Below are 114,196 nucleotides of genomic sequence, written 5' to 3'. Positions count from 1 at the left end.
GGCCGGCGATCGCGGCCGTCGCCTCCGCGGTGAGCGGGTGCCCGAGCACGGTCACCAGGGAGCGTCCGAGGCCGCGCGGCCGGTTGTCGCCCAGGCCGGAGATGATCTCCGCCTGCATCTTCATCGACTCGGCCCAGCTGTGGACGGTCGCCCGCAGGTCCCCCTCCAGCCCGGCAGGAGGCTGCGTCACGAGCGCGCACAGCGTGATCCGGCCACGGGTGAGGACCTGCTCGATGTCGACCACGTCGACGGAGTAGGCGGCCAGCGTGTCGAAGAGGCCGGCCGTGATGCCCGGCCTGTCCTTCCCGAAGATCTTGACGAGAAGTGTGGGGATGTCGGAGGTCTGCGAAGCGCTCATGGTGCTTCCACCGTATCCGGCACCCAGTGCCTGCCGCCCCTGAGGTCCGTCTAGCGGACACGGAACACTGGGTGTCGGCCGGGTGGCGTGAGCCTTACGTTCCGGCCACGGCTGCATCGGGACCTGTGAAGCGCCCCAGGCGTACCTGTGAGCCGGGCTACTGGTTTCGTGCCCCGACGCGACTGCGGACGTCGGCGGGCATGCCCCAGGGCGTACCGCGGCGGCCACGCCCGGGCGGTCACCGCGGCCCGGAGGCGCATCACCGCGAGGCGCGCCGACCCGCTCCCGGATCAGGAGGGCCCTGCAGCCCGACCGCTCCCGGATCAAGGGGGCCCCGCGGCCCGACCCGGCTCGGGATCAAGAGCGCCCCTTCGGCCTCCCCGGCGGTGGCGGGGGAGGGGGCGGTGGTGGCGGAGGCGGTGGCGGTGGCCCGTCGTCCGCTCCGGACGACGACCGATTCCCCCGTCGGCGAGGAGGGCGGGGCGACCTCGGAGGCGGCCCGATCGGCCCGATCGGCCGGACGACCGTGGGGGCGCCGTACATGTCGTCGTCACCGGGGCGCGGCGGGTCACCCGGCGGCGGGTCACTGGGCGGTGGCTCAGGGGGTTGCCGGTCACGAAGCAGCGGCTCACCGTACTGCGGGTCACGGGAGCGCCATGCATCGTCGCGCCCCCACCTCGCATCACGCTCCGGCGCCTCCTCGGACGACCGGGCGTCCTCCGGAGGCGGGGTGGCGCCCGGCGGCCGCGCGTCCTCCGGCTCGCGCAGGTGATCCGGCACGTGCAGATACGGGTTCGTCGCCGGGTTCGGTGGCCGGTACGGCGCGCCGGGCGTGTACGGCCCTGACCGGCTCACATACGACGAACCCCCGGCACCCTCGGCCGCCGATCCCGGCCTACCCGCCACTCCCGAGCCACCCGCACCCGCCCCCACCGCACCCCGAGCCAGTGGCGCCGCCCGTTGCCCCGCGGCCCCGGTCGCCCGGGCCAGCAGCGCCCCCACGACACCCGCCCCCGCACCCCAAGCCGCCCCCAGGAGCAGCGCCATACCGAGGCTGCCTCGCAGCTCCACCCCGGCGCCGAACGCGTCGAAGCCCAGCACCGACAGCGAGGCGTCCACGGACAGCTCCGTCAGCCAGGCGAGCAACGGCAGCGTCAACGCCGTGGCGATCGCCAGCCGCAGCGCACATCGCCCGGCGAAACCGAAGGGCCCCGGATCCCGTACGCCCCCGGAAACCGGACTTCCTGCGGCGTCAGCTCCTGATGGCCGTACGGCACCCGGATCCGGCCCCCCGCCCGCACCGGCCGTCGACGCCCCTGCGCCCCAGGAGCCACCCGAGCCACCCACCGGCCTTGCGCCCGGAGCCGTCCGGCCCCCTTGCGCCGTCCCGGCACCCGAAGCCGCCACGCCTCGCGCCCCCGGACCCTCGCCAGGCCCGCCGGCCTCGCCCCAGCCCCAGGCCCCGCCCCTACCTCCGGGCCCGCCTCCCGCCTCCACCGGCGTCCGCACCGCCGTCAGCACCCCCGCGAGCAGCATCATCAACGCCGCCGCGACCCCGAGCAGCCACACCCGTCCGTCCAGGTCCGCCAGCCTGCTCAGCGTCACGGACTGGTCGGCGCCGCTGTTCAGCAGGTCGTCCAGCGGGGCGGGCAGCAGCCCCGCCAGCACCCCCGTCGCCCTGCCGTCGAACGGTACGAACAGGCCGATCGGGATGCCGAGCCACACGCCGTTCGGGGCGCCGAGCAGGGCGGCGCCCGCGATCCGCTGGGGATGGTCGTCGCCGATCGCCGCGTACGCCGCCGCCGCGAGCCCGGCCGCGACCGCCACCAGCAGCACCGTGACGAGGGCGGACACGGCGGGCCGTACGACGCGGTGCACGGCCTCCCAGCCGCGCGGCAGCGGGGTGCGGCGTGAGGCCAGCAGGGCGATCAGCAGGATGCCGGCCGACCAGGCCATGCCGCCGAGCAGCGTCGGCGCGGTGTCCACCGTGAAGCCGACGGCCGCCTTCGCGTCGATGAGGTCGCCGATCTGGTCGGGCAGCAGCCCGCCGATGTCCCCGATGTCACCCACCCCGGGGATCTCGATTCCGCCGCCGCCCCCGCCACCCCCTGGCAGGTCGTCGAGCCCCAGCGAGCTCCCGTCGATCGTGATGACGTCGTGTCCCGCCCAGGCGAGTCCGCCCAGCATCGCCACGAACAGCGCGACCACCGCCCCCGCGCGCGTGAGGAGTTCGCCCGGCGCGATCACAACTCCCGCGCCCCGCAAGGACCGTAAGAAGAACCACGACAGCAGCACCGCGCCGACCAGGCTCACCCCCAGTGGCGTGATCTCGATGGCCGTCGCCGCCTCCGCGCCGGTCAGCCCGAAAGCAGACACATCACCGGACGGTGTGACGGAACCACCCGCCCCAAGGGCCACCACCGCCGCGGTCATCGGGCCCAAAGAGCCCGCCGTGTCCGCCTCCAGCAGATGCAGACCGAGTGCCGCCGTGCCCGCCATCCCGATCAACGCCCAGCTCACGCAGGCGATCGCGGACAGCAGGATGTCCCCCCACGGCAGCCGGGTGCCGTGCCTCGCGGTCTCGACGTTCGTGGACGCACTCATGGCAGACCCCCCGATCCGCGGCGCGGCGACTGTTCGCCGCGCATGTCCCCCTCGCGTGGATTACCACTCTCCGGACTGATTTCAACCCCGTCAACGGAACCAGTCGAAGCGCGTACGCGTGCTCCTCACAAGGCCCGACTTTCGGTCAGGGGGCAGAGCCTGAAATAGTTCCCGACGATGTTCGACATCCCTAGACTCCCTGTGTTGGGGGTAACTCGGGGGACTACTCAGTGGGGCTGGAGTGCCGGAACTCGTACTGGAATTGAACGGACGGACCTGGACGCTCGATCCGTCCAGGTCCTACAACCTCGGACGCGATCCGCAAGGTGACATCGTGTTCGACGACGCCAGGGTGTCCTGGCGGCACGCCACCATCAGCTGGAGCGGCCGTAGTTGGGTCATAGAGGACAACGGCAGCACCAACGGCACCTTCGTGCAGGGGCAGCGGATCCATCAGGTGGAGATCGGCCCCGGCTCGGCCGTGCACCTGGGCAACGCGACTGACGGACCGTGCCTGAACCTCTCCGGCACCGCGGCCTCCGTCGCCTCTCCGCAGGCCCAGCCGCAGCCGCAGCCGCAGCCGCAGCAGCAGCAGCCGCAGCCGTACGCCGCGCAGGGCGCGCAGCCCGGCTGGGCCCAGCAGGCACCGGCCCAGCAGGTCCCGCAGCAACAGGCACCGCAGGCCGGCTGGCAGCAGCCGCAGCAGGCCGCCGCGCACATCCCGCAGCAGCAGGGCCCCGGTGGTGGCGCGGGGGCGCCGCCGGTCTACGGCGACCGCAGCCCCACCACGTTCCACCAGTTCGCCGTCGGCCGTGTCATGCGCATCGGCCGTGCCCTGGAGAACGAGCTGGTCGTCTCCGACCTGCAGGTCTCCCGCCACCACGCCGAGTTCCACTCGACGCCCGACGGCCGCATGGAGATCCGCGACCTCGGCTCGCACAACGGCACGTACGTCAACGGTCAGCCGATCGCCAAGGGCGGCTCGCAGCTGCTGGGCCCGGCGGACATCGTCGGTGTCGGTCACTCCACGTTCCGCATCGTCGGCGACCGCCTCGAGGAGTTCGTCGACACCGGTGAGGTCTCCTTCTCCGCCCGCCACCTGACCGTCACGGTCGACGGCGGCAAGCAGATCCTGAAGGACGTCTCCTTCGGCGTCCCGGAGAAGTCGCTGATCGCGGTCATCGGACCGTCCGGCTCCGGCAAGTCCACCCTGCTCAAGGCGCTCACCGGCTACCGGCCCGCCAACCAGGGCGACGTCCTCTACGACAACCGGAACCTGTACAAGCAGTTCGCCGAGCTGCGCCAGCGCATCGGTCTGGTCCCGCAGGACGACATCCTGCACAAGGAGCTGACCGTCAAGAAGGCCCTCAAGTACGCGGCCAAGCTCCGCTTCCCCGCTGACACCACGGGCAAGGAGCGCGAGGCCCGTATCGACGAGGTGCTGCGCGAGCTGAAGCTGGACATCCACAAGGAGAAGAAGGTCACCTCCCTCTCCGGCGGCCAGCGCAAGCGCGTCTCGGTGGCCCTGGAGCTCCTCACCAAACCGTCCCTGATCTTCCTCGACGAGCCGACCTCCGGCCTCGACCCGGGCATGGACCGGGACGTCATGCAGCTGCTGCGCGGCCTCGCCGACGACGGCCGTACGGTCCTCGTCGTCACCCATTCCGTGGCCGAGCTGGCGCTGTGCGACAAGCTCCTGGTGATGGCGCCGGGCGGTGCGGTCGCCTACTTCGGCCCGCCCGAGGAGGCACTGAACTTCTTCGGCTACGACACCTGGGCCGACGTCTTCTCCGCCTTCGAGAACTACCGCGACTACGACTGGGCCGGCCGCTGGAAGGGCTCGCAGCACTACCAGATGTACGCCGCGGACATCGACGCCGTTGCGCCGCAGTCCGTACAGATGCCTCCGATGCAGGCGATGAAGCCACCGAAGCCGCAGGGCTGGATGTCCCAGTTCCTGACCCTGGTGCGCCGCTATGTCGCGGTGATCGCCTCAGACAAGGGTTTCCTGGCCCTGATGGTGATCCTGCCGGGCGTCCTCGGCGCGGTGAGCCTGCTCATCGACTCGGGCAAGGACCTGCTGCCGAACCCGGCGAACCCGCAGACCGGCCGGATCATCCCGAACGGCACGGCCACCACCGTGCTGCTGATCCTCGCGGTCGGTGCCTGCTTCGCCGGCGCCGCCAACTCCGTGCGTGAGCTGATCAAGGAACGCGTCATCTACGAGCGGGAGCGCGCGACCGGCCTGTCCCGCTCGGCGTACCTGATGTCCAAGGTGTTCGTGCTCGGCATGATCACGGTGCTGCAGGGCCTGATGGTCGGCGTCATCGGCTTCGCCAGCCGGGAGATCCCGGAGGAGGGCCTGGTTCTCGGCAACCTGACGCTCATCGAGCTGTCGCTGCCGATCATGGCGCTGGGCTTCACCTCGATGATGTTCGGCCTGATCATCTCGGCGCTGGTGAAGACGTCCGAGAAGACGATGCCGCTGCTGGTCATGTTCGCGATCATCCAGGTCGTGTTCACCGGCTGCCTGTTCGCGCTCAACGGCTCGATCGGCGTCAACCAGTTCTCGTACCTGATGCCGTCGCGCTGGGCGGTGGGCGCCGCGGGCGCCACGCTGGACTTCAACAAGATCAGCCCGCCCGGCGAGGGCGAGAGCAACGACCCGCTGTGGGAGCACACGGTCGGCGCCTGGACCGTGGACATGATCGCCCTGATCGCCCTCGGCGTGATCTGCGGCTTCTTCGTGGCCCGCTTCCTGCGCCGCCACGAGCCCGAGGTCATGCGCAAGTAGTCGCCGTCTCGTCGTCGTACGACGCCCGAAGGGCGGCACCCCGTCAGGAGGGTGCCGCCCTTCGGCGTACGGATCAGAGGCCCGCGCCTACCTCGATCAGTACGCGCTGTTCACGTTGTCGATCGAGCCGTACCGGTCGGCCGCGTAGTTGGCGGCGGCGGTGAGGTTGGCGACCGGGTCGTACTGGCTCCAGGCGGTGCCCGGGACGTGGTACGCGTCGAAGGTCGGCTTGATGACCTGGAGCAGACCGATCGACGGAATGCCGTTCTGGGCGTTGATGTCCCAGTTGTTGATCGCGTTCGGGTTGCCCGAGGACTCCCGCATGGTGTTGCGGTACAGACCGTTGTAGGTGCCCGGGATGTCATGCTTCTTCATGATGTCCAGGGCCTCACGGATCCAGCCGTCGAGGTTGTTGGCGTAGGTCTTGGCCGCCACCGGCTGGACCTGGACGCGCTTGGCGGACCGGCTCGCGGCCTCCTTCGCCTTGCGCTCCGCTTCGGCCGCCCTCTTTGCGGCGGCAGCCTTGGCGGCCCGGTGCTTGGCGGCAGCCTCCGCGGCCCGGTGCTTGGCGGCAGCCACGGCGGCCTTGTGCTTGGCCGCCATCTCCTCGGCCTTCACCTTGTCGCCGGCGAGCTGGTCGGTGACGCTGCCCTTGACGTCCTTGATCTGCTCGTTGCTGTACGCCACCTGGCCCGTGGGGGCCTCGGCCGTGGTCGTCTGTGCGCTGCCGGGAACGGCGGAGAAGGCCAGGGCGGCGGCGCCGAGCGTGGAGACGCCGGCGATCGCGATCTTGTGCCGCTTGGTCAGCGCACGACTGAGACGGTTGTTGGTGTTCTTGAGCATGGCAGATGGACCTCTTCGAATAGCGCGGAGGTCGCTCGCTGTCCGGCGGGGGACACGGGTGCTTCCGGCACAAACGCCGCGGGCGGAACCCGCGGCGTTGAGCGACGTCAGCCATTCTTAGCGGCCGCAAAATTGCGTGGCAAAGGTGTGACGTACGATCCCCGATAGTGGACCCGGGAAGGGCAAATCGGGACAGACAGGGCCGTCTGTCCCGCTCAAAAGGGACGTTGTTATCTACTACGGACTTTCGTACGTGACGTGCGCCCTATGCGCGGGCTCACATCGGCCCCGTAACGGTCTCACCAGCAGTTGCTTGAGCAATGCTCTGAGTGAGGGGTGTCCTACGGGAGGATGAGGTGCACGTCGCCGAACTCGTGCCACAGGTAGAGCCCGCGCAGCGCCTCGTCGTAGCTGCGGTCGATCGCCGCTCGCCCCGCGACCGCCTCCAGCATCAGCAGATGCGAGGCCTCCGGCTCGTGCAGCCCGGTCAGCAGCCCGTCCACCACCCGCACCCCGCGCTCCGGGGTGACGACGAGATCCGTCCACCCTTCACGCGCGCGTACGACCCCGTCGGCTCCCGCCGCCGACTCCACGGCCCGCACGGCCGTGGTCCCGACGGCGATGATCCGCCCGTTGCCCGCCTTCGCCGCGTTGATCAGCCGGGCCGACGCCTCCGGCACCGCGAACCGCTCCGGATACGGCGGCTCGTGCACCTCCGCCGAGGCCACCCCGGTGTGCAGAGTGATCGGCGCGAACTGCACACCCCGGCTCACCAGCTCCGTCACCATCCGCAGCGTGAAGGGCCGCGCCGCGCTCGGCATCTCCGCGCTGCCCGTCCCGTCGGCCGAGGGCAGCGCGAACACCGTCTGGTGGACGGACAACGGCTGGTCCCGCTCCGTATAGGAGTAACGGATCGGCCGCCCGTGCTCCCGCATCAGCCCGTGAACTCCTGCGCCCTGGGGGTCAGTGCTCACACGCGCCCACCACAGCCGTTCGCTCCCCGCGCTCAGCGGCTCCTCGAGGATCAGCCGGACACCTCCGGGGAGCCGCACCTCAGTCCCCGCGTGCCCTCCCGGCCGTCTCCCGCCACCGTCCTTCCAAGGACCGCTTACCTCCCTGCTCCCATCACGCGCGCGCGTGGTGCCCCGCCCGTCGGGATCCCGCAGCTCGACCGCCCACCGCCCGTCGTCCCCGCGCGTGGAGAAGTGCACCACCACGCGCGCGTGCCCGATCCGTCCGTCCACCGCGGCGGCCAGCGTCTCCGACGTGTTGACGACCAGGAGATCCCCGGCCCGCAGCAGCCGCGGCAGCTCGCCGAACGTGTGGTGCGACACCTCGGTCCCCCGCGACACCAGCAGCCGTACGGCATCCCGGTCCAGCCCCGGCCCACGCTGCTCGGCGGGGATCCGCGCCGACAGTTCCTCCGGCACCCGCACGGTCAGGGTCATCGCCCTCCCTCCAGCAGGGAGGGCGCCTCGTAGCGGCCGCTCGCCGGACGCTCGTCCAGCAACCGCAGGAAGGCCGGCACCACACTGGCCGGCGTCGGCCGTGGATCGTCGTCGTCCGGTACGGCCGCCGCGTACAGGTCCGTGGCCATGTCCCCGGGGTCCACCGCCCAGACCCGCAGCCCCGGCTCCTCCTCGCCGAGCACCGCCGCGAGATGGTCCAGGGCGGCCTTCGACGCCCCGTACCCGCCCCACGTCTCGTACGCCTCGGCGGCCGCGTCCGAGCTGACGGTGATCACCGCACCCGTCCCGGACGCCTGCAGCAGCGGCAGCGCCTCCTGGACCAGGCCCAGCGCGGCGACCACGTTCACCTCCAGCGCCCGCCGCAGCCCCTCCAGGGGCAGCGCGTCCAGCCGTACCAGCGGCTCGGCGCCCAGCGCGCTGGCGTTGCTCACCAGCAGATCGACGCCGCCCAGCTTCCAGGCGGCCGCCACCAGCTCGGACCGGTGCCCGGCGTCCGTGACGTCCCCCGGCACGGCCGTCACGCGCGTGCCGTACGCCAGGAGCCCGGCCGCCGTCTCCTGGAGGGCCTCGGGAGTCCTGGCGTCGAGCACCAGATCCCAGCCGCGCGCGGCCAGCGCCTCGGCGAGCGCACGCCCCAGCCCCTTCGAGGCCCCCGTGATGATCGCTACCGGCATGACAACCGTCCCCTCGTTCCAGCCCGCCTCCGTCGGCGGTGTCCTCAACGTAGGAACCGGCACCCCCGCCCCGCCTCGGACGCGGGCCGCAAAGCCGCGGGGCCCTTCGTCCTACGCCGCACACCCGGGGCCGTTCGCCCTACGCCGCCGAACCGGGGACCAGGGGACTAGGACCGCCGCCCTAGTCGGCAGCCGTCACAGGTCCGATCCGGCTGTCACACCCCGCCGGTACCGTGAGGGCATGAGTCAAGGCCCCAGGTCCGGCCTCGCCGCGGTGAGTTCCGCGCTGCTGGCCATGAGCAGGCATCTCGAGGTGCGCGACGTCCTCAAGACGATCGTCGCCTCGGCCCGCGAGCTGCTCGACGCGCAGTACGCCGCGCTCGGCGTCCCCGACGACCACGGCGGCTTCGCCCAGTTCGTGGTCGACGGCGTCAGCGACGAGCAGTGGAAGGCCATCGGGCCCCTCCCGCGCCAGCACGGCATCCTCGCCGCGATGCTCCAGGAGGCCGAGGTCGAGCGCCTCGCCGATGTGCGCAAGGACCCCCGCTTCGAGGGCTGGCCGTCCGCCCACCCCGACATGTCCGACTTCCTCGGCCTGCCCATCCGCGACGGCGACGAAGTCATCGGCGCACTGTTCCTCGCGAACAAGAACTGCCCCAAGCCGGAGGGAAGTTGCGGCTTCACCGAGGAGGACGAGGAACTCCTCGGCATCCTCGCCCAGCACGCCGCGATCGCCCTCACCAACGCCCGCCTCTACGAACGCAGCCGCGAGCTGACCATCGCCGAAGAACGCTCCCGCCTCGCCCATGAACTGCACGACGCGGTCAGCCAGAAGCTGTTCTCCCTGCGCCTGACGGCCCAGGCGGCCGCCGCCCTGATCGACCGCGACCCGTCCCGGGCCAAGGGCGAGTTGCACCAGGTGGCCGCGCTCGCCGCCGAGGCCGCCGACGAACTGCGCGCCGCGGTCGTCGAGTTGCGCCCCGCCGCCCTGGACGAGGACGGCCTCGTCGCCACCCTGCGCACCCAGATCCACGTCCTCGACCGCGCCCACAGCGCGCGCGTGACCTTCGCCGGCCGTGGTGTGAAGGCCCTGCCCGCCGCCCAGGAGGAGGCCGTACTGCGCGTCGCCCAGGAGGCCCTGCACAACGCCCTGCGGCACTCCGGAGCCGAGCATGTCGACGTGACACTGGACCGGCGCGGCAGCGGAGCAGTCCTGCGGGTCACGGACAACGGCAGCGGCTTCGACCCGCAGGCGATACGCCGAGCCGGACGCCACCTCGGCCTGGTCTCCATGCGGGACCGGACGAGCGGGGTCGGCGGCACGCTGGCCGTGGAATCGGTGCCCGGCAAGGGCACCACGATCGAGATGGAGGTCCCCGGTGGCTGACGCAATCAAGGTGCTGCTCGTCGACGACCACCAGGTGGTCCGCAGGGGACTGCGCACCTTCCTCGAAGTGCAGGACGACATCGAGGTCGTGGGCGAGGCCGCCGACGGCGCCGAGGGAGTGGCCCGCGCCGAGGAACTGAAGCCGGACGTGGTCCTCATGGACGTCAAGATGCCGGGCATGGACGGCGTCGACGCCCTGCGCAAGCTCCGCGAACTCGACAACCCCGCGCGCGTGCTGATCGTCACCAGCTTCACCGAGCAGCGCACGGTGATCCCGGCCCTGCGCGCAGGCGCCGCCGGGTACGTCTACAAGGACGTGGACCCGGACGCGCTGGCCGGCGCCATCCGCTCCGTCCACGCCGGGCACATCCTGCTCCAACCCGAGGTCGCGGGCGCCCTGTTGTCCCAGGAAGAGGCCAACTCGGGGCAGGGGAGAGGCGGTTCGCTGACCGAGCGCGAGCGCGAGGTGCTCGGCCTGATCTCGGACGGCCGCTCGAACCGCGAGATAGCCAGAGCCCTGGTCCTGTCGGAGAAGACCGTCAAGACACACGTCTCGAACATCCTGATGAAGCTCGACCTGGCAGACCGCACTCAGGCCGCGCTGTGGGCCGTACGCCATGGCGTGACCGGCTGAAACGCTCTCCGCAGGACGTGACGGACGGCAATACGGAGGGTTCCGCTCCGGAATGAGATTCATACCGTCGTGGGAATGTCCCCCGGATGGCGCATCCTCCGTGGAGCTCCGCCGTTTTCCAGTGCGTGCTGCGGCGACTGCCGCGGCAATCGCAAGGAGGGCTTAGAAGTGAAGAACCTGAAGAAGGCAGCGGCCGTGACGATGGTGGCGGGTGGCCTGCTGGCCGCCGGTGCGGGAATGGCCTCCGCCACCGACGGCGCGCACGCCGACGGCAAGGCCGTGGGCTCCCCGGGCATCGCCTCGGGCAACCTGGTCCAGGCCCCGGTTCACGTCCCGGTCAACGTGTCGGGCAACACCGTGAACGTCGTCGGCCTGCTGAACCCCGCCTTCGACAACCTGGCCGTCAACCGCTGACGACCACCCTGAAGCGAGCAGTGACCTCCGGCCTCCCGGGTTTTCCCGGGAGGCCGGTCTGTGTTTCGACGCGGGTCAGCGAATCCAGCCCGTCCGGCGTTTGAGGACGAGGCCCGTTCAGGGCCGATACGGGGGGCTGGGGGCGGAGCCCCCAGGGACGGCCGCACCAACGCCGGTCACCACCACACCGACGCTCACCGCACCCCCCGCTCCCGCTCCTCCACGTACGCGTTGTACGCAGCAACGAGCGCCCGCCGAGCCACCCGCTCCACCGGCCGCAACGCGGCAGTCCGCGCCCCCATCTCCGAGGCGCTCATCGCTCCGCCGTGGCCGTTCTCATGCGCCAGCGAAACCAGCAACCCCACCCGCTGCGCAAGCTCCAGCACCCGCACCGCCCGCGGCGGATACCCCGGCGCCAGCACCTCCCGCCCCCGCTCGGCCCGAGCCCGATACGCATCGATCGCCGCCTCGGCCACCGGCCCCGACCCGGCCACGTCCAGCCGCGACAACACCTCCGTCGCATCCCGCAAGGCCTCGGCCAGCTCCCGCTCGGCCTCACCCAGCGACGGCACATCCGCGGGCGGCGCCTCCCGCACCGGCAGCACATGCCAGACGACCTCGGCATGTACATCACCGTCGGGCCCGGCCTCGTACACCTCAGGCACCAGCCCCAACGCGGCGCCGTGACAGATCACCGCTTCCTCGGCGTCCAGCGCCCGCGCATTGAACTCCGGCGGCCCGCTCAGCCCCAGCGGATGCCCCGGCGTGGGCAGCGCGACCCGCAGCCCACTCACCCCGAGCGTCCGCAGCCGCCCCAGCGCCAGTGTGAGCCCGACGGGCGCCGACTCACCCGGCAACCCCTCCACCCGGTGCACCGCATCGTCCCCGACGATCTCGAGCACAGCGTCATCCGGCGAGACAAGTCCGGCCAAAAGGGCATTTCCCCAAGCCGCAAGGCGTCCTGAACGTGGTTCCGAGAGCATGCCTCCACCCTAAGGACAGGACCGATGGAATGAAGCGCCCGACCGGTGGCGTAGATTTCCTTGAGGGCTGCGCCCACGGGCGCACGCGACCACCGAGACGCCGAGACGCCGACACCGGTCACACTGCAAGGGGAGACAACGCGCTCATGAGCGATGTTCTGGAGCTTCAGGACGTATCCGTGGTCCGTGAGGGCCGGGCTCTGGTGGACCAGGTCTCCTGGTCGGTCAAGGAGGGCGAGCGCTGGGTCATCCTCGGCCCCAACGGCGCCGGCAAGACCACGCTCCTGAACCTCGCGTCCAGCTACCTCTACCCCACCCAGGGTTCCGTCTCCATCCTCGGCGAGACCCTCGGCATGCCCGGGACCGACGTCTTCGAGCTGCGCCCGCGCATCGGCATGGCCGGCATCGCCATGACCGAGAAGCTGCCCAAGCGCCAGACCGTCCTGCAGACCGTGCTGACCGCCGCCTACGGCATGACCGCCACCTGGAACGAGGACTACGAGGAGGTCGACGAGCAGCGCGCCCGCGCCTTCCTCGACCGCCTCGGCATGAGCGAGTACCTCGACCGGAAGTTCGGCACCCTCTCCGAGGGCGAGCGCAAGCGCACCCTCATCAGCCGCGCCCTCATGGCCGACCCGGAGCTGCTCCTCCTCGACGAGCCCGCCGCCGGCCTCGACCTCGGCGGCCGCGAGGACCTCGTCCGCCGTCTCGGCCGGCTCGCCCGCGACCCGATCGCCCCCTCGATGCTCATGGTCACCCACCACGTCGAGGAGATCCCCCCGGGCTTCACCCACGTCCTGATGATCCGCCAGGGCAAGGTCCTCGCCGCCGGCCCGATGGAACTCGAACTCACCTCCCGCAACCTCTCCCTCTGCTTCGGCCTCCCGCTCGTCGTCGAACAGGTTGGCGAGCGCTGGACGGCACAGGGCCTCCCCCTGTCCTGACCCGGCCCTTCACCCCGCGAAACCCCGGTAAGAAGGCCCTTCAAACTGATCGGCGCCCTGTCCGCGACAGGGCCCGCGGTCCTACCATGACCATGTGGAAATCGACGCGTGGGTTTGGTGGTTGATCGGCGCGGCAGCGCTCGGTATCGGGCTCGTGATCACCGCGATGCCCGAACTCGGCATGCTGGCGGTGGGGGCCGTCGCGGCCGCCGTGGTCGCCGGCATCTTCGGCGGTGACGCCGTCGTCCAGGTCGTGTCCTTCGTCATCATCTCGACCGCACTCATCGCCGTCGTACGGCCCATCGCGAACCGGCATCGCGCACAGCGGCCCCAACTCGCCACCGGCATCGAGGCGTTGAAGGGCAAACAGGCCGTCGTACTGGAGCGCGTCGACGCCTCCGGCGGCCGGATCAAGCTCGCCGGAGAGGTCTGGTCGGCCCGCTCCCTCGATACCGACCGCGCCTACGAAGTAGGCCAGGAAGTGGACGTCGTGGACATCGAGGGGGCCACGGCGATCGTCATGTGACCTCGCACGACGTAAGTGGCCCGAACGCGCCACGGGCCACGCGACGGTCTGTCAGACTCGACCAGCAAGATCTTCAACAACCGTAAGATCTGCCGAAGTTGCTGCAGCGGAGAAGGGATACGGGGAAACGACGATGGAACCGGTCATCATCGTCTTGATCATTCTGGTGGTGTTGGTCTTCATCGCCCTGATCAAGACGATCCAGGTCATCCCACAGGCGAGTGCGGCCATCGTCGAACGGTTCGGCCGTTACACGCGGACACTCAACGCGGGCCTCAATATCGTGGTCCCGTTCATCGACACCATCCGCAACCGCATCGACCTGCGTGAACAGGTCGTACCGTTCCCGCCGCAGCCGGTGATCACCCAGGACAACCTGGTCGTGAACATCGACACGGTCATCTACTACCAGGTGACCGACGCCCGCGCCGCCACCTACGAAGTCGCCAGCTACATCCAGGCGATCGAGCAGCTCACCGTCACCACGCTCCGCAACATCATCGGTGGCATGGACCTGGAGCGGACCCTGACCTCCCGCGAGGAGATCAACGCGGCCCTGCGCGGCGTCCTGGACGAGGCGACGGGCAAGTGGGGCATCCGCGTCAACCGCGTGGAGCTCAAGGCGATCGAGCCCCCGACCTCCATCCAGGACTCGATGGAGAAGCAGATGCGCGCCGACCGTGACAAGCGCGCCGCGATCCTCACCGCCGAAGGTACGCGTCAGGCCGCCATCCTCACCGCCGAAGGCGAGAAGCAGTCCCAGATCCTGCGCGCCGAAGGTGAGGCCAAGGCCGCCGCCCTGCGCGCGGAAGGCGAAGCCCAGGCAGTCCGCACGGTCTTCGAAGCGATCCACGCCGGCGACCCGGACCAGAAGCTCCTCAGCTACCAGTACCTCCAGATGCTCCCCAAGATCGCCGAAGGCGACGCCAACAAGCTCTGGATCGTCCCCAGCGAAATCGGCGACGCCTTGAAGGGCCTCTCCGGCGCCATGGGCAACCTCGGCGGCCTGGGCGGCGGTTCGGGCAACGGATCCTCCGGCAACAGCGGCTCGGGCACGGAACGCCGAGAGAAGCCGTCCATCGACTGACGCGGATTCTGTCGTACGACAAAGGGGCCCGCCTTCTGACGAAGGCGGGCCCCAAACGCCGTCAGGGGCGCGGGGAACTGCGCGACCAGCCACGAACCACCCGCAGCCAACGAGCAACTCGAGGTCCCCCGGCGATCAGTTACGCAGCATCCAGTGCCAGCCAATCCGGCAGCGCAGCAAGGTCATCCGCCCCCAGCGCCAGCAACATCGCATCCGCCGGCGTCGGCTCGAACGGCTCCCGAAGCAACGGCATACCCGCCTGCTCAGGCGTCCGGTCGGCCTTCCGATGATTGTCCTCCGCACACGAGGCGACCGTATTCAGCCACGTGTCCTGCCCACCCCGCGACCGCGGCACCACATGGTCCACAGTCGTCGCCCTGCGCCCGCAGTACGCGCACCGGTGCCGGTCCCGCACCAGCACACCCCGCCTCGACCACGGCGCTTGTCTTCGGAACGGCACCCGTACGTACCTGCACAGCCTGATCACCCGGGGCGCAGGTATGTCGACCTCGGCTCCCCGCATACGCAGTTCGGGGTGGGCCTGCTCGACGACGGCCTTGTCCTGGAGCACCAGAACGACGGCTCGATTCAACGTCACCGTCGACAGCGGCTCGAAGCTCGCGTTCAGTACCAGCGTGTCCCGCATTGCAGCCCACCTCCCGTGTGCACCTGCCCACCCCCTGGCGGACTGGGATCAACTCTGGCCGGGCACGCCGAGATGGACAACGAAATAAAAAATGCCCGCCCCTGATCACTTCCATGACCAGGGGCGGGCAAACGTTCCATGAGCGTCAGGCTTCGGCAGGTACCTCGTACTCACCGATCACGTGGGCACGCGCGATCGCGTGGAACCGCAGATTGAAGCCGACGACGGCCGGGCTGGCGTCCGAGTCCGGACCGAGCTTCTCCTGGTCCACGGCGTACACCGTGAACACATAGCGGTGCGGCCCGTCCCCGGGAGGCGGCGCGGCACCACCGAAGTCCTTCGACCCATAGTCGTTCCGCGCCTGTACGGCACCCTCCGGCAGCCCCTCGAACTTGCCGCTGCCCGCCCCCGCCGGCAGCTCGGTCACCGAGACCGGGATGTCGAAGGCGACCCAGTGCCAGAACCCGCTCCCCGTAGGGGCGTCGGGGTCGTAGCAGGTCACGGCGAAGCTCTTGGTCTCGGCCGGGAAGCCCTCCCAGCGCAGCTGCGGCGAGGTGTTGCCGGCCGCGTAGACCTGAGCGTCCTTGAGGGTCCCGCCTTGCTCGACGTCCTCGCTCGTGACCGTGAAGGACGGCACGGGCGGATGGAAGTCGTGGGGCAGCGGCCGCCTCTTGAGCTCGGTCACGTCGATACCTCCTGAGGGAACAGCGGAATCAGTAGCTCCGAGCCTAGGACCAGTTGCGCTTGCTGCCGACCTCGGACAGCCACTGGTTGAGATACGCCGCCCAGTCGGTCCCCTGGAAGTCGTTCATACCCACTTGGAACGACCGGAAGGTGTCGCTGCCCGAGCTGAACAGCCCCGGCTTCTTGTCCATTTCCAGAACGACGTCCATCGTGTGCTCGTCCGCGACGAAGCTCAACTCGACCTGGTTGATACCGCGGTACTGCTGCGGCGGGAAGAACTCGATCTCCTGGTAGAACGGCAGCTTCTGCCGCGTCCCCCGGATGTGGCCGCGCTCCATGTCCGCGTTCTTGAAGCGGAAGCCCAGCTGGATGAAGGCGTCGAGGATCGCCTTCTGCGCGGGCAGCGGGTGCACGTTGATCGGGTCCAGGTCGGTGGAGTCCACGGCCCGCGCGATCGCCAGCTCCGTCGTCACACCGATGTTCATGCCGCGCAGCGTCTGACCGTCGATCGTCGTGATCGGCGTCTCCCACGGGATCTCCAGCCCGAAGGGCACCGCGTGCACGCCCCCGGCCTGCAGCTCGAAGGCACCACCGAGCTGCATCTTCGTGAACTCGATGTCCTGCTTGTACTCCGAGTCCTGGCTCTCGACCTCGACGCGCGCCTGCAGGCCCACGGACAGGCCCTCGATGTCCTGCTTGACGGACCCGCCCTGAATCCGCACCTCACCCTGGACGACACCGCCCGGAACGACGTTGACCTCAGTCAGCACCGTCTCGACCGAAGCCCCGCCGGCCCCCAGGCTCGCGAGCAGCTTCTTGAACGCCATGACTCTCCTCTTTTCAGAGTGGATCCTTGATCCCTACAAACGCGATCCGGCCGTGGCCGGTTCCGCGCCCCACCCTGGCAAGGCGAACGCCCCCTGACCACCCCGTTGCGACCACCCGTCTGCACTACCCTCGGACGGCATGATCGTGACCCCCGACCGTACGCCCCTTCCCAGGAACTTCTTCGACCGGCCCATCCTGGAAGTCGCCCCCGACCTCTTGGGCCGCATCCTCGTACGCACCACCCCGGACGGTCCGATCACCCTCCGCCTCACGGAGGTCGAGGCCTACGACGGCCCGAACGACCCCGGCTCCCACGCCTATCGCGGCCGCACCGCCCGCAACGAGGTGATGTTCGGTCCCCCCGGACACGTCTATGTCTACTTCACCTACGGCATGTGGCACTGCATGAACCTGGTGTGCGGCCCCGACGGCCAGGCGAGCGCGGTCCTGCTGCGCGCCGGCGAGATCGTCGAGGGCGCCGAGCTCGCCCGCAAACGTCGGGTCTCGGCCCGCAACGACAAGGAACTGGCCAAAGGCCCGGCCCGCCTGGCCACCGCCCTGGACGTGGACCGGTCCCTGGACGGCACGGACGCGTGCGCCACCGGCGAGACCCCGCTGAGGGTCCTCACCGGCACCCCAGTCCCCTCCGACCAGGTACGTAACGGCCCACGCACCGGCGTGGCAGGCGACGGCGGCAACGGGGACGTCCACCCCTGGCGCTACTGGATCGCCAACGACCCCACGGTGAGCCCCTATCGGGCCCACGTCCCGAGGCGCCGCCGAAGTTGACGCGCCTAGGCGAGGCGCGTAACGTAGCCCGAGCCGCTGAACCGGGTACTGCGAGGTCAGCAGCCGGAGCGGCAAAACCACTACCTACGAACGCCCCTCAGCGGGGTCCAATTCGGCGTGCCCGCATGCCGGAATTCGGGTCCGCAGAACCCCGATTATGAATCGAGCGGGGGAATCGGCTAACGTAGTGAATGTCGAAAGGCCGACGGGCGAAAGCCCAGAGCCTCACGGCAATCCCGCTGACAGGGAATCGGATCGGAAAAAGATCTGATAGAGTCGGAAACGCAAGAACGAAGGGAAGCGCCCGGAGGAAAGCCCGAGAGGGTGAGTACAAAGGAAGCGTCCGTTCCTTGAGAACTCAACAGCGTGCCAAAAATCAACGCCAGATATGTTGATACCCCGTCTCCGGCCATCGCGGTCGGGACGAGGTTCCTTTGAAAAAACACAGCGAGGACGCTGTGAACGGCCGGGCTTATTCCGCCTGGCTGTTCCGCTCTCGTGGTGTCGTCCCGATTACGGGAAAACATTCACGGAGAGTTTGATCCTGGCTCAGGACGAACGCTGGCGGCGTGCTTAACACATGCAAGTCGAACGATGAACCACTTCGGTGGGGATTAGTGGCGAACGGGTGAGTAACACGTGGGCAATCTGCCCTGCACTCTGGGACAAGCCCTGGAAACGGGGTCTAATACCGGATATCACTACCGCAGGCATCTGTGGTGGTTGAAAGCTCCGGCGGTGCAGGATGAGCCCGCGGCCTATCAGCTTGTTGGTGAGGTAATGGCTCACCAAGGCGACGACGGGTAGCCGGCCTGAGAGGGCGACCGGCCACACTGGGACTGAGACACGGCCCAGACTCCTACGGGAGGCAGCAGTGGGGAATATTGCACAATGGGCGAAAGCCTGATGCAGCGACGCCGCGTGAGGGATGACGGCCTTCGGGTTGTAAACCTCTTTCAGCAGGGAAGAAGCGAAAGTGACGGTACCTGCAGAAGAAGCGCCGGCTAACTACGTGCCAGCAGCCGCGGTAATACGTAGGGCGCAAGCGTTGTCCGGAATTATTGGGCGTAAAGAGCTCGTAGGCGGCTTGTCACGTCGGGTGTGAAAGCCCGGGGCTTAACCCCGGGTCTGCATTCGATACGGGCTAGCTAGAGTGTGGTAGGGGAGATCGGAATTCCTGGTGTAGCGGTGAAATGCGCAGATATCAGGAGGAACACCGGTGGCGAAGGCGGATCTCTGGGCCATTACTGACGCTGAGGAGCGAAAGCGTGGGGAGCGAACAGGATTAGATACCCTGGTAGTCCACGCCGTAAACGGTGGGAACTAGGTGTTGGCGACATTCCACGTCGTCGGTGCCGCAGCTAACGCATTAAGTTCCCCGCCTGGGGAGTACGGCCGCAAGGCTAAAACTCAAAGGAATTGACGGGGGCCCGCACAAGCAGCGGAGCATGTGGCTTAATTCGACGCAACGCGAAGAACCTTACCAAGGCTTGACATACACCGGAAACGGCCAGAGATGGTCGCCCCCTTGTGGTCGGTGTACAGGTGGTGCATGGCTGTCGTCAGCTCGTGTCGTGAGATGTTGGGTTAAGTCCCGCAACGAGCGCAACCCTTGTCCTGTGTTGCCAGCATGCCCTTCGGGGTGATGGGGACTCACAGGAGACCGCCGGGGTCAACTCGGAGGAAGGTGGGGACGACGTCAAGTCATCATGCCCCTTATGTCTTGGGCTGCACACGTGCTACAATGGCAGGTACAATGAGCTGCGATACCGTGAGGTGGAGCGAATCTCAAAAAGCCTGTCTCAGTTCGGATTGGGGTCTGCAACTCGACCCCATGAAGTCGGAGTTGCTAGTAATCGCAGATCAGCATTGCTGCGGTGAATACGTTCCCGGGCCTTGTACACACCGCCCGTCACGTCACGAAAGTCGGTAACACCCGAAGCCGGTGGCCCAACCCCCTTGTGGGGAGGGAGCTGTCGAAGGTGGGACTGGCGATTGGGACGAAGTCGTAACAAGGTAGCCGTACCGGAAGGTGCGGCTGGATCACCTCCTTTCTAAGGAGCACTTCTTACCGATCCCTTCGGGGTGAGGTCAGAGGCCAGTACATCAGCGAATGTCTGATGCTGGTTGCTCATGGGTGGAACGTTGATTATTCGGCACCGTCAGTCATCTCGGGCTGTTAGTACTGCTCTTCGGAGTGTGGAACGCTGATCACGAGTGGCGAGGGTGTCGGGCACGCTGTTGGGTATCTGAGGGAATGAACCCCCTCGTGATGCCGACCCCAGTGAACTTGCCTCAAGGGGCAGGGTGATGGGTGGTTGGTCGTTGTTTGAGAACTGCACAGTGGACGCGAGCATCTGTGGCCAAGTTTTTAAGGGCGCACGGTGGATGCCTTGGCACCAGGAACCGATGAAGGACGTGGGAGGCCACGATAGTCCCCGGGGAGTCGTCAACCAGGCTTTGATCCGGGGGTTTCCGAATGGGGAAACCCGGCAGTCGTCATGGGCTGTCACCCATACCTGAACACATAGGGTATGTGGAGGGAACGCGGGGAAGTGAAACATCTCAGTACCCGCAGGAAGAGAAAACAACCGTGATTCCGGGAGTAGTGGCGAGCGAAACTGGATGAGGCTAAACCGTATACGTGTGAGACCCGGCAGGGGTTGCGTATGCGGGGTTGTGGGATCTCTCTTTCACGGTCTGCCGGCCGTGAGACGAGTCAGAAACCGTTGATGTAGGCGAAGGACATGCGAAAGGTCCGGCGTAGAGGGTAAGACCCCCGTAGTCGAAACGTCAGCGGCTCGTTTGAGAGACACCCAAGTAGCACGGGGCCCGAGAAATCCCGTGTGAATCTGGCGGGACCACCCGCTAAGCCTAAATATTCCCTGGTGACCGATAGCGGATAGTACCGTGAGGGAATGGTGAAAAGTACCCCGGGAGGGGAGTGAAATAGTACCTGAAACCGTGTGCCTACAAGCCGTGGGAGCGTCGGAATGTGCTTGCACATTCTCGTGACTGCGTGCCTTTTGAAGAATGAGCCTGCGAGTTTGCGGTGTGTTGCGAGGTTAACCCGTGTGGGGAAGCCGTAGCGAAAGCGAGTCCGAATAGGGCGGTATAGTAGCGCGCTCAAGACCCGAAGCGGAGTGATCTAGCCATGGGCAGGTTGAAGCGGAGGTAAGACTTCGTGGAGGACCGAACCCACCAGGGTTGAAAACCTGGGGGATGACCTGTGGTTAGGGGTGAAAGGCCAATCAAACTCCGTGATAGCTGGTTCTCCCCGAAATGCATTTAGGTGCAGCGTCGTGTGTTTCTTGCCGGAGGTAGAGCACTGGATAGGCGATGGGCCCTACCGGGTTACTGACCTTAGCCAAACTCCGAATGCCGGTAAGTGAGAGCGCGGCAGTGAGACTGTGGGGGATAAGCTCCATGGTCGAGAGGGAAACAGCCCAGAGCATCGACTAAGGCCCCTAAGCGTACGCTAAGTGGGAAAGGATGTGGAGTCGCAGAGACAACCAGGAGGTTGGCTTAGAAGCAGCCACCCTTGAAAGAGTGCGTAATAGCTCACTGGTCTAGTGATTCCGCGCCGACAATGTAGCGGGGCTCAAGCGTACCGCCGAAGTCGTGTCATTGCGATATGTACCCCCAACGGGGATCGTGATGGGTAGGGGAGCGTCGTGTGCCGGGTGAAGCAGCACCGGAAGGTAGTTGTGGACGGTTCACGAGTGAGAATGCAGGCATGAGTAGCGATTCACACGTGAGAAACGTGTGCGCCGATTGACTAAGGGTTCCTGGGTCAAGCTGATCTGCCCAGGGTAAGTCGGGACCTAAGGCGAGGCCGACAGGCGTAGTCGATGGATAACCGGTTGATATTCCGGTACCCGCTGTGAAGCGTCAAACATCGAACCGGGCGATGCTAAGTCCGTGAAGCCGCCCCGGAGCCTTCGGGCAAAGGGGAGTGGTGGAGCCGACGAACCAGACCTGTAGTAGGTGAGTGATGGGGTGACGCAGGAAGGTAGTCCATCCCGGGCGGTGGTTGTCCCGGGGTAAGGGTGTAGGCCGAGTGGTAGGTAAATCCGCTGCTCATCAAGGCTGAGACCTGATGCCGAGCCGATTGTGGTGAAGTGGATGATCCTATGCTGTCGAGAAAAGCCTCTAGCGAGTTTCATGGCGGCCCGTACCCTAAACCGACTCAGGTGGTCAGGTAGAGAATACCGAGGCGTTCGGGTGAACTATGGTTAAGGAACTCGGCAAAATGCCCCCGTAACTTCGGGAGAAGGGGGGCCACGCTTGGTGAGAGGACTTGCTCCTCGAGCTGGGGGTGGCCGCAGAGACCAGCGAGAAGCGACTGTTTACTAAAAACACAGGTCCGTGCGAAGCCGTAAGGCGATGTATACGGACTGACGCCTGCCCGGTGCTGGAACGTTAAGGGGACCGGTTAGTCACTCTTCGGGGTGGCGAAGCTGAGAACTTAAGCGCCAGTAAACGGCGGTGGTAACTATAACCATCCTAAGGTAGCGAAATTCCTTGTCGGGTAAGTTCCGACCTGCACGAATGGCGTAACGACTTCTCGACTGTCTCAACCATAGGCCCGGTGAAATTGCACTACGAGTAAAGATGCTCGTTTCGCGCAGCAGGACGGAAAGACCCCGGGACCTTTACTACAGTTTGATATTGGTGTTCGGTTCGGCTTGTGTAGGATAGGTGGGAGACTTTGAAGCGGGCACGCCAGTGTTCGTGGAGTCGTCGTTGAAATACCACTCTGGTCGTGCTGGATGTCTAACCTGGGTCCGTGATCCGGATCAGGGACAGTGTCTGATGGGTAGTTTAACTGGGGCGGTTGCCTCCTAAAGAGTAACGGAGGCGCCCAAAGGTTCCCTCAGCCTGGTTGGCAATCAGGTGTTGAGTGTAAGTGCACAAGGGAGCTTGACTGTGAGACCGACGGGTCGAGCAGGGACGAAAGTCGGGACTAGTGATCCGGCGGTGGCTTGTGGAAGCGCCGTCGCTCAACGGATAAAAGGTACCCCGGGGATAACAGGCTGATCTTCCCCAAGAGTCCATATCGACGGGATGGTTTGGCACCTCGATGTCGGCTCGTCGCATCCTGGGGCTGGAGTCGGTCCCAAGGGTTGGGCTGTTCGCCCATTAAAGCGGTACGCGAGCTGGGTTTAGAACGTCGTGAGACAGTTCGGTCCCTATCCGCTGTGCGCGTAGGAGTCTTGAGAAGGGCTGTCCCTAGTACGAGAGGACCGGGACGGACGAACCTCTGGTGTGCCAGTTGTTCTGCCAAGGGCATGGCTGGTTGGCTACGTTCGGGAGGGATAACCGCTGAAAGCATCTAAGCGGGAAGCCTGCTTCGAGATGAGGACTCCCACCCACTTGATGGGGTAAGGCTCCCAGTAGACGACTGGGTTGATAGGCCGGATCTGGAAGCACGGTAACGTGTGGAGGTGACCGGTACTAATAGGCCGAGGGCTTGTCCTCAGTTGCTCGCGTCCACTGTGTTAGTTCTGAGGCAACGACCGTTGCCGGTTTTTTGAGTAGAACAGACAACAGAAGAGTGTGCTTGTTCGCTCGAAACCATTAGGGTTTCGGTGGTTATAGCGTGAGGGAAACGCCCGGTTACATTCCGAACCCGGAAGCTAAGCCTTACAGCGCCGATGGTACTGCAGGGGGGACCCTGTGGGAGAGTAGGACGCCGCCGAACAATCTTTGGAGGACCTCTGGTCCCAGCGTCAAGCTGGGACCAGAGGTCCTTTTTTGTTTTTCCGGAGCGCGCCGGGTAGCCGGCTGCGCGAGAATGACTTGCGGTACCGAAGACAGGAGTCACCGATGTCCACCAACTCTCCCGACGATCGACCGGAGCGCGACCAGCGGCGACGGGACAGTGGTGACCGCGGCGACCGTGGAGACCGTGGCGGTTTCCGCGGAGGCCGCGGTGGCCAGGGTGACCGCGGTGACCGTGGCGGTTTCCGTCGGGACGACCGGCGCGATGACAACCGCGGTGGTTCGGATCGCGGTGGCTATGGCCGCCGCGACGACAACCGCGGCGGACACGGTCGGCGTGACGACCGCCCGCGTGACGACCGCGGTGACCGTGGAGGTTTCCGTCGGGACGACAACCGGGGCGACAACCGGGGCGGTGGGTACGGCCGGCGTGACGATCGGCGTGAGGGCGACCGTGGCCCCCGTCCGGCATTCCAGCGAGACGACCGTGACCGTGGGCCGCGTCGGGACGATCGCGACCGTGACCGCGGCTTCCGTCGGGACGACCGCGGAGATCGTGGGGACCGTCCCTCCTTCCGCCGTGATGACCGCGGAGATCGTGGGGACCGTCCCTCTTTCCGCCGTGACGATCGCGGCGAGCGGCGCGAAGGCGACCGTGGTGGGTTCCGACGCGACGACAACCGGGGCGGCGGGTACGGCCGTCGGGACGAACGCCGGGGCGATGAGCGCGGCGACCGCGGCGACCGCGGCGGTTTCCGTCGGGACGACCGGCGGGACGACCGGCGGGACGACAACCGTGGTGGTGCCGATCGTGGTGGCTACGGTCGCCGTGACGACCGCAGGGACGACCGCGACCGGGGCTTCCGTAGTGACGACCGGGACCGCGGCTTCCGTCGGGACGACCGTGGGGACCGCGGAGGCGAGCGTCCGCCGTTCCGGCGTGACGACCGTGGAGACCGTGGGGACCGTCCCTCGTTCCGTCGTGACGACCGAGGAGAGCGCCCGCCCTTCCGTCGTGACGACCGTGGGGAGCGCCGGGACGGCGACCGTGGTGGTTTCCGTCGGGACGACAGCCGGGGCGAGCGCGGTGGGTTCCGTGGCCGTGACGACCGTGGCGGACGCGGCGGCCCTCGGCGTGACGATCGTGGCGGCCGTCCCGGAGGCTTCCGGGGACGCGACGACCGGCGCGGCGGTGACAGCCGATTCCGTGACGACCGGGATCGGGACCGCGAGCCGATCAAGCGGCTGCCGATCCCGGAGGACGTTACGGGCGACGAGATCGATCAGGACGTACGACAGGAGCTGTTGAGCCTGCCGAAGACGCTCGCGGAGGACGTCGCCAAGAACCTGGTGATGGTCGCGCGGCTCATCGACGAGGACCCCGAGGGCGCTTACGGCTACTCCAGGGTGGCCCTGCGGCTGGCGTCGCGTGTCGCGGCCGTACGTGAGGCGGCCGGGTTCGCGGCGTACGCGAACCAGAAGTACGCCGAGGCGCTCGCTGAGTTCCGGGCCGCGCGGCGGATGACCGGGACCGTGGATCTGTGGCCGCTCATGGCTGACTGCGAGCGTGGGCTCGGGCGGCCGGAGAAGGCGCTGGACATGGCCGGGGCGCCCGAGGTGCACAAGCTGGACAAGGCCGGGCAGGTCGAGATGCGGCTCGTCGCGGCCGGCGCCCGGCGTGACCTGGGGCAGCTGGACGCGGCCATCGTGACGCTGCAGAGCCCCGAGCTCGCCTCCAACGCCGTACAGCCGTGGACCGCGCGGCTGCGGTACGCGTATGCCGATGCGTTGCTCGCGGCCGGGCGGCAGGGTGAGGCGCGGGAGTGGTTCGCCAAGGCCGTCGAGGCCGACAAGGACGGCAGCACCGATGCCTCCGACCGGCTCGCCGAGTTGGACGGTGTCGAGTTCGTCGACGCCTTCGACGAGAGCGAGGGCGAGAACGACGGGGAAAGCGAGAGCGAGACCGAGACCGAGACCGAGGGGCACGGCGGTCAGCAGGCTCCGGGCGGGCCCGATGAGGGCCGCGAGGAGTGAGTGGCGCGTGAGGTGAAGGGCGGGATCCCGGGCTGGGGTCCCGCCCTTCGGCGTTCAGAGGTCCAGGGCGCGTAGGACCAGGCCCGAGGCCGGTTTCGGGCCGAAGGACGTCGACTTGCGGGGCATGGTGACGCCCTGGCGGGCGAGGTCGCGTACGACGTCCTCGCGGACGGGGTGCATGAGGACGGCCGTACCGCCGTCGCGTTCCGCCTTGTCGACGGTGGCGGCGGTGTCGTGGATGTAGGCGATGCGGGTGGGGTCGTCCTCGGGGATGTGCCAGATCTCGGCCAGGAGCGTGGCGTGCAGGACCGTTGCGTCCAGGGTGCGCCAGGCGGCCGGGCGGTCGGTGGGGACCGTGCGGGCGAGGAGGGCCGGCTCCGGGTGGTCGACGAGGTGGAAGGCGCCGTCTCCGGCGAGGAGGAAGGCGTTGCCTGCGCAGGCCGCGTCGGCCAAAGCCTCCAGCGCCCCGGACAGGGGGACTTCGAGGCGGCGTACGCGGAACAGGCCGGCGAGGGCGGCGAGGGCCTCCGGCACCGGCAGGCCGTGCAGGAGACGGTGGATGGCGCGGACGCGGAGGGGGTAGCGGGCCGTGTCCACGAGGAGGACCAGGCCGTAGTCCCAGGCGCTGGGTGAGGGGTGCTCCGCGCGTAGACGGCGATACGTCGCCCAGCGGTGGTGGCCGTCGGCGATCAGGGCCTGGTGGCGCGTCAGGTCTGACTGGACGCGGGCCAGGTCGGCGGGGTCGGTGATCGACCACAGGCGGTGGCTGAAGCCGTCCTCCGTGGTGGTCGAGAGGAGCGGCGGGCACTCGATCGTGCGCTCGATGACGGCGGTCGCGTCGGCCGCCGTGCCGTTGCCGCGGTAGGTCAGGAGCAGGGGCTCGAGGTTCGCCGAGGTGGCGCGCATCAGGGCCGCTCGGTCGGCGACGACGTGTGGCATGACGTCCTCGTGCGGCAGGACCAGGCCCTCCGACGGCTCCGTGACACGCAGGGCGCCGATGATGCCGCGCTGCAGCATGCCGTCGCCGTCGTGCTGTTCGTAGACGTAGAGGCCGGGCTCGGGGTCGGCCGTCAGTACGCCCTCGGACAGCCAGCGGCGCAGGGTCTTGGCGGCCTGTTCGTTGCGGGCGCCCGCGGTGTCGGCCTGGGGGAGGATCAGGCGGACGATGTTGTACGGGTCCGCGTCCTGGAGGTGGTGCAGGCCGTCGGGGCGGACGACGACGTCGTACGGAGGGGATGTCACGGCGGCCAGGCTGCCGACCCGGTCGGGGTCGTAGCGAAGGCCCCGGAACGGGGTGAGTTCTAGGCCTCGGCGCGCCGTTGCTTCCGGGTGACCTGCTGTGTTCATCCCGGCATCGTACGGGTGTCAGTGGCATGGGGGATGATCGGGGAAAGCCGTCGAACGAGGAGCGATGCGGAATGAGCCAGAGCGTCAGGACGAGGCCCGAGGGCAGTGGCCAGGCCCTGAGCGAGGCGTACGACACGGCGCTGCTCGACCTCGACGGTGTGGTGTACGCGGGGGGCCACGCGATCGTGCATGCCGTCGAGTCGCTGGCCGTGGCCCGGGCGGGCGGGATGCATCTGGCGTATGTCACGAACAACGCCCTGCGGACGCCGGATGCCGTGGCCGTCCATCTGACGGAGCTGGGGATACCCACGGGGGCGGACGATGTCATCACCTCGGCGCAGGCGGTCGCGCGGCTGATCAGTGAGCAGGTGCCGCCCGGCGCCCGGGTGCTGGTGATCGGCGGGGAGGGGCTGCGGGTGGCGCTGCGGGAGCGCGGGCTGGAGCCGGTGGAGTCGGCGGACGACGATCCGGCGGCGGTCGTGCAGGGGTACGGCGGGCCGGAGTTGCCGTGGGGGCGGTTCGCGGAGGCCTCTTACGCCGTCGCGCGTGGGGTGCCCTGGTTCGCGTCCAACACCGACCTGACGATTCCGAGCGGACGTGGGATCGCGCCGGGCAACGGGGCGGCGGTGGAGGTCGTACGGATAGCCACCGGCGCCGCACCGCAGGTGGCGGGCAAGCCGTTGCCTCCCATGCACCGGGAGACGATCCTGCGGACGGGTGCAGAGCGGCCGCTGGTGGTCGGGGACCGGCTGGACACGGACATCGAGGGCGCTTTCAACGGGGGCGTCGACTCGCTGCTCGTCCTGACCGGGGTGACCGATGGCGCGCAGTTGCTCGCCGCGCCGCCGCAGCACCGGCCGACTTATGTCGATGCGGATCTGCGGGGGTTGCTCACCGGGCAGCCGGAGGTAGTGGTGGACGGGGGCGGCTTCCGGTGTGGTGGTTGGACGGCCACTGCCGGGGCGGAGCGGCTGGAACTCGACGGTGACGGTGCGGGCTTGGACGGGCTGCGGGCGTTGTGCGCGGCGGCCTGGACGGCGGCTGGTGAGGGTGTGTGCGAGCTGGAAGCGGGGAAGGCGTTGGCGCGGCTGGGGTTGTGAGCCGCCGCACTGCAGCGGAGCGAAGGCGGGCGCGGGCGCGCGGGCGCCGGGCGAGCAGCGGGATCGTGGCTGAATAGCAGGGTAGGCTAACCTAACTGCGTGTTGGTCGACAGTCCTCCCGAACAGCGCGCGGACTCCGTGTCCGCGCCGCCAACCCGACGGGTGCTACGTGCCGTTGGGCTGCTCGTCTCTGTCCTGATTCTGGTGGTCGTCGCGATGGCGAGCATCGCGATCGGGGCGAAACAGCTGTCCATGGGGGAGGTCTGGCACGGCTTGTTCGCGAGCTCGGGGACCTACGGCGACGTCGTGGTCGAGGACCGGATCTCGCGCACCGTGCTCGGACTGCTTGCAGGCGCCGCCCTCGGTCTCGCCGGGGCCGTGCTCCAGGCGCTCACCCGCAACCCGCTCGCCGATCCCGGTCTGCTCGGCATCAACGCGGGCGCGTCCGCCGCGGTCGTCACCGCCATCACCTTCTTCGGCATCACGAGCCTGAGCGGCTACGTCTGGTTCGCCTTCCTCGGCGCGGCCGTGGTCGGGGCGATGGTCTGGTTCCTCGGCGGCAGCCGGGGTGCCACGCCGGTACGGCTCGCGCTCGCCGGTACGGCGATCAGCGCCGCGCTCTACGGCTATCTCCAGGCCGTGATGATCATGGACGACGCGGCGCTCAACAAGATGCGCTTCTGGACGGTCGGTTCACTGTCCTCGGCGACGGACTCCACCATCAAGCAGGTGCTGCCGTTCCTCGTCGTCGGCATGGTCCTCGCGCTCGCCCTCGCCCGGCCCCTGAACGCCATGGAGATGGGCGACGACACCGCCAGGGCCCTCGGCGCCAACCTGAACCGCACCCGGGTGCTGTCGATGCTCGCCGCGACCGTGCTGTGCGGGGCCGCGACAGCGGCCTGCGGGCCGATCGTGTTCGTCGGTCTGATGGTGCCGCACGTCGTACGGTCCTTCACCGGCCCCGACCTGCGCTGGATCCTGCCGTACGCGGCCGTCCTGTCGCCCGTGCTGCTGCTCGGCGCCGACGTCCTCGGCCGGATCGTCGCCCGGCCCTCCGAACTCCAGGTCGGCATCGTCACCGCGATCCTCGGCGGACCGGTCTTCATCTTTCTCGTACGACGGCGGAGGACGGCCCAACTGTGAAGACCGCAGTGAAGGAAGCGAAGTCCGCAGGGCGGACCAGCCGTTCCCGCCGTGCCGTGCGGACCCCGGGCGGGCTCTCCGTCCGGCTGGACGTCAGGGCGCTGACCGTCGTCGTCCTGTTGCTGCTCGCCGCGCTCGCCGCGAGCGTCGTGCTGATCGGCACTGGAGACTTCCCGATCTCGGCGGGCGACGTGCTCAAGACGCTGGTCGGCGACGGCAACGCGGGGCAGGAGTTCATCGTCAACGACCTGCGGCTGCCCAGGGTCCTGGTCGGGCTCCTGGTCGGTGCCTCGCTCGGCCTCGGCGGTGCGCTGTTCCAGGCGCTGTCCCGCAACCCGCTGGGCAGCCCGGACATCCTCGGTCTCGGACAGGGGGCCACGGCCGGGGCACTCGTGGTGATCGTCCTGCTCTCCGGGGATGCCACGCAGGTCACCGTCGGCGCACTGGTCGGCGGACTCGCCACCGGGCTCGCCATCTATCTGCTCGCCTGGAAGCGGGGTGTGCACGGTTATCGACTGGTTCTGGTCGGTATCGGTATGTCCGCGATCATGACGGCGGTCAACGGCTACCTGCTGACCAAGGCCGACCTGGTCGACGCGGCCCGCGCGGTCGTGTGGATGACCGGCTCCCTCAGCGGCCGGGACTGGGCCCAGGTCTGGCCGCTGCTCGCGCTGTGCGCCGTCCTCGTGCCGCTCGTCCTCGCCAATGCGCGTGGGCTGCGGATGATGGAGATGGGCGACGACGTCTCGTACGCCCTGGGGGTGCGCGTCGAACGCGTACGGCTGCTGCTGATGCTGGCCGCCGTGCTGCTCACCGCGGCCGCAACCGCCGCCGCCGGTCCCGTCAGCTTCGTGGCGCTCACCGCCCCGCAGCTCGCCCGGCGCCTGACCCGCTCGCCCGGGCCGAACCTGCTGCCCTCCCTGTGCATGGGCGCCACCCTCCTCGTCACCGCCGACTGGGTCTCCCAGCGGGTCTTCGGAGCCGACCAGATGCCCGTGGGCGTGGTCACGGGCGTGCTCGGCGGCGTATATCTGCTGTGGCTGCTGGTCACCGAGCGCAAGGCGGGCCGGATATGAGCGCGGGCAGCAACAGCAGCGCGAGCCTCAGCAGCGGGCCGAACAACGGGCTGAACAACCGAAGGAGCACTGTGAACCGCCTGTCCGCCGACAACGTCACCCTCGCCTACGACCAGCGGGTCATCGCCGAGCAGCTGTCGGTGGAGATACCCGACAACTCCTTCACCGTGATCGTCGGCCCGAACGCGTGCGGCAAGTCCACGCTGCTGCGGGCGCTGTCGCGGATGCTCAAGCCCAGCCAGGGCCGGGTGCTGCTGGACGGGCAGGTCATCCAGTCGATGCCGGCGAAGAAGGTCGCGCGCACGCTGGGTCTGCTGCCGCAGTCCTCGATCGCGCCCGACGGGATCACCGTCGCCGACCTGGTGGGGCGCGGCCGCTACCCGCACCAGGGGATCCTGCGCCAGTGGTCGACCGAGGACGAGCGGGTCGTACAGGAGTCGATGGAGCAGACCGGGGTGGCCGAACTGGCCGATCGCTATGTCGACGAATTGTCGGGCGGTCAGCGCCAGCGCGTGTGGATCGCCATGGCGCTGGCGCAGCAGACGCCGCTGCTGCTGCTCGACGAGCCGACGACCTACCTCGACATCCAGCACCAGATCGACGTCCTCGACCTGTGTGCCGAACTCCACGAGGAGCAGGGGCGCACGCTGGTGGCCGTGTTGCACGACCTCAACCACGCCGCCCGGTACGCCACGCATCTCATCGCGCTGCGCGGCGGGCAGATCATCGCCGAGGGTGCGCCGAACGACATCGTCACGGCCGAGCTGGTCGAGGAGGTCTTCGGGCTGCGCTGCCAGGTCATCGACGACCCGGAGACGGGGACGCCGCTGGTGGTGCCGGCGGCGCGGCAGGCGCGGGCCGGGGACAAGGCCGACCTCAAGAAGGCTGAGGCCGAGAAGGCCGACACCAAGAAGGTGGCCGCTACAGAAGCTTCCTGAGCACCAGCAGGTCGCGCACGCCCGCGTGCAGCCTCACCCGGCCCGAGCCCCAGGCTTTGGCGAAGTGCATCTCGCCGTCGACCAGGGCGACGAGGTCGTCGCCGCTCATGCTGAGTCTGATCTGGGCCTTCTCACGGGGCGGGCCCTGGAACGTGTCGTGGACATGGATCCGGCCGCCCGCCATGCGGCCGGCGAACGTGACGTCCAGGTCGGTGATGTGGCAGCTGACCGAGCGGTCCAGGGTCGCGGCCGTGCGGACGTCCCCTTCGGCACGCTGCATGTTGTCCGAGAGCTTTTCGAGTGCGGCGCGGCACTCCTCAATCGTGGCCATCACGATCGACGGTACCCCAGCGGTTCGGGGTAGCGTCTGGGCATGAGCGACACGGTTCCGGAGACGGAGATCCCGCAGGAGGAGGGCGCAGCGGAAGTGGCCGAGGCGGAAGTGGCCGCGGTGGCCGCCGCTGAGCCGGCCGGGCTCGCGGGCGAACCCACGTACGACCCCGCCGCCCCCGCCCCGCTGAACGTCCCCCGCACCCCCACCGGCAACGCCGACGTCGACGCCCAGCTGGAGCGGCTCGGTGATACCGACCACCTCGCCACGGACGGACACGTCGAGGTGTACGAGGATGTACACCGGGGGCTGCGCGACGCGCTCACCGCGCTCGACGCCCGCCCGGGACCTCCGGCGCCCCCGTCGATGCCTGGGATGAGGAGCTGAACCGAACGTGGCAGGAGTCGCACGCCGCCGTCTCGACGCGGAGCTGGTCCGCCGGAAGCTGGCGCGCTCGCGCGAGCACGCCAGCCAGCTGATCGCCGCCGGGCGGGTCTCCGTCGGCAAGACCGTCGCGACCAAGCCGGCCACGCAGGTGGAGACCGCGGCGGCGATCGTCGTCGCGTCCGACGGCAGCGATCCCGAGTACGTGTCGCGGGGCGGGCACAAGCTCGCGGGCGCGCTGGAGGCCTTCGTACCCCAGGGGCTCGTGGTGGAAGGGCGCCGGGCGCTGGACGCCGGCGCGTCCACCGGCGGTTTCACCGACGTACTGCTGCGGTCGGGTGCCGCCCATGTCGTCGCCGTCGACGTCGGATACGGACAACTCGCCTGGACTCTCCAGAGTGATGAACGCGTCACCGTCAAGGACCGTACGAACGTACGCGAGTTGACGCTCGAAGCGATCGATGGGGAGCCAGTGGATCTTGTCGTGGGGGATCTGTCCTTCATCCCGCTCGGACTGGTGCTGCCCGCCCTGGTGCGGTGCGTGAAGCCGGACGCGGACCTGGTGATGATGGTCAAGCCGCAGTTCGAGGTGGGGAAGGAACGGCTGGGCAGCGGCGGGGTCGTCCGCAGCTCCCAGCTGCGGGCCGAGGCCGTGCGCGGCGTGGCCGAGAAGGCGTGGGAACTCGGGCTCGGGGTGAAGGGGGTCACGGCCAGTCCGTTGCCCGGACCCTCGGGGAATGTCGAGTACTTTCTGTGGCTGCGTGCCGGGGCGCCCGCCCTGGACCCGGCCGACGTTGACCGTGCAGTTGCGGAGGGGCCGCGTTGACACAGAACCGAGCTCGTACTGTCTTTCTGCTCGCCCACACGGGGCGGCCCGCGGCCATTCGCAGCGCCGAGCTGGTGGTCAAGGGACTGCTGCGGTCGGGGATCGGCGTGCGGGTGCTGGAGTACGAGGCGGCCGACCTGCCGCTGCCGCCCGAGGTGGGTCTCGTCAAGGAGGCGACTCCGCAGTGCCTCGACGGGTGTGAGCTGCTGATAGTGCTGGGCGGTGACGGGACGCTGCTGCGGGGCGCCGAGTTCGCGCGGGCGTCCGGCGTGCCGATGCTGGGCGTCAACCTCGGGCGCGTCGGGTTCCTCGCGGAGGCCGAGCGGGACGATCTCGACAAGGTTGTCGACCGGGTCGTGACCAAGGCCTACGAGGTCGAGGAGCGGATGACCGTCGACGTCGTCGTGCATCAGAACGGCGACATCGTGCATACCGACTGGGCGCTGAACGAGGCCGCCGTGCAGAAGGCCGGTGCCGAGAAGCTGCTCGAGGTCGTGCTGGAGATCGACGGGCGGCCGGTGACGGGGTTCGGGTGCGACGGCATCGTGCTGTCCACGCCGACCGGGTCCACGGCCTATGCCTTCTCCGCGGGCGGGCCTGTGGTGTGGCCGGAGGTCGAGGCGCTGTTGATGGTGCCGATCTCGGCGCACGCGCTGTTTGCCAAGCCGCTGGTGACGTCGCCGGATTCTGTGCTGGCTGTGGAGGTTCTGCCGCATATCCCGCCGGGGGTGTTGTGGTGTGACGGGCGGCGGACGGTGGAGTTGCCGCCCGGGGCGCGGGTTGAGGTGCGGCGGGGGGCTGTGCCGGTGCGGCTGGCTCGGCTGCATCACGCGTCGTTCACCGACCGGCTCGTGGCGAAGTTTGCGTTGCCGGTTTCTGGATGGCGAGGGGCGCCGCATTAGCCGACTCGCCGTGGTGTGGGGGAGTGCGTCGGCGGCTGCGGGTCCGTCGTGGCTTGTCGCGCAGTTCCCCGCGCCCCTTGCGGTGTTGCACTCGCCTGGGTGACATGTGCTGCCGATACACATTCGTCACCTGCACCTTCACATCACGGACCCGGGGGCCGTCGCACTCCCCGCCCCCGACCTCGTAAGGTCGTGTCCGTGTTGGAGGAGATGCGGATACGGTCGCTCGGGGTCATCGACGATGCGGTCGTCGAGCTGTCGCCTGGATTCACCGCTGTCACGGGTGAGACGGGTGCCGGCAAGACCATGGTGGTCACCAGCCTGGGGCTGTTGCTCGGTGGGCGGGCGGACCCGGCGCTTGTGCGGATCGGGGCCGAGAAGGCGGTCGTCGAGGGGCGGATCGCCGTGCCTCCGGGCGCGCCGGTCGTCGTACGGGTCGAGGAGGCCGGGGCCGAGCTCGACGACGGGGCGTTGCTGATCAGCCGTACCGTTTCCGCCGAGGGGCGGTCGCGGGCGCATCTCGGGGGGCGCAGTGTGCCCGTGGGGATGCTGGCCGAGCTCGCCGACGAGCTGGTGGCCGTGCACGGGCAGACCGATCAGCAGGGGTTGCTGAAGCTGGCCCGGCAGCGGCAGGCGCTCGACCGGTACGCGGGGGATTCCGTCGCTGTGCCGCTCGCCAAGTACACCGAGGCCTATCGCCGACTGCGGGCCGTCTCCGTCGAGCTGGACGAGATCGTCACGCGCGCGCGTGAGCGGGCTCAGGAAGCCGACCTGCTGCGGTTCGGGCTCGACGAGATCGCGGGTGTCGAGCCGCGGGCCGGCGAGGACGTGGAGCTCGCGGAGGAAGCCGAGCGGCTGGGGCACGCGGAGGCGCTGTCGTCGGCCGCCACGGCCGCTCACGCCGCGCTGGCCGGCAATCCCGAGGACCCCGAGGGCATCGACGCGTCGACGCTGGTCGCCGGTGCGCAGCGGGCCCTGGACGCCGTGCGGTCGCACGACCCGGCGCTGGCCGCGCTGGCAGAGCGGCTCGGCGAGATCGGGATCCTGCTGGGCGATGTCGCCGGGGAGTTGGCGGGGTACGCCGATGATCTGGACGCGGACCCGTTGCGGCTCGCGGCCGTCGAGGAGCGCCGGGCCGCGCTGAACGGGCTCACGCGGAAGTACGGCGAGAACATCGCCTCCGTGCTCGCCTGGGCCGAAGAGAGCGCGGCGCGGCTGACCGAACTGGACAGCGACGACGAGCGGATCGACGAGCTGACCGCCGAACGGGACGCGCTGCGGGCCGAGCTGGGCGGGTTGGCGCAGGCGTTGACCGATGCGCGGACGGAGGCCGCCGAGCGGTTCGCCGCCGCCGTGACGGCGGAGCTGGCCTCGCTCGCCATGCCGCACGCGCGCGTGTCCTTCGACATCCGGCAGACCGAGGACCCGGAGGGTGTCGAGGTCGGCGGTCGTGCGGTCGCCTACGGGCCGTCCGGTGTGGACGAGGTCGAGCTGCTGCTCGCGCCGCATCCGGGAGCGCCGCCCCGGCCCATCGCCAAGGGCGCGTCCGGCGGTGAGCTCTCGCGCGTGATGCTCGCCGTCGAGGTCGTGTTCGCGGGGACCGATCCCGTGCCGACGTATCTCTTCGACGAGGTCGACGCCGGCGTCGGTGGCAAGGCGGCCGTGGAGATCGGGCGGAGGTTGGCCCGGCTGGCGAAGAGCGCGCAGGTCGTCGTGGTCACCCACCTGCCGCAGGTCGCCGCCTTCGCGGACCGGCAGTTGCTCGTCGAGAAGACCAACGACGGGTCGGTCACCCGGTCCGGGGTGAAGGTGCTGGAGGGCGAGGAGCGGGTCCGGGAGCTGTCCCGGATGCTCGCCGGGCAGGAGGACTCGGAGACCGCGCGGGCGCACGCGGAGGAGCTGCTGGCGACGGCTCGGGCGGACATGTAGCGCGAGCACCGGCGGAGCGGGCCGTGCGTCGTCGAGGCGCACGGCCGTGTCGCTCAGGCTCAGGGGGTTCGTTCTCTCTACTGTCTCGCGCGCCGAGCCGTCTGCCGGGACTGTCCCGCCGTGTTGCGCAACTGCCTTGCCGACGCGTGGAGGATGCCCTGGGAAACCGCATCCTCCCCATGCTCCACGTGCGCATGTTCGGCCACACCTCCCACCCCGCCTCACTCGTGCAGGTGACTCGCCCCGCCGCGTTGCCCGGCGTCTGCGCCGCCTTCGGCCTCCCGCCGTTCCCGGAACGCCCGTACGGCCTGGCATCCTTGGCGTAAACATGTCGTACGCGTAGGGATCCTCGCGGTGCACCCCCTCCGCCCGATCCTTCTGTACGTTCTTCGTGACCGCCCGACCCGAACCAGGAGCCCCGGCCACGTGACCCCCGTGAGCAGCCACTCACCGCACGGCCAGTCGTCGCTGCGCACCGTGCAGGTGCTGGGCGGCGGCAACGCCGGCAGCAGCGCGCATGTGCGATCGCTGGCCTCGGGGCTGGTCGCGCGGGGCGTGCGGGTCACCGTGTGCGCCCCGGTCGAGGCCGATCGTGCCTACGACTTCACCGGGGCCGGCGCCGAGCACGTACACGTGCCACGCAGCAGTGATCCCGCGTCCGTGGCAGCTCTGCGGGCCGCGTGCGCCGACGCCGACCTGGTGCACGCGCACGGGCTGCACGCCTCCTTCCGTGCCGTGCTCGCGCTCAGCGGGCGGCGTACTCCGCTCGTCGTCACCTGGCACGACCGGGCGCATGCCGAGGGGGCCCGCGCGCATCTCGTACGGCTGTTGGAGCGGCGGGTCGTCAAGGCCGCCTCCGTCGTGCTCGGGACCACCTCGGCGCTCGTGGACCGGGCCCGCCGGACCGGTGCGCGAGACGCACGCCTCGGCGCCGTCGCGATGCCCGGGCCGCGCCGTGTCGCCGAGCTGGACGATCCCGACCGGCTGCGGCCCAAGGTCAGGGCCGAACTCGGGGCCACCGGGCGCCCGTTGCTGATCGCCGTCGGCTCGCTGGAGCGGCATCGCGGGTACGACGTGCTGCTGGACGCCTCGCGCGCGTGGCTGCGGCTCGATCCCGTGCCGTTGGTCGTGATCGCGGGGGAGGGGGCGCTGCGGGCCGCGCTGCAGCGCCGGATCGAGGACGAGGGGCTGCCCGTACGGCTCATCGGGCGACGCGACGACGTCTCCGAGCTGCTAGCCGCCGCCGACATCGCGCTCCTGCCGAGCAGTTGGGAGTCACGGTCCGTCCTCGCCCAGGAGGCCCTGCACGCGCGCGTGCCGCTCGTCGCCACCGAGGTCGGTGGCGTGCCGGAACTCGTCGGCGACGCGGCGGAACTCGTCCCGTACGGCGACCCGGAGGCGCTCGCCGACGCCGTCGTACGGCTGCTCGGCGATCCCGAGCGCCGGGAGCTGCTCAAGGAGCGGGGCGGGCGGCAGGTGACGACCTGGCCGACCGAGGACGAGACCGTTGCCCAAGTGCTCAGCGTGTACGACGAGTTGACGCAGCCGCAGCCCATGATCTAGACGCCGACGGCATCACTGCCCGTCTCTCCCTCTCCCTCCGCCTCTCCCTCTCTACCCTGCGTGCCTTCGCGCCCGTAGCGCCAGGCTCAACGCCAGCACCGTCTGGGGGTCGTCGAGGTCGGTGCCGAGCAACTCGCCGATGCGGGCGAGGCGGTTGTAGAGCGTCTGCCGGTTGAGGTGCAGCTCGCGGGCCGTCTCCGCCTTGCGGCCCGCGTGCGCCAAGTACGTCTCCAGGGTGGGCAGCAGGGGTGGCCGGGAGCGGTTGTCGTGGTCGCGGAGCGGGCCGATCGCGCGGTCCACGAAGGCCGCGAGGTCCGGGTGGTCGCGCAGCCGCCACAGCAGCAGGTCGATGTCCAGGCGCCGGGCGTCGTACCAGGGGCGGTCGGAAAGGCCCTGCGCCGCCGTCGCCGTCTCCGCCGCGTGCCTGAGGCCCGCCGAGGCGGCCGCCCAGCTGCCCGCGACGCCGACGACCACGACCGGCGGCTGCGCGCCCGGCCGCTGGAACCCGGCCCGCTCGACACCCGCGCGCAGCGCCGCCGCGACCCGGTCCGCGACCGCCGACCGCTCCGACTCCGCACGCAGGCCCAGCAGCAGGGGGACGCGGCCTTCGACCGGGCGTACGCCCAGCAGGACCGGAACTCCTACGGACGCCAGCTCCTCCCCGACCGCGCGCGCCAGTACCGCCCAGCCGCCGCCGGGGGACAGCGCGTCCCCCAGCCGCATCACGACCGGCAGCAGCGGGCTGTCACCCGGCTTGAAGCCCAGTACGCGCGCCTGTGCCGGGGCGTCCTCGGCGGCGACACGGCCCTCCGCGAGGTCGGTCAGGAAGTCGCCGCGACCGCGTGCCGCCAGCTCCTCCTCCTGGCGTGCCTGCATCAGCACCACGGCCAGGATGCCCGCGGCCCGCTCGGTGGCGATCCGGTGCACGGGCGCGAGAGGGCCCCGCACGGGCAGGAGCGCGAGACGGGCCCGGACCGAACCCGTCCCCGGGCCGCCCCCCGGCACATCCACCAGCACCGACCCGGCGGGCGGCGGCGCGTCCTTGTGCTGCCCCCGCAGCCCCTCCCACACCTGCAACGGATCCGCGCCCTCGGGGCCGGCCCCGGCGGCGTACAGCAGCCTGCCGTCCGTCGTCTCCAGGAAGACCGGGTTGCCGCTGAAGTCGGCCAGGATGCCGAGCACTTGGGGCACACCGCCGCCGCCGAGCAGTGCTTCCGTGCACCGGCGGTGCACCTCCTCCGCCCGTTGCAGCAGCGCGTAGTGGCCGTTGACGATCTCGGTGTGGATCTCCTCGGTGACCGTCACGAAGGGCACCTCGCGATGCAGCTGGACCAGCGGCAGACCGGCCGTACGTGCCGTGTCGACCAGCGCGGCGGGCAGGCGCGTGAAGCGCGGGCCCAGCTCGATGACGAGGGCCGCGATGCCGCGCTCGGCCAGGGTGCGCACGAACGCGCGCTGGTCGGCCGGACGGGTGCCGAGGCCGTAGCCCGTGGTCAGCAGCAGCTCCCCGCCCTTCAGCAGGGAGGCGATGTGGGGCACCTCGCCCGCGTGCACCCAGCGCACGGTCCGCCCCAGCCGGTCGGCGCCCGCGATGACCTCGGGGAGCCCGCTGCGCAGGCCTGGCAGCTCCAGCGCCCGCCGCACGGTGATCCCGGCGCCGTGAGTGCCGAATCCGCTGTCCGTACCGCCCGTGCCGCTGTCCGTACCGCTGTCCATGTGCCGGACGCTACCCGCGGTCATGCTTCCACGACATATCCGGACCGTTACGGAGACGATCAACGGCCGTCTGCGCCCGACAAAGCGTCGCGCCCGGCGGATTGCCGGACCGCCTGTCTGTTGTGGCGTGCGTCACGACACCGCCACACTGACACATCCGAAGCGAAGTGCCCCTTCACCTTCGGATTTCGTTGCGAAAGCACGTCGAGAGGGACGGAATGACGGAAACACCCGCGCGTGAGGTACACCGGCTCAAGGCGAATTCCGTGGGCCTGACGGGCGTCGTCTTCATGGCGGTCGCCACCGCCGCGCCGATCACCGCGATGACCGGCAACCTGCCCATCGCGGTCGGCTTCGGCAACGGCACGGGCGCGCCCGCCGGCTACCTCTTCGCCACGCTCGTGCTGACGGTGTTCTCCGTCGGATACGTCGCCATGGCCCGCCGTATCACCGCCGCCGGCGCCTTCTACGGCTACATCTCGCACGGCCTCGGCCGGATCACCGGCATGGCCTCGGGGATGCTCGCCGTGCTGGCGTACATCGTCTTCGAGGCGTCCATCGTGGGCGTCTTCTCGTACTTCGCGCAGACGACGGTCCACGACCAGCTCGGCGTCGACCTTCCCTGGATCCTGTACGCCGCCGCCATGCTGCTCGTCACCGCGGTCCTGGCGTACTTCGACATCAACCTCACCGCGAAGGCCCTCGGCGTGATGCTGATCGCCGAGATCGCGGTCCTGTTCGTGGTCGCCACGGCCGTGCTGCTGAACGGCGGCGGCCCCGACGGCATCCCCGTCGAGCCCGTCAACCCCAAGAACGCCTTCACCGGAGCCTCCGCCGGTCTCGGCCTGTTCTTCGCGTTCTGGTCGTGGGTCGGCTTCGAGTCGACGGCGATGTACGGCGAGGAGTCCCGCGACCCCAAGCGCGTCATCCCGCGCGCGACGCTGATCTCCGTCATCGGGGTCGGGATCTTCTACATCTACGTGTCCTGGATGACCATCGCCGGCAACGGACTCAAGGCCTCCGTCGAGATCTCCGCCGGCACCAGCCCGCTCGACCTGTTCTTCGACCCGGCGCACTCCTACCTCGGCGCCTGGGCGGTCGACGCGTTCCAGTGGCTGCTGATCACCGGGTCGTTCGCCTGCGGGATGGCCTTCCACCAGTGTGCGGCCCGCTATCTGTACGCCATCGGCCGCGAGGGCTTCCTGCACCCCGCGCTCGGCCGTACGCACGCCCGGCACGGGTCGCCGTACATCGCCTCCATCGTGCAGTCGGTCATCGCGGTCGGGCTCGTCGGCGCCTTCTGGCTGACCGGGCAGGACCCGTACATCCACCTGTACACACTGCTGGCGATCCTCGGCACGATGGCGATCCTCATCGTGCAGACCCTGTGCTCCTTCGCGGTCATCGGCTACTTCCGCAAGAACCACCCCGAGGACCGCCACTGGTTCCGCACGCTCACCGCCCCGCTGCTCGGCGGCATCGGCATGATCGCGGTCGTGGGGCTGCTGGTGACCAACCTGGACACCGCGGCCGGTACGGCCGCCGACTCGCTGTTCTTCAAGGCCATCCCGTGGATCGTGGGGCTGGTCTTCTTCGGCGGTCTCGGGCTCGGTTGGTATCTGAAGGTGCGGCGGCCGGAGCGGTACGACATCATCGGCCGGATCGTGCTGGAGGACTCGGCTGAGCGAACGCAAACCCCGGTTGGGGCGCCTACTGCGGGGTAGCGGCGTCGGCATGGACTTCAGCGTGGTTGCCGTGGCACGGGAGGACGACAGTCCGGTCGAGGAGCCGTTGCGGGTGGCGGTGGTCGCCGATCGGCTCGGGTACCGCGAGGTGTGGGCGGGGGAGGGGCCGACCTGGGACTCCTTCGTCCTCGCCGCGGCGATCGGGCGGGCCACCGAGCGGGTCGCGTTGACGGCCGGTCCCGTGGCGGTGTCGGTGCGTGAGCCGTTCGGCATCGCGCGGGGTGCCGCCTCGGTCGCCGCCGTCACCGGGCGGCCGGTCGGGGTGGCGCTGGGGACCTCCAGCAAGCGGGTGGTCGAGGGCGTGCACGGGGTGCCGCGGGTGCGGCCCGCGGCGGCGATGGAGGCCTCGGCGGCAGCCCTGCGCGTCTTCCTGCACGGCAAGCCCGGCGAGCCGGTCGTCCCCGGCAGCGCCTTCCCGCGCCGCCTCCCGCCTCCCGGCGGCCCGCTCACCGTGGCGGCGTTCGGCGACCGCGCGATCGCCACGGCGGTAGCGCACTCCGACCGTATGCTGCTCGACCTCGTCTCGCCGGAACAGGTCCGCCTGCTGCGGGCCAAGCTCGAAGCGGCCGCCGAGCGCGCGGGCCGTACGTCGCCGCCGACCCTGGCTGCCTGGCTGCCGGCCGCCGTCGACCCGGACCCGGAGTCCCTTGCGCAGGTCCTGCGGAGCATCGCCGGGTACCTGACGGTGCCGGGCTACAGCGACATGTTCGAGGCGGCCGGCTTCGGGGAGGCCGTCGAACTGGCCCGTACCGGTGCCGATCCCGGCGCGCTGGTCCGGGCGCTGCCCGCCGCGGCGGCCGACGTGGTCGGGCTGGTGGGGGACCTGGACGCCGTACGCGCGCGTGTCGAGGAGTACGCCGAGGCAGGCCTCGACGAGATCGCCCTCGTCCCGGCGACCGCGGGTGATCCGGGTGGGGAGCGGACGCTGACGGCGCTCAGGCCGGCCTGATGTTGTGGTTGAACCGGAAGACGTTGTCCGGGTCGTACCGCCGCTTCAGCTCCGCCAGCCGCCGGGTGTTCTCGGCGCCGAGCCCCGCCACCACACGCTCCGCGCCCTCGTCGCCGATGAAATTGAGGTAGACGGCGCCGGTGCTCCACGGCCGGACGTCGGCGCGGAGGTCCCGGACCCACTGGATGCCCTGTTCGTCGTCGGCCGGGTCCGCCCAGAGGCCGAAGGGGTGCACCGACCAGGCCGCGTCCCGGTAGGGCACGGGGTACTCGGCGGGACCGGTGGCGATCGCACCGCCCAGCGGGAACAGCACGTGCTGGGAGTTGGACGGCACGGGCATGGAGTCCGCGCGGGCGCAGAAGACGTCGACGAGGTCGTCGGGCAGGCTCGCCAGGTACTCGGCCGACCAGTAGTTCCGCAGCCCGGGCGGATCGTCGAGCATGCACTGGAAGTCGGCGTACGGGATCCCGGTCACGATCTCCGCCGCGTGCGGCAGCGCCAGCAGTGGCTCGGCGAGCTTGCGGATGTCCTCCTCGGGCCCGGCGTACGCCAGCAGCGCACCGCACAGCAGCGTCCCGACCAGGTGCGGTGGTACGAACTCCGCGGGCGGGCCGGTGAGGTACAGGACGCCGCCGCCCGCCTCCACCGGAGCGACAGCGATGAGCTCGCGATAGGTGCGGATGACTTCGGGGCCGAACTCGGGGAGGTACATCAGCAGCGCGATGGAGAAGTCGGGCAGCTCGTGCAGCTTCAGAGTGAGCGCGGTGGCGATGCCGAAGTTCCCGCCGCCGCCGTGCAGGCCCCAGAACAGCTCGGGGTTCTCGTCGGCGTTCGCGTGGATCTTCGTGCCCTCGGCGGTGACCAGCTCGACGCCGAGAAGGTTGTCGGCGGCCAGCCCGCAGGAGCGCTCCAGCCAGCCGCTGCCGCCGCCCAGCACGAAGCCGCCGACGCCGGTGGTCGAGGCACGGCCACCGGTCGTGGCGAGTCCGTACGGCTGCGTGGCGCGGTCCAGGTCGCTGATCGTGGCGCCGCCCGCGATCCGCGCCGCCTCGGCCGCGGGGTGGACGGTGACGGCGCGCATATGGCGTAGGTCGACGACAAGGCCGTTGTCGTTCAGCGCCATGCCCGCGACGCTGTGCCCGCCGCCGCGCACCGCGATGTTGAGATCCAGCTCCCGGCCGAACCGCACGGCCCGCACCACGTCGTCCTCGTCCACGCACTGCGCGATCACCGCGGGCCGCCGGTCGATCATGGCGTTGAAGACGACCCGGACGTCGTCGTAACCGAAATCCCCCGGGGCGAACACATCACCCGAGAGATCCTCGCGCAGCGCGGCGAGGGCCGCGCCCGCCTTCGAGTGGGAAGCCATGGCAGCCCCCTTCCGAACAGGGGCAATCGCTGGCTTCCAGGCTAGGCGGGCGCGTTCCGTCCGTCCTGTTGGGCGTGTTGGGCGGCGATACGGCGGGCCTTTCCGCAGGCCCTGTCAGCCGCCGTACGCGCCGGACGCCGTCAGCCGCAGGGCGGTGTCGATCAGCGGAACGTGGCTGAAGGCCTGTGGGAAGTTGCCGACCTGGCGCTGCAGGCGCGGGTCCCACTCCTCGGCCAGCAGACCGAGGTCGTTGCGCAGCGACAGCAGCTTCTCGAACAGCTTGCGGGCCTCGTCGACGCGGCCGATCATCGCCAGGTCGTCGGCCATCCAGAACGAGCAGGCCAGGAAGGCGCCCTCGTCGCCGGGGAGCCCGTCGACGCCCTCGTCGTCGCCCTGCGTCGGGTAGCGCAGGATGAAGCCGTCCTCGGTGGACAGCTCACGCTGGATCGCCTCGATGGTGCCGATGACGCGCTTGTCGTCGGGCGGCAGGAAGCCCATCTGCGGGATCAGCAGCAGGGAGGCGTCCAGCTCCTTCGAGCCGTACGACTGCGTGAAGGTGTTGCGCTCCTTGTCGTAACCCTTCTCACACACGTCCCGGTGGATGTCGTCGCGCAGCTCGCGCCAGCGCTCCAGCGGGCCGTCGGCGTCGCCGGACTCGATGAGCTTGATCGTGCGGTCGACGGCGACCCAGGCCATGACCTTGGAGTGCACGAAGTGCCGGCGCGGACCGCGCACCTCCCAGATGCCCTCGTCCGGCTGGTCCCAGTGGTCCTCGAGGTAGCGGATCAGCTTGAGCTGGAGCAGCGAGGCGTAGTCGCTGCGGGCCAGGCCGGTCATGTGGGCCAGGTGCAGGGCCTCGGTGACCTCGCCGTACACGTCCAGCTGGAGCTGGTGCGCGGCGCCGTTGCCGACCCGGACCGGCGCGGAGCTCTCGTAGCCGGGCAGCCAGTCCAGCTCGGCCTCGCCGAGCTCGCGCTCGCCCGCGATGCCGTACATGATCTGCAGGTTCTCCGGGTCGCCCGCGACCGCCCTGAGCAGCCACTCGCGCCAGGCACGGGCCTCCTCGCGGTAGCCGGTGCGCAGCAGCGAGGACAGGGTGATCGCCGCGTCGCGCAGCCAGGTGTAGCGGTAGTCCCAGTTGCGGACGCCGCCGATCTCCTCCGGCAGGGAGGTGGTGGGCGCGGCGACGATGCCGCCGGTGGGGGCGTACGTCAGCGCCTTCAGCGTGATCAGCGAGCGGATCACGGCCTCGCGGTAGGGCCCGTGGTACGTGCAGTGCTCGACCCACTCCCGCCAGAAGTCCTCCGTCGCCTCCAGCGACTGCTCCGGCTCCGGCAGCGGCGGCGGCTCCTTGTGCGAGGCCTGCCAGGAGATCGTGAACGCGAAGCGGTCGCCCGGTCCGACCGTGAAGTCGGAGTACGTCGTCAGCGACTTGCCGTACGTCTCGCGGTCGGTGTCGAACCACACCGAGTCCGGGCCCGCCACGGCCACGGTGCGCCCCTCGTGCTTGTGCACCCACGGCACGATCCGGCCGTACGAGAAACGCATCCTGAGCGCCGAGCGCATCGGCACCCGGCCCGAGACGCCCTCCACGATCCGGATCAGCTGGGGCGCGCCGTCACGCGGGGGCATGAAGTCGATCACCCGGACCGTGCCGCGCGGCGTGTCCCACTCGGACTCCAGGATCAGGGAGTCGCCGCGGTAGCTTCTGCGGGCCGCGGTGGGCGGTTCGGCGTCGGAGGCGTGGGCGGGACCGAGCCGCCAGAAGCCGTGTTCCTCGGTGCCCAGCAGGCCGGCGAAGATGGCATGCGAGTCGAAGCGGGGCAGGCACAGCCAGTCCACTGTGCCGTCCCGGCAGACCAGCGCTGCGGTCTGCATGTCTCCGATGAGTGCGTAGTCTTCGATGCGCCCGGCCACGTGCAACTCCAGTCGAACGGCCACGTCACCCCCTCTTCTGGCAAGGGGGCTCTCGCTAGTGCGGTCAAGGGGTGGGTTTTGTAATGCGTCGTTGAGCGGTGAAGCAAAGCAGTCGTCTCGGCCGTGAGGCAAAACGACAGTCTCTTCTCAACAATCTCTGCTCAACGAACTGACGAGCTCTCGTTGTTCCGGTGGTTACGGGCGAGGGGTGGTGCCGTGTTGCCGGCCGGGCTCGGCAGCGAATGTCCGAGCAGGATACGACGCACGTAGATGATCTGCGTGCCGCTCCGGGCAACCTGGGTCGGCCGAACGGGTGAGCAACGGGTGAGAAACCGGGGCGCCTGTGCAGGTTCGTGGTGACTCGTGTGCGGAGCGTGGCCGGAAGCCATCGCTCTCGGTCGCTGATACCCTGGTAGCCCGTGGACCGGTGGGAGAAAAACCCCCGAACCGCAGCGACGGCGACCCCGGAGAACTCTCCGGTCAGGCAGCCGTACCGCACCCCAGACCGCGACCACGGGAGCCCCCCTTTGGCCATGCCGCCCGCTGCTTTTCGATCCAACGCAGCCACGACGACCAAGCACATCTTCGTCACCGGGGGTGTCGCCTCCTCGCTCGGCAAGGGCCTGACGGCCTCCAGCCTCGGCATGCTCCTCAAGGCGCGGGGCCTGCGCGTGGTGATGCAGAAGCTGGACCCGTACCTCAATGTCGACCCTGGCACGATGAACCCTTTCCAGCACGGTGAGGTGTTCGTCACCAACGACGGCGCCGAGACCGACCTGGACATCGGCCACTACGAGCGCTTCCTCGACCGTGACCTGGACGGATCCGCGAACGTCACCACCGGTCAGGTGTACTCGACCGTGATCGCCAAGGAGCGGCGCGGCGAGTACCTGGGCGACACCGTGCAGGTCATCCCGCACATCACCAACGAGATCAAGCACCGCATCCGCCGCATGGCGACGGACGAGGTCGACGTCGTGATCACGGAGGTCGGCGGCACGGTCGGCGACATCGAGTCGCTGCCGTTCCTGGAGACCGTCCGCCAGGTCCGTCACGAGGTCGGTCGTGACAACGTCTTCGTCGTCCACATCTCGCTCCTGCCGTACATCGGCCCCTCGGGAGAGCTGAAGACGAAGCCGACCCAGCACTCGGTTGCGGCTCTGCGCAACATCGGTATTCAGCCAGATGCGATCGTGCTGCGCTGCGACCGTGAGGTGCCGACCGCGATCAAGCGGAAGATCAGCCTGATGTGCGACGTCGACGAGGCGGCCGTGGTGGCCTGCCCCGACGCCCGCTCGATCTACGACATCCCGAAGACCGTGCACGGCGAGGGCCTGGACGCCTATGTCGTCCGCAAGCTGGACCTGCCGTTCCGCGACGTGGACTGGACGACCTGGGACGACCTGCTCGACCGCGTCCACAACCCCGACCACGAGATCACCCTCGCACTGGTCGGCAAGTACATCGACCTGCCCGACGCCTACCTCTCGGTCACCGAGGCGCTGCGCGCGGGCGGCTTCGCCAACAAGGCCCGCGTGAAGATCAAGTGGGTCACCTCCGACGACTGCAAGACCCCGGCCGGCGCCAAGCAGCAGCTCGCCGACGTGGACGGCATCTGCATCCCGGGCGGCTTCGGCGACCGCGGTGTGCTCGGCAAGGTCGGCGCGATCAAGTACGCCCGCGAGAACCGGATCCCGCTGCTGGGCCTGTGCCTGGGCCTGCAGTGCATCGTGATCGAGGCGGCCCGCCACCTCGCCGACATCGGAGACGCCAACTCCACCGAGTTCGATCCGGCCACCTCCCACCCGGTCATCTCCACCATGGCCGAGCAGCTCGACATCGTCGCCGGTGAGGGCGACATGGGTGGCACGATGCGGCTCGGCATGTACCCGGCCAAGCTGGCCGAGGGCTCGATCGTGCGCGAGGTGTACGACGGCAAGGAGTACGTCGAGGAGCGGCACCGTCACCGGTACGAGGTGAACAACGCCTACCGGGCGGAGCTGGAGAAGAAGGCCGGCATCCTGTTCTCCGGCACGTCGCCCGACGGCAAGCTCGTGGAGTACGTGGAGTACCCGCGCGAGGTCCACCCCTACCTGGTGGCCACGCAGGCCCACCCCGAGCTGCGCTCGCGCCCGACGCGCCCGCACCCGCTGTTCGCCGGGCTGGTGAAGGCGGCTGTCGAGCGCCAGCAGGCCGAGGGCGTCGGCAAGAATTCGAAGTGACACGACAGTTGTACGGTGGCCGGGGTGCAAACCTTCAAAGGTGTGCACCCCGGTTTTCTTTGCGCACGTGGAAGGGCAGGGCATGACGATCAAGGACACCCCCGAGCAGTGGGAGATCCGGGCGACGGAGACCCCCTTCGTGGGCAACAAGACCTCCGTCCGCACGGACGACGTGGTCATGCCCGGCGGCTCGGTGGTGCGGCGCGACTACCAGGTCCACCCGGGCTCGGTGGCCGTCCTCGCCCTCGACGACGAGGACCGCGTCCTGCTGATCAAGCAGTACCGCCACCCGGTGCGGCAGAAGCTGTGGGAGATCCCGGCCGGCCTGCTCGACATCCCCGGCGAGAACCCGCTGCACGCCGCACAGCGCGAGCTGTACGAGGAGGCCCACGTCAAGGCCGAGGACTGGCGGGTGCTGACCGACGTGTACACCACGCCCGGCGGCTGCGACGAGGCCGTACGGATCTTCCTCGCCCGCAACCTGTCGGAGGCCGACGGGGAGCGCTTCGAGGTGGAGGACGAGGAGGCCGACATGGAGCACGCGCGCGTGCCGGTCGACGAGCTCGTCCGGGCGGTGCTCGCGGGCGAGTTGCACAACAACTGCCTCGTCGTGGGCGCGCTGTCGCTGGTCGCCGCGAGGAACGGCGACGGGCTGGACGCGCTCCGTCCGGCGGAGGCGCCCTGGCCCGCGCGCCCCTTCGTGTCCTGAACCCCCGCACCCCGCTTCCGGTGTGAAGATCGGCTGATCCGATCGAGGGACGTCCTCGCCGTGCCCCCGTGCTCCGCGCGGAACGTAGCAGAGCGTGAACTAGGCTCTGAATACGCCCGAACCGGAGTCCCGGCGGGCTTGCGCGTGTGGTGGGACGGGAGTGTGGCCCGTGACGGATCAGGTGGTGGACACAGGCGGCCCGCAGGTGTCGGCACAGGCGTCCGACCAGAGCCAATTCCTGGGCCGCACACGCGAATTGAAGGAGCTCCGCGCCGACATCGAGCGCGCGGGCCTGGACACCCTCTCCGGCCGCAAGGCGCCACGCGCGCGCGTGCTGCTCATCGCCGGCCGCCCCGGCTCGGGCCGCACCGCGCTCGCCGCGGAACTGGTACGGCAGGTGGCGGACCGCTACCCGGACGGCGTGCTGCGCGCCCGCCTGAGCGAGCCCGACGGCACCCCCGTCCCCGTCGAGCGCACCGCCCGCGAACTGCTCACCGCCCTGGACCGGCCGAACCCGCCCGGCGCCGCCGAGGACGACCTCACGGCGGCCCTCCGGGAGGCTCTGGCGGAGCGCCGGGTCCTGCTCCTGCTCGACGACGCGGCCGAGGCGGAGCAGGTCGACGCCTTGCTGCCGGACACCCCTCAGTGCCTGGTCGTGGCCGTCTCCCACGGCCCGCTGACCGGGATCTCGGGCGTGCGGCCCTGCACGCTGGGCGGCCTGGACACCAAGTCGGCGGTGGAGTTGCTGTCCCGGCGCGCCGGCTCGGTCCGCGTCACCGTCGACCCGCGGGCCGCCGAGGGCCTCGCCGAGGTCTGCCAGGGGCAGCCCGCCGCACTGATGCTGGCGGGTGGCTGGCTCGCCGCCCGCCCCAAGGTGGCCGTCGCCGACCTCGCCAAGCAGGTGCACGCCGAGGGCGACGAGGGCACACCGCTCAGCCGGGTCTTCCGGCTCGTCTACGCGTCCCTGCCGGGTCCCGCCGCCCGGATACTGCGGCTGCTCTCCCTCGCGCCGGGCGGCCTGGTCGACCCGCACACCGCCTCCGCCCTGGCCGGCTGCTCGGTCGACGGTGCCTGCGCCACCCTGGACGACTTCGTCGCCCTCGGCCTGCTGCACGTCGTCGACTCGCCGCTGCCGCAGTACGAGGTCCCGGCCTGCCTGCACCCCCTCCTCACGACCCTCACCGAGACCCAGGACCGCCCCGGCGAGATCCAGCTGGCGCGCGCCCGCATGCTGGAGCGGACCGTACGGCTGCTGCAGTCCTGCCGGGCGATCACCGAGACCGACGACCCCGAGGCCCGGCAGAAGCTCCTCGGCACGCCCCGCGCCCTGCGCTTTCCCAACCCCCGGGCGGCCGCGGACTGGATCGGCGTCCGCAGGCCCGCCCTGCTGGCCTCGGCCCGCGCCGCGGTCGCCGACGGGGAGCTGGACACCCTGGCCCGGCGCCTGATGTCCCAGCTGGTCAGGGCCATGGTCGCGCACTTCGGCACGCAGGCGGCCGCCGGCGACCTGTACGGCATCCACCGCCTGGTCCTGGACGTGGCCGAGCGCCGGAACCTGCCCCGCGAGAAGGCCGCGGCCCTGCTGAACCTCGGCGACCTCGACGCCCGGACCGGGCGGACGAAGGCGGCGCTGGTGAGCTATCGGGCCGCGCTGGACGCCGGGCGGGAGGCGAACGACCCGTACGCGACCGGTCGCGCGATGGAATCCGTAGGCGGCGCCCACCTGGAGCTCGGGGACTACGACCGGGCCGCCGACTGGTTCGGCCGGGCGCTGGCCCAGCGGCTGGCCCGGGGCGAGCGCGCGGACGCCGCCCGGCTGTACGGCCGTATCGGCGCCGCCCACACCTTCGCGGGCCGGTACGGCGAGGCGCTGCGCAACTGGCGGGCCGCGGTCGCCGGGCACCGCAAGAACGGCGATGTCGCGGGCCACGCACGGGCGTTGAGCGAGCTGGCGCGGGTCCAGGAGTACGCGGGGCGGCCCGAGGAATCGCTGCGTACCTGCCGGGAGGCGGTGGAGTTGGCGCGGCGCGCCGAGGACACCCGGTTGCAGGCGGCGCTGTACCTGCGGCTCGCCGACACCCTGGAACGCCTCGGCGATCCCGCGGCGGCCCAGCTGCACCGGGGCGCCGCCCAGCGGATGCTGGGGGAGGAGCCTCAGGAGTCCGATGCGGCCGAGCCTGGGCCCGAGCAAGAGGCTTTCGAGCCGGAACACGACGCTAACGCCTGCGAAATCCGTAGTACATCCGCCAAAGATTGATGCAATGAAAGGCTAGACAGAGAGAACACCTTCATTAGACTGGCTCTGCCGCACCTTCTCCTGCGGTGTCTCCCGGTGTGCCCTGCATGCCTGGGAATGTCTTGCAATGCCCCCACACCCTCTGAGCCAAGGACCGTGATCGACGTGAAGGTCGGCATCCCCCGCGAGGTCAAGAACAACGAGTTCCGGGTGGCCATCACCCCCGCCGGCGTGCACGAGCTGGTGCGCCACGGCCACCAGGTCGTCATCGAGCAGGGCGCCGGTATCGGCTCGTCGATCCCGGACAGCGAGTACGTTGCCGCAGGCGCCCGGATCCTGCCGACCGCCGACGAGGTCTGGGCCACCGCCGACCTGCTGCTGAAGGTCAAGGAGCCCATCGCCGAGGAGTACCACCGCCTCCGCAAGGACCAGACGCTCTTCACCTACCTGCACCTGGCCGCCTCCAAGGAGTGCACGGACGCGCTCATCGAGTCCGGCACCACGGCGATCGCATACGAGACCGTCGAGCTGCCCAGCCGCGCCCTCCCGCTGCTCGCCCCCATGTCCGAGGTCGCGGGCCGCCTCGCCCCGCAGGTCGGCGCCTACCACCTGATGCGCTCGGCCGGCGGCCGTGGCGTGCTCCCCGGTGGCGTCCCCGGCACCCAGCCCGCGAAGGCCGTCGTCATCGGCGGCGGTGTCTCCGGCTGGAACGCGACGCAGATCGCCGTCGGCATGGGCTTCCACGTCACGCTGCTCGACCGCGACATCAACAAGCTGCGCGAGGCGGACAAGGTCTTCGGCACCAAGGTCCGGGCGATCATGTCCAACGCCTTCGAGCTGGAGAAGGCCGTCCTGGAGGCCGACCTCGTCATCGGCGCCGTGCTGATCCCCGGCGCCAAGGCCCCGAAGCTGGTCACCAACGAGCTGGTCTCCCGGATGAAGCCGGGAAGTGTCCTTGTCGACATCGCGATCGACCAGGGCGGCTGCTTCGAGGACTCGCGCCCGACGACGCACGCCGAGCCGACCTTCCAGGTCCACAACTCGGTCTTCTACTGCGTCGCCAACATGCCCGGCGCGGTGCCCAACACCTCCACCTACGCGCTGACCAACGCCACGCTGCCGTACATCGTCGAACTGGCCAACCGCGGCTGGGTGGAGGCCCTGCGCCGCGACCCCGCGCTGGCCAAGGGCCTCAACACGCATGACGGCAAGGTGGTTTACCGGGAGGTCGCCGAGGCGCACGACCTGGAGCACGTGGAGCTCGAAACGCTGCTCGGCTGAGCCGATCGGCTAAGTCACTTTCTGGTAAAGGCGATACGTCAACACGAGTCGTCAACCGAACGCACCTGGCCGGACCTTGCCCGAAAAGGTCCGGCCGGATGTGTGTATGGTCACTTTGCGACTCTCGGTCAACTCGCCTCGAACGCAACCCTTAGACCGATTCGTACACCGGTGAAACCTGCCGTGCGACGGCCGTACGCCCTTGACAGCGGGATGTTTCATTGTCGACACATCTGCCCGGTCCGGCGGATTGTGTTGCTGCGGACCGCCGACACGCCATAGAGTCGCCAACCGTCGGCATGGTGCCACGCTGACCTGTCTAGAAGTTTCCTGGTCCCCAAGGAGGTAAGACGACTTGTGAATGAGTCGACATTTTCTCCCGGGGGTGGTCAACCAGGAATGCCGGTACGGGGCCAGGGTCCCGCGGGATTCGAGGCTGTCGGCTCCGTCGCGGTGCGCACCTTCGCAGCCCACCAGGGTCACCTGACCTCAGGGGTGACTCAGCCAGCAAACATGAGCATGGATGGCCATCACGTGAACGCCATGGCCGGCGACGGAAGTGGCGCGCCCCACAACCACTTCGCCGACTACGACGAACTGCCCGAGGGGCACTTCTACGACCCCGACGCGGAGTACGAGCCCGACCCCGAGTACGCGGCCACGCTCGCGCCCGACGCTGCCCGTCAGCGCCGTGAGCGCATCGGCCCGACCGGGCGCCCGCTGCCGTACTTCCCGATTCCGGGCCCGCTGACCGATCACGGTCCCGCGAAGATCATCGCGATGTGCAACCAGAAGGGCGGCGTCGGCAAGACGACGTCGACCATCAACCTGGGTGCCGCGCTCGCGGAGTACGGACGCCGGGTCCTGCTCGTCGACTTCGACCCGCAGGGCGCGCTGTCGGTCGGCCTCGGCGTCAACCCGATGGAGCTCGACCTCACCGTCTACAACCTGCTCATGGAGCGGGGCATGTCGGCGGACGAGGTGCTCCTGAAGACGGCGGTCCCCAACATGGACCTGCTGCCGAGCAACATCGACCTGTCGGCCGCCGAGGTCCAGCTGGTGAGCGAGGTCGCGCGCGAGTCCACGCTCCAGCGCGCCCTGAAGCCGCTGCTGCCGGACTACGACTTCATCGTGATCGACTGCCAGCCCTCGCTGGGTCTGCTCACGGTGAACGCGCTGACGGCCGCCCACAAGGTGATCGTGCCCCTGGAGTGCGAGTTCTTCGCCCTGCGAGGTGTCGCGCTGCTGACGGAGACCATCGAGAAGGTCCAGGAGCGGCTCAACCCGGAGCTGGAGCTCGACGGGATCCTCGCCACGATGTACGACTCGCGCACGGTGCACAGCCGTGAGGTGCTCGCGCGTGTCGTCGAGGCGTTCGACGACCACGTCTACCACACGGTCATCGGGCGCACGGTCCGCTTCCCGGAGACCACGGTCGCCGGTGAGCCGATCACCACGTACGCCTCCAACTCCGTCGGTGCCGCCGCCTATCGCCAGCTCGCCAGGGAGGTGCTCGCCCGGTGTCACGCCGAGTGAGTCTGCCGGGGGCCGACGAACTGTTCCGCACGACAGGGGGTATGGCGCTCCAGCCGTCCACTCCCCGGCGCCCGGCCAACGGCGAGGCCCGGGTGCCGGCTCCCGCGGGGGAGAGCGATGCCGCTGCCGCCGCGGAGGACGCGCCGCAGTCGGTGCCCGCCCAGGGCGGCGACGGCGACGGCGCGGAGCACGTGGCGGCCGACACGGAGTCGGTCGACGCCGGTGAGTCGCGCAGCCGTACCGCGGCCGCGGAGCGCTCCGCGCGACGTCAGGGGGCGCAGGAAGGTTCTGCCGGGGCGTCCGCGGGTGCCGCGGGCGGTTCCGCCGCGTCCGGTGCGGCTGCTTCTGCCGCCTCTGCCGCCGCGCCCCGCAAGCGTGGACGGTCGGCCTCGCGTCGGCCCAGTGGTCGCGAACGGCACGACGAGAAGATCACCGTGTACGTCTCCGCCGAGGAGCTCATGGATCTGGAGCACGCGCGTCTGGTGCTCCGCGGTGAGCACGGTCTGGCCGTCGACCGCGGGCGGATCGTCCGCGAGGCGGTGGCCGTGGTCCTCGCGGATCTGGAGACCCGCGGAGACGCCAGCATCCTCGTACGACGGCTTCGCGGGCGGTAGCGGTAGCCTGCGGGGGCCATGACCTCGAACGACGTTCCCGCCTCGGCCTCCGGCGCATCAGCCGGTCGTCGGCGTGCGTTGGGGCGGGGGCCGGGCGCTGCGCCAGTGGCCTCGCCGGTCGAACCGGTACCCGTGGAAGCTCCGGAGCCGGTGGAGCCGGAGCCGGTGTCTGTCGTTCCGGAGCCGGAACCCGAGGTCGTCGTACCGGAACCGGAGCCTCAGGCCGACGAGCCTGATCCGGTGCCCGAGGTCTCCACTGCCGAGCCCGACCCCGTTGCTCCCGAGGAACCCGACGACGGCGTCTTCAAGGTCCGCCTCTCCAACTTCGAGGGCCCCTTCGACCTCCTCCTCCAGCTGATCTCCAAGCACAAGCTCGACGTCACCGAAGTCGCGTTGTCCAAGGTGACCGACGAGTTCATGGCCCACATCAGGGCGCTGGGGTCGGACTGGGATCTCGACGAGACGACCGAGTTTCTCGTGGTCGCGGCCACCTTGCTCGACCTCAAGGCGGCCCGGCTGCTGCCCTCCGCCGAGGTGGAGGACGAGGCCGACCTCGCGCTGCTGGAGGCGAGGGACCTGCTGTTCGCGCGGCTGCTGCAGTACCGCGCATACAAACAGATCGCCGACATCTTCAGCCGGCGGCTCGACGACGAGGCCCGGCGCTATCCGCGGACCGTCGGGCTCGAACCGCACCATGCCGAGCTGTTGCCCGAGGTCGTCATCAGCATCGGGGCGGAAGGATTCGCCAAGCTCGCGGTCAAGGCGATGCAGCCCAAACCCAAGCCGCAGGTGTACGTCGATCACATCCACGCGCCGCTCGTGAGCGTGCAGGAGCAGGCCGGGATCGTCGTCGCGCGGCTGAAGGAGCTCGGCGAGGCCAGCTTCCGGGCCCTGGTAGAGGACACCGACGACACCCTGACCGTCGTAGCGCGCTTCCTGGCTCTCCTGGAGCTGTACCGCGAGAAGGCCGTGGCCCTCGACCAGGAGACCGCGCTCGGGGAGCTCACCGTGCGGTGGACCGGCGGCGAGGGGGACGAGACGCCCACGGTGACCGACGAGTTCGACCGGCCGCCGGAGCTGCCCGAGGAGGAGAAGAAGGCGTGAGTGAGGAGACCACCGAGCTTCCGGTCGGGCTGCGTACCGTCGCGGACCTCGATCTCAAGCCCGCCCTGGAGGCGATGCTCATGGTCGTGGACGAACCCGCGACCGAGGAGCGGCTCGCGAAGCTCCTGGAGCGGCCGCGGCGCCAGATCGCCGACGCCCTGCGGGAGCTCGCCGACGAGTACGCGATGCAGGGACGCGGCTTCGAGCTGCGGTTCGTCGCGGGCGGCTGGCGTTTCTACACCCGGTCCGAGTACGCGGCGGCCGTGGAACGACTCGTTCTGGACGGCCAGACGGCGCGCCTCACGCAGGCCGCCCTGGAGACGCTCGCGGTCGTCGCGTACCGCCAGCCGGTGAGCCGCAGCCGGGTCTCGGCGGTGCGCGGAGTGAACTGCGACGGTGTCATGCGCACCCTCCTTCAGCGCGGTCTGGTCGAGGAGGCGGGCACGGAACCCGAAACAGGTGCGATCCTGTACAGGACGACGAACTACTTCCTGGAGCGGATGGGCCTGCGCGGCCTGGACGAGCTCCCGGAGCTCGCGCCCTTCCTCCCGGAGGCGGAGGCGATCGAGGCCGAGACACTGGAAGGAGTCCCGTCGTTCGATCCGGATGCTCCGGATTCCGAGGACGCAGACGACAAGACGGAACTTTGATGCGAAGCAGCAGCGGCAGGAACAGCAGCGGAAACAACGGCGGGAGCCGTGGTGGCAACAGCGGCGGCCGCGGCGGGAGCAGCGGGGGCCGCGGTAATTTCCGTGGCGCCGGTAACAACCGCGACGACAAGCAGGGCGGCCGGCCGAAGAAGCCGCGCCCGGAGGAGCGGCGCTACGACGTGGGCCCCGCCGCCACCCAGGACGGCCCGAAGTCGGGGCGTGGCGCTTCGGCGCGCGGCGGCGCCAAGGGCGGGCCCAAGCAGGGCCAGCAGCGCGGCACCGGCCGGGGCCGTTCGGTCCCGGCGAGTTCCCGCGAGTACGACGCGCGCGCCGAGGAGCGCAACCGCGAGCGGTACGCGGGCAAGAAGGACGTCAAGCTGCCCAAGACCTTCCCGGGCGCCGAGCAGGAGGGCGAGCGGCTGCAGAAGGTGCTCGCGCGCGCGGGCTACGGCTCCCGGCGTGCCTGCGAGGAGCTCGTAGAGCAGGCGCGGGTCGAGGTCAACGGCGAGATCGTCCTGGAGCAGGGCAAGCGCGTCGACCCGGAGAAGGACGAGATCAAGGTGGACGGCCTGACGGTCGCCACGCAGTCGTACCAGTTCTTCTCGCTCAACAAGCCCGCCGGTGTCGTCTCGACGATGGAGGACCCCGAGGGCCGTCAGTGCCTCGGCGACTACGTCACCAACCGCGAGACCCGGCTCTTCCACGTCGGCCGGCTCGACACCGAGACCGAGGGCGTCATCCTGCTCACCAACCACGGTGAGCTGGCCCACCGGCTGACCCACCCCAAGTACGGCGTGAAGAAGACCTACCTCGCCGCGATCGTGGGCCCGATCCCGCGCGACCTGGGCAAGAAGCTCAAGGACGGCATCCAGCTGGAGGACGGCTACGCGCGCGCGGACCACTTCCGGGTCGTCGAGCAGACCGGCAAGAACTACCTGGTCGAGGTCACCCTGCACGAGGGCCGCAAGCACATCGTCCGCCGCATGCTGGCGGAGGCGGGCTTCCCCGTCGAGAAGCTGGTGCGCACCTCCTTCGGGCCGATCACCCTCGGCGACCAAAAGTCGGGCTGGCTGCGACGGCTGTCGAACACCGAGGTCGGGATGCTGATGCAGGAAGTCGATCTGTAGGCCCTTCCTGCGTCTTCGCCATGCGCCGGCCGGTTCTGGGTTGCTCCAGGGCCGGTCGAGTCGTGCCGGGCGCCTGAGGGGCCGCTGGGGGCCTTCTGGGGCCTGTCGTGAACTTCGGCAGCCGCTGGAACGATCGCTCGCCTGCGCGCCGGTGCCGGTTTTGCCTTCCGGGGGTTGTGGAACCGGGCCCCTCTCTTTACAGTCGAAGTGACTAATAGTCGTGCTGACTATAAAGAGGTGAGCGGCATGCCGGGACCCATCGCGCCCGAGGGCTACGACAAGTACGCCCACGAGCCCTTCGCCGTCACCGCCGACCTCGCCGTCCTCACCATCCGCGACGGCGTCCTGCACGCCCTGCTCGTCGAGCGCGGGCAGGAGCCGTACAAGGGGCATTGGGCCTTGCCCGGCGGGTTCGTGCAGCCGGACGAGTCGGCGGAGACGGCCGCCCGGCGTGAACTCGCCGAGGAGACCGCTCTGTCGGACGTCTCCGGGCTGCATCTGGAGCAGCTGCGGACCTACAGCGAGCCCGACCGCGACCCCCGGATGCGGGTCGTGACGGTCGCCTTCACCGCGCTGCTGCCCCACCCGCCCGAACCGCACGGCGGCAGCGACGCGGCGCAGGCGCGCTGGGTGCCGTACGACAAGGCGGGGCCGCTCGCCTTCGACCACGACCGGATCCTGGCCGACGCCCATGAACGCGTCGGCGCCAAACTCGAGTACACCTGTCTCGCCACCGCCTTCTGCCCGCCCGAGTTCACACTCGGCGAGCTGCAACAGGTCTACGAGACGGTGTGGGGCACTGCCCTCGACCGGCCCAACTTCCGCCGCAAGGTGCTCGCCACGCCGGGCTTCGTCGAACCCGTACCCGGCGCCGCCCGGCTCACCGGCGGCCGCGGCAAACCGGCCGCGCTGTACCGCGCGGGCACCGCCACCGCCCTCCACCCGCCCCTGCTGCGGCCCACCCCGGAAGGACGCCCCGCATGACCACGACCACCGTCCGCAAGCGCGCCGCCACCGGCTCCCTGCTCGGCCTCGCCCTCGGCGACGCGCTCGGCTTCCCGACCGAGTTCAACGACGTGCCGTCGATCCTCGCCAAGTGCGGGCCCTGGCGCGAGATGGAACTGCCGACGCCGGCGATCGTCACCGACGACACCCAGATGACACTGGCGTTGGGGAAGGGGCTGCGCACGGCGATGGACCGGGGTGTGCTCACACCGAAGCGGCTGGAGCGGCCGGTGCGGGAGGAGTTCGTCGACTGGTACCAGTCGCCCGAGAACAATCGTGCGCCGGGCCGGACCTGCCTGGTCGCCTGCAATCTGCTGAAGAGTGAGAGCAGGTCCTGGCAGGACGCGAGCCAGATCGGCTCCAAGGGCTGCGGCGCCAACATGCGCGTGGCGCCGATCGGACTCGTCCCGGGCCTGAGCGACGAACAGCGCGCGGGCGCCGCCCAGTTGCAGTCCGCCCTCACCCACGGGCATCCGACGGCGCTCGCCGCGTCCGACCTGACCGCACACGCCGTACGGCTGCTCGCGCAGGGCGCCGAGCCGACCGGGCTGGTCGGGTTGCTGCGGTCGTACGCCTATGAGAACCGCAGCCGGTATCACGAGCGCTGGCTCGGCGACTTGTGGACCCGCAGCCAGGACGCCACCCCCGAGCACTTCATCGCGCGCGGCTGGGACGAGTGCCTGGAGATCCTCGGCCGTCTCCAGGACGCCGTACGCACGGCCTCGCCCGAAACCGACCCCTGCCTGGCCACCGGCGCGGGCTGGATCGCCGAAGAGGCCCTCGCGACCGGGTTGCTGTGCTTCCTGATGTTCGTCGACGAGCCGCTGACGGCCCTGCGCCGGGCCGCCTGCACGTCCGGGGACTCGGACTCGATCGCATGCCTGACGGGCGCGTTCGCGGGCGCCTGGCTCGGGGCCGACGCCTGGCCGACGGAATGGGCGGACCGGATCGAGTACCGGGGGGATCTGCTGACCCTCGGGGCGCTCTGGGACGCTTGACGGATGATCGACGCCCTGGACATCGACCTCATGCCCGTCGTCGCCGAACAGCCCGACCCGGTGCTGTTCGCGACGGTCTCCGGCGCGCACCTTTACGGCTTCCCGTCGCGCGACTCGGACGTCGACCTGCGGGGCGTGCATCTGCTGCCGACCGCCGACCTCGTCGGGCTCCGGGAGCCCGACGAGACGCGGTCACGGATGTGGGTGCGGGACGGCGTCGAGATGGACCTGGTCACGCACGACCTGCGCAAGTTCGTACGGCTGATGCTGCGGCGTAACGGCTATGTCCTGGAGCAGCTGTTGTCGCCGCTCGTCGTGCACACCACGGACGCCCACCGGGAGCTGGCCGAACTCGCGCCTGGCGTCGTCACCAGCCACCACGCGCATCACTACCGGGGGTTCGCCAGCACGCAGTGGCGGCTCTTCGAGAAGACCGGCGAGCTCAAGCCCCTGCTCTACACCTTCCGCGTGCTGCTCACCGGCATCCATCTGATGCGCAGTGGTGAGATACAGCCGCATCTGCCGACGTTGATCCGGGAGGTCGACGCGCCCGCCTATCTGCCGGAGCTGATCAACGCCAAGGCCGAGCAGGAGCACGGGGCCGCCGACGTCGAGCACGCGCGCGTGGCGGCCGACGTCGAGCAACTGCACAGTGTGCTGGACGAGGCGCAGGCGGCCTCAGCGCTGCCCGACGCTCCGAGCGCCTACGACGCCCTGCACGCCTTCGTCGTACGGACCCGGCTGGAGGGCTGAGGCGAGGCGGACGCGGATCAGGAAGTCCTCCACCCGGCGGCGGTCCGGCTCGGTCGGGAGCGGGCTGCGGTGGGTGGCCGCCTCGGCCTCGCTCGCCAGTCGGGTCATCCAGGACTCCACCTCCGGCCAGGGGACCTCGCCGCGCTTGACCGCCAGCAGCGGCTCGCGCTGGTCGCCCACGTCGATCGTCAGGTGGCCGGTGCGCAGCAGGTCGCGGGCGCTCGTCAGGAGGCGGAGGAGGTGCATCGCGTGCTTCCAGCGCGGCGCGCCGTGCACACGGACGTCGGCGTCCAGCTTCTTGCGCTGGCCCAGGGCGTAGCGGGCGAACGTCTCATGGGCCTGGCGGGACAGGAACGCCTCGCGCAGGGCGAGGAGCTCGCGCCCCGTGTCGTCGACGTGCTCCACGAGTGGGGAGTGCAGGCACTCCAGGATGTTCGGGTTGGCGCGCAGGGCCAGCTCGCAGAAGCGTTCCAGTTCCCAGCTGAACTGCTCCTCCAGCGGGCCTTCGACGTGCGTCGGCGGCTTGTCGAAGCGCCAGAAGAGGGCGGTGGGAGCGAGGAACACGCCCCGGCGGTCGGTGTCGCTGCCGTCCGTCGCCAGACCGAAGGCGCGCGAGCCCATGACGCAGGCGTAGATCGTGTGGTCGCGTACCAGGGTCTCGGGGTGCATGCCCCGCAGCGTACGGGGCGGATCACGCCAGGCGGATCGAATTTCCGTCCACGGTGATCTTCTTCTCGGGCAGCGGCCTCGTCGCCGGAGGGTTGGCGACCGAGCCGTCGGTGATGTTGAACTTGCTGCCGTGGCAGGGGCAGTTGATCGTGCCGCCCGAGACACTGCCGACCGTGCACTGCTGGTGCGTGCAGATGGCGGAGAAGGCCTTGAACTCGCCGGACTTCGGCTGGGTCACCACCACCTTCTCGTCCTTGAGGATCGTGCCGCCGCCCACCGGGACGTCGGCCGTGGTGACCAGCTCCTGGCCGGGAGAGAGGGTCGGGGCCGAGCTGCTCTTGCCGTCGGAATCGCCACAGCTCGCGACGAGCGCCGCCGCACCCGTCGCGCCCGTCGCGATGAGGATCGTGCGTCGCGTCGGACCGTTGGTCATGTCGTCACTCCGAAGGTGCGGAAGAACCAGAGGGCGGAAGTCAGCCAGATGATCGTGAGAGCGGTGAGGACCAGCCCGCCGACGATCGGCAGCAGCCAGCCGGGGAGTCGCTCCGAGCGGAGCAGCAGCATCTTTGCACTGAAAGCACCGAAGAAGAAGCAACCCAGGAGGGAGTGCCAGAAAACGCGCGTTTCGTACGTCTGGTAGCCCATGGCGTACAGGCAGTGCACCGCCACGGGTACGGAGACCAGGAACGCCGCGCGTCCCGACCAGCGGTGCAGCGCGGACGACCACCCCGGCCCCGGCAGCTTGCCGTACACCATGAACGCGGAGACCAGCTGGACCAGCGCGAAGAAGATCGCCGCCGTCGCCAGCCATGACTTGACCGCGCCGGTGCTGCTGAACCCGGCGAGATTGAAGGCCGTCCCGGACGGGTCATGGACCTTGCCGTACACGCCCAGGGCCACGGCGACGGCGCCCGCGACCAGTGCCGGGAGCAGGTAGCGGGCCGGGTGCGGGCGGCGGTGGCCGGGGTGCGGGGACGGGAAGTCCTGGGTGACGGCGTTCGGGTCGACGGTCATGATCGACTCCCGTGAGGAGGGGGATCGAGGAGCGGGATCAGGGGGCGGCGGGGCGGGCCGTGAGCTGCTGTCCGTCGACCGTCACCGCGCCCGTCTGCGGGTCGAGCCGCGGGGCGCGCGAGGGCTCGCCGTCGCGGGTGAGGACGCCGACCTGTCGGCCGTCCGGCAGCACGATCCAGCCGCCGTCGACCTCGCTGCCGCGCACGGTGGAGGTGGCCCGGTACAGGCCCGACGGCTTCTTCGTCCGGCCGGCGGTGAAGGCGTAGCGCCCGCCGTCGATGTCGACCGTGCCGCGGATCCGCTTGCCCTCCTGGAGGGTGCCGCTCAGGACGGAACCGTCCTTGCCGGTGAGCCGCATGGTCCCGTCGTCGTTCACATCGCCCCGCAGCCAGGACTCCTTGGCGCGGCCGTCGCAGAAGTACGCGATCGCCCTTCCGTCGCGCAGGGTGAGGGCGACGGCGGAGGAGTCGTCGTCGGTGCGGCCGGCGTAGCGGGCATCGCGGACGGGGGGTGTGGTCGGCGAGGGTGAGGGGGGCGGGGTCGTTCTGGCGGGCGTCGGTGACGCCGTCGCCGTGGGCGACTCGTTCGTGGTGTCCGCGGACGAAGACGGGGACGAAGACGCTGTGTTCTTCGTCCCTGTCGTCGCGTTGAGCGACAGCATGAACACGCCGACCAACAGTCCCGCGAGAAGGGTGAGCAAGGGTCCGGGACGCTTCATGAGGCCTCCCCCGAGGCGAGCTTCCTGCCCATGAGAGCGGACCCGTGCCCCGGCGTCCAGAGGCGCACGGAGGTGTTCGCGGTCCGGTAGCGAAATCGGGATGGACGGGTGACAGTGGCCCAAAGCCGACTTCGGGTGACTGTCGGTGTCTCAGCGGGCGGGCGACATACGTCTGCCGCATCCGGGCTGACTAGGCTGGACCGGCGAAAGAGCCGATCCGTACAGCAGCAAGGAGCCAAGCCGTGGCGGTACGAGCGGTCCGGGGGGCCGTCCAACTGGAGCGGGACGAGGCCGAGCACATGGCCGAGCAGGTCGGCGCCCTGCTCACCGCGATCCTGGAGCGCAACGGCCTGGGCGCGGACGACCTGATCAGCATCTGGTTCACGGCCACGCCCGATCTGCACAGCGACTTCCCGGCGGCCGCCGCCCGCAAGCTCGGCATCGTCGACGTACCGCTGATCTGCGCCCAGGAACTGGACATCGCGGGCGCCATGCCCCGGGTCGTGCGCGTCCTCGCGCACATTGAGTCCGACAAGCCCCGCGCCGACATCGCGCACGTCTACCTCGGTGCCGCGGCCGCCTTGCGCAAGGACATCGCCCAGTGAGAACCGCACTCGTCATCGGTACCGGTCTCATCGGTACGTCCGCCGCCCTGGCGCTGGCGGGGCGCGGTGTCGTCGTCCACCTCGCCGACCACGACCTGGAGCAGGCCCGTACGGCGGCCGCGCTCGGCGCCGGCACGGACGAGGCGCCCGAGGGTCCCGTGGACCTCGCGATCGTCGCCGCCCCGCCCGCGCACGTGGCCGGGGTGCTCGCCGACGCCATGCGCCGGGGGGTGGCCCGCGGCTACCTCGACGTGGCCAGCGTCAAGGGCGGGCCGCGGCGTGAGCTGGAGGCGCTGGGGCTGGATCTGTCCGCGTACATCGGTACGCATCCCATGTCCGGCCGGGAGAAGTCCGGACCGCTGGCCGCGACCGGGGACCTCTTCGAGGGCCGGCCCTGGGTGCTGACGCCGACCCGCGACACCGACACCGAGGTGCTGAACCTCGCCCTGGAGCTGGTCTCGCACTGCCGTGCCGTGCCGGTGGTGATGGACGCCGACGCCCACGACCGTGCGGTCGCCCTGGTGTCGCACATGCCTCATCTGGTGTCCAGCATGGTCGCCGCGCGGCTGGAGAACGCCGAGGAGGCGGCCGTACGGCTGTGCGGTCAGGGCATTCGTGACGTGACCCGGATCGCCGCGTCGGACCCCCGGATGTGGATCGACATCCTCTCCGCGAACCCGGGGCCGGTCGCCGACCTGCTCACGGATGTCGCCGCGGACCTGGAGGAGACGGTGCGGGCGCTGCGGGCGCTGCAGTCGTCCGACGACGCCAAACGGCTGGAGGGGACGTCCGGGATCGAGGACGTGCTGCGGCGCGGGAACGCGGGGCAGGTGCGCGTGCCCGGTAAGCACGGGGCGGCTCCTCGGGTCTACGAGGTCGTCGCGGTGCTGATCGACGACCAGCCGGGGCAGCTGGCCCGGATCTTCGCGGATGCGGGGCGGGCCGGGGTCAACATCGAGGACGTGCGGATCGAGCATGCGACGGGGCAGCAGGCCGGTCTGGTGCAGTTGATGGTGGAGCCGAAGGCGGCGCCCGTGTTGTCGGCGGCGTTGCGGGAGTGGGGCTGGGCGATCCGTCAGTAGGAGGGTTCGCCCCCGCCGTCCCCACCCCGTGGCCGTCCCGTCAGCTCACGCGCGGCCGGACGAGTGACCCGCACCCAGTAACCTTGTGCGGGGCACATTCGCGCCCCGCCCCTCCCGCCTCACCGCACCAGGAAGGTGTTCCCCCGTGGAAAACGGTGCCGCCAAGCCCGTGATTGTCGCCATCGACGGCCCCTCCGGCACGGGCAAGTCGAGCACGTCGAAGGCCGTCGCCGCGCAGCTCGGGCTGAGCTACCTCGACACCGGCGCCCAGTACCGGGCGATCACCTGGTGGATGGTGACCAACGGGATCGACATCGAGGACCCGTCCGCGATCGCCGCCGTGGCCGGAAAGCCCGAGATCGTCTCCGGCACCGACCCGGCGAACCCGACGATCACCGTCGACGGCACCGACGTGGCCGGCCCGATCCGCACCCAGGAGGTCACCTCCAAGGTCAGCGCGGTCAGCGCGGTGCCCGAGGTGCGTGCCCGGATCACCGAGCTGCAGCGCTCCCTGGCGACCTCCGCGGAGATCGGCATCGTCGTCGAGGGCCGTGACATCGGTACGACCGTGCTGCCCGACGCCCACCTGAAGATCTTCCTCACCGCCTCCCCGGAGGCCCGCGCGGCCCGCCGCAGCGGCGAGCTGAAGGGCGCCGACGTGCACACGACCCGCGAGGCACTGCTGAAGCGGGACGCGGCCGACTCCAGCCGCAAGACCTCGCCGCTCGCCAAGGCGGACGACGCGGTCGAGGTGGACACCACCGCGCTCACGCTGCAGCAGGTCATCGAGTGCGTCGTCACCCTCGTCGAGGAGAAGCGAGCCGGAAAGTGACAACACCCTCGCAGAAGGGCGCCGAGGTCGGGCGGCGCATCGGTGTCGGCCTGATGTACGGGCTGTTCAAGCCGCGTGTGCTCGGCGCCTGGAAGGTGCCCGCGACCGGTCCGGTGATATTCGCCGTCAACCACTCCCACAACGTCGACGGCCCGATGGTCATGGGCGTGGCACCCCGGCCGACGCACTTCCTGATCAAGAAGGAGGCGTTCGTCGGTCCGCTCGACCCCTTCCTGACCGGCATCGGCCAGCTGAAGGTGGACCGTCATTCCGCCGACCGTACGGCCATCACGCAGGCGCTCGGCGTCCTGTCGGCCGGCGGTGTCCTCGGCATCTTCCCGGAGGGCACCCGAGGCGAGGGCGACTTCGCCTCCCTGCGCGCCGGGCTCGCGTACTTCGCGGTGCGCAGCGGGGCGCCGGTGGTCCCGATCGCCGTGCTGGGAAGTTCCGAACGGCAGGGACGGTTGATAAAGGGGCTGCCTCCGCTGCGCAGCCGTATCGACGTCGTCTTCGGCGACCCCTTCGAGGCGGGCGACGGCAGCGGACGGCGTACCCGCAAGGCGCTGGACGAGGCGACCGAGCGCATCCAGAAGCAGCTCACCGCGCACCTGGAAAACGCCAGGCGGCTGACCGGCCGCTAGGCGACACTGAGTAGTGGATCAGACCGGCACAAAGGCACCGGGCGGTCCACCGATCACCACGATGAACGAGGTACGGACTTCATGAACGACCACATCCACTCCGAGGGCTCGCTCGAAGAGCACGACCACGGAGAGCTTGGCGATGCCGAGTACGCGGAGTTCATGGAGCTCGCCGCGGAAGAGGGCTTCGACCTCGAGGACGTCGAGGGGGCCATCGAGGCCGCCGGGCACGGACCGCTGCCCGTCCTCGCCGTCGTAGGCCGCCCCAATGTCGGCAAGTCGACTCTCGTCAACCGGATCATCGGGCGGCGTGAGGCGGTCGTCGAGGACAAGCCCGGCGTCACCCGTGACCGCGTGACCTACGAGGCCGAGTGGGCGGGCCGCCGCTTCAAGGTCGTCGACACCGGCGGCTGGGAGCAGGACGTCTTCGGTATCGACGCCTCCGTGGCCGCGCAGGCCGAGTTCGCGATCGAGGCCGCCGACGCCGTCGTGTTCGTCGTCGACGCCAAGGTCGGTGCGACCGACACCGACGAGGCGGTCGTACGACTGCTGCGCAAGGCCGGCAAGCCCGTCGTGCTGTGCGCCAACAAGGTCGACGGCCCCAGCGGTGAGGCGGACGCCACGTATCTGTGGTCGCTGGGCCTGGGGGAGCCGCACCCCGTCTCCGCGCTGCACGGCCGTGGCACCGGCGACATGCTGGACGCCGTCCTGGAGGCGCTGCCGGAAGCACCGCGCGAGTCCTTCGGCGGGGGCGGCGTTGGCGGCCCGCGCCGCATCGCCCTGATCGGCCGTCCGAACGTCGGCAAGTCCTCCCTGCTGAACAAGGTGGCGGGCGAGGAGCGCGTCGTCGTCGACGAGCTGGCCGGCACCACCCGCGACCCGGTCGACGAGCTCATCGAACTGGGCGGCGTGACCTGGAAGTTCGTCGACACGGCGGGCATCCGCAAGCGCGTCCACCTCCAGCAGGGCGCCGACTACTACGCCTCGCTGCGCACCGCGGCCGCCGTCGAGAAGGCCGAGGTCGCCGTCGTCCTGATCGACGGCTCCGAGTCCATCTCGGTTCAGGACCAGCGCATCGTCACGATGGCCGTGGAAGCGGGCCGCGCGATGGTGATCGCCTACAACAAGTGGGACACCCTCGACGAGGAGCGCCGCTACTACCTGGAGCGGGAGATCGAGACCGAGTTCGGTCAGGTCGCCTGGGCGCCGCGGGTCAATGTCTCCGCGCGCACCGGCCGTCACATGGAGAAGCTGGTCCCCGCCATCGAGACCGCCCTCGCCGGCTGGGAGACCCGCGTCCCGACCGGCCGCCTGAACGCCTTCCTCGGTGAGCTGGTCGCCGCCCACCCCCACCCGATCCGCGGCGGCAAGCAGCCCCGGATCCTGTTCGGCACCCAGGCCGGCACCAAGCCCCCGCGGTTCGTGCTCTTCGCCTCAGGCTTCATCGAGGCGGGCTACCGCCGCTTCATCGAGCGCCGGCTGCGCGAGGAGTTCGGCTTCGCGGGCACGCCGATCCACATCTCCGTGCGGGTGCGGGAGAAGCGCGGAAGCAAGAAGAAGTAACTGCGAGCAGAAGAAGCAACCGCAAACTGCACACAGCTGAAGGGCGGCCCGGGTACGGGCCGCCCTTTCGTGTGCTCAGCCTCTGCGCGCCGGCGGCAGCGCGGCCGGGACGTGGTGCATCCCCGTGCCCTGCGGGCCGATATGTCCGACGCGCTGCCACTGCGGCTGCTGACCGTGGCCCTGGCGCGCGCTGTGGGCCCCCGCGCTGTAGGCGGTGTACGAGCTGCTGAACGACCCCGGGCGGTGACCTCCGTACGAGCCCGTACTCCGCGGGATGTTCCCGAACGCGGTGAACCCCAGGTCTTCCTCACCGCTGCGGTCACCCGGCAGAGAGCGGAAGGATTTGACGTACTCGGCGTAGAGCGCGTCGTAGATCGGCGTGGGCGAGGGGCCGCCCTGGAGGCGGGGAACGTCGTATGCATGCACGTATGTCCAAACGACCCCGAGCCTGATGAGATGCGGTCGGTCACACCCCTTTAGGGGCGCGAGGAACGGCGCGACCAGCCACAACCGACCCGCCGCCGCCGTGCAACCCGCAGCTCCCGCCCCTCAGGCGCACTCACGTCCCCGCGAGAGGCAACGCCGCCCCGACCAACTTTCCGTTCGCCGCCGCCTTGTCCAGCGCCTCCCGCAGCAGGTCCTCCCGGGGCTGACGCCCGATCGAACCCACCGGTGCCGCGAACATCAGTACCTGCTGATGCTTGTTCGCTGCGGCCCGCCATCCGTCGGTGACCAGCAGCGGCTGATGCGCCTGCCACCAGGCGACCGGCTGCCCCCCGTTGGTCCCCGGCTGCAGGACCGCGTGCAGCTGGCCCATGGCCAACAGCACGGACCAGCCGTGCAGTACCGGCGGCGCATCGGCCAGCTCCGTCACCGGCATGAACCCCTGTTCGATGAGCAGTGGCAGGAAGTCGTCCCCGGCGCCGATCGCCCCGGGTCGCATGATGGGGCCGGTCGGCTCGACGACCAGGGCGGGGTGCAGCTCCCCGGCGATCAGCACCAGTCCGCTGGTCACGCCGAGCACGGCCTGCTCCGGCACGATCGACTCCGGCTCCAGATCGACCCGGTCGCCGGTGATGGACTTCACGGCACCCTGCAACTGCTCCTCGGTGACCTGGACGACCTGCGAGGGCAGGCAGGTGGCGTGGGCGAAGGCGAGGACGGCGGTCTCGTCCCCGATGAACAGGACGGTGCTGGTGCGCTCCTGTTCGGAGTCGCCCGGGGTGCGACAGGACGTGCAGTCGTAACTGCCGGGGGCGTTCTCTCCGGCGAGCAGCCGGTCGGCTTCTTCGTCGCCGATCTCGGCACGTACCTCGTCGCTGACGTCGAGCATGCGCGGCACGGTTGGCTCCCTCGGGATGCGGTGCGTGGCGGGGCCGGGTGGCTCCCGGTCCGTGAACCGGGCGGGTGCCGGGCTCATGAAGAAGACAACGGACGATCTGTGGCGGGAGTCACGCACCACGGCGAACGGAATCGAACCATCCACCGCACACGGTCACCTCGGGTGCGGAATCGCGCACTCACCGTCAAGTCGTAGGAGAACCAAGGAAGTTGGATGCGTGGGGTGCGTCACAGATCACCGGGGTCGCTGGTCGACAAATCCGGAAATCAGCGAATGAAGTGGGTGGCCGGAAATCGCCGATACCGGAGGTAGCGGCGAACTGGCCTGGAATGACAAGGAGTTGGTTGATACCGACCGGCCGCCCTCCCTACATTCCTCCGCCGTGTGCAACGAGCACCGCTCGGGTACGTCCGCCGGACCGCAACAAGCCAGCTCGCAGTACCGAATCCGGCGGACGGGGCGAGCGCGACTCACGCGCCCCATGGCGTGGGAGTGGCGTTCCGCTCTGGGGGACCCCGAGTGCTTCGAGAGGGAACTACATGTCCGAATGTGCCGATAACACTCACGGCAACGCTCTCAAGACGCAGCAGGCTCCGAACCGGAGCCGGACTCATGCGACGGCGGCTCTCGCCGGGGCGGTACTGCTCGCCCCGCTCGGGCTGCTGGCCGCCACCGGCAACGCCGCGGCGGCGGACGGCGGAGTGTGGGACCGCATCGCACAGTGCGAGAGCGGCGGCAACTGGCACATCAACACCGGCAACGGCTACTACGGCGGACTGCAGTTCGCCCCCTCCACGTGGCGCGCGTACGGCGGTACGGCCTACGCGCCGACGGCGGACCGGGCGAGCAAGGCCCAGCAGATCGCCGTGGCCACCAAGGTCCAGCGCGCCCAGGGATGGGGCGCGTGGCCGACCTGTTCGGCCCGGGCCGGAGCGAATGGGAGCGCACCTGCGGCTTCCGGCGCCGACTCGGCGTCCTCCTCCACCAAGGCAGCCCCGTCGACTCCGTCACAGGCGCCGGAGCGTTCGTCGGGACACACGAACCGCAGCTCGTCCCGCGGTGACTACACCGTCCGGCAGGGCGACACGCTGAGCGGCATCGCCGCCCGGCACGGGACCACCTGGCAGCGGCTCTACGCCGTCAACAAGTCCGTCATCGGCGGTGATCCCCATCTGATCGTGCCCGGGCAGCGCTTCGAACTCTGAGCGTCGCTCCCTGCCCCGGGCGCGGGGCCCCACCCGGTCCGCCGACCGGGTGGGGCCCCGGCGGCCGTCGGACGCGCCGCCCCCTTCGGCCGCAATCAGCTGCCTAGCGTGCTCATATGAAATGCACACCACTCACGATCGCCCTGGCCGCCGCCCTGTTCACCGCCGTTCTCCCGGGAACGTCGCACGCGGCGCAGGCAACACACCCGACGCGGCACGTCCATACGGCGCCACCTCCGGCTCCCGGACCGCCGCCCAAACCCGTGGCCTACGGTTGCGCCAAGGACCAGTGGCCCTGGGGCTGCGTCGCCAAGTGTGAGAGCGGCGGCAATTGGCGCATCAACACCGGCAACGGCCACTACGGGGGACTGCAGTTCTCGCAGTCGACCTGGGAGGGCTTCGGCGGCGCGAAGTACGCCCCGCGCGCGGATCTCGCCACCCGCAAGGAGCAGATCACGATCGCCCGGAAAGTGGTGGCCGTGCAGGGGTGGGGGGCCTGGCCGCACTGCTCCAGGCGATACGGGCTCAAGGGCCGTATGCACATGGAGAAACCCAGCGTCGCGGATCGGCTGACCGCGAAGACGTCGCTGCTCATCCGGAAGGGCTCGACGCTCATCCGGAAGGGCTCGACCCGGTTCGGCGCGCTGCACGGCGCTCCCACTCGCCGGTCTCTCCGCTGAACGCGACCGCGCCCCGTCGCAGTTCGTAGACGAGCGCCGCCTTGCCGTGCAGCACGCGCGGCAGGCGCTGCTCGGCGACGACCACACAGGCGTCGAGTTCGCTCAGCAGTTCGTACGTACGGATCGCGACCGTGGGCGACATGCCCTGTGCCGGCTCGTCAACGAGCACCACGCGCGCGCGTGCCAGCACGGCGCGGGCGAGGGCGAGCATGCGCTGCTCGCCGCCGGAGAGGGTGCCGGCGCGGCGGGCGAGCAGGGGTTCGAGGCGGGGGTAGGCGTCGAGGGCGATGTCGTACGAGTCAGCCGCGAGTTCGAGGTTCTCCCGCACGGTGAGGGAGCCGAACGCCGCCTGCCGCTCGGGGACCAGGCACAGTCCGCGGCGGGCCCGTTCGTGGGCGGGCATACGGGTCACGTCGGCGCCGTCCCACACCACCGCGCCGCCCGACAGGGGCAGGGTGCCGGCCAGGGCGCGCAGGGCGGTCGTACGGCCGGATCCGTTCCGTCCCAGCAGGACGGTGAGGCCGGGGCCGGGAGCGGCGAAGGTGACGCCGTGCAGGGCCTCCAGGGGGCCGTAGCGCACGCGCGCGTGGCGCAGCGAGATCGTGGTCATACGGGGGTCTCCTGGGAGCCTGCGACGTCGAGCACGCGGTCGGGTGGCCCGGAGGCGACGATGCGGCCCGCCGCCATGACGTGCACGGTGTCGGCGAGGTCGGCGACCAGGTCGAGGTCGTGCTCGACGACGAGCAGGGCCGTGCCGTCGGCGGCGAGGGCCCTCAGGACCCGGGCCAGTGCGGTGACTTCGGCGGTGTCGAGGCCGGCGGCGGGTTCGTCGAGCAGCAGCACGCGCGGGCTGCCCGCGAGGGCACGGGCCAGTTCGACGCGGCGCAGTGTGCCGGTGGGCAGGGCGGCCGCGGGCATCGCCCGTACGGGGCCGTCGAGATCGAGGAGCCTGAGGGCTCGTTCCACGGCTGCGGGGTCCCGGACCCGGCCGTGCTCGGCGCCTACGCGGACGTTGTCGGCCACGGTCAAGGAGGGGAATACGGCCAGTTGCTGGAAGGTGCGGGCGATGCCGAGGCGGGTGCGGGCGTGTGCGGGCAGGCGGGTGATGTTCCGGGTGCCCAGCAGGACTTGGCCGCGGGCGGGGCGGTGGGTGCCGGCCAGGCAGTGGAACAGGGTGCTCTTTCCGGCGCCGTTGGGGCCGATGATCGCGGTGATGTGGCCGGGATGGACGGTGAGCATGACGTCGTCGAGGGCCGTGAAGCCGTCGTAGCGGGCTTGGAGGTGGTGGGTGGTGAGGGGGGCGAGTTCGGGTGGTGGTGTGGGGGCGGGCCGTGTGGGGGTGGGCACGGGGCCTTCGGCCACGCTTGCCGTGGCGCCCTGTTCGTCCCGGTGTGTCGCTCCCGCCAGGCCCGTCGCCGTCACCCCCGCCAGGGTCGGCCTGGACGCCGGTCCTCGTTCCGGCGGCCGCAGACGCCTCCGCGCCCCCGCCCCCGACGCCGTAAGCCTCGCCCTCCTCCGCAACCGCAGCCTCGCCGTCGCCGTTCGCAGTGCCTCGTACGGTCCCCCGGGGAAGCGGCCCACCAGGACCGCCAGTACGCCGATCAGGGCCGCCGCCACCCCGCCCCGGGCACCCGCGTCCAGGCCCACCAGCAGGGCTGCCGCGGCCAAGGCGCCCAGGGTGCTGTCGGCACCCAGGACCACTACCGCGGCGAACCAGAGGAGGCCGCGGACCGGGTCGTAGGCGGCCGGGTCGAAGGCGCGCAGGCCCATGCCGAGCAGGCCGCCGCCCAGGGCGGCCAGGGCGGCGCCCGAGACGAAGGCCAGGAGCTTCAAGGAGGGCACCTGGACGCCTGCCGCCGATGCCCCCGACTCGTGGTCCCGCATCGCCGCCAGGGCCCGGCCCGTGCGGCCCCGGCGCAGCAGCCAGGTCGTCAGCAGGGCGGCCGCGAGGAGGGTGAGCTCCAGGACGTAGTACGCGCGGTCGCCCTCGAAGCCGGTCGGGCGGCCCAGGGACAGGCCCGAGATCGCGTACGGCTGGGCGAAGACGAAGCGGCTCACACCGACGCCCACCGCGAAGGTCGCCAGGGCCAGGGCGAGGCCGCGGCGGCTGATCGCCGGCCAGCCGGTGAGGAGGCCCAGCGGGGCCACCAGGATCACTGCCAGCCCCAGTGCCGCGAGTTCCGGCAGGCGCGGCAGGCCCGGGAAGCGGCCTGCTGCGAGGAGGGCCGTGAACAGGGCGCCGAGGCCCGCGTACGCCGCCTGTCCGAGGGAGATCTGGCCGCCGCGGCCCGTGACCACGACCAGGGAGAGCAGCACCACGGCCAGCGCCGGCACCTGCACCGACGTATGCAGGTCCGAGCCCGCGAAGCCCAGGGGGAGCAGGAAGAGCCCCGTCGCCACGATCCAGGCGCCCGGCGGGGTCGGCACGCGCGCGGTGGCCGTGCGGGGCAGGGCGTCGCGGGTGCCGACGCGGGGGAGGGCCAGGGCGGCGATCAGCAGCGCCACGACGAAGAGGTTCGTGCTGACGGCCTGCAGGAGGGGCGCGCTCCAGCCGGCGGGGTGCAGGCGCGTCAGCTGGCTCTGGGCCACGCCGATGGCCAGCGCTGTCCCCACCGCGAGCGGCAGGCTGCGCATCCGGGCGGCCACCGCGACCGCGACCACCTCCATGACCAGCAGCGGCATGCCGTACGGGTCCAGGCGGACGTACGGCGCCAGCAGCACGCCCGTCAGACCCGCCGTGAACGAGCCGAACGCCCAGCCCGCCGCCGCCACCCGGTCCGCGTCGATGCCGCCCAGGACGGCCAGTTGGCGGTCGTCGACCACGGCACGCAGCTCCCGGCCGAAACGCGTCCAGTGGATCACCGCGCCCACCCCGGCCGCCAGCAGCAGCGCCACCGCCAGCTGACCCCACGGATCCGCCGACACCGGCTCCGGCGCGTCGTCCCGCGCTCCCTGACCCCACAGCAGCGCCGCGCCGCCCACCAGCAGCACGAACACCCCGATGGACGCCACCAGGGTCTGCGCCGGGTCGCTGCCCAGGACCGCGAGCGGCCGGAAGGCGAACCGTTCCAGCGCCATCCCGATCCCGGGCGCGACCAGCAGCAGTGTCACCGTCGCGCCCGCCCACAGCGGCCAGCCCCACTCCACCACGCACTGCCGCAGCACATACGCGCACACCATGGCGATCGCCCCGTGCGCGAAGTTCAGCACCCCGGTCGCGCGGTACGTCACGATCAGGCCGATCCCGGTGAGCGCGGCGGCGCTGCCGACCGACAGTCCGGCCAGGGTGAGGTCGTACGTCAGGGAGGACATCAGTCATCCGCTTCGGCGGGCTCACAGATCGGGCACGGGCCCAGTTCGCCGCTCCTCACCAGCTTCGCATCGACAGCAATCGCCTCCGCCTTCCCGGCGACCAGCGGGCAGTCCGCGCGGTGCCAGAGGGTGCCGCCGGGCACCATCCGCAGGTCCCCGCTGACCGCCAGCGGCGCCGCGGCCGCCGACCCGGACTCCTCGGCGTCGGCGGGCTCGGCGGCCACCAGGAGGCCGTACAGCTCCTCCACGCGCGCGGCGGCGAGTGCGCCCCGGCCGTGGGTCAGCAGCACCGCCCCGGCGATGATCAGCGCGGCGCCGGGGACCGTGCAGGACGCGAGATACGGCAGCTGACGCTCGGCGAAACGCTCACCGGAGATGCCGTACCAGCCGATGACGCACAGCACCGCGCCCGCCGCGAGCGCGGCCCAGCCGGCCCAGAGGACGGGGTGCACGGTCCGCAGTCGGGCTGTCCGCATCGCTGGCTCCCACACGTCGGGTTTCGGTGCACGCACAGCGGGTTTCTGCGCGTGTGCCTGTCCATGTCAGCCAATGGCTTGCACTATGCCTCCTGCAAGCTGACCCTGAAAGCACCGGGCGCACACGGCCCGGATCGACACCCGGTGGTGAGCCAGATGGTTCTCGGGAGCGACCTCAGGCGGAGCAACACACACAGGGGGCGTGGCCCACGGGCGGCGGGACGGGGGACCGCGCTGGCGGCCGCCCTGCTCCTCTTCCTCGCCCCGGCCCTCGCGGCCTGCAGCGACGACGAGGGAGGCGGCGGCAACGAGACGCCGCCGACGCCGACCGTCGAGCAGACCGAGCCGACCGAGCAGTCGCCGGCCGCGACGGCGCCCGCCGACGCGGGGGCTGCCGAGACGGAGATCAAGCAGAACTGGCAGAAGTTCTTCGACCCGGAGACGTCCCTGGAGGACAAGCAGACCGTCCTGGAGAACGGCGACCGGATGGCGCCGGTCCTGCAGGCGTTCAGCGGTGACGAGCGCGGCGGGCAGGTCCAGGCGACGGTCTCCAAGGTCGAGTTCACCTCGCCGACCGAGGCGAACGTGACGTACGACCTGACCCTGAAGGGCGCGACCGCCCTGCCGAACGCCTCCGGGACCGCGGTCGAACAGGACGGCACCTGGAAGGTGTCCGCCAAGACGCTGTGCGCGCTGGTCCAGCTGAGCGGCAATGGGTCGCCGATCCCGGGGTGCTGAGGCGGCGATCGCCGTGGTGGTGCTGGCTCTGAGTACGGCGTGCGGCAGCCGGCTGCCGGAGAGCGACTTCGAGCACCGCGACCGCGGCACGCCCTCGGCGCCCGCGGCGGACCGCACCCCGGTCCGCGTCGGCATCATCACCAGCGCCACCAGCCCCGTCGGCGGCAGCGCCTTCACCGGCCCGCGCGACGGCGCCAAGGCCTGGTTCGAGCGCCTGAACGCGCGCGGCGGCATCGACGGCCGCCGGGTCGAGGTGCGCGAGTGCGACGACGGCGGCAGCGGCGTCGGCAACAACGAGTGCGTGCACGAGCTGATCGACGAGGACGACGTCGTCGCCCTGGTCGCCACCACCGCCCTGGACTACGCGGGCGCCTCCCGCGTCTCACGCGCGCGTGTGCCCGACATCGGCGGCCAGCCCATCGGGGCCGCCTACGACACCTACCCGCACCTGTACGGCATCTACGGCAGCCTCGCGCCGCGCGACGGCACGACCGGCTGGGACGGCAAGCAGTACGGCGGCACGGAGGTCTACCGCTACTTCAAGCGCGAGCACGGCGCCCGTACGGCCGCCGTCGTCTCCTACAACCAGCCCGCGTCCGCCGCCTACGCCCGGCTCGTCGAGCGGGGGTTGAAGGCCGAGGGCTACAAGGTGGTCACCGAGCAGGTCGACTTCGCGCTGCCCAACTTCCGCGCGGTGGCGGCCGATCTGAAGGAACAGGGCGCCGACCTCGTCTTTGACGCCATCGACACCCACGGCAACGCCCGGCTGTGCGAGGCGATGGACGACGTCGGTGCCGAGGTCACCGCCAAGGTCACGAACGTACAGAACTGGACGTCCACCGTCGCCGAGGACTACAAGGACTCCCCGCGCTGCCGCAACGCCCTGTGGGCGACCGGGTCGTCCCGCAACCACGAGGACACGGACCAGGAGGCCGTACGGGAGTTCCGGGACGCCACCAAGGGGCTGAAGGCGCACTCCCAGTGGCAGTTGGAGGGCTGGGCGGCGGCGATGTGGTTCACGGACGCGGCGAAGTCGTGTGCCGCCGAGGGCATCACGCGCGCGTGCGTCGACGACTTCATGAACCACAGCCAGGGATACACCGCCGACGGGCTGCTGATCCCGGTCAGGTTCGAGCGGTCGGCCGAGCCGCCGAAGAGCCGCCGGACCTGTCTGTCGGTGGCCCGCTGGGAGGACGGCAGGGGCTGGGTCTCCCAAGGAGACATGAACACCACGTGCTTCGCGGTCCCACAGCTGTCGTACCAGCCGTGACGGGCAACCAAAAGGCCGTATCGCCGGTCCAACCGAGAGAGCACAGAGCCGAGGGAGGAACCGCAGCGTATGACCGTGTCGCAGGCAGCACCCCTGCGCGCCGACTGCATCGCGGATTCGGCCGGCGGGCTGACCTTCGACGTCAGCGCGGCCGGGGCCACCGTCGTGGCCCACCTCGTCCTGCGCCATCGCGAGGGCCCCGAGGAGGTCAGCCTGCCCCTGACCCCGGCCGCGCACGGCCGCCTGCGCGCCGCACTCCCCAGCAGCGTCGCCCTGCCCGAGGGCCACTGGGACGCGTACGCGCGCGTGACGGACGAGGAACCGCACCGCTTGGCACCGGGCGACATGGAGGTGCACTCCCTGGCCTCTCGGGTCCCGTACGAGACCCGCCAGGGCAACCTGAGCGTCGAATCCCGGTTAGGGGCAACGCCCTCCAGGGGCGCGGGGCTGGATCGACATGCGGCTCCGCCGCGGGGCGCGACCAGCCACGACGGGCATGTACTCGCCCGCGAACCCGTACCCCCGAGCTCCTAGGCGATCACCGGCACTCCCCGCGGCAGCGACTGGGCCGAGCGCCTGCGCATGCACCAGGCGGTCCTGGAGCCGGACGAGCTCGTCGAGGCGATCAGGACGGCCCACGGTCGGCTTGCTCGCTCTGTGGCTCGGGCTGCGGAGCCTCCAACGCGTGCGCCGGGTGGTGCAGGTCGAACGCCGGGGACTCGGAGCGGATCCGCGGCAGCGCGTTGAAGTTGTGCCGCGGGGGCGGGCAGGAGGTCGCCCACTCCAGGGAGCGGCCGTAGCCCCAGGGGTCGTCGACCTCGACCCTCTTGCCGTACTTCGCGGTCTTCCAGACGTTGTAGAGGAACGGCAGCGTCGACATGCCGAGCAGGAACGCGCCGATCGTCGAGATCGTGTTCAGCGCCGTGAAGCCGTCGGCGGCGAGATAGTCGGCGTACCGGCGGGGCATGCCCTCCGCGCCCAGCCAGTGCTGCACGAGGAACGTGGTGTGGAAGCCGACGAACAGCGTCCAGAAGTGGATCTTGCCCAGCCGCTCGTCGAGCATCTTCCCGGTGAACTTGGGCCACCAGAAGTGGAACCCGGCGAAGATCGCGAAGACGACGGTGCCGAAGACGACGTAGTGGAAGTGGGCGACGACGAAGTACGAGTCGGAGACGTGGAAGTCCATCGGCGGCGACGCCAGGATCACCCCGGTCAGCCCGCCGAACAGGAACGTCATCAGGAAGCCGAACGCCCACAGCATCGGGGTCTCGAAGGACAGCGAGCCCTTGATCATGGTGCCGGTCCAGTTGAAGAACTTCACGCCCGTCGGCACCGCGATCAGGAAGCTCATGAAGGAGAAGAACGGCAGCAGGACCGCGCCCGTGACGAACATGTGGTGCGCCCACACCACGATCGACAGACCGGTGATCGCCATCGTCGCCCCGACCAGCGTCAGATAGCCGAAGATCGGCTTGCGCGAGAAGACCGGGATGATCTCGCTGATGATGCCGAAGAACGGCAGCGCGATGATGTACACCTCGGGGTGGCCGAAGAACCAGAACAGGTGCTGCCACAGCAGCGCCCCGCCGTTGCCCGCCTCGAACACCACCGAGCCGAACCGGCGGTCCGCCTCCAGCACCAGCAGCGCCGCCGCCAGCACCGGGAACGCCATCAGGATCAGGATCGACGTGAACAGCGTGTTCCACACGAAGATCGGCATCCGGAACATCGTCATGCCGGGGGCGCGCATCCCGATGATCGTGGTGATGAAGTTGACCGCGCCGAGGATGGTGCCGAAGCCGGCCAGCGCGAGGCCCATGATCCACAGGTCGGGGCCGATGCCGGGCGAGCGCTCCAGGCTGTTGAGCGGCGCGTAGGCGAACCAGCCGAAGGCGGCCGGCCCGTCCGGCACGATCAGCGAGCCCATCACGATCAGGCCGCCGAACAGGAACAGCCAGTACGAGAACATGTTCAGCCGGGGGAAGGCCACGTCCGGGGCGCCGATCTGCAGCGGCATCAGCTCGTTGGCGAAGCCCGCGAAGGTGGGCGTCGCGAACAGCAGCAGCATGATCGTGCCGTGCATGGTGAACAACTGGTTGAACTGCTCGTTGCTCAGCAGCTGCATCCCGGGCCGGGCCAGTTCGGCCCGCATCAGCAGGGCCATGACGCCGCCGGCCAGGAAGAACCCGAACGACGTGATCAGGTAGAGATGGCCGATCTTCTTGTGGTCGGTGGTGGTCAGCCAGTCGACGATCACTCGTCCGGGCCGTCTGGTCCGCTCGGGCCGTGCCGTCGCCCGTACGGTCTGCGTCCCCATCGCTCGCCCCTTCGCTCGTAGCGCCCCGGGCCCGCTGAAAGCCCGCGCCGCACGCGCCGACGCGAGCTCACGCCATGATGCTCGCGTCGGCGGTGCTCCGACAGGGGGCGTACGGAGGTTCTGTGGTAGAACCATGTACTTTCTGTGTGGCACCGGTTCCCGAGGCCCACGCCCCGCTGCGGCGGCAGCCAATGCCGGGGCGGAGGGAAGCGGAGGGAAAAGGGGTCCGCTAAGGAGTCCGGGGGCAGTTCCCCGGGAACTTTTCCGGCGGGCTATTGGCCCGGTCGGTGCGACACGCGGAAATTACGATGGAATGCCTGCGGAAGGCCTACGGAACCGCTCGTCCGTGTGACGAAGTGTGGCCGAAACGCCCGTCGTGATTCTGTGACAAAAGCGTGACCGGAGGGGGACGAGTGGCCTGGATGGCCGTTACAAAGGTCCCCGGTCCGCTCTGGCCCGATCCTTCGCCGAGGCCCTAGCGTGGCGGCATGGCACCCATTCCGAAACCCCCTGCCGAACCCCAGGACAGCCCGGACGCATATGTCGGTCTCGACGCCGACCGGGCCGAGCGACTGGCCCGTGACCGAGGCTGGTCGACGGTGCGTTCGCTGCCGCCGGGGGCGATCATCACCATGGAGTACAGGAGCGGTCGCCTGAACTTCGAGGTCAAGGACGGCCAGGTGGCGCGGGCCTGGAAGGGCTGACGAACGGCTGACACAGGGCGACGGCCCCGGCTCCTGTCGAGGAGCCGGGGCCGTCGCGCTGCGGGGTGGTGGTGCGTACCGAACCCCGCTTGTCCGGAGTGGGGGAGGTCAGCCGCCCGTGAGGGGGCGGGCCGCCGGGGCCGCGCCGCGGGCGATGCGGTCCGTGTGCGGCGGGCGGCGGCTGCCGACCGGGGTGACCGGAGTGCGCTCCCCGCGGGTCGTGTGCGGGCCGGGCGCCAGATAGACGGGCGCCCGGGGTGAGCGGGGCACGGAGGCCGCCTCGCGTGCCGCGACCTCGTCGTCGGCGGGCGTGGCACGCGGCTTGAGCAGCACCGGGGCCCCGACCGGGGTGGTCGATGGGGTTCCCCCCGCCCGAGCCGGTTCGAGCACGGGGGCGGGAACGGCGCCGGCCCGGCGCTCGCGCCAGCGGTCGCGCAGGTCGAAGATCCAGGTCTCGGAGCGGGCGATCAGCGGCTCGAACCACGGCAGGGCGAGCATGATCAGCAGACCGGCGGCCCAGCCGAGCAGAACGTCGCTCAGCCAGTGCGTACCGAGGTAGACGGTGGACAGGCCGACGCCCAGCGAGGTCACCGCCGACAGGGCCGACAGCCAGCGGCGCGCTCTCGGGGTCGAGGCCAGATAGGCCAGGATTCCCCAGGTCACCACGGCGTTGGCGGTGTGGCCGCTGGGGAATATATCGCCGCCCAGGCCCATCTCGTTGGATCCGATGGTGGTCGCGTAGTGCGGTCCGAGGCGGCCCATGCCGAGCTTGGCGGCACCGACGGTGATGTTCAGCAGGAGCAGTGAGACGCCGAGCGCGAGCAGCGGCCGCAGCGTGTGCTGCCGCCAGGAACGCCAGCCCAGCCAGGCCGCGACCATCACGGCGGTGGGGCCGCGCTGGCCGAGCACCACGTAGTAGTCGACGAACGCGTGGATCTCCGCCCACTGCTGGTACGGCCGGAAGAACATGACCTGCCAGTCGAACCGGACCAGCCACGAGGTGATGACGACGGCCCACACGATGGCCCCGTAGAAGGCCAGGGTCGCGGCGAACAGCACGATCCTGTGCGGGGTCATCCGCGGCACATCGATGTGGGCCGGACGTTCTGGTTCCCGGTCCAGCCTGGCGAAGACCCGGTCCAGACGGGTCAGCTTTCGTTCGGTACGCACCCAATCGACGTTACAGCGAGTGAGCGCAGTTCAAGGGCGATTCCACGGCTTTGTGATGACGATGTGATGTGGGATTCCTCTCAGGAGGAGGTTTATTTCCAAGGAATCCCTAATCATCGGGCGCTGCATCCTTCAATTCCTTTGATCATTCTGACGGTTCGTTTTTCACTGCTTATGAATTCGTTAACCGAATCATGGGATGGAATTCCCCTGGGGCTCACCGCCCCGGGCCCGGCCCCGAGCAGGGGCGGACGGGGGAGAGCGCGGCCGGACGTGGCGTACGCCACACGCGTTCTGTGCGGAGTCTGAGAGGTCCGCCACTCGGCACCGACGTGGACTCGCGTACTCTGACGAGTCACTCGCCCTTCGTTGCGCGGGCCGGAGACCACCGCTCCTCTCCGGCCGAGTCACGGGGAGTCCCCACCCCGTGAGCCCGCCGGGGCGAGGGAACATCTGGGAGGTACGTACATGTCCGGGACGACCACGGCCGCCGCTGCGCTGCGCCGTCGGGCGGCCGGGGCCGGTGCCAACCGCTGGGTCGTCCTCGTCGTCCTCTGCACCAGCCTGCTGCTCGTCGCGGTCGACGCGACCGTGCTGCACGTGGCGGTGCCCGCCGTCACCGAGGACCTCAGGCCCGGCGGGATAGAACTGCTCTGGATCGTCGACATCTATCCGCTGGTCTGCGCCTCGCTGCTGATCCTCTTCGGCACGCTCGGTGACCGTGTGGGCCGCAGGCGGGTCCTGCTTCTCGGATACGGCCTCTTCGGCCTCGCCTCCGGCCTCGCGGCCCTCGCGCACGACCCACAGGTGCTGATCCTGGCCCGCGCCCTGCTCGGCGTCGGTGGCGCGATGATCATGCCCGCGACCCTGTCGATCCTGCGCCAGGTCTTCCCCGACCGGCGCGAGCGGGCCCTCGCGATCGGCATCTGGAGCGCCGTGGCCGCGGTGGGCGCGGCGGTCGGGCCACTGCTCGGCGGCTTCCTCCTCGAACACTTCTGGTGGGGCTCGGTCTTCCTCGTCAACATCCCGCTGATGCTGGTCAGCCTCCCGGTGGGACGGCTGCTGCTGCCCGAGTCGAAGGGCGACGGCAAGGGTCCCTGGGACGTGGTCGGCGCGCTGATGGCGGCGGCCGGGCTGTTCGGCGTCGTCCTGGGCGTGAAGCGGCTCGGCGGCGGGGAGGCGGTGGCCAGCGTGTTCACCCTGGCACCGCTGGTGATCGGTGCGGTGCTGCTGGTTCTTTTCGTACGACGGCAGCGACGCCGGGAGTATCCGCTGGTGGACCTGCGGATGTTCGCCCGGCCGGCCTTCAGTACGTCCGTCGGGTGCATCGTGCTGGCGATGCTCGCGCTCGTCGGACTCGAACTCATCGCGGCGCAGTATCTGCAGCTGGTGCTGGGGCTGTCGCCGCTGGAGACGGGGCTACGGCTGCTGCCGCTGACGTTCGCCGCGATGGCGTCCGGCCTCGCGGGGGCGCGGATGCTGCGGCGGTTCGGGCCGCGGCGGATGGTGTGCTTCGGTTTCTGTCTGACGGCCGTCGCGGTGCTGCTGCTGACGGCCATGGGCGGCGAGGACAATCCCGCGCTGCTGCTCTTCGGGTTCGTGTTGCTGGGCTTCGGGCTGGAGACGACGCTCTTCGGGGCGTACGAGTCGATGCTGAGCGAGGCTCCGCCCGAGCAGGCCGGTGGGGCGGCGGCGATCGGCGAGACGTCGTACCAGCTGGGCGCGGGGATCGGCATCGCGCTGCTGGGCAGCGTGATGAACGCGGCGTATGCCCCCGGGCTGGCGAACGTTCCGGGTGTTCCGGCGCCGGCCTCCGCGGCGGCTTCGCACTCGCTGGGCGAGGCCTACGACGTTGCCGCGCAGCTGGGCGGGCCTGCGGGGGTTGCTCTGCAGCGGGCGGCTCGGGACTGCTTCGTGCACGGGCTGCATGTGACGTTGCTGGTGAGTGCGGCTCTGCTGCTGCTGGGCGCGGTGATGGCGTTGCGGCTGCCGCGGGCCATGCAGTGCGAGGCGCCTGCCGTGGAGTTGCCCAAGCCGAGGGAAGTCGCGGAGTCCCGCGTCTCCGTTTGACCAGCCTTCTGCTCCTCCCCGGGAGTCGTACTGGACGTGCGGCACGCCGCGTCGTAGCGTCTGCCCAGAGTCAGTAACTAGCGGCGCTAGTTTTAGTCCTCGCCGGAGGGTGTCCCATGTCCGCGTCCTCGAAGTTGCCCCCGTTCGACCCCGCCGACCCCCTCGGCATCGACGACCTCCTGGAGCCCGAGGACCTGGCGATTCGGAGCACCGTGCGGGAGTGGGCCGCGGACCGGGTCGTGCCGTACGTCGCCGAGTGGTACGAGAAGGGCGAGCTGCCGGGGATTCGCGAGATCGCCCGGGAACTCGGTGAGATCGGCGCCCTCGGGATGTCGCTCAACGGGTACGGGTGTGCCGGTGCGTCCGCCGTGCAGTACGGGCTCGCCTGTCTGGAGCTGGAGGCCGCCGACTCCGGGATCCGGTCCCTGGTCTCCGTGCAGGGGTCCCTCGCCATGTACGCCATTCACCGGTTCGGGAGCGAGTCGCAGAAGCAGGAGTGGCTGCCCCGCATGGCCTCCGGCGAGGTCATCGGGTGCTTCGGGCTGACCGAGCCGGACCACGGGTCCGACCCCGCCTCGATGAGGACCTACGCCAAGCGGGACGGGTCCGACTGGGTGCTCAATGGGCGCAAGATGTGGATCACCAACGGGTCCGTCGCCGGGGTGGCCGTCGTGTGGGCGCAGACGGAGGAGGGGATCCGCGGGTTCGTCGTGCCGGCCGACAGCGCCGGGTTCTCCGCTCCCGAGATCAAGCACAAGCTGTCGCTGCGCGCCTCCGTCACCAGTGAGCTGGTCCTCGACGACGTACGACTGCCCGCCGATGCCGTGCTGCCCGAGGTGGTCGGGCTCAAGGGGCCGCTCAGCTGTCTCTCGCACGCCCGCTACGGGATCGTGTGGGGGGCCATGGGCGCGGCGCGTTCCTGTTTCGAGTCCGCCGTCGAATACGCCAAGACGCGGGAGCAGTTCGGTCGGCCGATCGGTGGCTTCCAGCTCACCCAGGCCAAACTCGCCGACATGGCGCTCGAACTGCACAAGGGGATTCTGCTCGCCCATCACCTGGGGCGGCGCATGGACGCCGGCCGCCTGCGTCCCGAGCAGGTCAGCTTCGGCAAGCTCAACAACGTCCGCGAGGCCATCGACATCTGCCGTACGGCGCGGACCATCCTCGGTGCCAACGGGATCTCGCTCGAATACCCCGTGATGCGGCACGCGACCAACCTCGAATCGGTGCTCACCTACGAGGGCACCGTCGAGATGCACCAGCTCGTGCTGGGCAAGGCGCTCACCGGACTCGACGCCTTCCGCTGATCCCCACCAGGGGGCAGGGCCGGCGAGCGGCCCTGCCTCAGCTCTGGTTGTAGAAGCCGTCCGTGCGGTGTGCCGACGCCTCGCCGTTGATGATCTCCGTGTCGGCCGGGGTCAGCAGGAACACGCGGTTGGACACGCGGTCGATCGAGCCGCGCAGACCGAAGATGAGCCCCGCCGCGAAGTCGACGACGCGCTTGGCGTCGCCCGGCTCCATGGCCGTGAGGTTCATGATGACCGGAACCCCGTCCCGGAACAGCTCGCCGATGGCGCGGGCGTCCCGGAAGCTGTCCGGAGTGACCGTGCCGATGCGGCGGCCCTTCTCCTCGGCGACGTCCGTGGCCACCTTGACCCGCGGGTCGGTGACCCAGGCTTCCCCGGGCTCGGTCCCTTCGGAGTAGTCGTCGTCGTAGTAACGCTCGTCATCGTTGTCGTCAACGAGGCCCAGCCAGGCACTCGCCTTGCGCACCGATCCCATGGACGCCTCCTCTCACAGCGGTCTCTTTTACATTCCGCATCCCTATGGTCATCCATGATGCGGACGTCGCGCCAAGTGGATAGACGCCGCGCGGGGGGTTTGTGACGGTACTGGTGCACAGCGATTCCGTCGAGAGCCCGTGTCCCCCAAGGGTCATGCCACGTACGGCTGCTGACTGTGAGTGAAATATGATTCTTCACGGCGTATGGGTGATGCTGGGGGCGTACGGGTGAACGAGGCCGGCGTGGTGATCCGTACCACGATCGATACGATGCGGCAGCTCAGCGTCGTGAGAAGCGTCGTAAGAACCACAGGGGGACGTCGTGTTCGGAATCGTCAGGCCATGTCGTCATCGGCTCGGTGAGAAGCTCGCCGGTCAGTGGATGGCGCATTTGTGCGGGTTGTGCCTCTCGTTGCGCGGGGACCACGGTCAGTTCGCGCGGATCGTGACGAACTACGACGGGCTCCTCATCTCTGTTCTGACGGAGGCTCAGGCCGAGCAGGACAGCGGACTGCGGCGTACGGCGGGGCCGTGCGCGTTGCGCGGGATGCGGACCGCGTCCGTCGCGCAGGGGGAGGGCGCGCGGCTCGCCGCGGCCGTCTCGCTGGTGCTCGCCTCGGCCAAGGTGCGTGACCATGTGGCCGACGGGGACGGGCTGCTGGCCCGTAAGCCGGTGGCGCTCGCCGCGCGCCGGGTGGCCGCGGGGTGGGGTGCGGCGGGTGCCCGTACCGGGTCGGCCGTCGGGTTCGACACCGCCGTACTCGTCGACGCCGTGGACCGGCAGGTCGGCATCGAGGCGCTCGCCGGGCCCGGCACGCCGATCCTCGCCGTCACCGAACCGACCGAGACGGCGACCGCCGCCGCCTTCGCGCACACCGCCATCCTGGCCGGGCGGCCGCACAACGCCGCGCCGCTCGCCGAGGCCGGGCGCCTCTTCGGACGGCTGGCGCACCTCCTGGACGCCGTGGAGGACCAGGCGGCCGATGCCGCGTCGGGTGCGTGGAACCCGCTCACCGCGACCGGGACCTCGCTGCCCGAGGCACGGCGGCTCGCGGACGACGCCGTGCAGGGGGTGCGGCTGGCGCTGCGCGAGGTTGAGTTCACCGACGCCAAGCTCGCGCATCTGCTGCTCGTGCACGAGCTGCGGCGCTCGGTGGACCGGGCGTTCGGCACGGTGCCGATGTGTTCGTCGCACCAGGCCGGGCCCTACGGGCAGCCGCCACAGCAGGGGCAGCCGCCGCAGGGGCAGGGGCCGTACGGGGAGGGGGCGTACGGGGCGCCGCCGAATCCGTATGCGGGACAGAACCCGTACGCGGGCGGGAATCCGTATGCGGGCGGTGGGGGAGCGCCCGGCGGTGGCCATGGTGGCCATGGCGGTGGCGGTGGCGGTGGTGACTTCGGTGGGTTCGGTGGTGGGCCGGCCGCTCAGCCGCCGAAGGGACGGCGTGGGTTCTGGGCCGGCTGCGGGATGTTCTGGCTGCTGTGCTGCACCTGCAAGCTGTGCTGCGCGAAGGAGTACGAGGGCCCGTGGTCCCGCAAGAAGCGCGAGGGCTGCTGCCGGGACTGCGACTGTGACGGCTGCGACTGCTGCTGCCCCTGCGACGGCTGCTAGGGACCGTCTCGCGCTCACTGGAGGGCTGTGTGGAGGGGCGACTTCCGGACATCCCTGTGGTAGAGGCGACCGATGGTGACGGAGTTGTCCCGGCCGGGCTCGGGTGGTGTACGGGAGCGTCGGCCGGTTGTGTTGGTGTGCGAGGGGGCGTGCGGCTGAGGCGACTTCAACCCGCTGCCGAGACGCGCGCGACCTGCCTCGAGAGCAGGGCTGACGGGTGCGGCAGCGGGTCAAATCGCACCGATCGTTCAAAGATTGACGGCCGAAAGGCGCCCTTGCGGCTACCCGCTGTTCGGCCGAATACTCCCCCTCAGCGCTTGTCAGGGGCACGGCGTGTTCGGAATCCGGACGTGCGGCCCTCTGACTGCGCCTCACGGGCCCCACCCCACGCGGGCCCCCGACTTCCCTTGGAGGGAACGAAACGTGAGGATCAAGCGCACCACCCCCCGCAGTGGCATTACGAGACGGACCCGGCTGATCGCCGTTTCCTCCGGCCTCGTGGCCGCAGCCGCGATCGCGATCCCCAACGCGACCGCCGCCGACTCTCCCACCACCTTCAGCACCGCCGAGCTCAAGAGCGCCAGCGGCTCGGTGCTGAAGGCCGACATCCCGGGCACCGCCTGGGCGGTCGACAGCAAGACCAACCGCGTCACGGTGACCGTCGACAGCACGGTCTCCCAGGCGGAGATAGCGAAGATCAAGCAGCAGGCCGGGACCAACGCCGACGCGCTCACGATCAAGCGCACGCCCGGCAAGTTCAGCAAGTTCATCCAGGGCGGCGACGCCATCTATGCGAGTAGCTGGCGCTGCTCGCTCGGCTTCAACGTCCAGGACAGCAGCGGCAACCAGTACTTCCTGACCGCCGGGCACTGCACCGACGGCGCCGGGACCTGGTACTCCAACTCCGGCCGCACCACGGTCATCGGCTCGACCGCCGGCTCCAGCTTCCCGGGCAACGACTACGGCATCGTGCGCTACTCCGGTTCCGTCAGCCGGCCCGGCACCGCGAACGGCGTGGACATCACCCGCGCGGCCACGCCGAGCGTGGGCACCACCGTCATCCGGGACGGCTCCACCACCGGTACGCACAGCGGCCGGGTCACCGCCCTGAACGCCACCGTCAACTACGGCGGCGGCGACGTCGTCTCCGGCCTGATCCAGACCACCGTCTGCGCCGAGCCCGGTGACTCCGGCGGTTCGCTCTACGGCAGCAACGGCACCGCGTACGGTCTGACCTCCGGCGGCAGCGGCGACTGCACCTCCGGCGGCACGACCTTCTTCCAGCCGGTTACCGAGGCCCTGAGCGCCTATGGCGTCAGCGTCTACTGACGTTCGGTCGGACGCCGGTATCCGTCTGGTCTGATCCATCTGGCCTGAGCTGTATGGCCTGATCCGTCTGGCCTGGCCTGCAGCCAGCAGCATGTGAGCCCCCGCACGCAACTGCCGTGCGGGGGCTCGCCCTTGGCCGCGTCGCGGGTTTACCGTCGAAGTGCAGGCAGTACTCCCCTGTAATGCGCCCACGTCGGACCCCGGGGGGTCGTGATGGTCGAGGAGCTGGTGGCGGCGGGAGTGACGCTCGCGTCCGCCGGTGCGGTGTACGTGACGGCGGCCGCGAGGGTCGTCAAGCAGTACGAACGGGGCGTGGTCTTCCGCCTCGGGAAGCTCCGGCCCCAGGTGCGCGGGCCCGGGTTCACCATGATCGTTCCGGGCGTCGACAAGCTGCGCAAGGTGAACATGCAGATCGTGACGATGCCCGTGCCCGCGCAGGAGGGCATCACTCGGGACAACGTCACCGTGCGGGTGGATGCCGTCGTCTACTTCAAGGTGTCCTCGCCGGCCGAGGCGGTCGTGCGGGTGGAGGACTATCGGTTCGCGGTCTCGCAGATGGCGCAGACGTCGCTTCGGTCCATCATCGGCAAGAGCGAGCTGGACGATCTGCTGTCCAACCGCGAAAAGCTCAACCAGGGACTGGAGTTGATGATCGACAGTCCCGCGGTCGAGTGGGGCGTGACGATCGATCGGGTGGACATCAAGGACGTGTCGCTGCCCGAGACCATGAAGCGGTCGATGGCCCGGCAGGCGGAGGCCGACCGGGAGCGGCGGGCGCGGCTGATCAACGCCGACGCGGAGTTCCAGGCGTCGAAGAAGCTGGCCGAGGCCGCACATCAGATGGCCGATACGCCTGCTGCTCTGCAACTTCGGCTGCTGCAGACGGTGATGGCGGTGGCGGCCGAGAAGAACTCCACGTTGGTGCTGCCGATTCCGGTGGAGTTGTTGCGGTTCCTGGAGAAAGGGGCGCAGGTCGCAGCCTCTGGTTCCGGGCGACCGCAGGCAATGCAGGATGAACCTCCGCCGCTTGAGCCGCGCTTGGATGCGGACCGCGAAGGGTCGAATTCAAGACAGGAGTAGACCTTACGCGCTGCTTATGGATTGCTTGCTCGTGGTGTTTGCTGTGCGAAGAACAGGGGTCTGACTGTGCACGGTCAAGACGGCGGGGGCGTGCAACCGTGTTCTACGCGCGTCCGGAACTCGACCTTGTGCGCTACCTGTGGGCATCGGAATAGTGAGCGTTGTTCAACCGGCCCGGACGCGGCATTTGTTGTGAGCCGCTTTCGTCGCCGTACGCCTTCCGGTTCGTGAGGTCCCCACAACCTCTCGGGCCGACCCCCCACAGGAGGACGTAAGTTGAAGCACCGACGCATACCCAAGCGGCGTGCAGCCGTGGCAGGTGCGGGCATCGCCGCACTGGTTGCCGCGGGAGTGACCTTGCAGACTGCGAACGCCAGCGAGACACCTGAGACGTCTGCGCCGAAGACCCTGTCGATCGGCGCGGCCGGAAAGCTCGCCTCGACGCTGGCGAAGGACCTCGGCGCCGACGCCGCGGGTACCTACTACGACGCGCAGACCAAGAACCTTGTCGTGAACGTCCTCGACGAGGCCGCCGCCGACGCCGTCGAGGCGGCCGGCGCCAAGGCCCGGGTCGTCGAGAACTCCCTCGCCGAGCTGAAGAGCGCCCGTACGACGCTCAAGCAGGACGCGACCATTCCCGGCACCGCCTGGGTGACGGACCCGGCGACGAACAAGGTCGTCGTCACCGCCGACCGTACGGTGTCCGACGCCGAGTGGACCAAGCTCGGCAAGGTCGTCGACGGGCTGGGTGCCACGGCGGAACTCAAGCGGACGAAGGGTGAGTTCAAGCCCTTCATCGCGGGCGGTGACGCGATCTCCGGTGGCGGTGGGCGTTGCTCGCTCGGCTTCAACGTCGTCAAGGGCGGTGAGCCCTTCTTCCTGACCGCCGGGCACTGCACCGAGTCCATCTCCACCTGGTCGGACTCCAGCGGCAAGGAGATCGGCACCAACGAGACGTCCAGCTTCCCGGACAACGACTACGGGCTGGTCAAGTACACCGCCGAGGTCGACCACCCGAGCGAGGTCAACCTCTACAACGGTTCCTCGCAGGCCATCAGCGGTGCCGCCGAGGCCACCGTCGGCATGGCGGTCACCCGCAGCGGTTCGACCACCCAGGTGCACGAGGGCAAGGTCACCGGCCTGGACGCCACCGTGAACTACGGCAACGGTGACATCGTCAACGGGCTGATCCAGACCGACGTCTGCGCCGAGCCCGGTGACAGTGGTGGCTCGCTGTTCTCCGGCGACAAGGCGATCGGGCTCACCTCCGGGGGCAGCGGTGACTGCACCGCCGGTGGGGAGACGTTCTTCCAGCCGGTGACGGAGGCGCTGTCGGCCACGGGTACTGAGATCGGCTGACGCGTTCGTTGCTTCGTGAAGTCCCGCCCCTTGTGTGAGGGGCGGGGCTTTCGCGTGTGCCTCCGGCGGTTGGGCGGGGATGCCTGCGGCGGCCTGTGCGGGTGCCTTCGGCGGTGGGGGCGGGGATGCCTGCGGCGGCCTGTGCGGGTGGGGTGGGGGTGCGCGTTGCGCCTGCGGGTGCGTTGTGGGTCGGGGCCGTGCCGGGGGGTGTCCGTCCTCGGTCGGGCGGTTGCCGTTGGGCTAGAGGTGCCGTGTCTTGACGCCCGCCGCTGCGGGCGGACACCCCCCGGCACGTCCCCTTCCCGCCGTACGCGGGTGCGGGTGCGTTCGCCCGGGTGTCTCTACGGCGTCTTGGTCCGGCCTGTTCGCAGTGACGCCGCCAGGAGTGTGACTACGATTCCTGCCGCCGCCCATGCCGAGAGGACCAGGAGTGAGTCGGTCGTGTCGTTGCCCTTGAAGTAGGCGATCGAGCGGGTTGCCCATGTACCCGCGCCCGGTGGCAGTGCCGGGCCGATGTCTCTCCAGAACGGGGGGAGCAGTGGGGGTGGGAGGGCGCCGCCGGCGCTCGGGTTGCCCAGGATGACGACGATCAGGATGACCAGGCCGATGCCGGCCAGGCCGAAGATGGCCTGGAAGGCGAGCGTGGCCGCGCCCACCGCGAAGATGATCAGGGCGCCGACGCCCCAGAGGGCGGCGATGCTGCCGGGGAGCGCGCCCAGGATCGGGCCGACGATCAGGGCGCCGCCGAGTCCGCCGACGAGGGCGACGAGGGCCATGGCGATGAGGCGGATCGCCGAGCGTTTGGGGGTGGGGCGGCCGGCGCCCGAGCTGATCGTCATGATCGAGGCGCAGAGGTAGCCGCCCACGCACCAGCCCACGGTCACGTAGAAGGACGTGAGCCCGTTGGCGTCGTGCGGGTCGGCGGGGGCCACGTCGATGGTGCGGAGGGTGCGTGCCTCGGATTTCTCCAGCGTGGCGATCAGGGTCTCCAGGGTGGTGGCCAGGACTCTGCCGCCTCCGGTGGCTACCAGGAGGGTGTCGGTGGTGCCGGTCGGGTCGACCAGCAGGGCGCCGTCGATGTCGCGGTTCAGGATTTGCTTGCGGGCTGTTGCCGCATCGGCCGCTGTGCGGGGGGCCAAGGGGTCGCCGGGCAGGTTTTCCAGTCGGTCCACTGTTTGTCGGGCGGCTACCTCGGGTGCCACGACCCCGAAGGGCACGTCCTTGGGCTTCGGGTCGTGGAGTGCGCCCACGTAGGAGGCGATGAAGAGCAGAGCGAGGGCGACCACGCCGGTCACGAGCAGCGTGGCCCGTGGAGTGACGGCGTCCTTCACCTCGGCCATGAAGGAGCGGTGCGGAGTGTCGGCGCCCGTGGTCTGCGTCATGCCCCCACGGTCCGGGCCGTCGGGCGTTTGTGCAGGTGGGAGGCGGCCGAACGGATGTCGTACGGATGTTCGAGAAACGGTCCGGAAATGGTCTATGGTGGGGGTGGGAGAGTTGGGAACTGATGTTCGAGAGCTGGTGTTCGGCCGGTCTCGGGCTCATGAGTCGGGAGGTGCGTGTGCCGGGTTTCACGCATCTGCACACCGTCTCCGGGTTCTCTTTGCGATACGGCGCCTCGCACCCGGAGCGGCTGGCCGAGCGTGCCTCCGAGCGGGGTATGGATGCCCTGGCGCTTACCGACCGGGACTCGCTCGGGGGAGCGGTTCGGTTCGCCAAGGCCTGTGCGGCGGCGGGGGTGCGGCCGTTGTTCGGTGTGGAGCTGGCCGTGGAGGAGTTCGGGCTCTCGGGGGTGGGGGAGTCTGTGGGGCGGCGGCGTCGGGTTCCGGTTCGGGGTGGCGCCTTCGTCGATGAGTCGATGCCTCGTGTCACCTTTCTTGCCCGGGACGGGGCCCGTGGGTGGGCCGATCTGTGCCGAATCGTTTCGGCTGCGCATGCCGGTGAAGGGCCGCCGCTGTTGCCCCGGCACGACAATCGGGGGGACGGGCTGATCGTCCTGCTCGGTACCGAGTCCGATGTGGGGCGTGCGCTTGCCGCCGGTCGTCCTGATCGGGCGGCCAGGCTGCTCGGGCCCTGGCGGGAGGTCTACGGGGATTCCCTGCGGCTGGAGGCCGTATGGCACGGGCGTAAGGGCACCGGGCCGGGGTCGCTGAGGCTGGCCGCCCGTACCGTCGGCTTCGCCGCCGAGCAGCGGGTGCGGCCTGTGCTGAGCAATGCCGTCCGGTATGCGGATCCCGGTCTGGGGCCGGTCGCCGATGTGCTGGACGCCGCGCGCCGGCTCGTGCCCATCGACTCCACCAAGGAACTGGACTCCGGTGAGGCCTGGCTCAAGGGTGCGGGTGAGATGGCGCGGGTTGCCGAGCGGGTCGTCGAGGCCGCGGGCTTTCGGCGCGATGCCGCGTACCGGTTGTTGGAGCAGACCGGGGCTGCCGCTGCCGGGTGTCTTGTCGATCCCGAGGACGACCTCGGTATCGGCAGCGTTCACTTCCCCGAGCCGTACCTCGTCGGCGCCGGGCAGCGCACCGCCCAGCGGGCGCTCGCCTCGCGGGCGGTGGCGGGCATGGTGCTGCGCGGTTATGACGGGCGGCGGGCGTACTGGGAGCGGATGCACCAGGAACTGGACATCATCGCCCATCACGGGTTCGCTTCTTACTTTCTGACGGTCGCTCAAGTTGTTGATGACGTAAGGAAGATGGGGATTCGGGTGGCCGCGCGGGGCTCCGGCGCGGGGTCGCTCGTCAATCATCTGCTCGGCATCGCGCACGCCGATCCCGTGGAGCACGGGCTGTTGATGGAACGCTTCCTGTCCAAGCGCCGGCTGGTGCTGCCCGACATCGACATCGACGTGGAGTCCGCGCGGCGGCTGGAGGTCTATCGCGCGATCATCGACCGGTTCGGGACCGAGCGGGTCGCGACCGTCTCGATGCCGGAGACCTATCGGGTGCGGCACGCGATCCGGGACGTGGGTGCCGCCCTGTCCATGGACCCGGCCGACATCGACCGCATCGCCAAGTCCTTCCCGCACATCCGGGCGCGGGATGCCCGGGCGGCACTGGACGAGCTGCCCGAGCTCAGGAAACTGGCGGGGGAGCGGGAGAAGTACGGCAAGCTGTGGGAGCTGGCGGAGGCTCTTGACGCCCTTCCGCGGGGCATCGCCATGCATCCGTGCGGGGTGCTGCTCTCCGACGCCTCCCTGCTGTCCCGTACGCCCGTCATGCCGACCAGCGGCGAGGGCTTCCCCATGTCGCAGTTCGACAAGGACGACGTCGAGGACCTCGGACTGCTCAAGCTCGACGTGCTGGGTGTGCGGATGCAGTCGGCGATGGCGCACGCGGTCGCGGAGGTGGAGCGGGTCACGGGGGAGCGGGTCGATCTGGACGCGCTCGACTTCGAGCGGGGGGACGGCGACCCGGAGACGTACCGGCTCATTCGTTCCACCGAGACCTTGGGCTGCTTCCAGATCGAGTCGCCGGGGCAGCGGGACCTGGTCGGGCGGCTTCAGCCGGCCACCTTTCATGATCTTGTCGTGGATATCTCGCTCTTCCGGCCCGGGCCGGTCGCCGCCGACATGGTGCGGCCGTTCATCGAGGCGCGGCACGGGCGGGCACCGATCCGTTATCCGCACAAGGACCTTCAGGAGCCGCTGCGGGAGACGTACGGGGTCGTCGTCTTCCACGAGCAGATCATCGACATCGTGCACATCATGACCGGGTGCGGGCGGGACGAGGCCGACCGGGTGCGGCGCGGGCTGTCCGATCCGGAGTCGCAGGGGCGGATCCGGGTGTGGTTCGCGCAGTACGCGGCGGCGGGCGGGTACGACGCGGAGACCATTCGGCGGACCTGGGAGATCGTCGAGGCCTTCGGGTCGTACGGCTTCTGCAAGGCGCACGCGGTCGCCTTCGCCGTGCCGACCTATCAGTCGGCCTGGCTGAAGGCCCATCACCCGGCCGCCTTCTACGCGGGGCTGCTCACCCACGACCCCGGGATGTATCCGAAGCGGCTGCTGCTGGCGGACGCGCGGCGGCGCGGGGTGCCGATCCTGCCGTTGGACGTGAACGTGTCAGGGGTCGCCCATCGTATCGAACTGGTGTCTGAATCGGAGGGTTCGAGAGGGGTTTGGGGGCTGCGGCTCGCCCTCTCCGATGTGCACGGCATCAGTGAGGCCGAGGCGGCGCGGATCGCGGAGGGGCAGCCGTATGCCTCGCTGCTCGACTTCTGGGAGCGGGGGCGGCCGAGCCGACCGCTCGCTCAAAGGCTGGCGCAGGTGGGCGCGTTGGACGCCTTCGGGGCCAACCGGCGTGATCTGCAACTGCACCTGACCGAGCTGCACCGGGGCGCCCGGGGCGGTGGCGGCGGACAGCTCCCCCTGGCCGGCGGGCGGAAGACGGCCGCGGCCGGGCTGCCCGACCTCAGCTCGGCGGAGCGGCTCAGTGCCGAGCTGGGTGTGCTGTCGATGGATGCCTCGCGCAATCTGATGGACGATCACCGGGCCTTCCTCGACGAGCTGGGCGTGGTCTCGGCGAAGCGGCTGCGCGATGCCCGGCACGGGGAGACGGTGCTGGTCGCGGGGGCCAAGGCGGCCACCCAGACGCCGCCGATCCGGTCCGGCAAGCGGGTCATCTTCAGCACGCTGGACGACGGGACGGGGTTGGTGGATCTTGCGTTCTTCGACGACTCGCACGACGCGTGTGCCCACACCGTCTTCCATTCCTGGCTGCTGCTGGTGCGCGGGGTGGTGCAGCGGCGAGGGCCGCGCAGCCTGAGTGTGGTGGGCTCCGCCGCCTGGAACCTCGCCGAGCTGATCGAGCTGCGCGACGAGGGTGGCCTGGACGTGGTGGCGGCGCGGCTGGCGGAGCCGGTGGCGGTGCCGACGGGGGACGGCGGGGATCCGGCGCGCGGCCGGCGAATCCATATGCCCACCGGATACGAACTGAATCCGTGGGCCGATCTGCGGCCGGCGGGTCAAGAGCCCTCACAGGTACGGAAGTTGTGGCACCAGAGTCCGGGGAGTGCGGGATGACCATCCTCTGCGTACGTTTCCAGCTGCCGCCGATGCACGAGGCGGCCCTGCCGGGGCTGCTCGGATTGCTGGAGGACTTCACGCCGGTGGTTCAGGCGCTGCCGCCGGACGAGGCGCTGGTCGATCTGCGGGGCGCCGAACGGTACTTCGGGCGCGACGCGGTCGAGCTGGCGTCGGTGATCCGGGTGCGCGCCCTCGCCCACCACGGCGTCGACTGCGTGATCGGCGCCGGGCCGGGGCCGATGCTGGCCCGCGTGGCGCTGCGGGACGCCCGGCCCGGGGTGACCTGTGCCGTCCCCGAGGAGCCGGGCGCCATCGCGGAGTTCCTCGCCGAGAAGCCCGTCGCCGCGCTGCCCGGCGTCGGCGCCGCGACCGCCCGCACCCTGTGCGCGTACGGCCTCGACACCCTCGGCCTGGTCGCCGCCGCGCCCCTGTCCACGCTCCAGCGTCTGGTCGGCGCGAAGGCCGGGCGTGAGCTGCACGAGAAGGCGAGCGGAATCGACCGGGGCCGGGTGGTGCCGAACGCCGTGTCGCGGTCGCTGGCCACCGAACGTCCCTTCACCCGCGACGAGTTGGACCCCGACCGGCATCGCCGCGCCCTGCTCTCGGCCGCCGAGGAACTGGGCGCCCGACTGCGCGCCCTGGACCAGGTCTGCCGCACCCTGACCCTCACCGCTCGCTACGCCGACCGCTCCTCGACGACCCGCAGCCGTACGCTGAAGGAGCCGACGGCCCACTCGGCGGCGCTGACCAGGGCGGCGTACGGCATGTACGACGCCCTCGGCCTCCAGCGCGCCCGCGTCCGCGCCCTCGCTCTGCGCGCCGAGGGCCTCGACCCCGCCGAGCACGCCTCCTACCAGCTCACCTTCGACCCGCGCGACGAGAAGGCCCGCCGCATCGAGGAGGTCGCGGACCGCGCGCGAGCGAAGTTCGGGGCGCGTGCGGTGATGCCGGGGGCGTTGGCAGCGTAACTCCCCTAACCTGTACGTCAGTTGGCCCACGGCGGCGTGATGCGCGTACCGTCGGCCAGCTCCGCCGCCAGGCCGATGGAGGTGGTGACCCAGGTGACGGCGGTCCGGTCGGTCGGGTTCTCGACGGTCAGGGTGGCGCCCGGGTTGATGATCAGGGTGTCGCCCGCCGTGATCCGGTCGGTGCGGTCGTCGAGCGTGATCAGCAGCTCGCCGTCGAGCAGGTGCAGGATCTCCTCGCGGTTGACGGTGTGTGCGGGCGCCTTGGTCCCGGCCGGGATCTCGCCCCGCCAGGCGCACAGCTCCTTGCTGCCGGTGCGGGGGGTGGCGTACGAGACGAAGCGGGCGCCGTGGATTTCGTGGGTGACGGCTTCGGATGCGCGGATGACTGGCACGGGTGCCCTCCTGGGCGTAGGCGGTACCTAGGCGGTACGAGATGGTCAAGCGGCTTGACTATATGGAACTATGGTCAAGCTGCTTGACCGATTCGTCAAGGGTGTTTCAATGCCTCCGTGCAGAACTCCGAAGCCATGGCCCTGTCCGCCGCCCTGCTCGCCGTCGCCGGTGAGCTCACGCAACGCATCCATGACGGCGTGGTCGCCCGGGGCTTCGAGGGGCTGCGGCCCGCGCACGGTTTCGCGTTCGCCCGGCTCGCCCCGAACGGCGCGACGGTGACCGACCTCGCTGCCCATCTCGGCGTGACCAAGCAGGCCGCGAGCCAACTGGTCGACGAGATCGTGCGCAAGGGCTATGCCGAGCGCCGGCCGCATCCCGATGACGCGCGTGCCCGGCTGGTCGTGCTGACCGAGCGGGGGTGGGCCTGCACCCGTGCGGCCGAGGAGGCGGCCGCGGATGCCGTGCGGGCGTGGGTCGATGTGCTCGGCGAAGGTGACGTGCGGGCGCTGTACGGCCAGTTGGGGCGCATCGCGCCCTATGGACCCATCAAGCCCGCCTGGTGACGGTTCATCAGGGGTTGTGAAACCGCCCCTTACTATCACTGGAAGTTTTTACTGACGCGTAACTTCACACGTCTACTACTCGCCCGTAACTTGACGAGTGAACAGCATCCTCGTGATCCGGATCACAGGGCGTAAGGCCGTCGCACCTCCCTTGAGCCGCAAGGAGATCACACGATGCTGCCCTGGAAACGAGCGCTCAGACCTCTGACCGCACTGCTGCTGACCGCCGCGGTCGCCGTCGTCCCCGCCGCCACCACCGCCCAGGCGGCCGATGCGGCGGCGACCTCGAGCAGTGGCTGGAACGACTACTCCTGCAAGCCGTCCGCCGCCCATCCCCGCCCCGTCGTCCTCGTACACGGCACCTTCGCGAACTCCGTCGACAACTGGCTGGGACTCGCGCCGTACCTGGAGAACCGCGGCTACTGCGTCTTCTCCCTCGACTACGGCCAGCTGCAGGGCGTGCCGTTCTTCCACGCCCTCGGCCCCATCGACAAGTCGGCGGAACAACTCTCCGCCTATGTCGACAAGGTGCTCACCGCGACCGGCGCCGCCAAGGCCGACCTCGTCGGCCATTCGCAGGGCGGCATGATGCCCCGCTACTACCTCAAGTTCCTCGGCGGTGCCGCCAAGGTGAACGCCCTCGTCGGCATCGCGCCCAACAACCACGGCACCACCCTGGCAGGGCTCACCAACCTGCTGCCGTACTTCCCCGGCGCGGAGGACCTGCTCAGCGCCGCCACTCCCGCCCTCGCCCAGCAGGTCGTCGGATCCGACTTCATGACCAAGCTCAACGAGGGCGGCGACACCGTCCCCGGCGTCCGCTACACGGTCATCGCCACCAAGTACGACGAGGTGGTCACGCCCTACCGGAGTCAGTTCCTGAACGGGCCCGGCGTGAAGAACGTCCTGATCCAGGACCTGTGCGCGGTCGACATATCCGAGCACGCGTTCCTGGGCCTGACCGACCGGATCGCCTTCCACGAGGTGGCCAACGCGCTCGACCCGGCCCGCGCCACCGCTACCACCTGCGCGTCCGCGATCGGTTGAGCACGTGAGCACGTGAGCACGTGAGTGCATGCGTGCATGCGTGCATGCGTACGGAGCACACCGCCGGGGCCTGACCGGCCTGAGCCGCCGGTCAGGCCCCGGAGCACTGGGGCCGCAGAGCCCGGGTCAGCGGCCGTGGCGACCGCCCGCCGCCGCCCGCCTGCGCACCGACGCGAACAGGACCGCCGAACCCAGCGCCAGGGTCGCCGCACCGCCCATCGCGAGGTACGCCGTGCTGCTGTCCCCGCCCGTCTCGGCGAGGTTCTCGGTGGCGCCGGCCGCCTTCGGCCGGTTGGCCGGGGCGGTGGACCGGCCCTCCTCGGCCGCCGCGACCGGCTCGGCCGCGACCGGCTCCGCCGACGTGTCGGCGTCCTGGTCCCCGTGGCCGTGGTGCTCGATCGTCGACTGGTCGGCACCGTCCTCGATCTGCTCCTCGGAGGGCGCGGAGGCGCTCGGCGCCGGGGCGGCCTCGCCGCTGTCGCCGCCCCCGCTGTCGCCGCTGCCGCCCCCGAACGTGACGTCCGAGCAGGAGTAGAACGCCTCCGGGCTGTCCGAGCGCTGCCAGACCGCGTACAGCAGCTGCTTGCCGGAGCGCTGGGGCAGGGTGCCGGAGAAGGTGTAGAAGCCGCCCGAGGCCGCCGGGTCCGTGGCCGTCGCCACCGGGTTCGCCAGGTCCAGGTCGTCCCAGGCCAGCGGCTTCGTCGGGTCGTAACCGGCCTTGGTGATGTACACCTTGAAGGTGCCCTTGTGCGGGGCGGTCACGCGGTACTTGAAGGTGTACGACCCGCTGCCCACGCTCGTCGCCGGCCAGTCGGCGCGGGCCAGATCCAGGCCCTTGAACGCGTCGCTGTTCGCGCTGCACAGCTTGCCGTCCGGGATCAGCTCCTGGTGGCGGCCGGCCGCGTCGCCGATGCGTATGCCGTTCCAGTCGTAGAGGGCCTGGGTGCCGCCGGCCGCGACCGCCGCCTTGCAGGCGCCGGACTTCGGGCTCTCGGGGCCTTCCGCGTAACACTGCGAGACCCGGCTGACCGGGTCGCCCATCGAACCGTGCGCCGAGGCCGGGGCGGTGGCGAGGGCGGTCAGGGCGAGCGGGGTCAGGCCGAGGGTGGCGACGGCGGCGGCCTTGCGGCGTGCGGGCATGAAAGGTCTCCTCAAGGGGGTCCTGATGCGTGGGGTGAATCCCGTGGGGGCGATCAGAAACTAGCCCGAGGAAACCGTGAAATCGCCTGCTGGAGGCGGGTGATGGCGATCTTTAGGGTCGTCTTAAGGGAGTGCTCAGACTGCGATCAGGTAGGTACCGTCGCGCTATGACGGACGATGACATCAGGCCGGCGGTCGCCGCCGACGTAAGCGCAGTGAAGGCCGTGACCGATGCCGCCTACCGGCACTACATAGAGCGCATCGGACGGGCGCCCGTGCCCATGGAGGCGGATCACGCGGCGAACGTGGCCGGGGGGAAGGTGTTCGTGACGGGCGATCCCGTGATCGGGCTCGTCGTGCTCGAGGTGTACGAGGATCATCTGTTCCTCGACAGCATCGCCGTCCACCCCGACGCGCACGGCAGGGGCGTGGGGCGGCGGCTGCTGCACTTCGTGGACGCACGCGCGCGTGCGCTCGGCCTGCCCGAGGTCAGGCTCTACACGAACGCCCTGATGTGGGAGAACCAGAAGATCTACCCGAAGTACGGCTATGAGGTCGTCGAGCGTCGCGTGGAGGGCCCGTACGACCGCATCCACTACCGCAAGCGGATCGGCTGAGTTGTCTCAGGCGACCGGCAGGGCGTCTCAGCTCTCCGGCCACCAGGTTCGCGCGATGTCCTTGCGGACCTCCGGTCGTCCCGAGGAGGACTCGTCCGCCTCCTCCCGGAGCCGGCGGGCATCCGTCTTCCTCTTCAGGGGCTTCTGCACGGTCACACGGCGCATGGCTGCCTCCTTCAGGGCCACCGAGTTCCGCTTTGTCACGGAGGTAGACCCTTTTGGCGAGAGTTCCTCATCGCTGCAGGTCCTGTCAGTGGCGGTGGTCACGAATCGACTGTCAGTGGCGGGTGTCACTCTTGGCCCATGACGAACGGTGAACACGCCATCACAGGGGCGGGTACGAGCGATGTGGACTGGGACGCGGAGGCCGCCTCCTTCGACGACGAGCCGGACCACGGCCTGCGCGACCCCGAGGTGCGCCAGGCCTGGGCTGCCCGGCTGCGGTCCTGGCTGCCCGAGCGCCCCTGCGACGTCCTCGACCTCGGCTGCGGCACCGGCAGCCTGTCGCTCCTCGCGGCCGAACAGGGACACCGGGTCACGGGGGTGGACCGGTCCCCGGCGATGGTCGACCTCGCCCGCGCCAAGCTCGCCGGGCGTGACGCCGCGTTCCTCGTCGGTGACGCGGCGGCGCCACCGGTGGGGGAGGAGCGGTTCGACGCGGTGCTCGTACGACATGTCCTGTGGACCCTGCCCGACCCGGGCCGTGTCCTGCGCCACTGGCGTGGGCTGCTGCGCCCGGGAGGGCGGTTCGTGCTGGTCGAGGGGGTGTGGGGGACGACCGTGCCGCTGGTCGGCATACCGGCGGCACGGCTCACCGCTCTTCTTGCACCCCTCGCCCGGGACGTGCGAGTGGAGCGACTGTCCGGTGACGCGCGGCTGTGGGGGAAGGCCGTGGACGACGAGCGGTACGCGGTGGTGGCGGAGGTCGCCTGACCAGGACGTACTGCCGGGAGCTATCCCAGCAGCCCGGCGAAGCCCTCCCCGCGCGCCAGCGCCTGAAGTGCGTCCAGCGCGGATACGGCGGCCGCGGCGGCCTGCGGATCCGTCCGCCCGAGGCCGCTCTCGGCGAACTCGTCCTCGTCCAGGCGGCGTACGTCCGAGCCGTCGGCGGAGCACCACAGGTCCAGGTCGAGGTCCTCGACGACCAGCTCCGCACCGGACAGCGTGGCCGGGCGGGTGACGTCGCAGTACCAGCCCTTGAGGGCGCCCGTGGCGTCGCGGACCTCCTTCACGGCGTACCAGCGGTCGCGCCAGTAGTACTCGGTGAAGACGTCGCCCGGCTCGAAGCGGACGAAGCCGAAGTCGCGGACCCCGGCGCCGGCCCAGGGGGCGCGAACGGCGACGCGGGTGCCGTCGTCGGAGAGCAGTTCGGCCTCGTAACGGATCTTCGTACGGCCGCCCTTGACCAGGACCACGTCCAGCACACTGGCCTGGTCAGCCGAGTTCGCGGACATAGCGCACCTCCGTCGCGCAGATCTCGTAGCCGAACCACTTGTTGATCGCGAGCATCGGGCCGTTGCCGGTGTCGTTGCCCGTGAACGCCTCCGTGAGCCCGGCGGCGCGGGCGCGGTGCAGGGAGTCGTTCTTGGCGAGCTTGGCGAGGCCACGGCCGCGGAAGGCGCGGGCGGTGCCGGTGATGACCGTGCCGTACCGGGTGCCCCCGTCCGTGCGGGCCACGCTGAAGGCGACGGGGCGGCCGTCGGCGACGACGACGGAGGTCAGCTCGCGGCTGAGGAGGGGGTGGTTCCAGGTCTCCTCCAGCCAGGCCTCGTAGTCCGTGAACTCGTAGGCGACGTCGCTCGGTTCGTCCGACGCCGCCTCCGCGTCCAGCTCGAACAGCGGGCGCGGATCGTCCGCGAAGTCGGCCCCCGTGCGCAGCTCCACGCCTGAGGGCGGGGCCTGGAGCGGGGGCAGCGTGCCGTGCGCCAGGTCCAGGCGGAGGAAGTGCGCCGAGCGGCCCTCACGGTAACCGTGCCGTTCGGCGAAGGCGCGGTTGCCCGGTGCGTCGAGGATCCAGGCGAACAGTCTGGTCGCTCCTCGCTCGGCCAGGTACTCCTCGGCGGTGCGGACCAGCAGCGCGCCCGCACCGCGGCGGGTGCGCTCAGGGTGGACGTACACGTTGACGTAGGCCTGGCCGGGCTCCGGGCTGTCGTTGACGAGCCCGACCTGGGCGGTGCCGATCACCTCGCCGTCCTCCTCCGCGACGAGCGGCCGGTAGTGGGCGTCCGGGTGGGTGTGGCTGATGGCGTAGGCGATGGAGTCCGGGGTCACCAGAAAGAAGGGGAGAGCGAGGTGCCGGACGTGGGCGAAGCCCTCGACGTCGGCTCGGACCTCGGGACGCAGGGGGCGCACGGTGATAGTCATCACGGCGCACGCTACTGGCGAGATCCGCCAGGCTGCCTCTCATTTTCCGGCAGGTACGGGACAATCGCTGCGTGACCTTGAAGATCCACATCGATGACAGTGCCCCGCCGTACGAGCAGGTGCGGGCGCAGATCTCCGAGCAGGCGCGAGCGGGGGTGCTGCCGGTCGGATACCGGCTGCCGACCGTGCGCGGGCTGGCGGAGTCGCTGGGGCTGGCGGCCAACACGGTCGCCAAGGCGTACCGGGCGCTGGAGAGCGACGGGGTGATCGAGACGCGCGGGCGCAACGGCACCTTCGTGGCGGCCGCCGGCTCGGCCGCGGAGCGTGAGCTGGCGTCGGCTGCACAGGCGTACGTGGAGCGGGCTCGCAGGCTTGGGCTCGCGGAAGCCGACGCGCTGGCGGCCGTGCGGGACGCCCTTCGGGCGGCTTACGGGGAGTAAGTAGTCAGCGGCGTGCGGCGAACTCCGGCGTACGGGTCACCGTAAGGCCCGCCCGCGTCGCCGCCCTCCCGAAGACCACCGAGTCCCGCACCGCCGCCCCGCCGGGGTCGTTGTTGAAATACGCGTACGTGTCCTCGGCGGCGGACCAGGTGGTCGCGATGCGGTCGACCCAGGTCTCCAGACAGCGTCGGCCGTAGCGGGGCCAGGGGTGGGCGCGGCCCTCGTGGAAGCGGACGTAGCCCCAGTCCGTGGTGCGCCACAGGGGAGTCACCGGACGGGCCTGGACGTCGGCCCAGCACAGGGCGGCACCCCGGGACTCCAGAACCTGGCGGGTGTTGGACGCCCACCAGGACTCGTGGCGGGGCTCGACCGCGATCCGCGTTCCGGACGGGAAGCAGGCCAGGCAGGCGTCGAGGAGGCCGGGGTCGGCGCGCAGGGTCGGCGGGAGTTGGAGGAGAACCGGCCCCAGGCGGTCGCCCAGGCCCGCCGCGTGGGACATCAGACGTTGGACCGGCTCCTCGGGATCCTTGAGGCGCTTGATGTGGGTGAGGTAGCGGCTCGCTTTCACCGCGACCACGAAGTCCCGCGGAACCCGGTCACGCCAGGCCTCGAAGTTCTCCCGTGTCGGCAACCGGTAGAACGCGTTGTTGATCTCCACCGTGGAGAAGTGCTCCGTGTACTCCTCCAGCCACAGCCGCATGGGCACATCGGTGGGGTAGAAGGCACCCCGCCAGTCTCGGTACTGCCATCCCGACGTCCCGACGAACAGGGTCATACCCCCATGAAAGCACCGCAGGGCTACAGGTACAGCCCCGCGTCCGCCCCGTCCCGGGGGTCCGGCAGCGACGTCGGGGACGTGCCCCGCTTCAGCGCGTACAGCTCTGCCAGGGTCGCCCCCTCCCGGCCGACACCCTCGTCGGTGCCCAGCCAGTTCACCGCCTCCCCGCGCGTCAGCGCCCCCACCTCGATGCGGGCCAGACAGCGGCCGGGGCGGACGACAGCGGGGTGCAGTCGCTCCAGGTCCTCGTTGGTCGTCACGCCGACCAGGACGTTGCGGCCCTGCCCCAGCAGGCCGTCCGTCAGGTTCAGCAACCGCGACAGCGCCTGGCCCGCCGTGTGCTTCGCCTCGCCGCGGATCAGCTCGTCGCAGTCCTCCAGGAGCAGCAGCCGCCAGCGGCCCTTGCCCGTCGAGTCCTCCTCGCCGATCGCGATGTCCATCAGATAGCCGACGTCACTGAACAGCCGCTCCGGGTCCAGCACGCAGTCCACCTGGCACCAGTCCCGCCAGGAGCGGGCCAGCGTCCGCAGCGCCGACGTCTTGCCCGTGCCCGGCGGGCCGTGCAGCAGGAGCAGACGGCCCGCGATGTCCTCGGGCGTCGTCTTCATCAGGCGGTCCATCGCGTCCGCGACCGGCGCGGTGTAGTTGGCCCGCACCTCGTCCCAGGTGCCCGCCGAGATCTGCCGGGTCGTGCGGTGCGGGCCGCGCCTGGGGGAGACGTACCAAAAGCCCATGGTCACGTTCTCCGGCTGCGGCTCGGGCTCGTCCGCCGCGCCGTCCGTCGCCTCGCCCAGCACCCGCGCCGCCAGTTCCTCGCTGGTCGCGGTCACCGTGACGTCGGCGCCCCGGTTCCAGCGGGAGACCAGCAGGGTCCAGCCGTCGCCCTCCGCCAGCGTCGCGCTGCGGTCGTCGTCGCGGGCGGCGCGCAGCACACGGGCGCCCGGCGGCAGCAGCGTCGCCCCGGACCGTACGCGGTCGATGTTCGCCGCGTGCGAGTACGGCTGCTCGCCCGTCGCGAAGCGGCCGAGGAACAGCGCGTCGACGACGTCGGACGGCGAGTCGCTGTCGTCGACGTTGAGCCGGATCGGCAGAGCGTCGTGTGGGTTCGCAGACATGGGGCCATGATCCGTCACGTGGCGGGGCTGTGCACCCGGTTTCCGTGGGACGTCCCGCCAACGTGCCATGTCCGGGGCCATGTCCGGGGCCGGCCCCGGACATGCCCGGGGCCGGGGCGGCCCGACGGGTGCCGTGCCCGAAGCTTCCGCTGTGTCCCCTCCGTCCGGTTGCAGGACCGGGTAGTTGCGAAACCTGCCCGCGCGGCTGTCACCGCCGTTACCGTTGTCCTTGATGGGACGTCATGGGTCGAATTCGGGGGCACGGCGGTGGCGGCTCACCGCGCTGCTCGGCGTGGGCGCCGCGGCTCTGGCCCTGCTCGTGACCCTCCTCAACACGCTTCCCGGGAACGGCGTGAACACCGACGGCACCTCACGCGACGGCGACAAGGTGCACGGCACCCCGACCGCCACGCCGGACGCCACGAATCCGGAGGTGGGCTGGGGCTTCACCCACACCCAGCACAGCGCCGACGAGGGCGCCGCCGCAGCCGTGCAGCGCGTCGAGGGACGGCTCGCGGACGCCGGGGGACTGCCGCAGATCCAGCACATCATGGGCTGGGGCGCCGACAACCCCGAGCCGGTCGAGGGGCGTTACGACTTCGAGGCGATGGACCGCCGTGTCGATTTCGTCCGCGCCTCCGGCAGCACCCCCGTCGTCACCCTGTGCTGCGCCCCCGACTGGATGAAGGGCGGCAAGGCCGGCGTCGACCACACGAACTGGAGCCAGGCCGCCCTGGAGACGGCGCCCGAGCCCGAGCACTTCGAGGACTTCGCCGCGCTGGCCGTGACCGTCGCCAAGCGCTATCCGGACGTACGGCACTTCATCGTCTGGAACGAGTTCAAGGGCTTCTGGAACGACGCCGAGGCCCGCTGGGACCACGAGGGCTACACCCGGCTCTACAACCTCGTCTACAAGGCGTTGAAGAAGGTCAACCCCGACATCATGGTCGGCGGACCGTACCTCGTGATGGACAGCGTCGACCCGCGCGCGGAGGAGGCGTCGACGGCACTGAGGGGCAGTTGGGGTGCCCTGGACCAGCGCACCGTCGACGCCTTCGCGTACTGGAACGAGCACAAGGCGGGCGCCGACTTCGTCGTCGTGGACGGCTCCAGCTACACCCGGGACGACGAGCTCCTGCCCGACGAGTTCACGGCCACCGACAAGTTCACGGCCGTGGGCCGGTGGGTGCGGCGGCAGACCGGTGACCTGCCGCTGTGGTGGGCCGAGTACTACGTCGAGCCCGCCGACGGCAACGACGATCGCAAGGGCTGGTCCGAGGCCCGCCGGGTCGCCGTCCAGGCCGCCGGAATGATCGCGTTGGCCAAGGGCGGCGCCTCCTCGGCCTTCTACTGGAACCCGGAGGAGGAGAAGGGCACCGAGTGCGCCGGCTGTCTGTGGACGCCGACCGACACCGCGGACGGCGGCGAGAAGCTGCCGATGTACGACCTGGTCTCCCGGTTCGGCAAGGAGTTCCGGCCGGGGACCGAGTACAAGAAGGTGTCCGTGGACGAGCCCGAGGTCCGGGCCCTGGCCACGGACAAGGTGGTCCTGGTCGTGAACGCCCTCGACCGGCAGACCAGCGCGAAGATCGACGGCAAGAAGGTCGAGCTGCAGGCGTACGAGGTGAAGTGGCTCAAGCGCTGAGCCCCTTCACCCCTGCGTGATCGTCTACTCGATCGTCAGGAACCGCTGCACCAACGAAGCCAGCAGCACCGCCAGCAGCGGCAGCGAGAACCAGAAGCTGCTCTGCAGCCACCGAAGTTGCCGCACGCTGGGCGCCATCGCCACCCGGACGACCTCGCGGGCCATCAGCAGCACGATCAGCGCGACCGCCGCGAGCCCCCCGACCACCGACCACGGCGTCCAGGTCACCTGCGGCCCGATCGGACCGGGATCGGCCTTCGGGACCTCGCCCGCCGGCTGCTTCTTCAGCGCGTACATCGTCACGTCGGCGTTGACGAAGACCTTCTTCAGATCCTGCCGCTTGTCCAGGTTCTGGATCAGCCGCGTCTCCCAGGTCGCCGAATAGCCCACGTCCAGCCGGAGATAGGTGACCTGACCCCGGTTGATCATCAGATACGAGTTCGGGCCCGCGTCCTTCAGGGCCTTCAGCAGTCCCGACACGAGCACCGGGTCGACCGGCGCCTGCGTCGGCACGTACGAGACCTTCTCCATGTCCCGCGAGCCCCACGGCATTGCCGGCGTCACGTCGTTGACCGGGTCGCTGCTCAGCCACAGCAGCCGCAGGGTCGGATCGTCATGGGCGTACACGTACTCCATGGCGGCGACCTCGCCGGGCCGCACCCGCTCGAACGGCTCGTTGCCCCAACGGGCCACCAGGAAGCCGCCCATGAGCACCAGGCCCGCCATCAGCGCGGCCAGCGGGGCGAGGCTCACCCGGTCCTTGTCGCGCTCCTTGGCGGTGACGCCGGTGCGCGGGAAGAGGGCGAGTCCGGCCAGCAGGGCCGCGCCGGGCAGGGCGAACATGAAGACGCGCAGCGCCATCTCGCCGCCGTACGACTGCATGCCGAAGCCGAGGAACGGCACGAAGGTGAGGACGAGCAGCGAGCGCTCGCGGTAGTGGTGGAAGCGCCGTCGCCACCAGCCCCAGCAGGCGAAGGCCATCACACCGCCGGCCAGCAGCACGCGCGTGTACAGCACCAGCTTGTGGGTGGAGCTGCCGCCCTCGATGCGGCCGGAGACGGAGGACGACACATTGCTGCCGACGCCGCCGACACCCCCGAAGAGTTCGTCGAAGTGGCCCGACCAGTACGGCTCGGCCATGAAGCCGATCCAGACGGTCACCATGACGCCGAACAGGATGGGCAGGCCGCGCAGTTCGGACCTGCCGATCAGGACGAGCGCCGTCAGCACGCCCAGCATCACGAACGGCGTGAGCTGGTGGGCCGGGACGCTCGCCGCGAACAGGCCGGTCACGACCATCAGCAGGACGGCCCGCTGCCGCCGGTCGGTCGGCTCGACCTCCAGCTCGCCGGGCCGCCGCTTCGTCCAGATCACCCGTGGTGCCCGGAACCAGACCAGCAGGATCGCCGCGAACACCAGGTACAGCAGATAGGTGAAGCCCTGCGGCGAGAAGTAGTCCTGGCCCACCCAGCCGCTCAGCACGAAGATCCAGATGCCGGTCCACTTGGCGCGCCAGCTCGCCCGCATCGAGCGCACGAGCAGGAACATCGGGACCAGATAGAGGAGTTGCATGGCCAGCGGCCACCAGCGGATGACCTCGGTGAGGTCACCGACCCCGCACGCCTTCGCGGCGAACGCGGCCACCGCGAAGAAGCCCGGCCAGCTCCAGCGCGCGTCCAGGTCGGGCACGGCCGACCCGGTGCGGTCGATGTAGTCGAGGAAGCCGAGGTGCTGCCAGGCCGTCGCGAACCGCGGCTCGGTCTCGATCAGGGCCGGCAGGGAGTGCAGAGACACGACCGTCGCCAGCAGGGTGACCAGCAGCAACGCCCGGTGCTCGCGACCCAGCCACAGCAGCGAGGCGAACACCACCGCCAGCAGCGCGGCGCCGACCAGCGTCGGCAGCGGCAGCACGGAGATCAGCCCGAGCCCGCCCATCCCGTCCAGGTCGGCCTCGCCGAGCCGCAGCGCGGGCACCCAGTACAGCAGCAGCGCGGCGACCAGCAGACAGCCGAGGACGACCCCGAGGCGGGTGGGCAGCAGACGCTCACGCCAGGTGAGCGAGGGCGCGGCGGCCTGTCGTAGGGGCTCTTCGTGCATGGGCGGCTCTTCCCGTACGGCGGACTCCTGCCGTACGACGGCCTCCTCCCGTTCGGCAGCCTCCTCGGGCTCCTCCGGTACGGCCTCTTCGCCCTTGCCCGCGTCGAACTCGGCCTCGAAGGGCGCGTCCACCTCGGCGGGCCCCAGCGAGGCCTCCGAGCCCGGCTCGCGATCCTGGACCGGCAGCCCGACTTCCGGCTTGCGCGCCCAGGTCGGGCGGTGGTCCGGGTGCACCGGCGGCATGCCCGTGGGCGGCGTACCCGGCCCGGGGCGGACGTCCGGCCGGCGTTCCAGGTGGTCGAAGTCGACGTGGATGCCGAGGGCGAGGGCGAGGGTGTCGGTGTCGAGCGCCCAGCCGGGCATCCGCCCCCGCGCCCCGTCGGGCACCTCGCGTGCCCCCAGGTCGGCGAGGTCACCGTCGGGGGCCGCGTCCTCGGGGACCTCGGCCGACGTCGCCCGCGCGGTCCGGTACAGCTTGGGCGCGGCGATCGCGACGATCACCGCGAGGGAGACGATCTCGGCGACACCGGCGCCGGTCAGACCCATGCGGGGGAGCAGCAGCAGCGTCAGGCCGAGCACCAGGGCGCACAGCAGGCCCTGCAGCCAGGCCAGTCCGGCGGTGCGGCTCTGTGCGCGCAGGACCGCGAAGTAGGTCTCCATCACGACCCGCAGCAGCGCGCCGACGGCGAACCAGCGCAGCAGCGGGGTCGCCGCGTCCGCGTAGCCCTGGCCGAAGACGCCCAGGATCCAGGGCGCCCCGAAGAACAGGATCGCGCAGACCGGCACCATGATCCGCGCCATGCGCCGCAGCGCGGCACGGGTGTTGGCCGCCAGCCGCCCGGGGTCGTGCGAGCCCTCGACCGTGAGGGAGGCGCCCATGTTGATGGCGAGCAGATTGACCGTGCCGCCGATGGTGGCCGTGATGTAGAAGTACGCGTTGTTCTCGGCGGAGACCTGCGCGGCCACGATCACGGGGATCAGATAGACCACGGCGAGGGAGAACAGCGAGCCGGTGTAGTCGCCCGCCAGGAACTTCCCGATCTCCTTCAGGGACGGCGGGCGGGCGTGCTCCTCGGTCGCCTCCTCATGGCGCGGCACCAGGCGCCGGAACACCAGCCAGCCCAGCGGCAGCACGGACACCGCGATCGCCGCGACCCAGGACACGAAGACACCGGCGGTGGGGATCGCCACCGCGAAGGCCACCAGCAGACCCAGCTTCACCGCGGAGAACACGGTGTTGCCGACCGGCACCCACACCGCACTGCGCAGCCCGGTCAGCACGCCGTCCTGCAGCGTGAGCAGGTTCCAGGCGATGACGGCCACGACGAAGAAGAGCCCGCCCGCCGCCCCGTTCAGGAACCGGTACGACGGCCCCCACAGGTCCAGCGTCAGCAGGAAGACCCCCGCGGCGAGCGCCACGACCACGCAACTGCCCGCGTACGTCTGGAAGATCAGGCGGAGGCTCCTGCGTCCCGCCACCGGGATGAAGCGGGCCAGCGCGCCCGTCAGCGTCACCGCGGTCAGACCCGCGAGGAACTTCATCGCGGCGATCGCCGCGGAGCCCTGGCCGACCGCGGACTCGGAGTAGTAGCGGGCGGCGGCCAGCCAGAAACCGAGCCCCAGCACGGCGGAGATGCCGGTGTTGATCATCAGGGCGTAGGCGTTGCGGAACAGCTGACTGCCCCCGGAGGACCCGCCCATGCCGGGCAGGCGAAGCCGGCGCCCCGACTGCTCGGGCGCCGCCGCGTCGGTCGATGCGGGCTCGGTCGTGGTCGTGGTGTCAGACACGGGAACGGCCGGCCTTCCGGCGGACCTGCCGGGCTCTGCGGACCACGGCGTACCCCTTGGTCAGGGCACGGTCCCGGGCGAAGGCGCGGGTGATCGCACGGCCCTCGACCATCCGCCGGAACTCCTCGATGCCGGTGCCTCGGCGCACGGTGAGACGGGTGAGGGCGTACGGCCCCTGCCGCCGCCGCGCGAGGCCGTTGTTGACGGCGAGCGCCTGGGCGTACCCGGTCTCGTGCACCGCCTCGCGCACCCGGCGGCTGGAGTAGCCGTACGGGTAGGCGAACGAGGCCGGGACGGTGCCGAGTTCGTCGCCGATGATCTCCTTGCACAGGATCAGCTCGGAGCGCAGCCGCCCGTCCGGGAGCTGGTCGAGCTGCGGGTGGGTGTGGCTGTGGCCGCCGATCTCGACGTCCGCCTCGGCGAGTTCGCGGACCTGGGCCCAGTCGAGCATGGTGTCCAGGCCGCCGCCGGTGTCGTGCGGGCCCTTCAGCCAGCCCGTGGAGACGAACAGCGTGGCCGGGAAGCCGTGCCCCGCGAGCACGGGCAGGGCGTGCCGGTGCACCCCCTCGTAGCCGTCGTCGAAGGTGATCAGCACCGGCCGCTCGGGCAGGGGTTTGCCGGAGCGCCAGCGCGCCGCGAGATCGGCCGTCCTGACCGGAGTCAGGCCCAGATCGCCGATCAGCGCCATCTGCTCCGCGAACGCCTCCGGCGCCACCGACAGATCGCGGGTGGCGTCGTTCGGCGAGGTGGAGACGGCGTGGTACATGAGAATCGGCACGCGCGCGTCGCTCATCTGATGCCCCCCTCGCTGCCGGCTTCCCCCTCGCCGGCTTCCCTGTCGATCCCCGCCACCGAGTACGTAACGCCGCCCCGGCGGGCCCGGACACTCCCCACGACGTACCCACCGGCCGCCGTGAGTACCCCGGCGACGATCGCGCCCGCCCGCCCCGCACCGCCCGGCCGGGCCAGCACGGCGTCCCGCAGCCCGCGCGCCACCCCGGCCGGCAGGACCCGGGTGGTGTACCGGCGTTCGGACTCAAGTCCCTTGTCGGCGCCCACACTTCGGGCCACCAGTGCCTTCGACAGACCCTCGGCGTACGCGCGCGTGCGGAAGTACCGGAAGTGCTCGCGTGCTGAGGGCACCCGGTGGTGGATCACCGCACGGTCGTCGATCAGCAGGACCGCCTCGGGCCGGGCCCGGGTCAGCCGGATGCACAGCTCCGTCTCCTCGCAGCCCAGCGGCAGCCGGTCGCCGTCGCGCCCGATGCCGGAGGCGAAGCCGCCCGCGAAGTCGAAGGCCGTACGCCGGAAGGAGGCGTTGCCGCCGAGGACGTTGCGCACCTTCACCCGGCCGCGCGGCAGGCCCCGGTAGGTGCAGCCGACCACCCAGTCGAACTCCTCCGGGAACCAGGCCGGCCGGCGCCCCGACGCCCAGATCGGCTCGGTGCGCCCGCCGACGGCCATGACGTGCGGATCGGCGTACCCCGCGGCGAAGTGCCGGAGCCAGTCCCGCTCGGCCACGGCGTCGTCGTCGAGGAACGCGATGACCTCGCCGTACGAGGCGGCGATACCGGTGTTGCGGCCCGCGGACAGCCCGCGGGGGCCCGCGTTGGCGAGCACCCGCACATCCTTGGCCTCTTTGTGTTCCTTCGTCAGCCGGTCCAGGAGCGCCTCGTTGTGGTCGACGACCAGCAGCGTCTCCAGGGCCGGGTACGACTGCGCGCGCACCGAGGAGACCGCCGCGAGGATGTCCTCCCAGCGGTCCTCCGTGTACACGCAGATCACGACGGAGATGTCGGGACCGCTCAAGACACCTCTCCCCGCACCGAGTCGAGCATCGGGGAGTGGGGCGCCCGGCGGCGCAGGGCACGCCGGTTGGAGCGCTCCTTGAGGATCACTTTGAGCACCCGCAGCCCGTCCCGCACGGCCCGCAGATTGCTCGTGCCGTGGATGCGGAGGTACTCGTGGCTGGGTATCTCCTGCACCTTCAGCCCCGCCTTGACGACCCGGATGTTCATCAGGGTCTCCACCTCGAAGCCGGTGCAGTCGAGGTCGATCTTGTCCAGGCAGTGCCGCCAGAACGCGTTGTATCCGTAGCAGAGATCGGTGTAGCGGGCACCGAACTTGCGGTTGACGGCCGTGCACAGTGCCCAGTTGCCGAGCTTGCGGATCGGCGTCATGTCATCAGTGCCGCCGCCGTTGGCGAAGCGGGACCCCTTGGCGAAGTCAGCGCCCGAGACCAGCGCGGAGACGTAACTGACGATCTCCTGGCCGTCGGCCGAGCCGTCCGCGTCGACCATCACGATGATGTCGCCGGTGGCCGCCTCGAACCCGGTGATCAGGGCATCCCCCTTGCCCTTGCCGCGCTGCCGCACGACCTTGACCTCCGGCCACAGCTCACGGGCCACTTCGACGGTGTCGTCGGTGGAGTTGCCGTCCACCAGGACGACTTCGTGTATCCAGTCCGGAAGCGTCTTGAAGACGTACGGGAGATTCTCGGCTTCGTTCATGGCCGGAATCACCACGCTCACCGGCGGGGTGATGGCCATGTGCGAGGAGACAGGGCGGTACTTGCCGACCGTTGACAGACCTTCGTCCGCAACCGCCGGGCGCAGAACTGAACTCATGAGTCTGGTCCCTCTCGTCCGGTGGACCGCCCGCCCCTGGGCGGCCCGGCTTTTTGTCCGGTTCGAAAGGGGGGTTCTCACTCACGGCACGGACAACTGTCTCTCCGTGCACGTGTGGTGAGCTGGCAAATCTGGCCGACCACCGGGAAAACGGCAGCCGGTCGCGCGGCACGACTCGGTCACACATGCGAACACCGTCACCGAGCACCCCCCTACCACGCCCCGCGCCGGGACTGTCGCGGTCCTTGAGCCCTCCCCTAGAGCCGCTTCGACAGTCCGATGCGCGTCAGATGTACGACGGTATTGATGATTGAGCCTGTATGGCAAGAGCTGGAACGAGCCCTCACGTTTTTGATGGTTTGACCGGAGTTACCTGCCTATCGAGCGGATCTTCCCCATACGTTTGAGGACCCGGTCCGCCGGTTCGAACAGTTCCGGCCGTGTCTGCACGGTGTTGCGCAGCGCCCGGACCGGGGCACGGCGTGCCCGGTGTCCGAACGCGACCGGGTGACGCCGGGTCACCCACCCCTCCGACACCTTCAGCTCGCGTGTCTTCAGGGAGTCCTTGTATTCTTTCTGGCCCCGGCCGAGGTCCAGGTACGCGATGCCGTCGGCGGCGGCCGCCTCGGCCATGCGCAGATGCAGGACCAGGCCCGGCGAGTACTTCGAGAACGCCGGGTCGTAGGCCGGGAACCAGCAGGCCAGCACCCGCTCGGTGCGCAGCCCGAAGTGCGCGGCGATCGGCTTGCCGCCCGCGTACAGCACCGACAGGATCCCCGCGAACGGCTCGGAGCGCGTGTGGAACAGCTGCTCCACGAGCCGGGTGATCCACTCGTGCGCGAAGCGGTCGCTGCGCCCCGTCCTGCGGTACTGCGCGGACTTCCAGGCCATCAGCGTGCGCAGCGCCGCCGGATCGCGCTCGTCGTGCACGTACCGCACGCCCTCGTGGTCCCGGCCCAGCTTGCGCTCCTTGGCGAGCGTCGTCCTGGTGAACTTCGGTGACCGTTCGCGGAGTTGCTTCAGATACGCCTCGTACCCCTGGTCGACATCCATGACCGGGGACGGGAACGTGCCGGACGCCCCCGCCTCGAACGCCGCCTGGCCCTCCACCAGGTGGTCGAACTCCCATACGGCGAGCCCGCACGCCTTCAGCAGCTCCCGGGCGTCCCAGCTGAACCCGGGCCGGTGCACCAGACCCTGGGCGTCCGAGACGCCGAGGCCGATGGCCCGGCCGACACCGGTCGCCGTCCGCTGGAACGGGAGGAACGCGGCCGGCTCGCCGCCCTCCCGTACGACCGCGATCCGCACCCCGCGCCGGCAACGGCCGACCGCGAGCGCGAACTCGGGGGACAGGAAGGGGTTGCCCAGCTCGGGCGAGCCCTGCAGATGGGCCTTGGACTGCATCGATGTCCACGCCGCCCGGTCGGCGGAGCTGAACTCGCCGGGACGGTACACGCTGATGTCCACGTCAGTCAGTCCGCCTTCGCGTCGTACGGCCGCGCAGCCGCCGCAGCAGAACCAGCAGGAGGACGACGGCGCTGATCGCGGTCACGGCCACGATCCCGCCGCGCACCGACCACCGGTGCACGGCGAGCATGCCCTGGGCCACCAGCATGTTGACGACGACCGCGCCCGCAACCGCGGCGACGGTCCGGCCGAAGGGTTCCAGCCCGCGCAGCGCGGCGGCGACCGCCGCGGCCGGTGCGGCGAGCAGGAAGAACAGCGTGAACGGCCCGCGCAGCGGCGAGCCCGAGTCGGCCAGCGCGAGAGCCGCGCCGAATCCCCCCGCCGCCGTGGCGGCGCCCGCGAGCAGCGGCGTCAGGTCCCTCCCCGGTCCTGGCCGCGCACGCTCGGTGTCCTGAGCTTTGGCTCTGGATGAAGCTGTCTTGATACGTAAGGTCTGCATTGGCGACTTTGCCCCCCGAAGCGCCGGATGCCGGGCTTCAATGTGGCTCAGCTCCGTGGGGGCCGTCAAGACGTTCCCCGGAGACGGCGGGCGTCTCCGGGGAACGGTTCGTTCAGATCGTGCGGTGTGCTGTGACGGGAGTTGTCACGGGAGCTGCTACGGGACGAGCTTCAGCAGCCGGTTGGGCGAGCCGCTGCCGGGGCTGGTGACCGCGTTGGTGGTGGCGCCGCTCGTCAGGGCCGAGGCGACCGCGGCCGGGGTGGCCGAGGTGTGGCTCGCCAGGTAGACCGCGGCCGCGCCCGCGACGTGCGGGGTGGCCATCGACGTACCGGAGATGGTGTTCGTCGCGGTGTCGCTGGTGTTCCAGCCCGCCGTGATCGAGGAGCCGGGCGCGAAGATGTCCAGGACCGAGCCGTAGTTCGAGTAGCTGGCCCGGGCATCCGAGCTGGTGGTGGCGCCGACCGTGATCGCCGCCGAGACACGGGCCGGGGAGTACGAGGAGGCGTTGGCGCTGCTGTTGCCCGCCGCGACCGCGTAGGTCACTCCGCTGGCGATCGAGTTGGCGACCGCGGTGTCCAGCGAGGTGGAGGCGCCGCCGCCGAGCGACATGTTGGCGACCGAGGGACCGGAGTGGTTGTTGGTCACCCAGTCGATGCCCGCGATCACGCCCGCGGTGGTGCCGGAGCCCGCGTTGTCGAGCACGCGCACCGCCACGATCTTCGCCTGCTTGGCGACACCGTAGGTGGTACCCGCGATCGTGGTGGCCACATGGGTGCCGTGGCCGTTGCCGTCGGAGGCGGTGGTGTCGCCGTCGACGGCGTCGTAGCCGTAGGAGGCACGGCCGCTGATCTGCTGGTGCGTGATGCGGACGCCGGTGTCGATGACGTACACGGTCACGCCGCTGCCCGCGGTGTCCGGGTACGTGTAGGTGCCGGAGAGCGGAAGCGAGGTCTGGTCGATGCGGTCCAGGCCCCAGGGGGCGCTGGACTGCGTGGCGTCCATCTTGACGCGCTGGTTCTGCTCGACCGAGGCCACCGCCGGGTCGGCGGCGAGTCTCTTGGCCTCGGTCGCGGAGAGGGTGGCGGCATAGCCGTTCAGCGCGGTGCCGAACGTCTTGTTCACCGAGCCGCCGTACTCCTTGATCAGGCTCTTGCCCGCGCTCGAGGCGGCCTTGAGCCCGGCGCTCTTCTTGAGCGTGACGATGTAGCTGTCCTTGATCGCAGTG

The 114,196-nt window shown here is 70.2% G+C and carries 100 protein-coding genes and 3 rRNA genes (2 of these 103 cut by a window edge); 62 read left to right on the top strand and 41 right to left on the bottom strand.

From position 1 onward, the window contains the following. Positions 1–358, bottom strand: partial view of a phosphoserine phosphatase SerB gene (gene serB / locus PBV52_RS09880; protein WP_274237927.1) — the 5' end (the start) only. Its footprint begins 851 nt before the window's first position; the window shows 358 of its 1,209 coding nt (coding positions 1–358); its start codon is at positions 356–358; its stop codon lies off the left edge, out of view. Positions 359–715: 357 nt separating this feature from the next. Then, positions 716–2,962, bottom strand: a complete 2,247-nt coding sequence (locus PBV52_RS09875; RefSeq protein ID WP_274237925.1) for a streptophobe family protein — start codon at positions 2,960–2,962, stop codon at positions 716–718. A 241-nt stretch (positions 2,963–3,203) separates the two neighbouring features. On the opposite strand from PBV52_RS09875, the gene PBV52_RS09870 reads away from it, so the two are divergent. Next, a complete protein-coding gene (locus tag PBV52_RS09870; RefSeq protein WP_274237924.1) occupies positions 3,204–5,756 on the top strand; it encodes an FHA domain-containing protein in 2,553 nt (850 codons plus the stop codon). Positions 5,757–5,852: 96 nt separating this feature from the next. On the opposite strand, the gene PBV52_RS09865 is transcribed toward PBV52_RS09870, so the two are convergent. The 3 genes from PBV52_RS09865 to PBV52_RS09855 form a co-directional block, all read right to left on the bottom strand. Beyond that, positions 5,853–6,599, bottom strand: a complete 747-nt coding sequence (locus PBV52_RS09865) for a transglycosylase SLT domain-containing protein (RefSeq protein WP_274237923.1) — start codon at positions 6,597–6,599, stop codon at positions 5,853–5,855. Positions 6,600–6,940: 341 nt separating this feature from the next. Continuing rightward, positions 6,941–8,047 carry an S-adenosylmethionine:tRNA ribosyltransferase-isomerase gene (locus PBV52_RS09860; RefSeq protein WP_274237922.1) on the bottom strand — a complete coding sequence of 369 codons (1,107 nt, stop codon included), beginning with the start codon at positions 8,045–8,047 and terminating at the stop codon, positions 6,941–6,943. Then, complete coding sequence (locus PBV52_RS09855; protein WP_274237920.1) at positions 8,044–8,742, bottom strand: SDR family oxidoreductase; 699 nt, start codon at positions 8,740–8,742, stop codon at positions 8,044–8,046. Before PBV52_RS09855 ends, PBV52_RS09860 begins: the two co-directional genes overlap by 4 nt. A 241-nt stretch (positions 8,743–8,983) precedes the next feature. On the opposite strand from PBV52_RS09855, the gene PBV52_RS09850 reads away from it, so the two are divergent. The 3 genes from PBV52_RS09850 (at position 8,984) to PBV52_RS09840 (ending at position 11,177) form a co-directional block, all read left to right on the top strand. Further along, the gene (locus tag PBV52_RS09850; protein WP_274237919.1) at positions 8,984–10,129 is read left to right on the top strand and encodes a GAF domain-containing sensor histidine kinase; all 1,146 of its coding nucleotides are present in this window, start codon (positions 8,984–8,986) and stop codon (positions 10,127–10,129) included. Continuing rightward, complete coding sequence (locus PBV52_RS09845; RefSeq protein WP_274237918.1) at positions 10,122–10,763, top strand: response regulator transcription factor; 642 nt, start codon at positions 10,122–10,124, stop codon at positions 10,761–10,763. Before PBV52_RS09850 ends, PBV52_RS09845 begins: the two co-directional genes overlap by 8 nt. A 168-nt stretch (positions 10,764–10,931) precedes the next feature. Continuing rightward, positions 10,932–11,177 (top strand): chaplin, encoded by a 246-nt coding sequence (locus PBV52_RS09840; protein ID WP_274237917.1) that lies wholly within the window; start codon positions 10,932–10,934, stop codon positions 11,175–11,177. Between the two features lie 194 nt (positions 11,178–11,371). Here the strand turns inward: PBV52_RS09840 and PBV52_RS09835 are convergent, their stop codons facing one another. After that, the gene (locus PBV52_RS09835) at positions 11,372–12,160 is read right to left on the bottom strand and encodes a hypothetical protein (protein WP_274237916.1); all 789 of its coding nucleotides are present in this window, start codon (positions 12,158–12,160) and stop codon (positions 11,372–11,374) included. 146 nt (positions 12,161–12,306) lie between these two features. On the opposite strand from PBV52_RS09835, the gene PBV52_RS09830 reads away from it, so the two are divergent. The 3 genes from PBV52_RS09830 (at position 12,307) to PBV52_RS09820 (ending at position 14,717) form a co-directional block, all read left to right on the top strand. After that, positions 12,307–13,104 carry an ABC transporter ATP-binding protein gene (locus tag PBV52_RS09830; protein ID WP_274237915.1) on the top strand — a complete coding sequence of 266 codons (798 nt, stop codon included), beginning with the start codon at positions 12,307–12,309 and terminating at the stop codon, positions 13,102–13,104. A gap of 94 nt (positions 13,105–13,198) precedes the next feature. Beyond that, positions 13,199–13,630 (top strand): NfeD family protein, encoded by a 432-nt coding sequence (locus PBV52_RS09825; protein ID WP_181449778.1) that lies wholly within the window; start codon positions 13,199–13,201, stop codon positions 13,628–13,630. 133 nt (positions 13,631–13,763) lie between these two features. Beyond that, the gene (locus PBV52_RS09820) at positions 13,764–14,717 is read left to right on the top strand and encodes an SPFH domain-containing protein (protein ID WP_274237914.1); all 954 of its coding nucleotides are present in this window, start codon (positions 13,764–13,766) and stop codon (positions 14,715–14,717) included. Positions 14,718–14,856: 139 nt separating this feature from the next. On the opposite strand, the gene PBV52_RS09815 is transcribed toward PBV52_RS09820, so the two are convergent. From PBV52_RS09815 to PBV52_RS09805, 3 genes are all read right to left on the bottom strand, one after another. Further along, positions 14,857–15,363 (bottom strand): HNH endonuclease, encoded by a 507-nt coding sequence (locus PBV52_RS09815; protein WP_274237913.1) that lies wholly within the window; start codon positions 15,361–15,363, stop codon positions 14,857–14,859. 145 nt (positions 15,364–15,508) lie between these two features. After that, a complete protein-coding gene (locus PBV52_RS09810; protein WP_274237912.1) occupies positions 15,509–16,048 on the bottom strand; it encodes a YbhB/YbcL family Raf kinase inhibitor-like protein in 540 nt (179 codons plus the stop codon). A 43-nt stretch (positions 16,049–16,091) separates the two neighbouring features. Next, the gene (locus tag PBV52_RS09805; protein ID WP_274237911.1) at positions 16,092–16,874 is read right to left on the bottom strand and encodes a sporulation protein; all 783 of its coding nucleotides are present in this window, start codon (positions 16,872–16,874) and stop codon (positions 16,092–16,094) included. 139 nt (positions 16,875–17,013) lie between these two features. On the opposite strand from PBV52_RS09805, the gene PBV52_RS09800 reads away from it, so the two are divergent. The 6 genes from PBV52_RS09800 (at position 17,014) to PBV52_RS09775 (ending at position 25,422) form a co-directional block, all read left to right on the top strand. Then, positions 17,014–17,664: a DNA-3-methyladenine glycosylase gene (locus PBV52_RS09800; protein ID WP_274237910.1), complete on the top strand. Its 651-nt coding sequence runs from the start codon at positions 17,014–17,016 to the stop codon at positions 17,662–17,664. Positions 17,665–18,190: 526 nt separating this feature from the next. After that, positions 18,191–19,718, top strand: a 16S ribosomal RNA gene (locus PBV52_RS09795). Between the two features lie 307 nt (positions 19,719–20,025). Beyond that, positions 20,026–23,145 (top strand): 23S ribosomal RNA (locus tag PBV52_RS09790). A 106-nt stretch (positions 23,146–23,251) separates the two neighbouring features. Beyond that, a 5S ribosomal RNA gene (gene rrf / locus PBV52_RS09785) occupies positions 23,252–23,368 on the top strand. Together the 16S, 23S and 5S rRNA genes form the textbook arrangement of a ribosomal RNA operon. Positions 23,369–23,551: 183 nt before the next feature. Continuing rightward, positions 23,552–24,697, top strand: coding sequence for a hypothetical protein (locus PBV52_RS09780; RefSeq protein ID WP_274250020.1), 1,146 nt, complete (start codon positions 23,552–23,554; stop codon positions 24,695–24,697). Next, on the top strand, positions 24,634–25,422 hold the full coding sequence (locus PBV52_RS09775; RefSeq protein ID WP_274249345.1) for a hypothetical protein: 789 nt from the start codon (positions 24,634–24,636) through the stop codon (positions 25,420–25,422). Before PBV52_RS09780 ends, PBV52_RS09775 begins: the two co-directional genes overlap by 64 nt. A gap of 54 nt (positions 25,423–25,476) precedes the next feature. Here the strand turns inward: PBV52_RS09775 and PBV52_RS09770 are convergent, their stop codons facing one another. After that, the gene (locus tag PBV52_RS09770) at positions 25,477–26,769 is read right to left on the bottom strand and encodes a DUF1015 domain-containing protein (RefSeq protein ID WP_274237909.1); all 1,293 of its coding nucleotides are present in this window, start codon (positions 26,767–26,769) and stop codon (positions 25,477–25,479) included. A gap of 71 nt (positions 26,770–26,840) precedes the next feature. On the opposite strand from PBV52_RS09770, the gene PBV52_RS09765 reads away from it, so the two are divergent. The 4 genes from PBV52_RS09765 to PBV52_RS09750 all read left to right on the top strand — a co-directional run bounded on the left by PBV52_RS09765 (position 26,841) and on the right by PBV52_RS09750 (position 31,026). Further along, a complete protein-coding gene (locus tag PBV52_RS09765; RefSeq protein WP_274237908.1) occupies positions 26,841–27,869 on the top strand; it encodes an HAD hydrolase-like protein in 1,029 nt (342 codons plus the stop codon). A 99-nt stretch (positions 27,870–27,968) separates the two neighbouring features. Beyond that, the gene (locus tag PBV52_RS09760; RefSeq protein ID WP_274237907.1) at positions 27,969–29,012 is read left to right on the top strand and encodes an iron ABC transporter permease; all 1,044 of its coding nucleotides are present in this window, start codon (positions 27,969–27,971) and stop codon (positions 29,010–29,012) included. Next, positions 29,009–30,088: an iron chelate uptake ABC transporter family permease subunit gene (locus tag PBV52_RS09755; RefSeq protein ID WP_274237906.1), complete on the top strand. Its 1,080-nt coding sequence runs from the start codon at positions 29,009–29,011 to the stop codon at positions 30,086–30,088. The genes PBV52_RS09760 and PBV52_RS09755 overlap by 4 nt, the downstream gene beginning before the upstream one ends. Further along, positions 30,085–31,026, top strand: coding sequence for an ABC transporter ATP-binding protein (locus PBV52_RS09750; RefSeq protein WP_274237905.1), 942 nt, complete (start codon positions 30,085–30,087; stop codon positions 31,024–31,026). The genes PBV52_RS09755 and PBV52_RS09750 overlap by 4 nt, the downstream gene beginning before the upstream one ends. Here the strand turns inward: PBV52_RS09750 and PBV52_RS09745 are convergent. Beyond that, positions 31,010–31,357 carry a sterol-binding protein gene (locus PBV52_RS09745; RefSeq protein WP_274237904.1) on the bottom strand — a complete coding sequence of 116 codons (348 nt, stop codon included), beginning with the start codon at positions 31,355–31,357 and terminating at the stop codon, positions 31,010–31,012. The genes PBV52_RS09750 and PBV52_RS09745 overlap by 17 nt on opposite strands. A gap of 42 nt (positions 31,358–31,399) precedes the next feature. Between PBV52_RS09745 and PBV52_RS09740 the strand changes: the two genes are divergently transcribed. The 6 genes from PBV52_RS09740 (at position 31,400) to PBV52_RS09715 (ending at position 36,961) form a co-directional block, all read left to right on the top strand. After that, entirely contained in the window at positions 31,400–31,744 is a 345-nt protein-coding gene (locus PBV52_RS09740; RefSeq protein ID WP_274237903.1) for a hypothetical protein, read from the top strand. 7 nt (positions 31,745–31,751) lie between these two features. Then, on the top strand, positions 31,752–32,567 hold the full coding sequence (locus PBV52_RS09735) for a TlyA family RNA methyltransferase (RefSeq protein WP_274237902.1): 816 nt from the start codon (positions 31,752–31,754) through the stop codon (positions 32,565–32,567). Next, a complete protein-coding gene (locus PBV52_RS09730) occupies positions 32,564–33,469 on the top strand; it encodes an NAD kinase (RefSeq protein WP_030054779.1) in 906 nt (301 codons plus the stop codon). Before PBV52_RS09735 ends, PBV52_RS09730 begins: the two co-directional genes overlap by 4 nt. Positions 33,470–33,679: 210 nt before the next feature. After that, positions 33,680–35,398, top strand: coding sequence for a DNA repair protein RecN (gene recN, locus PBV52_RS09725; protein WP_274249344.1), 1,719 nt, complete (start codon positions 33,680–33,682; stop codon positions 35,396–35,398). A 179-nt stretch (positions 35,399–35,577) separates the two neighbouring features. Beyond that, positions 35,578–35,724: a hypothetical protein gene (locus PBV52_RS09720; RefSeq protein WP_274237901.1), complete on the top strand. Its 147-nt coding sequence runs from the start codon at positions 35,578–35,580 to the stop codon at positions 35,722–35,724. Positions 35,725–35,824: 100 nt separating this feature from the next. Beyond that, entirely contained in the window at positions 35,825–36,961 is a 1,137-nt protein-coding gene (locus PBV52_RS09715; protein WP_274237900.1) for a glycosyltransferase family 4 protein, read from the top strand. 51 nt (positions 36,962–37,012) lie between these two features. Here PBV52_RS09715 and PBV52_RS09710 read toward each other — a convergent pair whose 3' ends face one another. Beyond that, a complete protein-coding gene (locus PBV52_RS09710) occupies positions 37,013–38,677 on the bottom strand; it encodes a PucR family transcriptional regulator (RefSeq protein ID WP_274249343.1) in 1,665 nt (554 codons plus the stop codon). Between the two features lie 218 nt (positions 38,678–38,895). On the opposite strand from PBV52_RS09710, the gene PBV52_RS09705 reads away from it, so the two are divergent. Continuing rightward, complete coding sequence (locus tag PBV52_RS09705) at positions 38,896–40,401, top strand: APC family permease (RefSeq protein ID WP_274237899.1); 1,506 nt, start codon at positions 38,896–38,898, stop codon at positions 40,399–40,401. A gap of 10 nt (positions 40,402–40,411) precedes the next feature. Next, positions 40,412–41,371 carry an LLM class F420-dependent oxidoreductase gene (locus PBV52_RS09700; protein ID WP_274237898.1) on the top strand — a complete coding sequence of 320 codons (960 nt, stop codon included), beginning with the start codon at positions 40,412–40,414 and terminating at the stop codon, positions 41,369–41,371. On the opposite strand, the gene PBV52_RS09695 is transcribed toward PBV52_RS09700, so the two are convergent. Then, positions 41,358–42,740, bottom strand: a complete 1,383-nt coding sequence (locus PBV52_RS09695; RefSeq protein WP_274237897.1) for an FAD-binding oxidoreductase — start codon at positions 42,738–42,740, stop codon at positions 41,358–41,360. The two genes, PBV52_RS09700 and PBV52_RS09695, sit on opposite strands and share 14 nt — an antisense overlap. 114 nt (positions 42,741–42,854) lie before the next feature. Then, positions 42,855–44,657 carry a glycoside hydrolase family 15 protein gene (locus PBV52_RS09690; protein ID WP_274249342.1) on the bottom strand — a complete coding sequence of 601 codons (1,803 nt, stop codon included), beginning with the start codon at positions 44,655–44,657 and terminating at the stop codon, positions 42,855–42,857. Positions 44,658–45,190: 533 nt separating this feature from the next. Here PBV52_RS09690 and PBV52_RS09685 point away from each other — a divergent pair. The 12 genes from PBV52_RS09685 (at position 45,191) to PBV52_RS09630 (ending at position 58,892) form a co-directional block, all read left to right on the top strand. Next, positions 45,191–46,879: a CTP synthase gene (locus PBV52_RS09685; RefSeq protein ID WP_274237896.1), complete on the top strand. Its 1,689-nt coding sequence runs from the start codon at positions 45,191–45,193 to the stop codon at positions 46,877–46,879. A gap of 82 nt (positions 46,880–46,961) precedes the next feature. Then, entirely contained in the window at positions 46,962–47,588 is a 627-nt protein-coding gene (locus PBV52_RS09680) for an NUDIX hydrolase (protein WP_274237895.1), read from the top strand. 169 nt (positions 47,589–47,757) lie between these two features. Then, on the top strand, positions 47,758–49,845 hold the full coding sequence (locus tag PBV52_RS09675) for a tetratricopeptide repeat protein (protein WP_274237894.1): 2,088 nt from the start codon (positions 47,758–47,760) through the stop codon (positions 49,843–49,845). A 135-nt stretch (positions 49,846–49,980) separates the two neighbouring features. Beyond that, positions 49,981–51,105: an alanine dehydrogenase gene (gene ald / locus PBV52_RS09670; protein ID WP_274237893.1), complete on the top strand. Its 1,125-nt coding sequence runs from the start codon at positions 49,981–49,983 to the stop codon at positions 51,103–51,105. A gap of 399 nt (positions 51,106–51,504) precedes the next feature. Next, positions 51,505–52,641 (top strand): ParA family protein, encoded by a 1,137-nt coding sequence (locus PBV52_RS09665; RefSeq protein ID WP_079052605.1) that lies wholly within the window; start codon positions 51,505–51,507, stop codon positions 52,639–52,641. Continuing rightward, a complete protein-coding gene (locus tag PBV52_RS09660) occupies positions 52,626–53,255 on the top strand; it encodes a hypothetical protein (protein ID WP_274237892.1) in 630 nt (209 codons plus the stop codon). Before PBV52_RS09665 ends, PBV52_RS09660 begins: the two co-directional genes overlap by 16 nt. Positions 53,256–53,273: 18 nt before the next feature. Next, complete coding sequence (locus PBV52_RS09655; RefSeq protein ID WP_274237891.1) at positions 53,274–54,359, top strand: ScpA family protein; 1,086 nt, start codon at positions 53,274–53,276, stop codon at positions 54,357–54,359. Then, positions 54,356–55,009: an SMC-Scp complex subunit ScpB gene (gene scpB, locus PBV52_RS09650; RefSeq protein WP_274237890.1), complete on the top strand. Its 654-nt coding sequence runs from the start codon at positions 54,356–54,358 to the stop codon at positions 55,007–55,009. The genes PBV52_RS09655 and scpB overlap by 4 nt, the downstream gene beginning before the upstream one ends. Continuing rightward, a complete protein-coding gene (locus PBV52_RS09645) occupies positions 55,009–56,136 on the top strand; it encodes a pseudouridine synthase (protein WP_274237889.1) in 1,128 nt (375 codons plus the stop codon). Before scpB ends, PBV52_RS09645 begins: the two co-directional genes overlap by 1 nt. 246 nt (positions 56,137–56,382) lie before the next feature. After that, on the top strand, positions 56,383–57,120 hold the full coding sequence (locus tag PBV52_RS09640; protein ID WP_274237888.1) for an NUDIX domain-containing protein: 738 nt from the start codon (positions 56,383–56,385) through the stop codon (positions 57,118–57,120). Continuing rightward, a complete protein-coding gene (locus tag PBV52_RS09635) occupies positions 57,117–58,139 on the top strand; it encodes an ADP-ribosylglycohydrolase family protein (RefSeq protein WP_274237887.1) in 1,023 nt (340 codons plus the stop codon). The genes PBV52_RS09640 and PBV52_RS09635 overlap by 4 nt, the downstream gene beginning before the upstream one ends. Positions 58,140–58,142: 3 nt before the next feature. Further along, positions 58,143–58,892 carry a nucleotidyltransferase domain-containing protein gene (locus PBV52_RS09630; protein WP_274237886.1) on the top strand — a complete coding sequence of 250 codons (750 nt, stop codon included), beginning with the start codon at positions 58,143–58,145 and terminating at the stop codon, positions 58,890–58,892. On the opposite strand, the gene PBV52_RS09625 is transcribed toward PBV52_RS09630, so the two are convergent. Genes PBV52_RS09625 through PBV52_RS09610 form a run of 4 tightly spaced genes read right to left on the bottom strand, consistent with a single transcriptional unit; the run spans position 58,818 to position 61,293 of the window. Then, entirely contained in the window at positions 58,818–59,561 is a 744-nt protein-coding gene (locus PBV52_RS09625) for a DNA polymerase beta superfamily protein (RefSeq protein WP_274237885.1), read from the bottom strand. The two genes, PBV52_RS09630 and PBV52_RS09625, sit on opposite strands and share 75 nt — an antisense overlap. 22 nt (positions 59,562–59,583) lie before the next feature. After that, positions 59,584–59,994, bottom strand: coding sequence for a Rieske (2Fe-2S) protein (locus tag PBV52_RS09620; RefSeq protein ID WP_274237884.1), 411 nt, complete (start codon positions 59,992–59,994; stop codon positions 59,584–59,586). Next, positions 59,991–60,575: a DUF6529 family protein gene (locus tag PBV52_RS09615; protein ID WP_274237883.1), complete on the bottom strand. Its 585-nt coding sequence runs from the start codon at positions 60,573–60,575 to the stop codon at positions 59,991–59,993. The genes PBV52_RS09620 and PBV52_RS09615 overlap by 4 nt, the downstream gene beginning before the upstream one ends. A 37-nt stretch (positions 60,576–60,612) precedes the next feature. Beyond that, positions 60,613–61,293 carry a hypothetical protein gene (locus PBV52_RS09610; protein ID WP_274237882.1) on the bottom strand — a complete coding sequence of 227 codons (681 nt, stop codon included), beginning with the start codon at positions 61,291–61,293 and terminating at the stop codon, positions 60,613–60,615. Between the two features lie 242 nt (positions 61,294–61,535). Between PBV52_RS09610 and aroH the strand changes: the two genes are divergently transcribed. The 5 genes from aroH to der all read left to right on the top strand — a co-directional run bounded on the left by aroH (position 61,536) and on the right by der (position 66,016). Further along, positions 61,536–61,898: a chorismate mutase gene (gene aroH / locus PBV52_RS09605; RefSeq protein ID WP_274237881.1), complete on the top strand. Its 363-nt coding sequence runs from the start codon at positions 61,536–61,538 to the stop codon at positions 61,896–61,898. Beyond that, positions 61,895–62,980, top strand: coding sequence for a prephenate dehydrogenase (locus tag PBV52_RS09600; protein WP_274237880.1), 1,086 nt, complete (start codon positions 61,895–61,897; stop codon positions 62,978–62,980). Before aroH ends, PBV52_RS09600 begins: the two co-directional genes overlap by 4 nt. Before the next feature lie 145 nt (positions 62,981–63,125). Then, positions 63,126–63,812 (top strand): (d)CMP kinase, encoded by a 687-nt coding sequence (gene cmk, locus PBV52_RS09595; RefSeq protein ID WP_274237879.1) that lies wholly within the window; start codon positions 63,126–63,128, stop codon positions 63,810–63,812. A gap of 53 nt (positions 63,813–63,865) precedes the next feature. Beyond that, positions 63,866–64,453: a 1-acyl-sn-glycerol-3-phosphate acyltransferase gene (locus PBV52_RS09590; RefSeq protein WP_274249341.1), complete on the top strand. Its 588-nt coding sequence runs from the start codon at positions 63,866–63,868 to the stop codon at positions 64,451–64,453. An 81-nt stretch (positions 64,454–64,534) separates the two neighbouring features. Further along, a complete protein-coding gene (gene der / locus PBV52_RS09585) occupies positions 64,535–66,016 on the top strand; it encodes a ribosome biogenesis GTPase Der (protein ID WP_274237878.1) in 1,482 nt (493 codons plus the stop codon). A gap of 75 nt (positions 66,017–66,091) precedes the next feature. Here der and PBV52_RS09580 read toward each other — a convergent pair whose 3' ends face one another. Further along, the gene (locus PBV52_RS09580; RefSeq protein ID WP_274237877.1) at positions 66,092–66,442 is read right to left on the bottom strand and encodes a hypothetical protein; all 351 of its coding nucleotides are present in this window, start codon (positions 66,440–66,442) and stop codon (positions 66,092–66,094) included. A 133-nt stretch (positions 66,443–66,575) separates the two neighbouring features. Then, positions 66,576–67,358 carry a hypothetical protein gene (locus PBV52_RS09575; RefSeq protein WP_274237876.1) on the bottom strand — a complete coding sequence of 261 codons (783 nt, stop codon included), beginning with the start codon at positions 67,356–67,358 and terminating at the stop codon, positions 66,576–66,578. Between the two features lie 539 nt (positions 67,359–67,897). On the opposite strand from PBV52_RS09575, the gene PBV52_RS09570 reads away from it, so the two are divergent. Then, the gene (locus PBV52_RS09570) at positions 67,898–68,563 is read left to right on the top strand and encodes a transglycosylase family protein (RefSeq protein WP_274237875.1); all 666 of its coding nucleotides are present in this window, start codon (positions 67,898–67,900) and stop codon (positions 68,561–68,563) included. Positions 68,564–68,679: 116 nt separating this feature from the next. Beyond that, the gene (locus PBV52_RS09565) at positions 68,680–69,243 is read left to right on the top strand and encodes a transglycosylase family protein (protein ID WP_274237874.1); all 564 of its coding nucleotides are present in this window, start codon (positions 68,680–68,682) and stop codon (positions 69,241–69,243) included. Here PBV52_RS09565 and PBV52_RS09560 read toward each other — a convergent pair. From PBV52_RS09560 to PBV52_RS09550, 3 genes are read right to left on the bottom strand one after another with little or no spacing between them, the layout of a single operon-like run. Next, on the bottom strand, positions 69,176–69,853 hold the full coding sequence (locus PBV52_RS09560; protein ID WP_274237873.1) for an ATP-binding cassette domain-containing protein: 678 nt from the start codon (positions 69,851–69,853) through the stop codon (positions 69,176–69,178). The genes PBV52_RS09565 and PBV52_RS09560 overlap by 68 nt on opposite strands. Further along, positions 69,850–72,555: a branched-chain amino acid ABC transporter permease/ATP-binding protein gene (locus PBV52_RS09555; protein WP_274237872.1), complete on the bottom strand. Its 2,706-nt coding sequence runs from the start codon at positions 72,553–72,555 to the stop codon at positions 69,850–69,852. The genes PBV52_RS09560 and PBV52_RS09555 overlap by 4 nt, the downstream gene beginning before the upstream one ends. Next, complete coding sequence (locus PBV52_RS09550; protein ID WP_274237871.1) at positions 72,555–73,031, bottom strand: hypothetical protein; 477 nt, start codon at positions 73,029–73,031, stop codon at positions 72,555–72,557. The genes PBV52_RS09555 and PBV52_RS09550 overlap by 1 nt, the downstream gene beginning before the upstream one ends. A 156-nt stretch (positions 73,032–73,187) precedes the next feature. On the opposite strand from PBV52_RS09550, the gene PBV52_RS09545 reads away from it, so the two are divergent. From PBV52_RS09545 to PBV52_RS09535, 3 genes are all read left to right on the top strand, one after another. Continuing rightward, entirely contained in the window at positions 73,188–73,769 is a 582-nt protein-coding gene (locus tag PBV52_RS09545) for a hypothetical protein (RefSeq protein ID WP_274237870.1), read from the top strand. Further along, positions 73,744–75,039, top strand: coding sequence for an ABC transporter substrate-binding protein (locus PBV52_RS09540; protein WP_274237869.1), 1,296 nt, complete (start codon positions 73,744–73,746; stop codon positions 75,037–75,039). Before PBV52_RS09545 ends, PBV52_RS09540 begins: the two co-directional genes overlap by 26 nt. Positions 75,040–75,108: 69 nt before the next feature. Further along, on the top strand, positions 75,109–75,573 hold the full coding sequence (locus tag PBV52_RS09535; protein WP_306801424.1) for a hypothetical protein: 465 nt from the start codon (positions 75,109–75,111) through the stop codon (positions 75,571–75,573). 91 nt (positions 75,574–75,664) lie between these two features. On the opposite strand, the gene ctaD is transcribed toward PBV52_RS09535, so the two are convergent. Beyond that, positions 75,665–77,356, bottom strand: a complete 1,692-nt coding sequence (gene ctaD, locus PBV52_RS09530) for a cytochrome c oxidase subunit I (RefSeq protein WP_274237868.1) — start codon at positions 77,354–77,356, stop codon at positions 75,665–75,667. A gap of 488 nt (positions 77,357–77,844) precedes the next feature. Between ctaD and PBV52_RS09525 the strand changes: the two genes are divergently transcribed. After that, complete coding sequence (locus PBV52_RS09525; protein WP_274237867.1) at positions 77,845–78,060, top strand: I78 family peptidase inhibitor; 216 nt, start codon at positions 77,845–77,847, stop codon at positions 78,058–78,060. 108 nt (positions 78,061–78,168) lie between these two features. Here the strand turns inward: PBV52_RS09525 and PBV52_RS09520 are convergent, their stop codons facing one another. Continuing rightward, positions 78,169–79,230 carry a phosphatase PAP2 family protein gene (locus PBV52_RS09520; protein ID WP_274237866.1) on the bottom strand — a complete coding sequence of 354 codons (1,062 nt, stop codon included), beginning with the start codon at positions 79,228–79,230 and terminating at the stop codon, positions 78,169–78,171. 468 nt (positions 79,231–79,698) lie between these two features. On the opposite strand from PBV52_RS09520, the gene PBV52_RS09515 reads away from it, so the two are divergent. Continuing rightward, a complete protein-coding gene (locus PBV52_RS09515) occupies positions 79,699–81,300 on the top strand; it encodes an MFS transporter (protein WP_274237865.1) in 1,602 nt (533 codons plus the stop codon). A 116-nt stretch (positions 81,301–81,416) separates the two neighbouring features. Continuing rightward, a complete protein-coding gene (locus PBV52_RS09510; protein WP_274237864.1) occupies positions 81,417–82,607 on the top strand; it encodes an acyl-CoA dehydrogenase family protein in 1,191 nt (396 codons plus the stop codon). Between the two features lie 37 nt (positions 82,608–82,644). Here the strand turns inward: PBV52_RS09510 and PBV52_RS09505 are convergent, their stop codons facing one another. Next, complete coding sequence (locus PBV52_RS09505) at positions 82,645–83,082, bottom strand: cell division protein SepF (RefSeq protein ID WP_274237863.1); 438 nt, start codon at positions 83,080–83,082, stop codon at positions 82,645–82,647. A gap of 323 nt (positions 83,083–83,405) precedes the next feature. On the opposite strand from PBV52_RS09505, the gene PBV52_RS09500 reads away from it, so the two are divergent. The 4 genes from PBV52_RS09500 (at position 83,406) to PBV52_RS09485 (ending at position 88,463) form a co-directional block, all read left to right on the top strand. Then, complete coding sequence (locus PBV52_RS09500) at positions 83,406–84,695, top strand: DUF5685 family protein (RefSeq protein WP_274237862.1); 1,290 nt, start codon at positions 83,406–83,408, stop codon at positions 84,693–84,695. 423 nt (positions 84,696–85,118) lie between these two features. Beyond that, positions 85,119–86,024, top strand: coding sequence for a S1 family peptidase (locus tag PBV52_RS09495; RefSeq protein WP_274237861.1), 906 nt, complete (start codon positions 85,119–85,121; stop codon positions 86,022–86,024). A gap of 213 nt (positions 86,025–86,237) precedes the next feature. Continuing rightward, positions 86,238–87,104, top strand: a complete 867-nt coding sequence (locus PBV52_RS09490) for a slipin family protein (protein ID WP_274237860.1) — start codon at positions 86,238–86,240, stop codon at positions 87,102–87,104. Between the two features lie 276 nt (positions 87,105–87,380). Further along, positions 87,381–88,463: a S1 family peptidase gene (locus PBV52_RS09485; protein WP_274237859.1), complete on the top strand. Its 1,083-nt coding sequence runs from the start codon at positions 87,381–87,383 to the stop codon at positions 88,461–88,463. A 341-nt stretch (positions 88,464–88,804) separates the two neighbouring features. On the opposite strand, the gene PBV52_RS09480 is transcribed toward PBV52_RS09485, so the two are convergent. Then, entirely contained in the window at positions 88,805–89,845 is a 1,041-nt protein-coding gene (locus PBV52_RS09480; protein WP_274237858.1) for a DUF3533 domain-containing protein, read from the bottom strand. A gap of 176 nt (positions 89,846–90,021) precedes the next feature. Between PBV52_RS09480 and PBV52_RS09475 the strand changes: the two genes are divergently transcribed. Beyond that, positions 90,022–93,480: a DNA polymerase III subunit alpha gene (locus tag PBV52_RS09475; RefSeq protein WP_274237857.1), complete on the top strand. Its 3,459-nt coding sequence runs from the start codon at positions 90,022–90,024 to the stop codon at positions 93,478–93,480. Next, positions 93,477–94,451 (top strand): hypothetical protein, encoded by a 975-nt coding sequence (locus tag PBV52_RS09470; RefSeq protein ID WP_274237856.1) that lies wholly within the window; start codon positions 93,477–93,479, stop codon positions 94,449–94,451. Before PBV52_RS09475 ends, PBV52_RS09470 begins: the two co-directional genes overlap by 4 nt. 17 nt (positions 94,452–94,468) lie before the next feature. On the opposite strand, the gene PBV52_RS09465 is transcribed toward PBV52_RS09470, so the two are convergent. Further along, complete coding sequence (locus PBV52_RS09465) at positions 94,469–94,843, bottom strand: cupin domain-containing protein (protein ID WP_274237855.1); 375 nt, start codon at positions 94,841–94,843, stop codon at positions 94,469–94,471. Between the two features lie 117 nt (positions 94,844–94,960). On the opposite strand from PBV52_RS09465, the gene PBV52_RS09460 reads away from it, so the two are divergent. Continuing rightward, positions 94,961–95,407 (top strand): MarR family winged helix-turn-helix transcriptional regulator, encoded by a 447-nt coding sequence (locus PBV52_RS09460; protein WP_274237854.1) that lies wholly within the window; start codon positions 94,961–94,963, stop codon positions 95,405–95,407. Positions 95,408–95,581: 174 nt separating this feature from the next. Further along, positions 95,582–96,454 (top strand): triacylglycerol lipase, encoded by an 873-nt coding sequence (locus PBV52_RS09455; protein ID WP_274237853.1) that lies wholly within the window; start codon positions 95,582–95,584, stop codon positions 96,452–96,454. 126 nt (positions 96,455–96,580) lie between these two features. On the opposite strand, the gene PBV52_RS09450 is transcribed toward PBV52_RS09455, so the two are convergent. Further along, positions 96,581–97,594, bottom strand: coding sequence for a lytic polysaccharide monooxygenase (locus PBV52_RS09450; protein WP_274237852.1), 1,014 nt, complete (start codon positions 97,592–97,594; stop codon positions 96,581–96,583). Between the two features lie 167 nt (positions 97,595–97,761). Here PBV52_RS09450 and PBV52_RS09445 point away from each other — a divergent pair, with 167 nt between their 5' ends. Further along, positions 97,762–98,211, top strand: a complete 450-nt coding sequence (locus PBV52_RS09445) for a GNAT family N-acetyltransferase (RefSeq protein WP_274237851.1) — start codon at positions 97,762–97,764, stop codon at positions 98,209–98,211. 27 nt (positions 98,212–98,238) lie between these two features. On the opposite strand, the gene PBV52_RS09440 is transcribed toward PBV52_RS09445, so the two are convergent. Then, the gene (locus PBV52_RS09440) at positions 98,239–98,376 is read right to left on the bottom strand and encodes a hypothetical protein (protein ID WP_274237850.1); all 138 of its coding nucleotides are present in this window, start codon (positions 98,374–98,376) and stop codon (positions 98,239–98,241) included. A 138-nt stretch (positions 98,377–98,514) separates the two neighbouring features. Here PBV52_RS09440 and PBV52_RS09435 point away from each other — a divergent pair, with 138 nt between their 5' ends. Then, the gene (locus PBV52_RS09435) at positions 98,515–99,144 is read left to right on the top strand and encodes a bifunctional 2-polyprenyl-6-hydroxyphenol methylase/3-demethylubiquinol 3-O-methyltransferase UbiG (RefSeq protein ID WP_274237849.1); all 630 of its coding nucleotides are present in this window, start codon (positions 98,515–98,517) and stop codon (positions 99,142–99,144) included. Positions 99,145–99,164: 20 nt separating this feature from the next. On the opposite strand, the gene PBV52_RS09430 is transcribed toward PBV52_RS09435, so the two are convergent. Both PBV52_RS09430 and PBV52_RS09425 read right to left on the bottom strand, forming a co-directional pair. Beyond that, on the bottom strand, positions 99,165–99,665 hold the full coding sequence (locus tag PBV52_RS09430) for a DUF402 domain-containing protein (protein WP_274237848.1): 501 nt from the start codon (positions 99,663–99,665) through the stop codon (positions 99,165–99,167). After that, positions 99,646–100,575, bottom strand: a complete 930-nt coding sequence (locus PBV52_RS09425; RefSeq protein ID WP_274237847.1) for a GNAT family N-acetyltransferase — start codon at positions 100,573–100,575, stop codon at positions 99,646–99,648. Before PBV52_RS09425 ends, PBV52_RS09430 begins: the two co-directional genes overlap by 20 nt. A 71-nt stretch (positions 100,576–100,646) precedes the next feature. On the opposite strand from PBV52_RS09425, the gene PBV52_RS09420 reads away from it, so the two are divergent. Beyond that, the gene (locus tag PBV52_RS09420) at positions 100,647–101,015 is read left to right on the top strand and encodes a GntR family transcriptional regulator (protein WP_274237846.1); all 369 of its coding nucleotides are present in this window, start codon (positions 100,647–100,649) and stop codon (positions 101,013–101,015) included. 4 nt (positions 101,016–101,019) lie between these two features. On the opposite strand, the gene PBV52_RS09415 is transcribed toward PBV52_RS09420, so the two are convergent. Continuing rightward, positions 101,020–101,790: a DUF72 domain-containing protein gene (locus tag PBV52_RS09415; RefSeq protein ID WP_274237845.1), complete on the bottom strand. Its 771-nt coding sequence runs from the start codon at positions 101,788–101,790 to the stop codon at positions 101,020–101,022. Positions 101,791–101,813: 23 nt separating this feature from the next. After that, entirely contained in the window at positions 101,814–102,908 is a 1,095-nt protein-coding gene (locus PBV52_RS09410; RefSeq protein ID WP_274237844.1) for a DUF5925 domain-containing protein, read from the bottom strand. A gap of 232 nt (positions 102,909–103,140) precedes the next feature. On the opposite strand from PBV52_RS09410, the gene PBV52_RS09405 reads away from it, so the two are divergent. Continuing rightward, positions 103,141–104,553 carry a xylan 1,4-beta-xylosidase gene (locus PBV52_RS09405; protein ID WP_274237843.1) on the top strand — a complete coding sequence of 471 codons (1,413 nt, stop codon included), beginning with the start codon at positions 103,141–103,143 and terminating at the stop codon, positions 104,551–104,553. A gap of 24 nt (positions 104,554–104,577) precedes the next feature. Here PBV52_RS09405 and PBV52_RS09400 read toward each other — a convergent pair whose 3' ends face one another. From PBV52_RS09400 to PBV52_RS09370, 7 genes are all read right to left on the bottom strand, one after another. Continuing rightward, positions 104,578–108,438 (bottom strand): lipopolysaccharide biosynthesis protein, encoded by a 3,861-nt coding sequence (locus PBV52_RS09400; protein WP_274237842.1) that lies wholly within the window; start codon positions 108,436–108,438, stop codon positions 104,578–104,580. Beyond that, positions 108,431–109,231 carry a polysaccharide deacetylase family protein gene (locus PBV52_RS09395; RefSeq protein ID WP_274237841.1) on the bottom strand — a complete coding sequence of 267 codons (801 nt, stop codon included), beginning with the start codon at positions 109,229–109,231 and terminating at the stop codon, positions 108,431–108,433. The genes PBV52_RS09400 and PBV52_RS09395 overlap by 8 nt, the downstream gene beginning before the upstream one ends. Further along, the gene (locus PBV52_RS09390) at positions 109,228–110,247 is read right to left on the bottom strand and encodes a glycosyltransferase family 2 protein (RefSeq protein WP_274237840.1); all 1,020 of its coding nucleotides are present in this window, start codon (positions 110,245–110,247) and stop codon (positions 109,228–109,230) included. The genes PBV52_RS09395 and PBV52_RS09390 overlap by 4 nt, the downstream gene beginning before the upstream one ends. Then, positions 110,244–111,065, bottom strand: coding sequence for a glycosyltransferase family 2 protein (locus PBV52_RS09385; protein WP_274237839.1), 822 nt, complete (start codon positions 111,063–111,065; stop codon positions 110,244–110,246). Before PBV52_RS09385 ends, PBV52_RS09390 begins: the two co-directional genes overlap by 4 nt. Positions 111,066–111,434: 369 nt before the next feature. Further along, positions 111,435–112,532, bottom strand: a complete 1,098-nt coding sequence (locus PBV52_RS09380) for a GNAT family N-acetyltransferase (RefSeq protein WP_274237838.1) — start codon at positions 112,530–112,532, stop codon at positions 111,435–111,437. Between the two features lies 1 nt (position 112,533). Further along, on the bottom strand, positions 112,534–112,971 hold the full coding sequence (locus PBV52_RS09375; protein ID WP_274237837.1) for a hypothetical protein: 438 nt from the start codon (positions 112,969–112,971) through the stop codon (positions 112,534–112,536). Positions 112,972–113,127: 156 nt separating this feature from the next. Continuing rightward, positions 113,128–114,196: the 3' portion of a S8 family peptidase gene (locus tag PBV52_RS09370; RefSeq protein WP_274237836.1), read on the bottom strand. 137 nt of this gene lie beyond the right edge of the window; 1,069 of the gene's 1,206 nt are visible here — the last part of the coding sequence; its start codon lies beyond the right edge, outside the window; its stop codon occupies positions 113,128–113,130.

Source organism: Streptomyces sp. T12, assembly GCF_028736035.1.
Lineage (GTDB): Bacteria > Actinomycetota > Actinomycetes > Streptomycetales > Streptomycetaceae > Streptomyces.
This window is presented reverse-complemented; position numbering and strand designations above follow the sequence as displayed.

Coding starts and splice junctions, on each gene's coding strand:
- PBV52_RS09395 (WP_274237841.1), bottom strand. CDS start 109,231: ATGAGCGACGCGCGCGTGCCGATTCTCATGTACCACGCCGTCTCCACC.
- PBV52_RS09455 (WP_274237853.1), top strand. CDS start 95,582: ATGCTGCCCTGGAAACGAGCGCTCAGACCTCTGACCGCACTGCTGCTG.
- PBV52_RS09655 (WP_274237891.1), top strand. CDS start 53,274: ATGACCTCGAACGACGTTCCCGCCTCGGCCTCCGGCGCATCAGCCGGT.
- der (WP_274237878.1), top strand. CDS start 64,535: ATGAACGACCACATCCACTCCGAGGGCTCGCTCGAAGAGCACGACCAC.
- PBV52_RS09860 (WP_274237922.1), bottom strand. CDS start 8,047: ATGACCCTGACCGTGCGGGTGCCGGAGGAACTGTCGGCGCGGATCCCC.
- PBV52_RS09435 (WP_274237849.1), top strand. CDS start 98,515: ATGACGAACGGTGAACACGCCATCACAGGGGCGGGTACGAGCGATGTG.
- ctaD (WP_274237868.1), bottom strand. CDS start 77,356: ATGGGGACGCAGACCGTACGGGCGACGGCACGGCCCGAGCGGACCAGA.
- recN (WP_274249344.1), top strand. CDS start 33,680: ATGCGGATACGGTCGCTCGGGGTCATCGACGATGCGGTCGTCGAGCTG.
- PBV52_RS09740 (WP_274237903.1), top strand. CDS start 31,400: ATGAGCGACACGGTTCCGGAGACGGAGATCCCGCAGGAGGAGGGCGCA.
- PBV52_RS09855 (WP_274237920.1), bottom strand. CDS start 8,742: ATGCCGGTAGCGATCATCACGGGGGCCTCGAAGGGGCTGGGGCGTGCG.
- PBV52_RS09640 (WP_274237888.1), top strand. CDS start 56,383: ATGCCGGGACCCATCGCGCCCGAGGGCTACGACAAGTACGCCCACGAG.
- PBV52_RS09680 (WP_274237895.1), top strand. CDS start 46,962: ATGACGATCAAGGACACCCCCGAGCAGTGGGAGATCCGGGCGACGGAG.
- PBV52_RS09515 (WP_274237865.1), top strand. CDS start 79,699: ATGTCCGGGACGACCACGGCCGCCGCTGCGCTGCGCCGTCGGGCGGCC.
- PBV52_RS09415 (WP_274237845.1), bottom strand. CDS start 101,790: ATGACCCTGTTCGTCGGGACGTCGGGATGGCAGTACCGAGACTGGCGG.
- PBV52_RS09635 (WP_274237887.1), top strand. CDS start 57,117: ATGACCACGACCACCGTCCGCAAGCGCGCCGCCACCGGCTCCCTGCTC.
- PBV52_RS09450 (WP_274237852.1), bottom strand. CDS start 97,594: ATGCCCGCACGCCGCAAGGCCGCCGCCGTCGCCACCCTCGGCCTGACC.
- PBV52_RS09565 (WP_274237874.1), top strand. CDS start 68,680: ATGAAATGCACACCACTCACGATCGCCCTGGCCGCCGCCCTGTTCACC.
- PBV52_RS09850 (WP_274237919.1), top strand. CDS start 8,984: ATGAGTCAAGGCCCCAGGTCCGGCCTCGCCGCGGTGAGTTCCGCGCTG.
- PBV52_RS09490 (WP_274237860.1), top strand. CDS start 86,238: ATGGTCGAGGAGCTGGTGGCGGCGGGAGTGACGCTCGCGTCCGCCGGT.
- PBV52_RS09865 (WP_274237923.1), bottom strand. CDS start 6,599: ATGCTCAAGAACACCAACAACCGTCTCAGTCGTGCGCTGACCAAGCGG.
- PBV52_RS09695 (WP_274237897.1), bottom strand. CDS start 42,740: ATGGCTTCCCACTCGAAGGCGGGCGCGGCCCTCGCCGCGCTGCGCGAG.
- PBV52_RS09445 (WP_274237851.1), top strand. CDS start 97,762: ATGACGGACGATGACATCAGGCCGGCGGTCGCCGCCGACGTAAGCGCA.
- PBV52_RS09710 (WP_274249343.1), bottom strand. CDS start 38,677: ATGGACAGCGGTACGGACAGCGGCACGGGCGGTACGGACAGCGGATTC.
- PBV52_RS09800 (WP_274237910.1), top strand. CDS start 17,014: ATGATCGTGACCCCCGACCGTACGCCCCTTCCCAGGAACTTCTTCGAC.
- PBV52_RS09540 (WP_274237869.1), top strand. CDS start 73,744: ATGGGTCGCCGATCCCGGGGTGCTGAGGCGGCGATCGCCGTGGTGGTG.
- PBV52_RS09560 (WP_274237873.1), bottom strand. CDS start 69,853: ATGACCACGATCTCGCTGCGCCACGCGCGCGTGCGCTACGGCCCCCTG.
- PBV52_RS09615 (WP_274237883.1), bottom strand. CDS start 60,575: ATGACCGTCGACCCGAACGCCGTCACCCAGGACTTCCCGTCCCCGCAC.
- PBV52_RS09720 (WP_274237901.1), top strand. CDS start 35,578: ATGCTCCACGTGCGCATGTTCGGCCACACCTCCCACCCCGCCTCACTC.
- PBV52_RS09645 (WP_274237889.1), top strand. CDS start 55,009: ATGCGAAGCAGCAGCGGCAGGAACAGCAGCGGAAACAACGGCGGGAGC.
- PBV52_RS09745 (WP_274237904.1), bottom strand. CDS start 31,357: ATGGCCACGATTGAGGAGTGCCGCGCCGCACTCGAAAAGCTCTCGGAC.
- PBV52_RS09765 (WP_274237908.1), top strand. CDS start 26,841: ATGAGCCAGAGCGTCAGGACGAGGCCCGAGGGCAGTGGCCAGGCCCTG.
- PBV52_RS09750 (WP_274237905.1), top strand. CDS start 30,085: ATGAGCGCGGGCAGCAACAGCAGCGCGAGCCTCAGCAGCGGGCCGAAC.
- PBV52_RS09555 (WP_274237872.1), bottom strand. CDS start 72,555: ATGTCCTCCCTGACGTACGACCTCACCCTGGCCGGACTGTCGGTCGGC.
- PBV52_RS09815 (WP_274237913.1), bottom strand. CDS start 15,363: ATGCGGGACACGCTGGTACTGAACGCGAGCTTCGAGCCGCTGTCGACG.
- PBV52_RS09805 (WP_274237911.1), bottom strand. CDS start 16,874: ATGGCGTTCAAGAAGCTGCTCGCGAGCCTGGGGGCCGGCGGGGCTTCG.
- PBV52_RS09545 (WP_274237870.1), top strand. CDS start 73,188: ATGGTTCTCGGGAGCGACCTCAGGCGGAGCAACACACACAGGGGGCGT.
- PBV52_RS09770 (WP_274237909.1), bottom strand. CDS start 26,769: ATGAACACAGCAGGTCACCCGGAAGCAACGGCGCGCCGAGGCCTAGAA.
- PBV52_RS09425 (WP_274237847.1), bottom strand. CDS start 100,575: ATGACTATCACCGTGCGCCCCCTGCGTCCCGAGGTCCGAGCCGACGTC.
- PBV52_RS09505 (WP_274237863.1), bottom strand. CDS start 83,082: ATGGGATCGGTGCGCAAGGCGAGTGCCTGGCTGGGCCTCGTTGACGAC.
- PBV52_RS09610 (WP_274237882.1), bottom strand. CDS start 61,293: ATGAAGCGTCCCGGACCCTTGCTCACCCTTCTCGCGGGACTGTTGGTC.
- PBV52_RS09875 (WP_274237925.1), bottom strand. CDS start 2,962: ATGAGTGCGTCCACGAACGTCGAGACCGCGAGGCACGGCACCCGGCTG.
- PBV52_RS09405 (WP_274237843.1), top strand. CDS start 103,141: ATGGGACGTCATGGGTCGAATTCGGGGGCACGGCGGTGGCGGCTCACC.
- PBV52_RS09510 (WP_274237864.1), top strand. CDS start 81,417: ATGTCCGCGTCCTCGAAGTTGCCCCCGTTCGACCCCGCCGACCCCCTC.
- PBV52_RS09820 (WP_274237914.1), top strand. CDS start 13,764: ATGGAACCGGTCATCATCGTCTTGATCATTCTGGTGGTGTTGGTCTTC.
- PBV52_RS09480 (WP_274237858.1), bottom strand. CDS start 89,845: ATGACGCAGACCACGGGCGCCGACACTCCGCACCGCTCCTTCATGGCC.
- PBV52_RS09525 (WP_274237867.1), top strand. CDS start 77,845: ATGGCACCCATTCCGAAACCCCCTGCCGAACCCCAGGACAGCCCGGAC.
- PBV52_RS09470 (WP_274237856.1), top strand. CDS start 93,477: ATGACCATCCTCTGCGTACGTTTCCAGCTGCCGCCGATGCACGAGGCG.
- PBV52_RS09535 (WP_306801424.1), top strand. CDS start 75,109: ATGACCGTGTCGCAGGCAGCACCCCTGCGCGCCGACTGCATCGCGGAT.
- PBV52_RS09630 (WP_274237886.1), top strand. CDS start 58,143: ATGATCGACGCCCTGGACATCGACCTCATGCCCGTCGTCGCCGAACAG.
- PBV52_RS09625 (WP_274237885.1), bottom strand. CDS start 59,561: ATGCACCCCGAGACCCTGGTACGCGACCACACGATCTACGCCTGCGTC.
- PBV52_RS09835 (WP_274237916.1), bottom strand. CDS start 12,160: ATGCTCTCGGAACCACGTTCAGGACGCCTTGCGGCTTGGGGAAATGCC.
- PBV52_RS09375 (WP_274237837.1), bottom strand. CDS start 112,971: ATGCAGACCTTACGTATCAAGACAGCTTCATCCAGAGCCAAAGCTCAG.
- PBV52_RS09700 (WP_274237898.1), top strand. CDS start 40,412: ATGGACTTCAGCGTGGTTGCCGTGGCACGGGAGGACGACAGTCCGGTC.
- PBV52_RS09830 (WP_274237915.1), top strand. CDS start 12,307: ATGAGCGATGTTCTGGAGCTTCAGGACGTATCCGTGGTCCGTGAGGGC.
- PBV52_RS09665 (WP_079052605.1), top strand. CDS start 51,505: ATGCCGGTACGGGGCCAGGGTCCCGCGGGATTCGAGGCTGTCGGCTCC.
- PBV52_RS09410 (WP_274237844.1), bottom strand. CDS start 102,908: ATGTCTGCGAACCCACACGACGCTCTGCCGATCCGGCTCAACGTCGAC.
- PBV52_RS09550 (WP_274237871.1), bottom strand. CDS start 73,031: ATGCGGACAGCCCGACTGCGGACCGTGCACCCCGTCCTCTGGGCCGGC.
- PBV52_RS09590 (WP_274249341.1), top strand. CDS start 63,866: ATGTACGGGCTGTTCAAGCCGCGTGTGCTCGGCGCCTGGAAGGTGCCC.
- PBV52_RS09685 (WP_274237896.1), top strand. CDS start 45,191: ATGCCGCCCGCTGCTTTTCGATCCAACGCAGCCACGACGACCAAGCAC.
- PBV52_RS09620 (WP_274237884.1), bottom strand. CDS start 59,994: ATGACCAACGGTCCGACGCGACGCACGATCCTCATCGCGACGGGCGCG.
- PBV52_RS09430 (WP_274237848.1), bottom strand. CDS start 99,665: ATGTCCGCGAACTCGGCTGACCAGGCCAGTGTGCTGGACGTGGTCCTG.
- PBV52_RS09705 (WP_274237899.1), top strand. CDS start 38,896: ATGACGGAAACACCCGCGCGTGAGGTACACCGGCTCAAGGCGAATTCC.
- PBV52_RS09440 (WP_274237850.1), bottom strand. CDS start 98,376: ATGCGCCGTGTGACCGTGCAGAAGCCCCTGAAGAGGAAGACGGATGCC.
- PBV52_RS09385 (WP_274237839.1), bottom strand. CDS start 111,065: ATGAGTTCAGTTCTGCGCCCGGCGGTTGCGGACGAAGGTCTGTCAACG.
- PBV52_RS09570 (WP_274237875.1), top strand. CDS start 67,898: ATGTCCGAATGTGCCGATAACACTCACGGCAACGCTCTCAAGACGCAG.